Here is a 115,343-nt window from a genome sequence, read left to right on the forward strand (position 1 = left end):
CCGTAAAGACATTGCTCCCCATATAGGCCGCTTCAACGTCGATAGCGTTACAGCCAGAGACATAAGAGCAGTATTACAAGCCATCGCAGCCACTAACCGCCCAGCAATAGCCAACGACGCTCTGATGTACAGCAAGCAACTTTTCAATCACGGCATAAAACTGGATCTGCTTAGCGCAAATCCAGCGAGTGCATTTTCTGTTACGGATGCTGGTGGAGTAGAAAAAAGTAAAGACAGAGCCTTAACCATCGAAGAGCTCACTCAATTTTTTAAAACTGCGCGCGAAAATAGCGACAGCTTTAGCCGTGAAAACTATCTTGCTTGTGCATTGCTGGTGACATTAGGTATTAGGAAGTCGGAATTGGCAGAAGCACCATGGAAGGAATTTGATTTAGAAAAGCAAGTTTGGAACTTATCAAAAGAGCGCAGTAAATCCGGTGTTGGCATTGTTATCCCATTACCAGAGATCGTCATGGGCTGGATTGAAGAGTTAAAAATGAGAGCTTGTGGTTCCGAGTACGTATTCCCTAACAGGCGCTCAAGTAAAAATGCACATATGGGCAAAGACACCCTTAACAGAGCCATCACTAAACTCTTTGGTCATGAAGCTGGCAAAAAGAAGCAACCACCTAACTTAATGGGCGATATGGCCCACTTCACTGTCCACGACTTACGCCGCACCTGCCGCACTCTGTTAGCTAAGCAAGGCACTCTTGGGCATGTAGCAGAGCGTTGCCTAAATCATAAGCTTAAAGGTGTAGAAGGGATCTATAATCAGCATGATTATTTTGAGGAGCGGGAAATAGCTCTTGATACGTTATCAGTATCCTTACAAGCTATTATTAACACCTCACACAAATAATAATGAGAACTATTACTGGGTTATTGGAGAAAAAATGATGCCATATAAAAATGAATTCGGTTTAGATTTTGACTTAGGCTTTAACTTAAACGATTACCCTTACCTTAAAGATAAAAGTTGGCACAACGATGTAAGCCCAAGCTTTTACTTTAGCATCGGGCCACAGTACTACGTCTTATGGGTTGATCATGCGGACCCAACTGAACGTGAAGACTCAAACAGCCGTTACCTAATCCAAGAAGCAATAAACGAAGGGGATGAAATACATCCCGAGGTTTATAGCTCAAGCGGAGACATCATTTTTGAAAGTGAATTACTCGTAAATCTTAACCAGTTTTTAATTAGTTTAGCTAATACTCATGGTCGTACTGTTAGCTAAAATATCCTGCTAATCTGTACCTGTATAACTACTAACAACTTCCTCATTAATATGGCATTATTAATGCCTAGCACCACTAAAATTCATAATTCCAACTATTGAATCAATTGAACAAGGACGTCAGGATGACGGCAACTTACTACGTCTATTCACTCAAAGACCCGCGAGAAAGGCCAGCTAAAGTATTTTACATTGGTAAAGGCACTGGAAGCCGAGCTACCGATCACCTTAAAAAGGTCGATGAGACTCGCAAAGGAAACTTCATTCAAGAAATTTTGGACTCAGGAAATACACCTATTACTTCCAAAGTGGTTGAAAACTTATCAGAAGAACAAGCCCTACAAATCGAATTAGAGCTAATTTCCAGTTTCGGTACACTCGAAACAGGAGGTTCATTATACAACACAGTTATACCGCGCTCTATTCATCGCAAAATCAATGAAAAAGTTACCGTTCCACATGGCGCTATTGAAAAAGCACAGCTAGGGCTAAAACTACTTAAAGACTCTATCATCTCGTTGTCAGAAGAGAACCCTGAAGGTATCTACAACTCAGATTGTGCTCATTATTTAGGCTTACAATCAGATCACAACGGAAACCAACAAGACTACCTTACCTACAGTATTCTAGGCATTCTTCTCAAAGAAGGTATTATTGAGACCGAGAAGATCGGTAACCGTAGAAAATATAGAAAACTCTGAGGTTAAACGTGGCTAAATTAAAACCAAGAGCAAGGCTTATTCGCACAATAGGCGACAAATTAATTAGTGGTCCTGAGGCTGCAATCATTGAGTTGGTTAAAAACTCATATGATGCTGACTCCCCATCTGTCGAAATAGTAATCTTTCCACCAACATCAAGCAGTACTGGCAAAATTACTATTAAAGATAAAGGCCATGGAATGTCTTATGACAATATCCTAAATGATTGGCTTGAGCCTGCAACTGATGCAAAAAGTAAGAATAAAACGTCGAAATCAGGCTCAAGAACAGTCCTGGGAGCCAAAGGTGTAGGTCGATTCGCATCAGCTAGTTTAGGGGAAATGATTAAACTAACCTCAGTAGCAGAGGTTAGCGGACTATACCAAACCAGCACTTTAGAATTAGATTGGCAAATCTTTGAATCAAATAAGTACCTTGATGATATTGAAATTGATATCAAGTCATCGGACTCTAATGAACCAGTAGCTACTGGCGTTTTGATTGAAATTACCAATCTAACGACCATTTGGAGTGAGAAAAAGATACGTCAGTTAGTACGAGAGCTACGCCGTTTAGCGACCCCTCAATCAGAAAATGACACTCCTTTCGAGATCTATCTAGACTTAAACAGCTTTAGTGTAACTAACGATACGCCATATAACTTTAATGGTCCTCAGATGCTATTTGAAACTAATAGAATTGCTGAAGTCTTAGAGAATGATAGCTCTGATTTTTCATCGACTAGTCGAGTACTCATCACCCCATATAAAATAAGTAAAGATTCTGATTATCACCTTAACGGCTCTTTCGATGAGAAAGGTAACTTTGAAGGTACGTTTAACATCGTTCGTGGCGATAACTCCCCTCTGCCTTTTAAGCTCGCTGCACCTGTATTAGAAGTTGGTGAACTGTCATGTGGACCTGTCGAGGTTGATCTTCGATTATATGACTTAGAAAAAGATTCAATCGAAAAACTCTTTTCTCGTATGGGATTAGATTTTTCTGATTTTGGGCTACGTAATGCTCGGGCCTTAATCGCTGAAAACACAGGTATTGGCATTTATAGGACTGGATTTAGAATCAGACCTTATGGTGAACCAGATAACGATTGGTTGAAATTAGAAGGTAGACGTGTCCAAGATCCATCTAAAAAGATCGGTCATGGGCAAATATCGGGCACAATTAGTGTGGGATCAGAAGAAATATCGCACCTAATTGAACGAAGTAGCCGAGAAGGCTTAGAAACTAATAGTGCATTTGAGCGGTTAACTGGCCTTATCACTGGGTTACTAGTCAAAGTAGAGCAAAAACGGTTTGATTTTAGAGCGAAGGCTGGAATAAGCCGCAAGCCAACAAAAAAGATTGATAAAGCGAGAAAACTGTCTTCACTGGAGTCGATAACTAAAGCAGTTGGCGATTTACCTGACGAAGAACAAAAGCCTTTGCTTCTCAAGATTGAAAAAGAATCCCAAGCCCTTACTAAAGCTTTGGATGAAATCGAGGCATACCAAAAACTATTGGAGTCTCGCGCTGCATTAGGCATGGTTGTAGCGCAAGTCGTACATGATGGTCGCACTTTCCTAGAACCAATTAGTTCATCCGCTAAATCTATTATTAAAAATGCTCCTTATGTGCTTGAAGATAATCCTAAAGGTGAGCTAATCCGTAAGTATTACCCAACATACGGGCAAGCTGTCTTAGATGGCTCAAAAGGGCTCGCTTCTTTGTTTAAGTCTTTAGACCCGATTTCAGGACGGCGAAGAGGGCGTCCCGTGGAGTTCTCTGCTCTCGATAACATCAATAATACGCTGAACCTTTTAGATGAGTTATTGATTGATTCTTCTATTCGCATCGAAGTTGGGATTGATGAAAACCTTAAGCTATATGGCTACTCAGGAGATCTCCAGTCAGCACTAATGAATATTCTGCATAACGCGATTCATTGGCTGAACTCTACCGAAAATGATGATAAAACAATAAATATAATAATTACAAAGGTTGAAAACTCGATTGCCTACATTTCTATTGAGAACAATGGTCCTCTTATTGATGAACAAGATCGTGAAGCAATATTTGAAGCAGGGTTTTCACTCAAATCAGATGGTCATGGGCTTGGTCTATCTATCGCTAAAGAGGCTTGTAAAAACAGTAATGGCGACCTCGCCTTAGACTTTAACTCCATAAATACACGCTTTGTTGTTCAGTATCCAATTTCTCAGTAAGTGATCCCCAATGAAACTAAACCTACTAATTGTTGAAGATGTCCCAGGAATCGTATCTAGCTGGGAAGAAAAAATTGCTTTTTATGCTGTTGAAGAAAAACCTGTATACACTCTCACACCTACATTCGTGACAAATTTACAGGATGCTCAGAAAGCTATCGAACACACTACTTTTGATGCCGCTGTCGTAGACATTCGTTTGGATGAGAGGGGGGATCAAACTTTTCATGGTAACGATGTTCTCGCTGAGTTAGCCTCTAAATCATTAACAGTGTGTGCTGTATATACAGGGGAACCAGGCACAGAAGTTGTTGATGATCACCAAAAAGACTTTGTGAGGGTTTTCCAAAAAGGTCAAGGTGAAATAGAACGTATCCTCGAATGGCTAGATAGCAAGGCTGATATGATATCAGCGATCCAAACAATGCAGGATTCTTTTAACAAATCTATGGCTAAAGCGTTTACACGCTCAATTTGGCCGCGTTGGAGCTACTGGCTAAATGGGGAACAAGAACAAGATTTCGCGAGTCAAGCTTTGACCCGTCATATGGCAACACATCTGCATGCATCATTTTTAAATGATGAATTGGGAGCTCATCCTGAGGAGTATTTTTTCATTCCTGCTCTTCAGGACAAACTAGATACTGGGGATATTATTCAAACAGGTGATAGACTAGAAATAATAGTTACACCTCGATGCGATATGGTACGCAGCAAATCGGATACCCCAACCTATCAATTAATTTCATTGTTGGATAGAAGTGAAGATTGGTCCAAACTCAAAGTAAAACTTGAAGAACGAAAAGCAGAAGGAGTCGCAAAGAAAATAACTTCAGCACAGAGTGAAATTGGGAAGTTCACAAACCATAATGGCGAAACCGGTGGTCACTTTATTCAACAATTTAGAATGAAAGTTAGTGGTGAAGACAAGACTTTCGGTCCATTCTATGCGCAGTTCAACCTGTTACGTTCTATTGAACGGAATCAAGAGAGTACGGAAGAACTCTTAAGCAACAGAGTAGCTAGCCTCTCTAATGAATTTGTTCCGTCTCTAGTAGAGCGTTTAGAGGGTGTAACAGATTCTGTGTAACTGCAATTTAGTTAATATGCTTCACAATTCTGTCTTCGAACTCAATAATAAATCGGCTCATCGCAGTACGCCAGTTTCGGATGGGCATGGTCCATTTTTTACTGGCTTCTTTTATCGCAAGGTAAATCATTTTCTTGGCCGAGTCATCATTAGGAAATACCTTACGTTTTTTCAACGCTCGTCTAATCACGCTATTTAACGACTCTATAGCATTGGTTGTGTAAATGGCCTTACGAATATCCTGAGGATAATTGAAAAACGTATTTAAGTTGTGCCAATGATTATGCCATGACTTGCTGATTTGGGGGTATTGCTCATCCCAGGTATCGCTGAAACGGTCTAATTCAAGTAAAGCTTCCTCCTCCGTTGTTGATTGGTAGATGCTTTTAAGGTCCGCAGTGACTGCCTTGTAGTCTTTCCACGATACGTACTTTAATGAATTTCTGACCATATGTACGATACAGAGCTGTACATGAGTATCTGGATAAACGGTATTGATAGCATCAGGGAAGCCTTTTAAGCCATCAACACAAGCGATGAGAATATCCTCAACGCCTCGTTGCTGTAGTTCAGTGAGGACACCTAACCAAAATTTAGCCCCTTCATTTTCAGCTATCCAAAGCCCCATTAGCTCTTTGTGACCTTCAAGGTTAATGCCTAACGCTAAGAAAATAGATTTGTTAATAACGCGCTTATCCTGACGGATTTTTACGACGATACAATCAAGGTAAACGATTGGGTAAATGGCATCTAAAGGTCGACTTTGCCATTCAATAACTTGCTCTAGAACGGCGTTGGTAACGCGAGAAACTAACGTGGGTGATATCTCTGCGCCGTACCATTCATCAAAGGCTTGAACGATATCACGAGTACTCATGCCTTGAGCGTAGAGCCACAATATTTTATCGTCCATAGAGGTAAATCTGGACTGGTGTTTTTTAACTAACTGAGGTTCGAAACTGCCTTCACGGTCTCGCGGCGTATCAAGCTCAAATTGACCATCTTCAGTTTGAATGCGCTTGCTGGTTTTACCGTTACGGCTATTAGCAGAAGTCGATTTATGGTGTTTCTCATAGCCCAGGTGGTCATCCATTTCGGCATTAAGAGCGGCTTCGACCGTTATCTTTTTGAGCATCTGACTGAATTGGTTTAAGTCTTCTGGTGTTTTAATGCTTTTAGCAGCTTCTTTAGCAAAAGCTTCAATATCTTTTTTGTTCATGAGTATCTGCCTATCCTTGACTCTCTATAGAGTACGTGTTGATAAGCAGTTACACAAAATTAGTTACAGTCTCAGCGTTTAGGTACTTACTTTAGCCGAATTGGTACTCCTGACTATTCTCACCCTGAGTAAAGTATTAGTGGTCTAATAGCTCCATCACCACTTCCCCAATCTGCTGTGCTAAATAAGGTGGCACAGCATTTCCTACTTGTACATACTGCTCCGTTCTAGTCCCTTCAAATTTATAATTATCTGGAAACGTCTGTAAACGAGCGGCTTCTCTGACTGTTAAGCTTCGGCACTGCTTTGGATCATAGTGAATAAAATAGTGGCCATCTTTTGAAATATGACAGGTTATTGTGGTCGAATATTTATTCGCAGATTGCACACGAAATCGATCCGCATGATCTCCTGATTTCCAATTCTGATGATTTGGGGCTAGTTCATTAGGAAAATCACGTGATTTTGGTGAAGTGCCATTATTCAGTTGTGAATATGAGGCACTATATGCATAGCGTAATAAATCAGCTTCCATATGCCCACGCGTTTCATGATTTAAAACATAGCCTAAATTTTCATCTAACAACCAACTCTTCAAAGGCTGTGGTATTAGTGTTTTTTCAATATTGTCATGCTGGGAATTCTTGCGGGTTAAGCACTTAAGCGGTTCTAAATCCAAACTACAAATTTCTTCTTTTGTATATTTTTTTGTTTTAGTAAAAATCTTTTTAAGCAATTTTGCGTTCTTAGAAACTGATTTAGCCCAATCTTCAGTATTATCTGGTTGTTTTGAGAAACCACTTCTTAATGGTGGCAGGTCGCTAAGCATACTCTCCACATCAATAAACCCTTCCGTTTTTTTAATTGTTCCTGGTACTTTTTTAATGTCCTCACGAACACCAATCAAAATCACACGGTGGCGCGCTTGAGGTATACCATAAAGTTCTGAACGAATAAGAAAATCAGCAGAGTTCTTGTACTGTGGGTTGTTAGGTTTATCGGCTTCGACTACGAGCGAGTATATTCTATAACCAGGAACACCTTTCACGTTCGCTACTCGACCAGGTTTTCTCAAGTCTTTAAGAATCTGAGGAAACATTACTTTTCCGTTTAATTTAGCAGAAAGAATACCTCGTACATTTTCCATAATAAAAACATCTGGCTGCGCAATCGAAAGAACTTTCAAGTACTGTATATATAACAGATTCCTATGATCTTTCTCTGCTTTGTAATCTTTAATCCCTGCATTTCGTGAACGACCAGCCATTGAGTAAGCTTGGCAAGGTGGCCCACCAATAACGACTTTTGGCCCTTTATGATCCGCAATCAACTCACGAATTCTGCTATGAATAAGGCTATTATCTTCACCTAATGCTCTCGGTTCATTAAGGGTTTCTTCTGAGGCCTCTTGAGCTTGTGTTGAATAGAGTTCAAATAGCTCTGTTCGATTAATACAGCCACGGACATATTGATAGTAATCTTCTGTGCCGTTAGGTAGTTCTTTAATCTTTCTATAAAAGGCACGAGTAGTCAGAGTTTTATGTGCTGATGGTTCTTTTTCAACAGATATTCCTATCTGAAATGGTTTATTACCATTCTCATGCATACAAGATGAAATCCCTTCTCCTAAGCCACCAGGCCCAGCAAAAAGGTCGATTACAAGAACTTCACCAGTTTCCATTTAACTACTATTATCAATAAAATTTCCTGGCAATCATACCAGGCTGAGATTGTCGAGCAATAGATTTCTCTACTTTCTGTTGATTAGATTAGTCTTCAATAGCTTTTACTTGCTCTTACTTGCTCTTACTTGCTCTATTCACGATGAAAAAGCTCATACCTGTAATCTGTTAATTGAACAATCGCTTTCCACATTGCTTTGTAGGCGGTACTTTCATAAATACTCCTGCACAGAACTTTAAGACAATTTCTTTGCAGGGTATGACTTGGACACAATAACTCTTTTACTAAAGGGCCGAATTTTCAATTCGGCCAGCTTAATAAATCCATTTACCTATTAATTTAAATAGCTTAAATATTGAGCGCGACTTTTGTACTAGCTGAAGCCATGAAGCTCTTTAACTCTGAAGATCTTTTGATTGCGACCCATAACTCTTCCTTTTTAGAATACTCTCCATAGTCGTCACTTAAAGAGTACTTTTTAATAAGTTCATTTATAAGGAATAGCAGCTCTTTTAGATACTCTATGAGTCCATCACTTAAGCATTCCTGTTTCCATATTTTTTGCAAAAGCAATGTGCCATCATTATTAGTATGAGACCACTTGTAAATAGCAGATATAGCATATGGTACGGCCGCAGAACGAAGCTGCCCAATAGCATTTTTTCCTTGGCCATACACTTCTTCCATAGTCCTAAATAATATTATTTTGGCTATAAGTTGTTCATAGAATTCACGATTGATATCTATGCCGTCACCCTGTTCTGGCTCAATATCTTCAATAAACATTCGAAAAACTTTCTCTCCACCTTTTTTAACGAGATGCGGTGCATCTCCCCATGCACAATAATATTTGGCAAGTAACTCTTTAGTGAAGCGTTTTTTAGGAGGAAATTCATTCTTTAATTTCTGCCCATTTGTACTTTTTCTAACTTGAGTATTGAAGTCACCTTTTGCTCGCTCAAAAAACCACTTCTTTCCTGATGGGGGCAGGACACTTTCGCTGAGTGATTTTAACTGTACTAATTTAGGACTACGGGATCGAAGGTCTACTTTCGATACTCTAGATTGACTATTTGAAAACTCACTTATGTTAGAAATCAGATCATCTAAATCCTTAGATTTACTAGTCTTGGCGATGTTAATCTTAGCCACTACTTTCACATTACTAATATCCAACCCTTCTTTACTAGAAAAATAAATAGAAGCCGTAGTCTGGCCACCATTTACAATTTGAAAGTCTTCTAGGCTTTCTAGATACAGTGATTTTTTATAGTAAGATGTTTTTGCATCTGTAGCAGTGATAGTTAAACCATTATTAAAGGCAATGAACTTTTCTGGGTCATCCTTAATAGTTTTCTTGATCCCCTTGTTAACACCTTTGAACTGTAAAAATGAACGAACATTCTTTTCCAATAGCTGACTTGAATATCTTTTATAAAGATCGGCCAAAATAGGTGCATCTAAAACACATAAGTAAGATTCAAAATCCTCTTCATCAGCTGCTTTAATAACCTCAATATTCTTGCCAATTACATCTTTAAAAACGACTTTAAGTGGCTCAGCCCGACCTTGTGAGGCATATATATTCGCCAAGTAATTTAGATCAACAACTCTTCTGATGAAAAGAAGTTCTTTTGTTTGAGCTTTTTTACCTACAACTCTATGTGAGAAACTTTTATTTTCATCTTTATAATGAATAGTACGTAACTGAGGCTCTTCTCCTCTAAAATAAACGGTAGCTGATAAGGTTATCAAAAATATTTCAATAACATCAAATTGAGTCAATCCGTCTTCGCTTCCTAATTTAGCAACTAGTGGTTTAATAGGCTCAGACTCTTGAACATTTTCAAGTTTATTTCTAATTGCAGACGAAACTAATCGGATAGCTTTCTTAAACTGTTCTTCATAGTTATTTCGTTGAGACACATAGAAGTTATCATTGCTTTCTGATAAGTAACTATCATCAACTATAAATATTTGTAAGCGCTCACCAGTGCTATTAACCGTATACCCGTTGATTTTAATTTTATCATCATTCGAAAGATAATAAGTATGATTAATATCTTCTGAGTCAACCACCTTAGTCTCTAATAGCAATGGCATAACTTCATCAATCAACAAATTTTGTTGTACAAAACCGTCATCATCTTTGCTAGAGTTTAATAAGTCTTCTCTAGCATTTAATACTGCGCCTAATTCCACCTAATAGTTCTCCTGTGAAACTCTAAACTCTTGTAATTCTCTAACATCTAGATTGTATTTAACTGTCGAAATAGCCTTATGTAACCCAGAGGCTTTAATTTTGGGGAAGTAATCAACATCACAATCGAAGGTTTCTGTCATCTTTCTAGCAAACAAAAAACTTGAATACTTTGACAGACCTTCCTCACTAAGATTTTCCTTTTCTAAAGCAGATAAAAGTATAGTGACATCTCCACTTTTCTTATTTATATGCTCCTTAACTTTCAGAAATAAATCTTTGAGCGATAAGCCATGTTCCGATTCTATAACAGAGATGACTTCTAAATTGAGAGGTTTTTCATCAATATTCTCGAGTTGGTATTCACTAGAAATTTTTATCATCCTAGAATTTAATGGCTTGGTCTTTACTTCAATTGAGGAGCAGGAAAACTCAAAATCATGTGATGCACCAAGTGGTCCTACCCACGATTTTAAAATGTTATCGATCGGAACACTTGAACATGCGACTCGAATTAGTTTTAGTAAATAACTCAATTCCCCCCAGAGCCCTATTACTCTCTCTTTGCTCAGTTTTTTCTCTAAAGTTTTTGTAAAAAATGTACTCCACTTTAAATAACTAGTTATGAATTTTTTAGATGCTTCTTCTGCGTTAGCTGTGTTTTTTATTGAATCAATTAAAGAAATAATTAGGTCATCGAACAATGATGTAAAGTCTGAGTCTAATAATTTAATTTGGAGATAATGCCCTTGTTTGACAAAAAGCAACTCTAAGTTATCATTATTTAGAGCATCAAATTTAGGAGTAAATGAGGAAGGAAGATAAATTAATATCGCATGACTCGATTTGTCGTCAACAGCCAAAAAAACTTCTAACGATCCACCAGACTCAAATCTGATTGTACTTAAACCAGAATCAATCTCTTTAGATTCTAATAGTTTCCATTTATCACTTAACTCCATTATATCTCCGCGTCTGTTGGTAATAATTCATCCGAAGCTTCGTCTTGATCTTCATCTGGAATTTCTAGATCGTAATCACCTTTAACATACTCTCCACAAGGGTCTAACTTTCTTGATATTGGAGGGAAACCCATTGCCATGCCAACCAATGGCTCATTAAGTAATTGGCCTCTTTCTTTCAATAGCCTTTGAATATTAGTGTCTACTTTGCCAGGAACTTGATTGAAAACGTAGTAGGGATCAAATAAATAAAATATAAGCACACCTTGGTTTTGAGTTAGCTTTTCTCGATATATTCTTTCCGGTTTGGTTTTTCGTTGAGCTTTTATTAGAGCCTCTTCTTCGCTTATATTTGGGTCATCTTTTAAAATTTCTGACACTTTTTGAATAATAAATTCTTTTTCAGCTAAACGTATTTGGTCCTCTTCAAGAGCAACCTTCATATCTGTTCCTCCGCTCATTATATTCGCAGATGAACCAGTAGGTTTAAACCTCTGATCTTTTATGAACTCATCATAAAAATGATTGCCTTTCTCTTGAGCTGGCCCTGTTCGTATCGCTAATTGAACATCTTCAGGTAAGTCTGTTTCATCAGAGGTGAGTATTCCTAAACCACTATTTTTAGAAGCTGAACCTGTCAATTTAATTGCTATGGTCCAAGATGTTAGTAAGTTTTTTTCAACACACTTATTTACGTATTGTTTTATCAGATTATTTCTAGTCTCATCAAAATTGTTATTTGATTCAATAATTTTGATGAGCTCTTTAGAAGATACTGTAGTAGTAAGCAATGATTCATTTATCTTGGCGACAGAAAACAAAGGAGAAACAATGCCTTTAAAATCAGCCCATACTTTACTAATTTTTTCTTTAGTAATATCAATCTCTGTTGTCATTACTAGAGAGTCTTGATACGACCATTTAATGCTTGTTGTATTTTTCAAAATAGTTGGACGAGTAATTTGTAAAACTCCAGGGTGCTTTCTAACCCTTAATTCAAAATCTCTTGGTGTTCCCTTTTGATCCATCTTTTTGAATTCTTCTTTTAGCTCATCAATACATAAAGATGTTGAATCATATTTCGAAATTAAATCCCTAGATGTAAACAATTTGCAGCAGTCTAAATAGCCAGGTCGATAACCAAACCATCGGCCCATTTGCAGGAGAGAGTCTGAATAGTTTGTCGAACGTACAAAATAGCTAACCGTTAAGCCTTCAAGAGTAAAGCCTCTAGATAATCTATTTCCCCCAATAGCTATAACTTTGCGAGGTTTCTCATCTTGGTATTTAAGCTCTTTTCCTGTATTGCTGTTTAATGCCAAAACCTCAATATTTGACACAGCATCCGCCAATAAAGGACTTATAGAATCAAACGAGACTGGTTGCATGTAGTCATCGACATAATTTTCAGGTAGGTGGCTATGGATAGATCCAACAATTTCAGCGCAATAGTCAGACCAAACTTTTTCAAATTTTCGATAGATCGAATTAGCCCCGTTTGGCTTATCCATTTTTAACCTAGTCTCGATATCGTTATAAAAGTCATTAATCAACTTGCTAGATTTATTTTGCCATGAAGTGAATCTTGAAATATGCACAAGCATAGTATTATGGGGTTGATATACTTTAGAAAGAATAAGGTCTTTTCGCCTAGTTTCTCTAACAGCAATGCCAAGAATAAAGCACATTACAGAATCTTTGATACTGTTAGGTAAATCAATTGGGAAATTATCGACAGATTTTGAAGCTCGAGTGCCTTTTTTGTATTCACTAAATGATGTAAAGTTTAAATAGTAACCAAACTTGCCTACTTTATTTTCCCAGTCTTGTTTATTATCAAACCGTTCAACACCAATTATGTCATCACCATCTTCCATTACTCGACTTGGGAAATCGGCTATATAGTCATCAATATCAAATACAACCGGTAGTTTTTTGCTTGGTTGTAGCGTTTCAAAAATCCGATGAGCTCCTATATAATTGGTAGGCGTATCTAACAGAAATATAAAGTCATCAGGAAATAGATTATCGACTTGCTCAAATAAAGATTCTGTTATTCCTTCATTAGATTTTTCGGGAATACTCCACATTTCTTCTGATGCTGCATTTCGATCTTGAATGACATTAGCGAATGGAGTTGCTGTGTACCCCAAATAAGATTTTTTATGAAATATACCTAATATTGCTCTAATATGACCATTAATTTTAGATGCATAATTTTGACCTTTGTGGCCTTCATTGTTGAGCGAAGCATTGTCAGCTTCATCATCAATAATTAACAAAGGTAGGCTGTGCTTAGTTGCACCTTTAGGCAAATTGTCTTTTAACCAAAGTAAGATGTTTTTCAATATGCTGACGTTTTTTTTACAAACCATGATATTGGTTTGATTTAAAGAGAAATTAGCATCTGCTAAAGGTCTATTAAAGTCAGCGTCTTCAGATGTAATTGAAACAACTTGGAAAACACTTTCATCACCTTGATGGCCAAAAGCTTGCCTAAGACCAACACCTTTACCATCTCCAATTACGTCTTTGTCTATCCGAGCTTGCGTTTGTGACCTGAGATCATCCATAATTCCTGATAAAACAATAATCAGCTTATAACCAGAGTCTAGCGCTCTATTGATTACAGCATTAAAATTACCTGTTTTACCTGACTGCACATCACCATCAACAAGCCCTTTAATAAAAGTAGAAGATTGACTCTTAGGATCTGCCAATTTACTTAAAATTTTATAGCTCGAGTTTTTAATTTCTTCTACTACTGTTTCTGCACGTCCTTGCCCACGCAAATACTCTAAGTACCTTTCAGTATAATTCCATGTAATTCCATTTTCTCTAGAATTATTTAGCCAAGTTGATTTATTTTTTGATAACAGGTTGGGGGCTTTGATTGTTGTTACATGATTTGATTGAACCTCTTTTCTAACAACTTCAAAGTAACTCTCAAAGGTTTCTCTATCGATATTCGGCCAATTTAAATGCTCAGCAACAATGGCTAAACTAGAAAATATTTTGTCAGCTAATTCTGAACGTACTTCTTCTAAAGATTCAAAACTTGCTGTTTTTAAGTGCTCTTTAATTTTATCTTTGATTGCATCTTGGTATTTAAAACGATAGCTATCCATATCTGTTACTCCAGCATTTCAAGAATGTCAGTAGGTAACGTTTTTAAGTCTATACCTAGTTCACTGATGAGGTTTTTCTTAATAAAGTCATTGCTATATCCATGTTCCCTTAGGTTCAAAATAGCTTCAACAAAATTCGTGTTTGTAGTTTCTTCGCATTTATAAAAAGGTACGTCTTCATGCGTATCTCTAATTTTATTGATAGTAGTATTGATCATTCTAACTAATAAATTTAACTTAGCTTTTTGTTTTGAGTCACATGAATCTACCAAATCATTCAGTAACGGGAATTCATAATTCATCTCTAGCAACGGGCCTTTGTTAGAATGAATTTTTCGCAAAAATTTGGCTTCTTTATCACTTGGGTTATGATCAAATTTCTTTATTCCCCTATTGTAAAATTCCTTTTCAGCTTCAGCTGTTAGTTCTTCAACATATCCTTTAAAAGCTTTAATTAGGTCATGGGGGATCATGACTTGAGATTTAGCTACATTCAGATGGAGTAAATGATCTGCTTTATTTCCGATATCAACTCTTAACCTAGCCAGTTGGATTCTGGGAGCCTTTCTGATTAAGCCATTCCAACCACCATAAATTATCAACCGATTTGCGCGATAGATATATACACCTTCCATATCTAACAAGCTTTTATTGGGTGTTGTCCAAGCATTATCTGGTTGTTGTGAGTCTTTAATACTGGATGAGGGTAAAATAAACCCTTCTAATTTTATATTGTCGTTACCAAAGTCTTTCTGCCTAAACTCAAGTTTTCTAAGGCTTTGTTTACTTTCAGGGAATGGGTTGAACGACCTAATATGGGAGTTATTAACTCTAATAGTTAATGGGTCTTCAGGGTTTTCTAAAAACCTATGGAAAACAATCCCCAAATGCTCAGTGGTATTTTGAACGATTTCTCTATGTAATGCCTTTTTTCTATTGTGCTCTTTAAGATATTTTTCAAACTTATAAAGCCCTGACCATATAACTATCGTATTTGGAGAAAACTCTGAAACTTGGCCGTTAAATTCATTGTTTAACTTATTAAATTCACTTACAAGTTGATCAATTTCAGCCTGGTTATTAACTACTATCTCCCACTTCTTGGTTTTTACTAAGTGTTCTACATCCCAAGTTAGGCCATGGTAATCCTCTTCTCCTTGCTTTCTCGACAATACAGTAAATTTCCGAGTCTGAGAGAATGAAGCGGCCTTCATCCCAAGGCCAAATCGCCCTAAATCAAGCTGAGCTCTCTCACCCTCTGGACTCGAACTTGGAAATTGCATGTTATGGATAAGCTCATCAATAGACATGCCATCGCCATTATCAGCAAGAAACAGCTGAAATGGCTCGATGTCAGAATCTATCAAGACTTGGATTACATTAGAGTTAGCAGTAACAGAGTTATCGATTAAGTCAGCAATAGCAGCCTCAAGAGTATATCCTTGTTCAGCAATAGACTTTATTAGAAAGTCAGCCTTCGGTGTCGCATCAATTACATTCATACAGTTAGACAACACAGCTCCAAAATTGCACTATAAACTATAGGGTTACTACCTATTTGTACCATTAAAAAGCTAAAAATTCATACTTTGTTTATCGGTTTTCATTGATTTTTTGATCATTGCATAAATCTCTCTCTTCAATCCTTTCCAATATCCACTCCTGCACTTCACTTTCTACCCAGGCTACTGCTCTTGAACCAAGGCTTACGGCTTTTGGAAAGGTTCGTCTGCATTATTGTGACTTATAGTCTATAGACCTTTGATGCAACACCTACGATAATCAGGTAAATACCATCACATTAAACACACAGAAATGAGTAAATTAAAAAAACTGAACCTCCCACATGAAGAAACTTATCTTGGATTTGATATTTACATTGAGACAAACCCTGATGAGTACCGCGAAGGTTTTTGTTGGTCAATAAGCCGAAATGACGAAGAACATGATTGTGGGTTAGATTTTGACGTTCAGCAGGCTCTTGAAGCCTCTTACAACTCCATCGAAAAGTTAACCAGCTAATCGACAGCCTTAACCATTTTTATGTAGGTGGTTATGGAGTGTTTCAACAAATTCTGATTGACTTACACCCAAAGCCAAAACGATCGTTTCTAATGAGTCCAAAGTAATATTTCGAACACCACGTTCTACTCCGGAGATATAAGTTCTATCTATCCCTGACTTCCTTGCCAATTGCTCTTGGCTCAAACCGGCGTCAAGACGTAAGCTTTTCAATGTTGATGCGGTTACCTGCCTTAAAATCATTTTCGTTCCATCAGTGTATTCAATTACCCCCTAGAATCAACTTCTCAAACTAAAAACTCAACAGACTATGAGTCACATAATAAAAAATACTACTTACCATAGTAGTATTTTTTATCTCCAAGCTTTCGTCTTTTAAGGTATAACTTATTTAGACTAAGCTTGATCTATCGCAAGGTCTGTGGTTTCAACTAATTTCTTAAAAAAAGTCAGACACTTTTTCATATCTGGACGACTCACTAGGTGTGTTGCTTGCTTATCATTCACGGAGCGATGCACTGCCTCACCACGTTTTCTGATCCATTGATCTATCTTTGATTTGACTTGTTCTGAGTCACCGTCAATCCAGGTCCATGATTCGGTTATATCTATGTGTAAAAAGCGCTCGAACATGCCCTTGGTTTTTTTAGCATTGGGTGTATGAAAATACCTAAGTTCTCTTTCCAGGGTAGATTTGATGAATTTGCCTGCATTACTACCTTCAAGGGTTCGTAAATCAGCAGATAGCCGCTCATCAATTACATCTTCTACATAGGTTTCCCATGCAGTTAACGTCATGATCAATGCTGCTCGTTTAAGTTCTTCAGGCTCTCTTTCTCTGCCCTCCAACTGATTTAAATGATCATAGGCCTGTAAAATTCGTTCAGCGTCTTGAATTGCATTTTCAAAATTGTCTTTCGCTTTCGACACAAGTATTCCCTTATATTTGATGTTTATTATTTTGAAGATCTAACCAACTTGAAAACTGATGCAGAGGCTCACAAATTTTGTCCATTGGCGACAAACTGCCTCCAATAACGACTCCGTGAACACTCATCCCTCGTTGTTCTTTGCGATTGTTAATTTTTCGAGATAAGCCTGATGACACAGTAAACTCGCCATCGCTAACTAACAAAATATCAGCTTGATGCCATTGCTTTTCATCGCTTCTTTCTAGCGCCATGTTGAGAGGATCTTCAACGTCTGTGCCGCCACCGAATGACATAGATAAAAAGAGTATCATTTGTTCCAGTCCAGCTTTATCTGGTGTGAGCTCCATTTCCTTTACTTCGCCTTTGCTGCCAAACAAATAAACAAAGCATGCTCGTTTTTCTTTCTTTGCAACACTGATGCACTGCAACACAAGTGCCTTAGCAACATTCTCTGGTGTACCTTGCATGGAACCAGATGTATCCAAGCAGACTATCATAGGGCCACGGTTTCGATTTACCTTGTTACCCGCTTTGTTTTCTTTGTACTCTTGCTCTTGTTCGGTAACTTCAGTTATTAGCTCAGTACCTTCAACGGCATAACTCAACAAAGCATGCTCAGCTCTACGCGCATGCCATAGTTTTTTAAGTACTGGGTGGCCGAAAAAAGCAGCCTCTTGTGGCAGCATACGGCTAATTGAGTCTGAACGAGTGATACCTTTGGTTTCCATCGGCACTAAGGGAGTGGTCACTTCAACTTCATGCCTAAAGATCACACTCATGCGAGAAATGATTTCTTCAATAATTGGCTCTCCCTCGGTATCTTTCATACTCCCAAGGGTTTCAATGACTTCACGCAATTGTGGGATCTGTTTTACAATCTTTTGTAGCCTAACTAAATTCATCCACCCATGGCTTTGAAATACCCCTAGAGAAAGATCCCAACCAAGGCCTGTCACCAAGCCTAAATCTGTAAAAACCTCTTCAAGTTCTTGCCATATTTCAAACCTTTCAGACCAGATGTCAGGAAGCTTAAATAATTGTCCACCAGCACCTGTAGTTAGCTGCATCCAGGCATTGAGCTCAGCTTGAACTTTAATATCTAGACGTTGGGCATCATTGAGTGCTAATAATATTTTCTTTTTGGTAGAACTGCGTTTCTTTTGAATTGCTTCGAGCTCAAGCCGTAGTTGCTCTAGGGCCTTGTTTTCCGCAATGATCGCCAACTGTCGTGATAGTGCCAATGACTGGAGTTGTGCTCCTTCAAGTTTAACTAGCAAATCACTAAGCAAAGCATCAGTCACTACTGGGTTATTTCTACAATAACGAGCGATTCCTGAAGCCTCTATTGTAGCCACGATCTGCTGCTGTATCACCTCTGGCAGCCATGGGCATGGAAGCGTCAGCTCTTCTGCAGCTAGTAGTTGCTTTCGAAGTAATGCAATAGACTCACAGCGACTAGTTAAGTCACCACCCGGTAAAGTGACAACTGCAGGCATAAGCTCTTTCGGCAATAAATCAATAGCAGAAAACTGCTGGTCAAACTGCGCCAACAAACCGACTTTATGTTTCGTCATTGTTGGTTTAAGTTCACTCACAAAGTTCACCTTCTAAAGCAGTATCTTCAGCTACATCCATGTTGGCGTATATCGACTCATCTTCTTTCGGTAACGCAGAAAAACCAGTCTCTAATTTTTTTATCTGAGACAGCTGGTTTTTAGTAAGTTCAAGTGCACTTTCAAGGCTGGCGGTGACTTGAGGAAGTAACGTTTTATCTAGCCAAATATGGTTATTAAATATTGATGTCGCTGACTCTAATTGTTCGCTTAAGGCTTCGATATGCGATTGAGCAGTATTTTTCAAATTACCAACTTCCTGCAACCGTCCTTGAATATGGAAATCAGAGTATGTAACAGGTCCCATTACAGGTTTATTTTGCCTATCAACCATAATAGGGTCATTATTATTCCTGCCATTGTATCTTTCATAATTTCTAGTGGTTTCCTTATCCTCACTTTTATCCCAATAAAGTAATTCCCCATCACTATCAGTCTTTTGCACTTCACCAGAAGATTTAATTGTTTCATTACCTTTATCACTGATATATAAAGGTCGTCCTTTAACATCGAGCTTTTGCCGTTGCTGCGCTTTATCAGACTTTAGTCTGTTATCCCATGTAGAGATCAAACTAGCTAAACGTTCATTCGAGTATTCTCCACTGATAGCAACAGCTTGCTCATAAACCTCTTTTAGCCCTTGTAGTTCTTCTGGCTTATTCCAAAGGCAATGAGGCAAAATCCAGGCATCATAATTACTGACTTCATTCATCCCGGCAGTAAATGCTGACACTTTCATTAGCTTAATCACTTTTAGCCAGCGACGGTCTGAAACATAGATGTCCTCTCGCTGTAAATGCTCTTTAAACGCCTTACACAGCTCAATGACAGACGGATTTAGCGAGACCTTTTCAGAGAGCTGTTGAACTTCAGTTAAATCTTCTAATTTAAGGCGGTTCTCTAACTCAGGATCGCATTTTGAACCCGACAACATGAGCAGATCATCAAAACTGTCATTTGATACTGGATCAACAAAACTTCGCAGCATAAATCTGTCATAGAGTGCGGAAAGCTCTTCTCCCTCGGGCAGTTCATTACTCGCCGCCACTACTGAAATAAGCGGGACCTTGTACCTACGGTTACCGTTATCGAACTCACGTTCATTCAATAATGTCAGTAGGCTATTTAAAATGGCGCTATTGGCTTTAAAAATTTCATCGATAAAAGCAACTGAAGCATCAGGTAAGTAACCACTGGTTAAGCGCTTGTATTTATCTTCTTCAAGGGCTTGAATTGATAAAGGACCATAGAGCTCCTCTGGTACTGAGAAACGCGTTAATAAACGCTCAAAGTAGCTAGCCTCGACAAAAACACTTTTTAAACGCTTAGCCAATTCACTTTTTGCTGTACCTGGAGGACCAATTAATAGAACGTGTTCACCGGCGAGTGCTGCGAGTAGCATCAACTTAACCTGTTCGTTACGCTCTAGAAGGCCATGATTCATTTCTTCCATTAGGCTAACTAATTTTTCTTTGCGGGAAGTGTGAGGGATTTTAGTAAGACTGTTCACAGCTATATCCTTATGTGTATTATTTTTCCTGAAGTAATTTCAGGGCTTGATTTGTTATAGCGATATCCATGCCATATTTATTATTTAATGTTAATTGTTGATTCGATTACTTAGTGTTTGATGGTTTTTATAACCCAGTAACTTTGCTGCATTTGTTTTATTTCCTGCAGTTAACTTAAGTGCTTTACTGATGTAATGCTGCTCAATCTCTGATAATAAAGATTTAATATCAAAGCCTTGGCTTATATCTCTATCCATTATTGCTAGACTTTCACTTTCTGAAACAAACAATGCCTGCTGCATGTCATTCTCATCAATACAATGTGATGTTGACCATAATGCCGCTCGCAATAAGGTAGCCTTTAATTCTCGGATGTTGCCAGGCCACTTGTGCTGTTTAATAATTTTTTTTGCAATAAAGGAAATATTTTTACCTTGCAATGCCGGATGCTCTTTAGCCAAGCTCTTTAGAAGTGAGTCAGCCAAAAAGTCTAAATCACCCTGTCGAGACCTTAATGGGGGTAACTGCAAGACGCCTATTGCAACACGATAAAACAAATCCTCACGAAAATGACCGTGGGCAACTTCATTAATCAAATTTTTATTGGTTGCTGTAATTAACCGAAAGTTACTGCTTTGCAGGGCTGTATCACCAAGACGTGAATATTTGCCATCCTGAAGCACTCTAAGCAACCTAACCTGTACTGCAGGTTCCAGCTCTCCGAACTCATCAAGAAATAAAGTTCCATTATTAGCTTGTTCAAATACGCCTGATTTGTCAGTTACCGCTCCAGTAAATGCCCCACGTTTATGACCAAATAATATTGAGTCAATAAGTTCAGAGGGAAAAGCACCGCAGTTTACCGCAATAAATGGTTTGTCTTTTCGATCACTGGCATTGTGTATTGCCCTAGCAAACATTTCTTTGCCAGTACCGCTTTCACCACAAATTAATACAGGTATTTCATGCTTAGCTAAAACTTGAGCCTGATACTTTAATGTCGCAATACTATTGTCCTGACTGATAATGTCATCAAAGGCAGAATCAATTGGTGCATCAAGCAAAGCTAGATTATTTAATTCATTTGTATTTAGTTGAGTAACGGTAGGAGCGTATTCTGCGGATACATTAAAAGGGATGGTAACTGCATTAACTCCTTGTTCTAAGGAGGCGTGATAAAAAGTACACGGAAAGCGGGTCTTTCCAAGTAAAACCCATATCGATTGCATTGCTGGTGTGCCTGGGCTTAATAATATACTTAAGTGAAAATCTTGCTGCACAACCTCATTAAGTATTTTTTCAGCTGCAAGATAAATGTCTTCATAATCAATTGGGGAAGACAATTCGGCTTTCCGAGCGTTAACTTTACATTGAACTTGCTTAGATAAAAGCGATAAATATGGTCGCACTTCATCTTCGCTATAATTGTAAATGAGCTCAATCAAATCAAATTCAACGGAATTGATCATTGCCCAAATAGGACCGCTCATATGCCCTTCTGGCATTTTTAGATCATTTCCGCCAATCCAGCTAACTAATAATCTTTGTTTGCTCATCCTTAAACCCAATTCATATCTATCCATAGTGATCACGACTAGCGTCATTTACATAGCTTAATCCAATAGCCATTAAATCTATAAGAGTCGTACCACCTATAAACCTTGAGACGCAATAATCAAATATATCATTGAGTTACAGAATCTTTCAATATGAAATTGACGAAAATTATAAGGAGGTAAAAAATAGATCTAATTCGAAATTACTTTACTCCATCAGATCCCGCTCTTCTATTCTTTCTAAAATCCAATCTTGCACTTCGCTTTCCACCCAAGCCACTGCTCTTGCCCCAAGACTTACTGGTTTTGGAAAGCTCCCATCTGCAATGTAGTTATAAATAGTTGAGCGCCCTAGCCCAGTACAATCCATTACTGCTTTCAGTTTAATTAGTCTCATTGTGAATACCTCATGTTTGATTCACAACATGAGTTGAGCTAGTAAAAATTTACGGTTGTCATCACCTAGATAAAATACGAAACCAATAAGTTTCAGGTATATATCACCACTGTGCATAAGCAAATAACTGATTAAAGGAGGCTTATATGCACAACAAATTTATCAATCAAACAACGTCACATTGGCCCACGACAGCCCTTCAAGTACTTGAGAGCGCTGCGAGTATCATTGCAGAAAAACTGAACCATCAGGATGTGTTCACTAACCCTCAGAGCACAAAGGACTTCCTTACTTACAAGTTAGGTGGTTATGAGCGAGAGGTATTTGGGGTGATGATGCTCAACAGTCAACATCAGCTCATCGAGTTTCGTGAATTGTTCTTTGGAACCATTGACGCTGCCAGTGTTTATCCGAGAGAAGTAGTGAAAGCTGTACTTAAAGTAAATGCCGCTGCAGTCATCTTTTCCCACAATCACCCTTCAGGTGAATCTGAACCATCTCAAGCAGATAAGCTCATAACAAAGAAGTTAATTGATGCTTTGGGATTAATAGATGTCAGGGTCTTAGACCACATAATAGTGGGTAAATCCCCGGTGTCACTGGCGGAAAGAGGTCTAATATAACGGTCTCGGCATTCAGTATTTTCTATTTCGAAAGCTTCGAGCTAATAACCTTTGAAGCTTATCAATTTCGATGTAACTCAAAACAACTCAACCACCAGCTAGCAAGAGATTAAGAGCGTGTGCTCTTAATCTCTTGCTGTTGCGTGTTTATTCATTAAGGACGTTTATATGACAATTTCAATTGATACCAATCAAAGACCTGCTATGCCAGATCCTTTCTATCAGTTACTAACACAAGAGTTGCTTAACACTAATCCAAAGGAGGCAAATGCCATCACCTTGTATTTTAGAGATCCCGACTACTCGCCTGAACAAGGTGGGTTTCATTGTAGTGGCATAGTTAATTTGGCCACCTAGTTAGAGGTGATATCATCACCTCATAAGTTAACAGGTGACACTATGAAAAAACGTACAAGAAGACTTTTTAGTGCAGAGTTCAAACTTGAATCTGCACAACTCGTGCTAGATCAGAATTACTCAATTGTTGAAGCTGCTCAAGCTATGAATGTGGGCAAATCAACCATGGATAAGTGGGTACGACAATTAAGAGAAGAGCGACAAGGTAAGCAGCATAAAGCATCACCTATATCACCAGAACAAGTTGAAATTCGAGAGTTAAAAAAGCAACTAGCTCGCCTCCAGGAGCACAACGAAATATTAAAAAAGGCCACAGCTCTGTTGATGTCGGACTCACTGAACAATTCTTAATAATTGAGAAACTCAGGCAGAGCTATAGCATAAAAACATTATGCGAAGTGTTCAGTATTCATCGTAGTAGTTACAAGTATTGGAGAAAGAGACCAATAACCATTAACGCAGATAAGGTTAAGCTTCGCAGCCTAGTCAGCGAAGTACACACTGCAAGTAATGGATCGGCAGGTGCTAGAACGATTGCAGATATGGTTAGCCAGCAGGGTGTCTCGCTAAGCCGTTATCGTGCCACTAAGTTGATGAAAGAGCTTGGTATAGTTAGCTGCCAGGTACCTAGGCACAAATACCGAAAAGCGACACTAGAACATATTGAAATCCCTAATCACCTAGGTCGACAATTCGCTGTCACAGCTCCGAATGAAGTCTGGGTTGGTGATGTTACCTACGTGTGGGCTGGTAACCGTTGGATGTACTTAGCTGTGGTGATTGATCTATTTGCACGTAAAGTGATTGGCTGGGCTATGTCGTTATCACCTGATAGTCGTTTAACTGGCAAAGCGCTTTCGATGGCCTATGAAGGTCGTGGTAAACCTAAAGATGTTATGTTCCATAGCGATCAAGGGACTCACTATACAAGCAGAAGATATCGGCAACTATTATGGCGATACCAGCTCAAACAAAGTTTATCTCGACGTGGGAATTGTTGGGATAATAGTCCTATGGAACGTTTTTTTAGGAGCCTTAAGACAGAATGGATACCAACTACAGGGTATCGTAATTTTACTGAAGCGCAGAATGAAATTACACGATACATTATTGGATATTATTGTCAGCTTCGGCCGCATCAATATAACGGCGGGCTGACGCCCAATGAGTCAGAACGATTGTTCTGGTTAAACTCTAAGACTGTGGCCAATATTTCTTGACCACTACACATCCTGTTGAGGTAAGACTTGAAAAGCAATTTGATCATTGGCGATTAGTTTACGTGACTGATTTCGCTTTTCATGGGCATGACTCACTAGAGCTAATCAAGGATATCGATATCTGCTTTAACAGTAAGCAGGTCTATAGCTCGATTGGCGGGTGGATAAATCATGATGAAGGAGCAGAGCTGATTGAACTATTTAGTGACAACTTCACCAGCTATCACCATATGGATGTTTATCAGGTGCAAATTGCACTGGATTAACGCCATTTCAAACCCAAGTTCCCATATTGGTAAAACGGGAACAAGCAAACCCTTACCCCATGGGCCTTTGCGAAACCAAAGTGCCCAAAACATCGATATAGCAGAAAAAAGGAACTTGCCCATGCCTGAGGTTCAAGCAGTAAAAGATCATGATAAGGTTAAACTCATTAGCTTCTTGCTTGAGAAACAGTTTAGCCAACAACTTGCTGATGTGTGGAATATCGGCCTAAACCTAGCGTTACGCATCTCTGACCTACTTGCAATTAAGTTTGATGATATCCAAGACGACAGGTTACTCATCCGTGAGTCCAAAACAGGTAAACTCGCTAACATTAAACTCAACTCGACAACCCTTGAGCGTATAGCACGTATTCGCCAAGAACATCCTAACCATATCTATCTTTTTCAATCCTACCGTAATCAACGCGCTCAAACCATAAAACCAGCACCGTTATCTCGACGCTACGTTTGCAGGGCATTAAATACTGTAGGTGAAGAAATAAAACTAGCCCTAGGTACACACTCCATGAGAAAGACCAGGGGCTATCATCTCTACCAAAACACTAAAGATATCGGTCGTGTAATGAAGATGCTCAGGCACAGCTCTGAGGGCGTCACATTGAGATACATCGGCATTGAGCAGGATGATGTCGACCAAGACTTTCAGGAGCTTGAATTATGAATACTCTACAACCTACATCTGAGCACTTTCAGCTGCTAAAGATAAGGCAAGTCATGAAGGTGACTTGCCTTGCTCGCTCAACCGTATACAAGTACTGTGCAGATAACAACTTTCCCAAACCGATTCAACTTGGCAAAAGGAATGCTGCATGGGTAGAGAGTGAAGTAAAAGAGTGGATTGAGCAGAAGATGCTTCAACGAGCACAGCCTCGTTGATCATCCACACTAAGAAGTGGAGCTACCTCCATTTCTTTTTTGGTCATATATCGCCCTGTCACTCACGGACCTCTAGCTATTTTATTTGGTGATGAATATTGGCTTTATAAGAAGTAATACAACAAGACTAGTGAACTTGGAACCTTTAAAATGCGAGTTAGTAACCTAAAGGCCTTCAGGTATATATTATCTTCTAAAAACGATTTTCAGCTTATTTGCGACTACAGCCAAATGAATGAGTACGATCACCATAATGCTTGGTATCGACTTTAGCCAAGTAGCTAAGCCTGTTGAATACAGATTGATAATCCTGATGGAAAGTAACAGCATTCATATCTAAAGTGTAATACGGTGTATCTTTCGGGAAGTGAACAAGTGGTGCTGCTTGAAATGCTTCTCTACGTAGCGCGCTAGCCCAAGCCTTAGTGATTTTAGTACTGAGATTATTACCAAGCTGATTATAATCCCCTAGATTAAAGTACCTATCCCGATTAAAGAATAATGCTACATGATAATGATCCTGTAGAGCATCATTCCTTTCTTTGACCCATACGTACCTGACAATACATGGATGCACCCGAATACCTTGCTGCATCTTCATCAATAAGTCTGCTTCAACTTGCGCTTTAAGCGAAGCCATAAAACGTGAGATAACGTTAGTATCAAACTCCATTGGATAATCAGCACAATCAGGTCTTGCTGGTAAATGTAGATCAACTCGAACCACAAATGTTCGCCTATGATCTTCTAGCGAGTACCCAATAACACGTTGAATCGAGCACAAGTGGTTTTGAATCAACTGATAGTTATTATTAACTGCTACGCCATTAAAAACACTACCATTAAGTAAAACCAAGTTCTTGTTATCTTGATGTCTAACATTCATTTCTAATCTCCTATGTTTAAGTTCATAGGAGTTACCTAACTAATATTTTTTTATTACATTCACTTAATCTAAGCCATCACTTTAGTGGTGATGGCTAGTTACTCAACACTGCTAGCATTGTCATTAGTCTTCGACATAACAATGAAGAGCTAAGTAGTATTAACAAACCGACAAGACAACTTTGAAAAACCTGTGGTTGATAGAGATCGAAATATCGATTTCGTCGAGATAGCTTAGGGAGAGGTGGTTCAGAGTTACTCTGAAAATAAAGCATTACACGACAAACCAGCTAAAAAGCCATATCTACAGTACACACAATAGAATCAAGGAACGATTTTTCAACAAAAAACAATCAATAAAGCATATTAAAAACTCATTTAAATCACGATTAAAATCTAATAAAGTTACGTTTAAAAATCAATAAAACTACATTTAATATTCATTTAACACTCACTTTAAATTCGATTAATCTACATTTAAAATACAATTAATCTTTGATGTGATACCTTAAATAATCAGTTAAAAATAATGGAAATAGACATTGGATATTTTGAACTCAAAACTTGAATCTCTTCAGTTGTGGTTAAGTGAAGCAGTTAAAGATGAGAGGAAATCTAGGTGGATTATAAGAGCTATTACAGCTCATGGATGGATGGGGTATATCAAACAACCTTTAACCAATGCGGAAGCGGTTATCACTTTGAAGTCTTTTTGGCTTGAACCTGTTTTAGGTTTTGATCAAAGAATAATCTCTAATTTATTATTGGTGAAGCAGGAGTTTGACCGCCAGTTTCTAGCAGAAGACTTCTCCTGGCTCGACGAGATGAACCCACGAATATGTTCTTGGGCATGGGCTTACGCACATCAAAAATTGATTAATATTAAGAGTATCGATGATCAGCTGACCCAATATTATTCATATACTCCATCCTCGCATACTGACTGCAAGCTTGCTGCAATTGAGCTCTTGGATAATTGTGATATGGCTGTAGAGCAAAAATTGATATTCATCGAGCAAATGAAAAGTGAATGGAGCTATTCTGTATTCCCTAAAGACAATTACAAATGGATAGATAGCAATAATGAAGAGCAGTGTAGGTGGTTGTGGGGATCTATACTTAAACTTGGGGTACAAGTACCCACTTTCCGGCCCATGACTACCAAAGATCAGTACAATGCTATCATCGCTATCTTTGATTCTTGGCCATTCTACCTGACTAAAAATACCTATTGTGCTAAACCTGTTGAGCCCGCTGAGTCTGTTGAGCCTGTTGAACCTGCTGAATCTGTTGAACCTGTTGAGCCCGCTGAATCTGTTGAGCCTGTTGAGCCCGCTGAATCTGTTGAGCCTGTTGAGCCCGCTGAGTCTGTTGAGCCTGTTGAACCTGCTGAACCTCTTGAACCTCTTATGGAAACTAATGTTGTAGTAACACTAGGAAGTAGAGACGAAATTATTGAACGACTATATAAAGCCTGGAAACAAAAAAACTATAGGAAAAAGGAAAATAGCTCCGATAAAAGAAGTATCAAGTTGAGCACTAAGAGCTTCAAAATTGCACTAAAAGAAGCAGAGCTGTCTAATACGACTCTCGAAAAGTACATAAACAGCCTATTTGAGGCTTAGCCTTAGCGGTGGGTAAAATGGTGGGTTCATATTAATTCACATAAAAATAAAACACCTAAACACTTGATTAAAAAATAATTATTTAAACTCAAATACATTCAGATCCAGAATGTAGAGTAATTAGATTTACTTTTATAGCACGCAATAAAACCCAGCATTTGCTGGGTTTTGTGTTTGTGCCGATAAGGAGGGTGTAACAGATTCTGTGTAACTGCAATTTAGTTAATATGCTTCACAATTCTGTCTTCGAACTCAATAATAAATCGGCTCATCGCAGTACGCCAGTTTCGGATGGGCATGGTCCATTTTTTACTGGCTTCTTTTATCGCAAGGTAAATCATTTTCTTGGCCGAGTCATCATTAGGAAATACCTTACGTTTTTTCAACACTCGTCTAATCACGCTATTTAACGACTCTATAGCATTGGTTGTGTAAATGGCCTTACGAATATCCTGAGGATAATTGAAAAACGTATTTAAGTTGTGCCAATGATTATGCCATGACTTGCTGATTTGGGGGTATTGCTCATCCCAGGTATCGCTGAAACGGTCTAATTCAAGTAAAGCTTCCTCCTCCGTTGTTGATTGGTAGATGCTTTTAAGGTCCGCAGTGACTGCCTTGTAGTCTTTCCACGATACGTACTTTAATGAATTTCTGACCATATGTACGATACAGAGCTGTACATGAGTATCTGGATAAACGGTATTGATAGCATCAGGGAAGCCTTTTAAGCCATCAACACAAGCGATGAGAATATCCTCAACGCCTCGTTGCTGTAGTTCAGTGAGGACACCTAACCAAAATTTAGCCCCTTCATTTTCAGCTATCCAAAGCCCCATTAGCTCTTTGTGACCTTCAAGGTTAATGCCTAACGCTAAGAAAATAGATTTGTTAATAACGCGCTTATCCTGACGGATTTTTACGACGATACAATCAAGGTAAACGATTGGGTAAATGGCATCTAAAGGTCGACTTTGCCATTCAATAACTTGCTCTAGAACGGCGTTGGTAACGCGAGAAACTAACGTGGGTGATATCTCTGCGCCGTACCATTCATCAAAGGCTTGAACGATATCACGAGTACTCATGCCTTGAGCGTAGAGCCACAATATTTTATCGTCCATAGAGGTAAATCTGGACTGGTGTTTTTTAACTAACTGAGGTTCGAAACTGCCTTCACGGTCTCGCGGCGTATCAAGCTCAAATTGACCATCTTCAGTTTGAATGCGCTTGCTGGTTTTACCGTTACGGCTATTAGCAGAAGTCGATTTATGGTGTTTCTCATAGCCCAGGTGGTCATCCATTTCGGCATTAAGAGCGGCTTCGACCGTTATCTTTTTGAGCATCAGACTGAATTGATTTAAGTCTTCTGGTGTTTTAATGCTTTTAGCAGCTTCTTTAGCAAAAGCTTCAATATCTTTTTTGCTCATGAGTATCTGCCTATCCTTGACTCTCTATAGAGTACGTGTTGATAAGCAGTTACACAAAATTAGTTACAGTCTCCCGATAAGTGTTTATCCATTGTCTAGGCAATCAAATTTCACACGCTATAACCGTTAAAATCACTTTTACACGCTATAGGCGGTAAGTTTGTATACCTTATCGCCTTCCCCTGCCTTAAAATCCATTCAAACCACTGTTTTTAAAAGATTACCTTAATATTATTCACACCATTCATCTTTACAGGCATTTAAGTTATCCTGGCTGACAAATAGTAGATAACAACGAGCTTCAATGAATCAAGCAGGTATATACGAGCAACTCATTACCCAGTTGGTTGAGCACAACTTAGATCGTGATTCTTTTTATGTTGGTGAACGCACATTGGAAGCCGCTGAAGCGGCCACATTCTTATCTCGATTTTTAACCCGCATTATTGAAATCGCCATGGATTCTGTTCCCAATAGCGATACTAGAGTTCATCAGCAGATCAATTTAGCTAATGCTATCGTTCAGTGGCTCAGTACTCATATTCACGATAAAGAATTAATTAACGAAAACTTAATCGATAGCCAAGGAAAGATTCTTACTGCGCTATTTGATAAATCTAATCCCATTGCAGCTGATTTACCTAAGCACGTAGAAGCCATAATGCCAATCACAGGTCTCACGCAGAGTGAGTTATTTTGTGGCAGTAATGTGGGCGTTTCACTAGAAACTGAAATTAAAAGAGAGATCCTGTCATCTGACAAAATCTATTGGTTAGTTTCATTTATAAAGTGGGCAGGTATTCGAATATTTAAAAAAGAACTAGAATCTTTTACTCGCAGCGGTAAGCAATTAAAAATTATTACCACTTCATATATGGGCGCCACTGATGCAAAGGCGGTTGAGTTTCTAGCATCACTACCCAACACTGAAGTTAAACTTAGCTACAACACCAATCGTGAACGTTTGCATGCAAAATCCTATTTATTCATGCGTAACACGGGCTTTCACACCGGTTATATTGGTTCTTCTAACCTGTCACATTCAGCGTTAACAAGCGGCTTAGAGTGGAACCTAAAAATCACTTCTCAAGAAATCCCCCATATCATTGAAAAGTCGTTAAGTACTTTTGAAACCTATTGGGAGTCACCTGATTTTGAGTACTTTGACGGTAACATTGAAAGCCGTGAAAAATTGCATGTAGCACTGCAAGCAGCAAAGGGACAATTCAGTACCACAGCGCCGAGTTTCTCTTTTGATATTCAGCCTCACTCTCACCAGCAAACCATTCTGGATAAGTTAAAAGTTGAACGAGCGCTACATGGCAGATACAGAAACTTGGTTGTTGCGGCCACCGGAACTGGGAAAACCATTATTTCAGCTTTTGATTTCGCACGCTTTTATCAAAATAATCCCGAAGCCAAATTCTTATTTATTGCCCATCGCGAAGAAATACTAAAACAAGCCCAAGCGGCATATCGTGGCGTGTTAAAAAATAGTGCCTTTGGTGAGTTATGGGTCGGTAATCACAAACCAACACAATTTCAGCAACTATTTGCCTCTATTCAAAGCCTAAATAATCAAATTGATAGCATAGCGTTGAGTGAAGATTACTTTGATTACATCGTCATTGACGAAGTACATCATATTGCAGCAAGTAGTTATAGAGCGGTATTACAGCATTTTGCCCCCCAAATTCTATTAGGCTTAACTGCAACACCGGAGCGCAATGACGGGGCAGATATTTTAACTGACTTTTGTAATGTCATTGCTGCTGAGATTCGCTTACCAGAGGCCATTAATCAAAGGCACTTATCGCCATTTCAATATTTTGCTATTGATGATGACACCGACTTAACACGAATATCTTGGTCAAAAGGTCGTTATGATATTGCCGAATTGACCCACCTCTATACTTATAACGATCAACGCCTACAGCGGATATTGCAAAGTCTTGACGAGATAATGACAGATATAACCCAAATGCGGGCGTTGGCATTTTGCGTTAGTAAAGCTCACGCAAAGTTCATGGCGCAAAAGTTTACCTTACATAATATTGCTTGTGGCGTATTAACTAGCGATAACAGTAACGACCGTGAAGTGTTGCAACAGCAGTTAAAATTAAAGCAAATAAATGTCTTATTTGTGGTTGATATCTTTAATGAGGGGGTCGATATTCCCGAGTTAGACACCTTGCTTTTTTTACGCCCTACTGAAAGTTTAACTATATTTTTGCAGCAACTGGGTCGCGGCTTACGATTAACTAATGATAAAGAATGCTGCACCATTTTAGACTTTGTAGGTAACTCACGACCTGAGTATGATTTTTCCCATAAATTTAGAGCATTAGTGGGTAAAACTAATCAGCCGATCGCTAAAGAAATAAAGCAGGGTTTTCCGCATTTACCTTTAGGCTGCCGCATTGAGTTACAAGAAAAAACTCAATCCATGATCCTTAAAAATATTACCCAAGCTACCCTCAATAAAAATAAGCTTATTAGCTTAATCATCAATTACCCGCATGTGACCAACCTGCCTTTAACCTTGATTAACTTCTTGCATATCCACCCAAATATAAGCCTAGAAGACATTTACAAAGTTAAACATGACAAATTAGGAGGATGGACTGTATTGCTGGCATTGAGTAAAGGAGAAGAAGTATCGCCAGATAGCAAAACAATTTATGAAGCCTATTATCGTGCGATTAAGAATCGCTTATTGAGCTGTTCATCTATTTCCTATTTACGCTTTGTAAAAGCGCTCTGTGAAAGTAACTTCCATAATCATTCAACCAGCGAGCGACTTTTAGCACTAATGTGCCATTATGATTTTTGGGATAAAACAGGTAAAAGCGCTGGATTTAACACTCTGAAAGACAGCCTGTTGGCCTTACAAAATCAAAGCTTACAAGATGAGTTAAGCCAAGTCATGTCTCTACTTATAGAAAGACTTGAAGTAAATGAATTCTCTATGCCAGTGGTTAATAATTCAGTGGTAGATACGTCACCATTAAAAATGCATGTTCGTTACCCAAAAGAGCATATTCTAGTGGCTTTTGGTGACAGTACTTTCGATAAAAAATCATCAAGTCGTGAAGGTATTTTAGATATACCAAATTCCAATGTTGCGCTGCTATTTGTTACTTTAAATAAATGTGAAAAACAATTCTCAGCAACCACCATGTATCATGATTATGCGATTAGCCCGACCCTGTTTCATTGGCAAACCCCAAATAGTTCCAAACCATGTTCAGGCCGAGGTTTGAGTTATATAAACCAAAGTAAAAACGGTAAAACATTCATTTTATTTGTCAGAGAACAAGCTAAGGATCAACACGGCAGAACCATGGGGTTTGTTAACTTTGGCCCTATCGATTTTGTGAAATATGAAGGTAGTCAACCGATGAATATCACATGGAAACTGAAACACCCTATGCCAGCCTATTTATGGCATCAAACCGCTAAACTCGCTGTGGGTTAAATCAAGCATAATCAAGCCTCGCACAGAAGGCTTTATTTTGTTTTCAGGAAACGAAATATCCCTCAATAATTACAAAACTTAACACTAACTTTGGCAGCTACTATGCTAAAGTCGCTTTTAATTTTTTTCATCGTCACGCTGCTAATTTTAAGAAGGTTTTGTGGAACAACTCACTATCGTCATTGATTTTTTAGCAACCTATAAGTTGTTTGTTACCGTATTAATCATCCTATTGCTGTCGATGCTTAAACGCTTTGTGGTGTCTAAAATTCGTGGTGATATCGCTTTTGTGAGCGAAGGGCAGCGTAAGTGGATGTCGCGGACTAAAAACGGCACTTTCATCTTAATCGTGATGATTTTATTTTTACTGTGGCAGACAGAAATCAATAAGTTCGCGCTGTCTGTGACCGCGATTGCCATTGCCTTTGTGGTGGCGTCAAAAGAGATTATTCTGTGTTTTACTGGCTCCATTCAGCGGGCGAGTTCGCGCTCATTTGTCATCGGTGACTGGATTGAAGTGGGTAAGCTGTGCGGCGAGGTCATTGAACACAACTTAATGGCGACGGTGATCCAAGAAATCGACTTGCACCATGGTCAGTACCATTACACCGGTAAAACAGTCACCTTCCCTAATAGTATGTTTTTTAGTTATGCGGTGAAAAACCTCAATTTCATGAAGCGTTATGTTTACCATAGTTTTTCCATTACCGTGGTTGAGTTTGTAAACTTGTATCCGCTGTTTCCTGCATTAACCAGCAAGATTGAAGCCCACTGTGAAGACTTTTTTGAAGTAGCAACTCGCTATAATAATATTATTGAAAGACATGCTGGCGTTGACCTGCCAGGACCTGAGCCACATATTCATATCCATAGCGGCCCTGCGGGTGAGCAAATGGTGCATATTATGATTTTTTGCCCCACTGAACGGGCAACCCATTTAGAGCAACACATTAGAGAAGACTTTATGATTGCCTATCATGAGGCGTTTCCTAAAGCGGCTGACACTATTACTTTGAGCTAGTGCTGCGAGCGAATGCTTCGAGCTAATGCATTGGGCTAATATTCAGCTTCAGAGCTAATGTTCTCGGTTAATGCTCTGGGTTAATGTTCAGAGCTAATGCTTTGAACTAATTAATTACCCAAAAAGAAGCCACTCAATCGAGTGGCTTCTTTTTATGCTAAACAGACGAGCTATTTAGTTCACTGAATGCAGTACATCATGCAGTTGCTGTAAGTCTTTTACTTCAAACGTTGGCGTAATGCCATCTACGGTTTTTTTACCGTGATGATTGAGCCAGCAGGTATCGATACCGGCATTGACCCCGCCTAAAATATCCGAATGTAAGTTATCACCTACCATCAGAATATTTTGCTTATCAGGATTGCCCATAAGCGCAAAGGTATGCTCGAAAATACTCAAGTCAGGCTTGGCTTTACCAAACTCTTCAGAAATCACCACATGCTCAAATGACGACTTAAAGCCGGTGCGTTCAAGGCGCACATTTTGCAGCTCAGTTAAGCCGTTGGTGATTATGCCTAAATTGGCTTTGCCTTTTAGGCTATCAACCAGCTGTTTCGCCCCCGGTAATGGCTGACAGATATCGGCCATGGCCGCTAAAAAATCACTGTTAAGTTGCTTGGTAGTGACATTGAGCTTTTCAGCCCAATGTAAAAAACGGGTATGTTGCAGCTGCGCGGCATCAATTAATCCTTGTTGATAATCCAGCCAAAGCTGCTTGTTTACCGATTGATAAAATTCAAAATCACTGGCTTTAAAATCAATATCAAAGCGTGAAAACATCAGCTTTAGGCCGCTAAATATATCAAAATCAAACAGGGTTTCATCGGCGTCAAACAATATCCATTGGTACTTCATGGTTCAGCCTTATCGACGTTTTGGTTTATGAAAATGATTTGAAACAGCCTAGTTATTATTCAAATAGCGTCACTAATTGCGCTTCTTGGGCAACCAAGCTGTTATATATGGTTAACTGGTTTGCCGCGCGTTCGAGGTTATGGCCCTCACGATGAATACCAAAGTACACATCACCATTTAAATGATCGGTTAAAAACCGCGAACCTAGCATCAACGCCATCACTTTAATGCCTAACCACAGGCTGCGTTTTTCCAGCGGTGTTAATATTGCAGATAACTGCTCGGTATAGGCTTGAGTGGCTGCTTTAATAATCTCAGGGCGAGCAATGACTTTATCGAGCGCTGTAGAGTCTTCTTCCTCAGGTGAGCAAAACGCCCGTACCATGTCACCAAAGTCATACATTAAGTAGCCTTTCATGCAGGTGTCGATATCGATGACTGCCATGCTAGACATATCACGCTTATCAAACAGCATATTGTTGATTTTTGTGTCGTTATGGCAAATACGAAGTGGCAGTTGTTGCTCCACTTTGGCGAGCTCAGCAAATAAGGCTTGTTGCGATAACACTAAACCAACCCATTGCTGACAATCTGCTAAGCGCTGAGATTTATCATCAGCAACCGCTTGTTTAAGCTGTTGGATACGAAGAGGAAGGTTTAAGAAGTTAGGAATAACATCTTGTAAGCTATTAGCATCTAAATCACTCAATGCATGTGCAAAATGACCAAAAGCGCTGGCGGCCATTTTGGCTTCATCTTGATTGGTCACCACTTCAATTGTATGGCTATTGGCTAAATAGCTAATGGCTCGCCAATAACCTTTATCACCAAGGTTTACCGACAAACTTCCATCCTTAAGAACCACAGGCGAAATAACATCGAGCTGGTATTCACCCAAGGTAGATTTTTGGATGAGGTGATGACTCACTTTAGCAGCATTGTCGATTAACACGTCAGGTTTGGTGAACACTGTGGTATTAATTTGCTGTAGCACCATTTGCCCTGCTGGCCACTTAACCAAATAGGTTTGGTTAATATGACCATTGCCCAAAGGCGCAATAGTGGCACTTGTTACATCTGATGCTGCAATTCCATATAAAGGCAAAATTGTTTGCCTAATAAACTCAACCACCCAACACTCCATATCTTTTCTTTGCAAGCCAAACAGTTTAAGCCATCGCAGCCGGCAACACTAGTCACCTGTTGTGCTGCGATTTAAGCTCTTATAAGCTTTTCATAAATTGGCCAAATGCAGGCTCAGAGGATAATGTGGCTTGGCTGCCTTTGAGGCTAAAGTTATAACCACACAGTTTGAAGCTACCACGCATGGCAACATTGTTGATGAGCTTGGTATTATCCAGCGGTGAAAAGCGCGCTTCGGTGCCGCTATCTGCCATTAAATCAACGCTAATGGGCCTAAATTTACTGCCATCATTAAAGACTAATTCGGCGCAGCGTTTATCGCCTTGGGCTGTATCTAAACGCCAAATAGACTGGGCATCACCTTCATCACCTAACCAGCGTAACACTAAAATATCTTCTTGTAAGATAAGCCAAAAACCATCAGGCAGTTTTACTCGCGCAGTTTCATTGCTTGCTAATGGTTGCTCAATGGCTGCGGTTTCAACAGGTACAATTTCGGTTTTTTCTGTGCCAGTAAATAATAAGCTAATTAGATAGATAACTAGGCCAATTGCACACATAACCCCTATAGCTTTTGCCGCCATTATAAGTATTTTTTTATTATCTTGCGCCCACACTAACCAAGATTTAAGTAATTCTGTCATCGAACCTGACTCTAATGCGCCTCGGTCAACTCGGTAACTGGGCTTTTCATCAGCTTGATACCTAGCCTCGTCTGTTTCGCTATTGTATCCAGCTGCATTATTTGCAGAATGGTTAAACGGATTAAGCTCAGACTCTTTATAAACGGTTTCGTGCTGATAACCAGGCTCATGGCCCAGTTCGTCATCAAAACTGTTGTTATCAAAGCTTTCAATATCAGAGTTTGCGCTATCAACGTTGGCAGCGTCAGGGCTTTCAGCCCTAAGACTGGTGTTATTGCCATGTCCAATGGTCGGTTCTTGACGCTGCCTTACTCTCTGAGCGCCTGCAACAGGTTTAGCATGTGGGCCTTGATAGCCCATAACATAAAAATTATTTCTGCGGTTTTGATTACGGCTATTGCTCTTGGGTGCTGAAAACCACGCAAAACCAGCGCTCACTATGGCCGCTAAAATAAAAATGGTCACTGACACAGCAACAGGAAAACTAAATGCAATAGAAAGGCTAAAAAATAACAATAACAAGGTTGGGATTGCCACCAAAGAGCTTGGCTTAGCTGCGTCTCGTAAACGGCGTAAGCTGCTTAAAGCACTAATGGGCAGCGCCACTACCCCTGCAATAATAGTGGTAACAGAATGAGCAAATAACAGCGCGATGATTAATACAAAAATCAAACAAGATAATTGCACAGCCAACACTCTTTGACCGTTATCTCGGCCTTGGCGACAAAATAAGGATGAAAATGACACAAGAAATCCCAATAATAAATAAACAGAAACTATATAAGCAGACTAAACAATTTCATCACTAAAGTCAGCGAAACCACTGCATTTGCCGCAAAATTAATTGTAAAAACATCAATCACAAACCATTTAGCGCCATTAACATTGCCAGTTCATTTTTTTATTAACGAATATGACAAAATGAAATAGCCTTAGGTCTTTAAGCCTATGCATTAAACTAATCAATGTATTACTAAGGTTAGAAAAAAAATCGCCGCTAATAACCACAGATTTATGCAGTTTTTTCCATCACAAATCTCGCAAATTGCCATGCTTTGAGTATAATACTCGCCCTGTAAAATAATCTGGTTGGAATTTGCACTATGAGCGCGAGAGGAAATCTATTTATTGTGTCTGCCCCAAGTGGCGCCGGTAAATCTTCGCTTATCTCTGCTTTATTAAAAGATAAGCCAAGCGACATGCAAGTGTCTGTATCACACACTACCCGTCAACCACGTCCTGGTGAAGTTAATGGTCAACATTATCACTTTGCCAGCGTTGAACAATTTAAAGCTCTCATCGCTGATGAAGCTTTTTTTGAATGGGCTGAAGTGTTTGGTAACTATTACGGCACATCCCGCAAGGTCATTGAGCAAACATTAGCCAACGGTATTGATGTCTTTTTAGATATTGATTGGCAAGGCGCAGAGCAAGTTAAAAAGCTAATGCCTGAGGCCGTTGGGGTATTTATATTACCCCCTTCAAAAGCTGAGCTTGAACGCCGCCTAACTGGCCGAGGACAAGACAGCCAAGACGTGATTGACGGACGTATGGCTGAGGCTGTATCTGAGATGTCACACTATAAAGACGCTGATTATATTATTGTAAACGATGACTTTGATACCGCACTAGACGATCTGCGCGCGATCATTCGCAGCCAAAGATCAACCTGTGCTAGTCAGATCCATACTCATAATGGTATGATTAACGATCTGTTGGCAGACTAATTGTCATTAAGTACAATTTGCGTCACTTTTTCCCATAGATAACACTGGAGTTTCACCACATGGCTCGCGTAACTGTAGAAGACGCCGTACAACAAATCGGCAACCGTTTTGACATGATCCTGGTTGCAGCGCGTCGTGCACGCCAAATCGCTGTGCAAGGTAAAGACCCAATGGTTGAAGAGATGAATGATAAACCAACGGTTATCGCCCTGCGCGAAATCGAATTAGGTTTAGTCACCTCTAACACATTAGACGCTGATGAGCGTCAAACTGTACGTGAACGCGAAGCAGCTGAAATTGCCGCTGTTGCAGCAATTGCTGAAGGCCGTTCACTTTAAGGAGTAGCGCCACTTGTATCTGTTTGAAGGTCTAAAGGAGTCTGCCTCTGGTTATTTAGAACCAGCGCAAGTAGAGTTACTCAAGCAGGCGTACATTGTTGCGCGTGATGCCCATGAAGGGCAAATGCGCACAAGTGGCGAGCCCTATATTACCCACCCCGTTGCGGTAGCCCGCATCGTTGCAGATATGCGTCTTGATCACGAGACGTTAATGGCTGCACTGCTTCACGACACCATCGAAGATACCCCAGTTACCAAAGAAGAACTCACTGAGCTATTTGGCGTAACCGTGGCTGAACTGGTCGAAGGCGTGTCTAAACTTGAAAAAATCAAGTTCCGCGATAAAAAAGAAGCCCAAGCTGAAAACTTCCGCAAGATGATGATGGCAATGACGCAAGATATTCGCGTTATTTTGATCAAACTTGCTGACAGAACGCATAACATGCGAACTTTGGGTGCATTACGTCCTGACAAGCGTCGTCGTATTGCCCGTGAAACCTTAGAGATTTACGCACCGATTGCTAACCGTCTTGGTATTCACAATATCAAAAGCGAATTAGAAGATTTAGGTTTTCAAGCCTATTATCCGATGCGATATCGCGTTTTAAAAGAAGTCGTAAAAGCAGCCCGTGGTAATAGAAAAGAACTGATTAACAGTATTGAAACTGCCATAACCTCTCGCCTTGAAGATGCTGGAATTAACTGCAAGGTCAAAGGTCGTGAGAAAAACCTTTACTCAATTTACCTTAAAATGAGTAAAAAAGAACTGCAGTTTCAAGAAGTCATGGACATTTATGCCTTCAGAGTCATGGTCGATTCCATTGACACCTGTTACCGTGTATTAGGTGCCATGCATGGTCTTTATAAGCCTCATCCCGGTCGCTTTAAAGATTATATTGCCATTCCTAAAGCCAATGGTTATCAATCATTGCACACCTCATTATTTGGCCCCCATGCGGTTCCTGTTGAAGTACAAATACGTACTGAAGAAATGGACCTGATGGCGGACAAAGGGGTTGCTGCTCATTGGATGTATAAGAGCGGCACCAGTAGTTCACAACAAAGTACCACCCAAGTTCGCGCCCATAAGTGGATGCAAAGCTTGCTGGAGCTACAACAAAGCGCCAGTAGCTCATTTGAGTTTGTGGAAAATGTTAAAACTGAGCTATTCCCTGAAGAAATATACGTATTCACCCCAGAAGGCCGCATTTTAGAGCTGCCGGTGAATGCAACAGCGGTCGACTTTGCTTACGAAGTCCATACCGATGTGGGTAACACCTGTGTCGGCGCCCGTGTTAACCGTCAAGCTTATCCATTAAGTCAGCCGTTAATATCAGGCCAAACCGTTGAAATTATTACAGCTAAAGGCGCAAGACCTAATGCTGCATGGCTTAACTTTGTCGTAACAGGTAAAGCCCGCGGTAAAATTCGTCAAGTCTTGAAAAGTTTAACCAGTGACGATGCTGTGGCGCTCGGCAAACGGCTACTGAACCACGCATTAGGTGAAAACAAGCTTGATGACATCACCTTAGAGCAGCTTAAAAAAGTTATTGCTGAAACTAAGCATGACAATCTTGAATCGTTATTGGCTGATATCGGCCTAGGTAATGCCATGAGCATTGTGGTTGCCCAGCGCTTAATGGGTCACAAGCTCACCACTAAGAATGAAGATAGCGAAACCGAAGAGCACTTGATGCCAATTCGCGGCGCTGAAGGCATGTTGGTGACCTTCGCAAATTGCTGTCGTCCAATTCCAGGTGATGCTGTCATCGCCCATGTAAGCCCAGGCAAAGGCCTTGTGGTACACATGGAAAATTGCTCAAATATCCGTGGTTATCAAAGCGAGCCAGACAAATATATCCCAGTACATTGGGATAACGTTGAAGGTGAAAGCTATCAAGCCAATCTGCGAGTTGAAATTGTCAATCATCAAGGCGCACTGGCAAAAATCACCAGTATTATTGCTGCCGCCGGCTCAAATATTCATAACTTGAGCACTGAAGAGCGTGATGGCAGAGTCTATCTCATTAACCTGCGGATCTCAGTCGACGACCGTGTTCATTTGGCCAATGTTATGCGCCGTATTAGGGTATTACCTGAAGTCCTGCGCACCTCACGTAACCGCTAATAAATCAATCACGACTTCTGCACTGCAGAAGTCTTGCGCACCTGCCACAAACGTTAGTAATATTGATCCCCTAAATCCCTAAGTTAGATAACAGCTTAGGGATGACATCATTCATTTACTTGATCGCAGAGGGCGTCATGGCAGAAAAAATCATCATCGCAACCGATAAAGCTCCAACAGCAATTGGCACCTATTCTCAAGCTGTAAAAGTAGGTAGCACTGTTTACCTTTCAGGCCAAATCCCACTCGTACCAAGCACCATGGAAATGGTTAGCGATGATTTCTCTGAGCAGGTTGTACAGGTTTTCGAAAACTTAACCGCAGTATGTGATGCCGCTGGCGGCACTATGGCTGATATCGTTAAACTGAATATCTTTTTAACCGACTTATCTCACTTCGCTACCGTTAATGAAATCATGGCGCGCTACTTTACTCAACCTTATCCAGCACGTGCTGCAATCGGGGTAAAACAGCTGCCAAAAGGCTCATTAGTGGAAATGGATGGAATAATGGAGATCTAGCTCACAAACCGAGTTTTATCCTGAAAGGTGCCATTGGCACCCTTTTTATTAGAGCTATTACTCAAGAGGTATTTAACTTTCAGTGAAACATGCTAGTTTATAAGTAGAAATTATCTCGTTAAGTTGTTCTCGCGTTTGCGAATAGGCTGATAAATAGCCATACTGAGATGATTGCATTAGCAAACTACAAATAAATGCATCCTACATTAAAAACAAAAAGAACATGGAATTGTCGATGGAAAATCTAATAAAAACGCCAGTAGAAATGTTATCTCATTGGGCTGAAACCCAAGGGGATGCCGTATATTTACGACAACCAATTAACGGCCAGTTTGTTGACTTCACATGGGGAGAAGTTCAGCAAAAGGTACAACAAATTGCAGGCGCATTACGCCACTTAGGTCTTGTACCGGGTGACAAAGTCGCTCTGCTTTCTAAAAACTGTGCCGAGTGGTTTATTACCGATCTTGCCCTTATGCACGGCGGCTACATCAGTGTGCCAATCTATCCCACTGCTAACGCTGAAATGATCCGCTATGTATTAGAACACAGTGGCGCTAAAGCTATCTTCACCGGAAAACTTGATTTTTGGGCCGACCAAGAAGCCGGTGTCGGCGGTGAAATCCTCCGTTTAGCTTTACCTTATGACACCATGCCAGCGCAATATCATTGGGAAAAACTGCTTGAGTTAGGGCAACCATTAGTGGATGCGCCTACGCCTAGTAGCGATCAAATGATGACGCTCATTTACACCTCGGGCTCTACTGGTAAACCAAAAGGCGCAATGCAAACCTTCGGCAGTTACGGCTGGACTTGTGAAGCGGTTGTGCGCGATTTAAAAACCAATACCACAGACAGATTATTATCCTACTTGCCTTTAGCGCACATTACTGAGCGGGTAGCGATTCAAGGATCGTCTTTTTACTCCGGCTCGTCGGTGGCGTTTGTAGAAAGTTTAGATTCTTTTGTGGCTGATGTGCAGCGATGCCGCCCGACGGTCTTTTTCTCGGTGCCGCGTTTATGGACCCTGTTTCAGCTCAATATTGTCAATAAAATTGGCCAAAGCAAGCTGGATTTATTGCTTAAAATCCCACTGGTTAGCGGCTTAGTTAAACGTAAAATCCAAAAAGGTTTAGGCTTAGAGCATTGCCGTTTATTAGGTTCAGGATCAGCCCCCATCCCACCATCTCAATTAGAGTGGTACAACAAAATCGGCATGAATATTTCAGAAGCCTGGGGCATGACCGAAAACTGTGCTTACTCAATTATTAACTTCCCATTTAATGCCTCAAAAATTGGTAGCGTGGGTCGCCCTGTTGAAGGCTGCCAAGTTCGCCGCACCGATGAAGGTGAGTTAATGGTTAAGAGCCCAGGTTTGATGACAGGTTATTACAAGCAAGAAGAAGCTACAGCAGCATGCTTTGATGCTGATGGATTTTTCCATACGGGTGACTTATGTGAAATCGATGAAGATGGCTACATTTCTATCACTGGCCGCGTTAAAGATAACTTTAAAACCTCTAAAGGTAAGTATGTGGCGCCGGTGCCTATTGAGCGTAAAATAGCCCAAGATCCGCACATTGAGCTACTTTGTGTCATTGGCTCAGGCTTACCGCACCCGATCACCTTAGTGCAATTATCTGAAGGCTCAGCCTTGCAAGCCCGCGAAGAAGTGCGCGCGTCACTGAAAGCGACCCTAGATGGAGTTAACCCGCACCTTGAGTCCCATGAAGTTGTGGATGCCATTGTCGTAGTGACAGAGCCTTGGACCATTGAAAATGATGCCCTAACCCCTACACTTAAAATTAAGCGTCATGTGTTAGAAAAGCAGTTCAGTGCCAAAGTTGACGGTATTCGCGGCGCTAAAGTGTGCTGGGAAGACGAGATTTAGCACCACAGTAATTCGCTTCAATATATTGGCCGCCTAAGCTTTAACAAGCCGGCGGCTTTTTTATCAATGACATTTGTCACCTCAAACTGGTGACGTTTGTGTCTGCCCTGTGCAAGCCCTTTGTTAGATACTAACTCCGTAGCAACACACCTTAAATGCAATAAACGGAGTTAATCATGACATCACTAATCTTAAAATCTCTTATCTCAAAATCAACCGTCATGGCGGTAACACTGACGTTAGTCAGTAGTGCTAGCAATGCCGATATCGGCGCTATCGATATGGCAGCCAACACAATGGATCTACAACAGCTAAAGGTTCTCAGCGAACAATCTGTGGATTATGAACACGCCTATGCACAATATCGCATCGCCATTACAGCCAATATTAGCGGTCTGCGCGGAGTGGCTAAAAAAGCCCTCAATGATGCACAGTCGACACTTGAAACTGTATTGAGCCGTGAAGACGATGCTGAGTCAATGGCGCTACTGGCTTCTGTTTACGGTATGCAAATCGCCAATGACTCAAGCAAAGGACAATCTCTGGGAATGAAGGTAAGTGCTTTACTGGCTCAAGCAGAACAACTCAGCCCTGAAAATCCCCGTATTGCGTTAGTCAGAGCAATGAGCGCCTTTTATACTCCCGCTCAATATGGCGGCGGTATGGATAAGGCTGAGCAATATGCCACTGATGCGATTCGTTTTTATGAACAGCCATGTGTTGATATCTGCTGGGGGCATACTGAAGCGTACACCTGGCGCGGAATCGCTAAGCAAGAATTAGGTCGTCAAAAAGAAGCAATTAATGATTGGCAACACGCTGTAGAAATTGATCCTAATTACGCTTGGGCAAATTTTTTACTTAAACAACAAGCGCGTTAATCCGATGCTGCTGAAGCTAGCTACTGCAGACATACACATTATGACTCGGTTGCAGTATGCTAACTTCGCAAGGAGGCTTCATGTCTAATATCAATACCAAACACTCGGTCAATAGTAGCAACACTCGCGTTCACCCAGAAAAAGCCTATCGACAAAAAACAGCTTGGGTATATCTGCTCAATCTGATTTTTTACTTTATTCCACTTTGGTTTATGCGGGATGATTGGGCTCGGGTCGGTGTCAGCTTGTTACTCATATTTCCCTTCTTATATGGGTACTTTTGGGCTTACAAAAGCTCAGCCGCTCAAGAGAAATATCCTATTGCTTTAATGCTCATCACTGCGAGCATTGCCACCATATTTACCAGCGGCTCCATTTCATTTTTCAGTTTTGCCGGTTTTTTTATTGGTTTTTTCTATTCACTGCGCACCGCCATTATTAGCTTTATTCTTATCAGTACTTGGCTGTGGCTACTTAATTACATCGTGGGCTATGAAGCTTACTATTTTCCGCTATACGGTATGTTAATCACCTTTGTGGTGGGGCTATATGGCGTGGTTGAGCATAACAATGAACGCATCAGGCGCCAACAAAGACAATCAAATGATGAAATCGCTAACTTAGCAACGGCACTGGAGCGTGAACGTATTGCGCGCGATTTACATGACATCATCGGGCACAATTTATCTTCCATTGCACTGAAAGCACAACTCGCCGAAAAACTGGTTGAAGCAGGCGAGCTTGCTGTTGCAAAACAGCATTTACAGGAACTTGCTGATATCGCCAGAAACAGCTTAACTGAAATTCGCCAAACGGTTTCTAATTACAAACATAAAGGCTTACAAGATACGGTCAATCAACTATGCAGTTTATTAAGACAAAAAGAAATTGAAGTACATCTCGAGGGTAAATTACCACCATTAACACCTTTGCAAGAATCTCAACTAGGGCTAATGTTGACAGAATTAGTTAATAATATGCTCAAACATAGCCAAGCCAGTCAATGTGTATGGTGCTTTAACACCTTGGATAAGCAGCTTATTGTTAGCCTAAGTGACAATGCTAACACCAAAGTTATTAAAGAAGGTAATGGCTTAAAAGGCATTAGAGAGCGAGTGAACTTATTGGGCGGCAAGTTTAGTTATCATATTAACGATGGCTACCGTTTTAGCATCAGTTTGCCCCTTGAAGCAGAGCAAGTCAGTGAACCTAAAGTTGACAACGACACGGAACAGCCTTAATGAAGATTTTATTAGCAGAAGATCAAGCCATGGTGCGCGGGGCATTATCTGCCCTACTTACCCTTGCCAAAGATGAACTCGGTGAAGTCGATATCACAGAAGCAGAAGATGGTAACCAAGCCATGGCAATGCTTAAAGAGCAGCATTTTGATTTGCTGCTCAGTGATATTGAAATGCCCGGTCACAGCGGCGTTGAGCTGGCTCAGTGGCTCGCAGCATATCAAGCCGAGGCTGCAACAATGCAACCTAAAACTAAAATCATCATCTTAACCACTTTTGGCCGCGTAGGTTACATCAAAAGAGCACTCAGTTGTGGCGTCGAGGGATTTTTGCTAAAAGATGCGCCATCTGAAAGTCTAGTCAACGCTATTAAACAGGTGATGGCAGGTAAAAAAATTATCGATCCAGAGCTGGCGATCAGCGCCATTGGTGATATTGACCCACTCAATGATAAAGAAAGAAAAGCGCTACGATTAGCCAGTGATGGCTTATCAACCAGTGATATCGCCGCCCAGTTATTTATCGCCGAAGGTACTGTGCGGAATTACCTTTCTGAAGCGATCTCCAAGCTCAATGCCACCAATCGCATAGATGCGGCGCGAATAGCTAAACAAAAAGGCTGGTTATAGAGGCAGTTAAGCCTGATATCTGGATTAATATTGCCTTGTATTAAAACTCTGCTAAGATAAGCCATAACATCTGTATATATTTACAGTACTATCATTGCTAACAAGCATCAGGGCGATAAAGTTGACTGTATAACTCTTTGGATAACTGTCAAAGTTAACCCCAAAGTGAATGACTCACTTTAATCAGCGAGCTTTACAATATCAACAAAGTCTAAGTGATGAAGTCTGTGGTCAACTCAATAGATAAAGGCATGCTAGATTTGCAACCATTGGATCAGGTACCGATTACCGACTTAAAAGGCGTCGCTAAAAAAGCCGCTGAAAAGCTGGCAAAGCTTGGCATTAAGACAGTGCAAGATGTACTGTTTCATTTGCCGCTGCGCTATGAAGACCGCACCCAAATCTATCCCATCAATGCTCTTTATCCCGCGATGTACGCCACAGTTGAAGCTGAAATCATCTCAACCCAAATTGTGCCGGGTCGCAGACGTATGCTGACCTGCAATATTGCCGACGAAAGTGGTTACCTCACATTGCGGTTTTTTAACTTCTCGGTTGCCCAGCGAAATGGCATGCAAAACGGCGCGATAATTCGGGCCTATGGTGAAATCAAGCGCGGCAACCGCCATTTTGAGATAATCCACCCAGAATACAAAATCATTAAAGCTGGCGAAAACCCAGCCCTGAGTGATTCACTGACCCCTATTTATCCTTCGACTGAAGGATTAAAACAAGCCAGTTGGATTAAGCTCACCGAGCAGGCACTAACTATGCTCAATCAAGGTGGCTTAACAGAGTTACTACCACCAGCCCTGCAACCCAACAATATGAGCATTGGTCAGGCATTATCCTTAATCCATCGACCGCCCAATAACATCGCCCAAGCCGATTTAGAGCAAGGCATGCACCCCGCTCAGCAGCGCTTAGTCCAAGAAGAGTTACTGGCCCATAACTTAAGTATGCTGCAATTACGTCAGCGCAATAACCTTGATAAAGCGGTGACTTTACCCGCCACCGGCCAGCTATTAAATCCATTTTTAAAAGCCTTACCTTTTAAGCCAACAGGGGCCCAGCAACGAGTCGTAGCTGATATCGGTATTGATATTGAAAAGCCCACACCTATGATGCGCTTAGTGCAAGGGGATGTGGGCTCGGGTAAAACCTTAGTGGCCGCCTTAGCAGCCCTGCAAGCCATTGAAAATGGTTATCAGGTGGCGATGATGGCACCGACGGAATTATTAGCAGAGCAACACGCAGTCAACTTTGCCGCCTGGTTTGAACCATTAGGGCTAAAAGTGGGCTGGTTAGCAGGCAAGTTAAAAGGCAAAGCCAGAACACAATCATTGGCTGATATCGCCGATGGCAGCGCCAACATGGTAATTGGCACCCATGCTATTTTCCAAGAGCAGGTCAGTTTTAATAAGCTCGCGTTAATCATTATTGATGAACAACACCGTTTTGGGGTCCATCAACGCTTAGGATTACGCGAAAAAGGCGTCAGCCAAGGCTTTCATCCGCATCAATTAATAATGACAGCTACGCCAATTCCGCGCACGTTAGCGATGACGGCTTATGCTGATTTAGAAACCTCTATCATTGATGAGTTACCGCCAGGAAGAACCCCTGTTACCACGGTTGCCATTAGCGATAATCGCCGCGAACAAATCATCGAGCGGGTAAAACAAGCCGCGCTAAATGATAATCGGCAGATTTATTGGGTTTGTACTCTCATTGAAGAATCTGAAGTTCTTGAGTGCCAAGCCGCTGAAGATACCGCTGCAGAATTAAGCCAATTACTACCCGAATTAAAGGTTGGCTTAGTGCACGGACGTATGAAAAGTGCAGAAAAACAGCAAATAATGGCCCAATTTAAGGCGGGTGAACTACATTTATTAGTGGCAACAACGGTTATTGAAGTGGGAGTCGATGTGCCTAATGCCAGTTTAATGATTATTGAAAACCCTGAGCGGTTAGGCTTGGCGCAATTGCATCAGTTACGTGGCCGAGTAGGCCGAGGCTCTATTGCCAGCCACTGCGTGTTATTGTACAAAGCACCGTTATCACAAACTGCCACCAAACGTTTAGGAGTACTAAGGGCCAGTAACGATGGCTTTGTTATTGCCCAAAAAGACTTAGAAATAAGAGGCCCAGGTGAAGTACTCGGTACCCGCCAAACCGGCTTGGCAGAAATGAAAATCGCTGATTTAGTCAGGGATCAATATCTGATTGAAAACACACAAAAATTAGCGGCCCATGTTATGCAACAAGTGCCACAAAATGTAGACAGCATTGTTCAACGTTGGTTAGGGGATCGCCAGCAATACGTACAAGCATAAATTATTGTTAACCTTGGCTATTATTACTAGACAAGTGTTGAGATTATTGCAGAATGAAAATAAGGTTTAAGCCTTATATGCCACCAAATGAAAATGTAACAAATTCAATGATATTGGTTCCCTTTCGACGTTTAAAGCTAAGGAATAGACATGCAAGTCAATCAAAATGATAGAGCCACACCGCACTCAAGTCGCGCCAGTGGTAGTAACGCGGGTGTGATTGGTATCACCATTGCGGTTTTACTGGCTGGTGCAGGCTATTTCTACTTCTCGGCCGATAAAGCGCCTGAAGTCGAAGCGCCAATACCTGTGCAACTACCAGAGCCTGTGCCTGAACAACCTATTGAGCAAGAACCTATTGAAGAAGAGATAGTGGAAGTTATTGAACCCACTATTATTGAAGCTCCAGAGCCTGAAGTAGTAGAGCCCTTACCTACACTGATTGAAAGTGATGACTTTGTCGCCCAGAAAACGGTTGAGATGGCTGATGGGATGAAAATCGAGCCACTACTTGTTAAAAAAGACATTGCCCGCCAGTTTGTGGTATTTGTCGATAATATGGCCCAAGGTGAAGTGATCCGTAAAGCCAGCCCACTGAAAGGCCCTAAAGATAAATTCACCGTCAGTGAAATCACTAACAAAACCTATTTAAACCCTGACAGTTACCATCGTTATGACCTGTACGCCAACATGGTGTCAGATATGAATGACGAGCAGTTAATCAACACTTATAAAGAACTCATGCCAATATTTGACGAAGCTTTTGCAGAGCTAGGTTATAGCGATATGTCATTTGACGAGCGCATGCAGCAAGCCTTTGAGATGATCTTATCAGCGCCGATTATTGAAGACCCGATTGAATTAAGTTCTATCAGTGTCAATTATCAGTTTGTCGACCCTAAACTAGAAGCACTGCCAAATGTGCAAAAATTTATGGTACGTATGGGACCTGAAAATAGCCGTAAAATTAAAACGGCAATTAGAAAACTGCAGCAGCAAATGGCCAACTGATAGAACCGTTATCATTGGGGTTATGATTTGCAATGGCAGGTTCCAATATGCGCAATCTAAATCAATGGCATAAAAAATAGCGACATGAGTGTCGCTATTTTTTTAGATAAAGTATTCAATGCTAATTCAGCTTCACGGCACTGTCTACCCGAATTGATTAGTTAACCCATTAACAATTCAGCATTAACTGCAATAAATTAAATTAGTTAGACTTAATCGCGACTACAACAGATAGTGACATATTAATACTTAAATCATCTTCTGATCTAACACCACAGTATCTTGAGCAAAGCTTAAATCAAGTTAACTTAGCAATGCTAAAATACAGCCCAGTAAAGCTGGCACAAAGCGTACCTTTACAATGAAGTTGTACCTCAAGTTTCACTTTTACCTTACCCCCATTAGCAAGGCTTGCTAATGGAACATCTGGCCAAATAACACTAGCAGTGGGGGCTTCAGTAATGGGCGCGCTATAGCGGATGTGTGCATCTGCTAATACGATATCACCACTAAAACCTTGCAACTTTTGCTGTAACCACATCATCCCCCAGCCCGTTAGGGTAGCCAGGGTATAAATACTGCCAGCAAACATGGTTTGATGCAGGTTAATATTGGGCTCGAGCGGCGCGGTAACTGTGAGTGTTTGCTGCTGAAAACTCAGCGGCTGCACTTGCATAAACTCACTCAAAGGAATGGTTTGATACCAAGTGTTTTGCAGTTCAATAAGTTGCTCTTTAGCCGCCATAATGTGCTCCTTTAAACCTGTAAATTAAAGGTCACAGGACCATCATTAACTAACTCTACCTTCATGTTTGCGCCGAAAGAGCCTGTAGCAGTTGTCACCCCTTGTTCACGACAAAAAGCCACGAAAGCTTCATATAGCTCATTGGCTTGATCTGGAGTCGCAGCGCTGGAGAAGCTTGGACGCAGCCCTCGGCCAGTATCAGCGGCTAAGGTAAACTGTGACACTACCAGTAACTCACCACCAGCTTGTTGCAGATTTAAATTCATCTTGCCGTTTTCATCACTAAACACACGATAGCCGATGACTTTTTTGGCCAGCTTTTGCATTTTCTCAATGTCATCGTCACGTTCCACCCCAAGCAGCACTAATAAACCTTTATTGATACTACCGGTGACTTCTTGCCCTAGCTCAGAGTCGATGGTGACACTGGCACGTGTCACCCTTTGGATTAAGCCAATCAATGTTACTTCCTAATACTTACGTGAAGAATTGTGCGATTACTTGCGGATTTACCTACACCAACAATAACCTTAGCCAGCGATATCTTGTTTCATCACTGGGATCGGTTTAATTAAATGCTCAGATCCTTTGGGTAATGATTTACCCACTTGATTAAGGCCTTCATCAGTCCACAACATAAAGCGGCGTAATTCTTCCAGTTCAATGGAATCAACAAATGTCGCAGCGCCTTGTACTTGGATCACCGCCCCATTGTCGCGAATGACGAACTTAGCAAAATTAAGCTTTTGGTTTAGTGAGCCAATTAACAACAATAGCTCTTTACTGCCATGTAATTGCGGATGCACCGCAAACAATCGATTGGTAAGAATACGATCGACCCCTTGCTCACTCATGCTAGGCTGCAGCACAAACTGAGTTTCCCCAAATTGCACCGCCACACTATTAGGGCTGAGTTTAGTGGCTAAGTAACTGGCGTTTAGCAACGTTTTATATAATTCTTCAGCGGCTTGCTCATCGCTCATATTAGCCATGTTGATCATCTTAGGAGCAGCAGAAACTACAGTATCTTCTGTGGTATTTTCGGTGGCGGCGCAAGCAGATAACCCTATTACGCATGCTGCAAGTATCAATTTTTTCATTTTCGTTCCTTGTTAAGTTATCTTTGCTAGCGATAAAGTATCGCAAGTTAACACTCATGTCAGGCTCAAGTGCTAAGCCCAGTCGGTGTATTTATAATGCTTGTGTTACTTCTCATTATCTTCTGAAGTAGAAAAAATCCCGGTATCGAGGTACTCAGGCATCGCGGCCGTTATTTCTGCGCCTAATAAAACAATTATCCACGACACATAAATCCACACAAACAAAATCGGGATGGTGGCTAGCGCGCCATAAATGGCTTCATAACTGGGAAACTGCGTCACATAAAAGGCAAAACCTTTTTTACCCGCTTCAAATAGCATCGCCGCTACCACAGCACCTAATAAGGCATGTAAAAAATGCACTTTTTTATTGGGCACCACCATATACAACAGTAAAATCGAGGCCACAGAAAACAACATCGGCAAACGCTCAACCAGCCAAGTCATTAAGCCTGATATTTCGCTATTATCAAATACCGTTAATGACACCACATAAGAGGTTGCCACTAAGCTGGCACCAATCAATACTGGCCCTAATGTCAGTACCATCCAATACATAGAAAAAGACACCATATAAGAGCGGCTTTCAGTGGTACGCCAAATATTATTCAGCGCTTTATCGATAGCAGAAATCAGCAACAAGGCCACCACCACTAACGCAATCACCCCGACAAAGGTGCCCTTTGAGGCATTTTCAACAAATTCATTGATATAAACCTGTACGGTATCGCCAGCGGCAGGCAAAAAGTTGTCGTAAATAAAGCTCTCAATTTTACCGCGAATACCTTTAAATACTGGAAACGCCGACAACATCGACATGGTCACCGCCACCATTGGCACTAGTGATAATAGTGTCACATAGGCTAAGTGACCGGCTTTGACATTGATTTGATCTTCTACCAAGCGCTGCTTAAGGTGAAGTATAAATTGCCAAATGCTAATAAAAACTCGTTGGATATAGGCTACATCTATCTTATTTGTCACAATATTCTCTTGATTATTTTATTTTCAATTCTGCGTTTTAATTCGTACAATGTTATAACACGATAGTTACACTCCAAGGGAGCGATTTAATGTCTCAACAAGGTTCTGCTGGTAATGTGATTGCCGCCATCGCCAGTTTCTTTTTCCCAGGTTTAGGTCAACTGGTTCAAGGTCGTATTATAGCTGCAATTCTATTTTTCTGTCTTACAGCAGTATGTTACTTCTTCTGGGTATTAATCATCCCAGCCATTATTGGTGCCATACTTCACCTTTGGAGCATTATTGATGCTGCCACATTTACCGCCGACTAATTCGATAATACGATAAGAGAGTAAACAATGAAGAAATGGATATCCTTGGCATTACTGAGTAGCAGCTTACTACTTAGCGGTTGTCAAAGCGCTTATTATGGCGCCATGGAAAAGGTCGGCTACCACAAGCGTGACATCATGGTTGATCGCGTCCAGGAAGCAAAAGAGTCCCAAGAAGAAGCCCAAGAGCAATTTAGTTCTGCGTTAGAAGAAATGCAGGCGTTACTTGCCTTTGATGGTGGCGATCTTGAAGATGCTTATAACAAAGCTAAAGATGAATATGATTCAGCGCAGTCAGCCGCTGATGAAGTGGGCGATCGCATCGATAAAGTTGAAGATGTAGCTGAAGCTCTATTTGAAGAGTGGCAAGCTGAAATTCAAGAAATCAGCAAAGCGAGCCTACGCCGTAATAGCACCTCTAAATTGAATGAAACCCAGCGCTCTTACGATTCATTGGTCAAAGGCATGCGCCGCGCCGAAGCAAAAATGCCTCCGATCCTGACGGCTATGAAAGACAATATGTTGTATTTAAAGCATAACCTTAATGCGCAGGCCATTGGCGCCATTAAAGGTGAGTTTGAAAGCCTGCAATCAGATATTACTAGCTTGATCAGCGAAATGAACAAATCGATTGCTGAATCGAATAAGTTTATTGAAGCCATGGAAAAGGGTTAACATCTTAAAAATAAAGTGAGCAGCTTTTAAGTCCTGACTTAAAAGCTGCTTTTCTGAGACTGTAACTAATTTTGTGTAACTGCTTATCAACACGTACTCTATAGAGAGTCAAGGATAGGCAGATACTCATGAACAAAAAAGATATTGAAGCTTTTGCTAAAGAAGCTGCTAAAAGCATTAAAACACCAGAAGACTTAAACCAATTCAGTCAGATGCTCAAAAAGATAACGGTCGAAGCCGCTCTTAATGCCGAAATGGATGACCACCTGGGCTATGAGAAACACCATAAATCGACTTCTGCTAATAGCCGTAACGGTAAAACCAGCAAGCGCATTCAAACTGAAGATGGTCAATTTGAGCTTGATACGCCGCGAGACCGTGAAGGCAGTTTCGAACCTCAGTTAGTTAAAAAACACCAGTCCAGATTTACCTCTATGGACGATAAAATATTGTGGCTCTACGCTCAAGGCATGAGTACTCGTGATATCGTTCAAGCCTTTGATGAATGGTACGGCGCAGAGATATCACCCACGTTAGTTTCTCGCGTTACCAACGCCGTTCTAGAGCAAGTTATTGAATGGCAAAGTCGACCTTTAGATGCCATTTACCCAATCGTTTACCTTGATTGTATCGTCGTAAAAATCCGTCAGGATAAGCGCGTTATTAACAAATCTATTTTCTTAGCGTTAGGCATTAACCTTGAAGGTCACAAAGAGCTAATGGGGCTTTGGATAGCTGAAAATGAAGGGGCTAAATTTTGGTTAGGTGTCCTCACTGAACTACAGCAACGAGGCGTTGAGGATATTCTCATCGCTTGTGTTGATGGCTTAAAAGGCTTCCCTGATGCTATCAATACCGTTTATCCAGATACTCATGTACAGCTCTGTATCGTACATATGGTCAGAAATTCATTAAAGTACGTATCGTGGAAAGACTACAAGGCAGTCACTGCGGACCTTAAAAGCATCTACCAATCAACAACGGAGGAGGAAGCTTTACTTGAATTAGACCGTTTCAGCGATACCTGGGATGAGCAATACCCCCAAATCAGCAAGTCATGGCATAATCATTGGCACAACTTAAATACGTTTTTCAATTATCCTCAGGATATTCGTAAGGCCATTTACACAACCAATGCTATAGAGTCGTTAAATAGCGTGATTAGACGAGCGTTGAAAAAACGTAAGGTATTTCCTAATGATGACTCGGCCAAGAAAATGATTTACCTTGCGATAAAAGAAGCCAGTAAAAAATGGACCATGCCCATCCGAAACTGGCGTACTGCGATGAGCCGATTTATTATTGAGTTCGAAGACAGAATTGTGAAGCATATTAACTAAATTGCAGTTACACAGAATCTGTTACACCCTCGCTTTTCTCTTTAGTTGCCAATTTATCCAGTTCAGAACAAGTCTTAACGCCATCTCGGCAAGCAATCAATGTCACCTCAATATGTGTAAGCATCTGCTTTTGATCAAGTATAAAACCCTGCGAGGCAGCCAAGTGTGATAATACTTGATAAGCCTCAGTCTCTACTGAGCCAAACTGGAATGTATCGCCATTACTGAGTGATGCAATTGCAGTCATTGATAACTGATTATTGTTACTATCTTTTAGCTTTCGAGCTGAAAAATGTAACCTTTGCTCATCATCAAAGCCGCTAACGAGTGACGTTAACGTCGATTTATCGGCAAATTCAAATGTTATTTCAGGGGATAAATTAGCAATGGGGGTATTATATTCAACCCCTTGGATATAGGCTTCAAACCACATCTTTTTGAACTGGTAATAAGTTATCTTACGCTTCCAATCTGCATTAATTTGCACTATTCGGTCTTTATCATTAACTAATGACCATGCTGTTGCGGCAATGTCTGGAGCAACCTTTATTTGTAGCGGCTCAAAAAAGCCCTGCTGATATAAATACTCTGCATAAGTAATAAACTGTTCACGCTCGAGATTTTGTGGCGCTAAGGGAATAATGGTAGAGCGGTCTTCAAACTGGCAAATGCCTTGGGTGGCAGAGCGATTATAGTCACTACACACTTCAACCATTAATTTAATTACTTCAAATTTACGTAGCTCAAATTGGCTAAAGTTAACCACATTCATAAACGCGTGCTGGCGATTGGCTAACGCTGATAATGCTGCAGCTTGATATTTTTTATCTGAATTACAGTCATTACATTGAAGGTTTATGCTGCCAACTTTATTATTCGCAAAGACATTAGCAGTGACCAACATCAGCATTATTAACAGTACTAATTGGCTTAAAAATCCATTTCTCAAACTATTCCATCCCTATATAAAATTATACGTAACAAGCTAATAATAATCTAAAAGTAGCAATCGCGCCTGATGGCGCTGCAGTGAAATCAATACCCTAGCGATTAATACAGGTCAATGTAGTCATTTTTAGGCACAGCGAAAATCAGCGTATGATTATAATAAGCAATCAGATTGCCGCATGGGTTCTAATTTTGTTCAACGTTAAGGGGGAGTATCCCCAATTAAAGCTCCGACTTACATCCCCCTTAAACTCAGTTCAGTTAATTAAATTTATATAATGCCTACCATTAATCCGTTGAATAATTTGAGTGGCCGTTAAATCATGTACCACATTGATGACAGTCGATGCTGCATCGGTAATGGCGCCTAATACCACCAAAATAGGGATCACTTCGACGGGTAAGCCTAAGGTTGTCACAATAAAGATTTCCCCTAAAAATGCCCCGCCAGGCACGCCGCCAATGACAAATGCTGACAGCACCGAAATCAAAATGGTTAACATAAACACATCCGCGCTAAAGTCGAGCCCAAGTAATGAATAGATAAATACGATTTTAAGCGCGGTTATCATCGCTGCGCCGCCTTTATTTAAATTCACCAATAGCGGCAAGCTGATTTCAGCTATTTGCTCATTTAAACCCATTTTACTTGCTGTGCGAATATTAACTGGCAAGGTGGCCAAAGAGGAACTAGTACCTAGGGCGGTTACTGCAGGAGCTAACATATGCTGCCAAAAATTATTTACTCCTTTCCCTCCACCTCCAATCCATGCATATAGCGTTGAGCCTAAAGTTAAATACAAAAAGGTTGCCACTAAAAATAGCGCAATAGCTCGGGCAAATGTGCCCATTAACTCAGCATCTTGACTGGCCATAGTTGCGGCAAAATAAGCCCCTAAGCCAATTGGTGCTAAGTACATTAAGATGGCTATGATTTTCATGATCACGGTATTAAAGCTATCCAATAATGCCGAAACTTTGAGGCCGTCTTCACCTGATTGACCAATCGCTATTCCGGTGATCAGCGACATAATGATCAGCGCTAAAATATTCGATTTAGACATTAAGCCCACAAAATCATTGGTGGTTAATAAGCTCACAAAATCCATACTGCCAGTGGTTTCAACGGTATCGGCTAAATCAAGTGTCACTCCTTGGGCAGGGTCAAATGCTAGCGCCAACAAGGTAATGCCTACAGCGGGGATCATCGCCATGACAATGGACACGCCCATGATGGTGGCAAGTATGGAGCCAAGCTTTTTTAAATCGGTCATTTTGGCAATGGATGACATCACGCTAACGGCCACCAAAGGCACAATAATCATAAACAACAAGTTGAGAAATATTTGCCCTATGGGTTTAAGTTTAATGGCAAACTCAGGGGCAACTAAGCCCAACATGCCGCCCAGCATCAGGGCTGTGAGTAAAATAATCGATGAGCGATACGCGCGAAGGGCATTCCACATGGTGAGGTTCCAATAATTAAGATCTAGTGAGCATATGCTGATTTTTAATCATAGCCGAAAAGCCGTTACTATGAAGGCTGGGCTTACTGCAGCGCATTGATGACGAGTAACTTATCTGCAGTAAACTTGACTCTGAACTAATGCGCCCAAGCAAAGCCCGCGACTGCGGGCTTTGGCTAAATTGCGATAAACAGCTATTTTCCTCTGCTTCGCCCTTCTCTGGTCATTCCTGACTGACGCGCTTGTCGAGAACGATTCAGACTTTGATGATCTATGCTACTCGAGCGAGTTCGATTAATTGAGTGACTCATATTACTCGACTGATTACGGCTCGGTTGGCTGTGGCTAGTTTGATTTCGACTCGGTTGAATCGAGGTTGATGGCCGCGTACTTGTAACAGGACGAGTATTATTGGCGGGACGGGTATTACTCGCCGGACGAGTAGTGCTAGATGGCCGTGTCGAAGGAAAACTACTACTATTGCCCTTTGACGGTTTATTTACATTGCTAGGTTTAGACCCTTGAGCTTTTGATGGCACATTATTCCACTTACCATCGCTACGATTTTCCCACTTGCCTTTATTATCACGGGCAACATTACCGTGCTTATCGGCAAACACATCATTAGTGCGCTTTTTATTTACCTTCGCTTTATTAAAATGCTTATTGGCTACACTTGGGCTGGCTAAGCGTTTACGATTCGCCTCGCGATGGTAAAGGTTATTGGGTCTAGCGCGATTATTAGCTAATTTGTTCGAACGCATATGATTATGCATTTTAGTGCGATTACCGACACTGATACTGTTACCAATATTGATACGACCGGTATTGATCACCACTGGTCGTCTATAGCCACCGCCATAATAGCCACCACAGCATGGGCGACGATAACCATAACCGCCTCCCCATACCACACCAGCATTGAAAAAGCCGTTGCTCCAGCTCACGCCAACATTCCAACCTGTCCACGGATTATAACCAACATGTAATCCCCAGGTCGGTGGGCGAGGATAATAATAACGGCCTCGATACGGTGGGTAATACCAGCCGGTACCGTAAATTGGCACCCCATAATAAGGGTATGACCACATATAACCCGGCGTATAACCTACGTAAACCACTTCAGGGGTTGAATCATAAACCTGCACGTAAGTGGTGTTATAAACCGGCGAACTTGCGGGTATCTTGGCAATTTCTTCATCAGGAATATTATCAGCAACAATCCACGGGCCTTTGGCAGTTTTTGAGGTAAACCACACCCCATTATCAACAGCGTAATAAGCTTGATTTATCAACAATACTTGTGTGGCGGTATTAACAGCATAGGAGACTGATGTTCCTGTTACCGCTTCAAATTTAGGCTCGCCATCGTATTCAACCTCCAGTGTGGCTTCATCACGCTTAATCGCTGCAGTTTGCGGGATTTGCGCATCTAGCACTGCTTGATTGGCTTCATCAGTGCCTGCAACTGAGACACGTAAGCCACCAATATCAGATTCGGGAGGGATATCGTTAAAGCTTTCAGGCAGTTTGTCAGCCCTAACAAACTGCCAAGGTCCGGCCTGCTTTTTAGATTTAAACCAACGCCCAGATAAGAGCACATACATATCGCCAGAGGAGGTCTCTCTTACCCATGGGGTTTCGGTATTGGTGACATAAAGTAACTTACCATCAATCAGACTTTGCCAATTGGGTGAGCCATCAGTGGCCACTAACTCAGTCGGTTCATTAGTGGTAATAATCTGCGGCGCATTGACGGTGCTTTTAGCGGCTTCATCCTCGGTATTCACCATGCTGACCAAATCTTCAGGAGGATACAATGTGACTTGCCATGGCCCCATAGGATCATCTGCCACATACCAAAAGGTACCACTGCTTAAATACAGCTTGTTCGTTTGCGTATTACGGGCAACGGCAAAAGGGGTATTTAACACTCGCTCATAGGGACTATTTTCAATTTCACTAAATTGTGGCTCACCATCATAGGACAGCAACACGCTCAAGTTATTACTGAAGACGATTTCTGGCGCATCGTTGTTAATATTATCTAAGCTGCGTTTTACCTGCTCAGCATTTTCAAGGCTGGCTGATAAGCGCTCCATGGAAATTTCGAAGCTAGTTGTCGCTAGCGCTTCTGAGACTGTATCGGTGAACGTTTGCTGGTCTTCGGCAGTGGATGATGGCCAGCGCACTTCGGTCACTTCAATATTACGCACCAAAGCAACATCGTCATCAGTATCGATTCTAGCGCTAAACCAAAAAGCGCCAAATACAGGGTCGTCTTGACCTTCCACTTCAAATGACATCGCAGCGCGGCTCATCAAGATATTGCCATCTAACGATTCTGGCTGCGGCTGATAAACCACTAAGGTGCCGAGTTTCGTTTCAACATCTTGCGGCCATTCAATTGCTACTGCCGAAAAGGGTAATAGCAACAATGCTATCCATACAGTTAGCACTTGCAGCCAGAGACGTTTGATATTGGTTATCATCATGAGTCCTTATTTTGCAATCATTTGCTATTAATCATGCGCGACTAATAATTAAAAGCGTGTATTTAAGTATATGTAGTAAAATCCATTTATTGCCAATTTGGTCATGATTAACAAGTTAGCATCTATTTGTTCATTTAATATACCGACAAACACATTGAATTTGTAAAATAGATTGTAGAAAAATCAAACAGCCACTTTGCTAAATATCCATCCACCCTGCCGTTTTATGAATATGCAAAGATCAAAAAAGCCCTTACTGGAAACCAGTAAGGGCTTTTTACTAACTGTTATTTACTACTATAAAAGCGGTCTATAAAGACGTCTTATAGTGAGTAGTAAAGTTCAAATTCAACTGGGTGAGTAGTACGTGCAACACGCTCTGCTTCACCTTGCTTGATAGCAATATATGAATCGATAAAGTCATTAGTGAATACTTCACCTTTAACTAAGAACTCACGGTCCGCATCTAAGCTTGCAAGTGCATCTTCTAGTGAAGTCGCAACTTGTGGGATCTCAGCCGCTTCTTCTGCTGGTAAGTCGTATAAATCTTTATCCATAGCTTCACCTGGGTGAATCTTGTTTTGGATACCGTCTAGACCTGCCATTAATAGCGCAGCAAAACCTAAGTAAGGGTTTGCATGTGGATCAGGGAAACGTGTTTCAATACGACGACCTTTAGGGCTTGGTACCACTGGGATACGGATAGAAGCACTACGGTTACGTGCAGAGTATGCAAGCATGACAGGCGCTTCGAAATGTGGCACAAGACGCTTGTAAGAGTTTGTGCTTGGGTTAGTAAATGCATTCAACGCTTTAGCATGCTTGATGATACCACCAATGTAGTAAAGAGCAGTTTCACTTAAACCAGCGTACTTGTCGCCTGCGAATAAGTTAACGCCATCTTTAGCTAAAGATTGGTGAACGTGCATACCACTACCGTTATCGCCCATTACTGGTTTAGGCATAAATGTCGCTGTTTTACCGTATGCGTGTGCCATGTTATGCACAACATACTTAAGGATCTGAACTTCATCAGCTTTAGCAGTTAGCGTGTTAAAGCGTGTCGCGATTTCGTTTTGACCGGCTGTAGCAACTTCATGGTGATGCGCTTCAACAACTTGACCCATTTCTTCAAGTACTAAACACATAGCACTACGTAAGTCTTGTGATGAATCAACTGGTGCTACTGGGAAGTAACCACCTTTAACGAATGGACGGTGACCAGTGTTACCATCTTCATAGCCAGTACCTGAGTTCCATGCCGCTTCTTTTGCATCAACTTTAGCAAAACAACCTGACATGTCAGCACCAAACTTAACATCGTCAAATAAGAAGAACTCTGGCTCTGGACCAATTAATACTGTGTCAGCAATACCAGTAGACGTTAAGTATTCTTCAGCTTTTTTAGCAATAGAACGTGGGTCACGGTTGTAACCTGTCATTGTGCCTGGCTCTAAGATGTCACAACGGATTAGTGCAGTTGTTTCTTCTGTGAAAGGGTCAAGAACAAACGTGCTCGCATCTGGCATAAGTACCATGTCAGATTCGTTAATGCCTTTCCAACCCGTAATAGACGAACCATCGAACATTTTGCCGTCTTCAAAAAAATCTTCATCAACCTGATGAGATGGGATAGAAACGTGTTGTTCTTTACCTCTGGTATCGGTAAAGCGTAAATCAACAAACTTAACTTCCAATTCTTTAAGTTGCGTTAAAACAGATTCAGCTGACATTCTTAAGCCTCCGGTAGAGTAAGGGTATTCCCTTTTATAATTCAAGTTCACCACTATACTACGACATTAAAGACGCGTATGTGTCGAAATATCACATAATTGACAATCTTAAAGCTATTACCATGCCAACTGAATAAGTATATGATTTTTATATATTTGACTTAATAGCCAATTATCGAAAACACAATTTTGCATCATTTTAGTGCAAGCGCACGCACTATTATGGTTCAAATTCTATTTTGGTGCGCGGCTAAAAACACTGCGCTGATTGTTTGTCACATTTCTGAATCGTTACTATTATATGATGCTATAAATGCCAAAATTGATGGTTATTTTTTAGCTAATCACAAAGTGTACAAAAATAATCCTATCCGCAAAGCGTCTCGTGGAGTAGAATGGCACGCTTTTTTATGGTGGCTAAACTTAATGCCGCTATAAACTCCTATTTATTTGTTTGATGGTATAGAGGTTTTATCCGTGTTAGAGAATTTACGTAACATCGCCATTATTGCTCACGTCGACCATGGCAAAACGACCTTGGTAGACAAGCTTTTGGCACAGTCAGGCACCCTTGAAAGTCGAGGCGAAGCCGCAGAACGTGTAATGGATTCTAACGATCTTGAAAAAGAACGTGGTATCACCATTTTGGCTAAAAATACCGCCATCAAATGGAACGACTACCGTATTAATATCGTAGACACTCCTGGTCACGCCGATTTCGGTGGTGAAGTTGAACGTGTTCTATCTATGGTAGATTCAGTATTACTTTTAGTTGATGCAGTTGATGGCCCAATGCCACAAACTCGCTTCGTAACTAAAAAAGCGTTTGCTCAAGGCCTTAAGCCAATTGTTGTAATCAACAAGATTGACCGTCCAGGCGCTCGTCCTGATTGGGTTATTGACCAAGTATTCGATTTATTCGACAACTTAGGTGCAACTGACGAACAGTTAGATTTCCCTATCGTTTATGCTTCTGCATTAAATGGTTTCGCGACCCTTGATCCAGACGAAACTAGCGAAGACATGACACCTTTATTCCAAGCAATTGTTGAAAAGGTTTCTTTCCCTGATGCTGATGCTGAAGGTGAATGTCAAATGCAAATTTCTCAAATCGATTACAACTCATACGTAGGTGTTATCGGTATTGGTCGTGTTAAACGTGGTAGCGTTAAGCCTAACCAACAAGTAACTATTGTTGGTGCAGACGGTAAGACACGTAACGGTAAAGTTGGCCAAGTATTAGGTTACATGGGTCTTGACCGTCACGAAGTTGCTGAAGCTAACGCTGGCGACATCGTTGCAATTACCGGTCTTGGTGAGCTAAAAATTTCTGACACTATTTGTGCTCCAGGCGCTGTTGAAGCCTTGCCTGCTCTTTCTGTTGACGAACCAACGCTAACCATGACTTTCCAAGTAAACACTTCTCCGTTTGCTGGTAAAGAAGGTAAGTATGTTACTTCACGTAATATCCTTGAGCGTTTAGAGCAAGAGCTAATTCATAACGTTGCATTACGTGTTGAAGAAACTGAATCTCCAGATCGTTTCCGTGTTTCAGGCCGTGGTGAATTACACTTAGGTATCCTAATTGAAAACATGCGTCGTGAAGGTTACGAGCTAGCGGTATCACGTCCAGAAGTAATCGTTAAAGAAATTGACGGTGAAATGTGCGAGCCATTTGAAACCTTAACCGTTGATGTTGAAGAAGAACATCAAGGTGCTGTAATTGAAAAATTAGGTACACGTAAAGGTGACATGAAAGACATGCAGCTAGACGGTAAAGGTCGTGTACGTATCGACTTTATCATTCCTAGCCGTGGCTTAATCGGTTTCCAAACTGAATTCATGACAGCGACTTCTGGTACTGGTCTTATCTACCATTCATTCGACCATTACGGTCCAGTGAAAGGCGGTGACATTGGTCAACGTGCTCGTGGTGTATTGATTTCAAACGCTACTGGTAAAGCACTGACTTTCGCATTGTTCGGTTTACAAGAACGTGGTCGTCTATTCATCGGCCATGCTGCTGAAGTATATGAAGGTCAAGTTGTTGGTTTACACGCTCGTGCAAACGATTTAACAGTTAACTGTTTGAAAGGTAAGCAACTTACAAACATGCGTGCATCAGGTACTGATGAAGCACAAGTGTTAACTCCGCATATCGAAATGACCCTTGAGCAAGCGCTTGAGTTCATCGATGATGACGAATTAGTAGAAGTAACTCCTGAGAACATCCGTGTTCGTAAGCGTTACTTAACTGAAAACGAGCGTAAGCGTCATAACCGTAGCGCTAAGTAATCGTTTTGATTAGTTAACGATTTCAAATTTTGAGAACCAAAAAACCCGCTTATGGCGGGTTTTTTATTGGCTAAATATACTTAGCCGCAAAACAGCACATGACTTAATTTCACTTTTAACTCACTTAAATCGACTATATATTTTCTCTCAATAATTAATCAACAGAGAATAATATGACCGTCATTAATCACGTTAACGTAGCCAAGCAAGCCAATGTTTATTTTGAAGGTAAAGTCATCAGTCGTACCATTCATTTTAATGACGGAAGCCAGCAGACTCTCGGAGTAGTGTTGCCGGGCGAATACAGCTTTGACACTGCTGTCGCTGAAATCATGAATGTGACTTCAGGTTCATTTGAGGTGCTATTACCCAACAAGAGTGAATGGCAAACCGTTCCAGCAGGTCAACTGTTTACACTTGATGCGAAAGTCACCTTTAAAATTCGTACCCATGAAATTAGCGAATATTGCTGCGAGTACAAGTAATTAGCCTATGTTAATCAGCAGTTAATACTGATCTTTAATTCAAAAGAGGCTAATATTATAAAGTTTAAAGCTGAAGGTGAAGGAACCCCAAATGCGTTTAACCTTATTAATAACTCTTATTTTATGCAGTGTTATCTTTTCTATCAGTCATGCCACCGTGTATCGCTGGGTTGATGAACAAGGAAATGTACATTACAGCGACCAACCACGAGAAAATGCTGAACAAGTAGAATTGAGTGAAAATACCCAAAACAGTGTTGCTGCGCCCACCGTCATAGAAACAGACAGCAGCCCAAAAGAAGCTAAACCAGTAGAGTATCGGGTACGTATTGTTAATCCGACCCAAGAAGAAACCATTCGCAATAACAATGGCAACTTTACTGTGGTTGCCAGTGCTGCACCAGAATTACCCAGTGGCTTTTTAATGGCGCTGTATATCGACGACTTACTTTATGGTCAGCCGCAATCAAGCAGTATTTTTAATGTTACCGAAGTGAATCGCGGTGAACATAATCTCGTGGTTAAAGTTTTGACCCAAAACGGCAAAGTCCTTGCATCAAGTTCTCCAAGAAAGATATTTCTACACCAAGCATCTGTTTTCTCAATCGCAAAGCCTCGACCTTTGCCAAGTAAAAAGTGATATATATCAAAAAGATAAATATTATGAATTTGAGATTGTTTTAACAAGTTGCCAGTGTAGAACAAGTTGCGCATCGCACCATATTGGTGCAACATAGTAGTGCAACTCTACTTTGCAGGACACTTGATGGACATGAACAATCTGCTGAATCATTTGGTTACCGCTGTATTCGTTATCGATAACGAATTACGGCCGCGTTATGCCAATGCTGCAGCTGAACAACTTCTTGGTATTGGCAGCAATAAATTACTAGAGCAGCGTTTACCTGAGCTATATCAGTTCATGGGCGTTGAAGCCGAGCTCCTCCAAGACTCGGTTAACGCAAATCAAGGGATCACCGTCAACACTGCGGCGTTAATTACTCTTGATGGCGTGCACCACATCATCGATATCACCCTAATACCGATGGAAAGTGAAGACAACATCAGCCTGCTAGAACTACGTCAAGTTGATCAACAACATCGTATTCATCAACAACTTAATTTAGATGCTCAGCAACAGGCTGCACAATTTTTAGTGCGTAACCTCGCCCATGAAATTAAAAACCCATTAGGTGGCTTAAGAGGCGCGGCGCAACTATTATCTCGGGAACTAGAAGACCCAAGCCTTAAAGAATTTACCGATCTGATTATTGAGCAAGCCGATAGACTACGAAATTTAGTTGATAAACTATTGGGCCCTCAGCGCCCGACTCAACATGAAACCCACAATATTCATCAAATAGTTCAAAAAGTGCTGCGCTTAGTCGAGCTAACCCTACCAAGCAATATCCGCTTGGAGCGAGATTATGACCCTTCAATCCCCGATATGGACATGGATGCTGATCAATTACAGCAAGCGGTGCTCAATGTGGTGCAAAATGCCGCGCAAGCATTAGATCCTAATGGCGGAGAAATACTCATCCGCACTCGCACCCAGCATCAAGTCACCATAGGCACTAAGCGTTTTAAGCTGGTACTGGCATTGTCGATTATCGATAACGGCCCAGGGATCCCTGCAGACCTATTAGATACCTTGTTTTATCCCATGGTCACCGGCCGTGAGGAGGGCTCAGGATTAGGATTATCCATCGCCCATAATATTGCACGATTACATGGAGGTCGGATTGATTGTATATCGGCACCAGGACAAACAGAATTTACGATTATTTTGCCATTACAATAATTTGCCAATGATGGCTCAAGAGGAAGTGATATGAACATAAGCGAACAAGTTTGGATCCTTGATGACGACAGCTCGATTCGCTGGGTTTTAGAAAGAGCCTTAGCGGGAGCTAAACTGACAACGGCAAGTTTTGCCGCTGCAGAGTCGTTATGGCAAGCCTTAGAAATATCTCAGCCTATTGTCATCGTATCTGATATCCGTATGCCGGGTACCGATGGCTTAACCTTGCTTGATCGCTTGCAAATGCACTATCCGCATATTCCGGTGATCATCATGACGGCTCATTCGGATCTGGATAGTGCCGTCAGTGCCTATCAAGCAGGGGCATTTGAATATTTGCCAAAGCCTTTTGATATTGATGAAGCCATTGCGCTGGTAGAGCGCGCACTGACCCATGCAACAGAGCAAGTACCGCCGCCTGTAGCTGAGCCAGAAAAGCTTAAAACACCAGAAATTATTGGTGAAGCGCCTTCAATGCAGGAGGTGTTTCGCGCTATTGGCCGTTTATCTCGCTCATCAATTAGTGTGCTTATTAACGGTCAGTCTGGTACCGGTAAAGAGTTAGTTGCTGGGGCGCTGCATAAACATAGCCCCCGTAAAGAAAACCCTTTTATTGCCCTTAACATGGCAGCAATCCCCAAAGATTTGATTGAATCTGAATTATTTGGTCATGAAAAAGGTGCCTTCACCGGTGCCGCTAATGTGCGCCAAGGGCGCTTTGAGCAAGCCAATGGCGGCACACTATTCTTAGATGAAATTGGTGATATGCCATTAGATGTGCAAACCCGTCTATTGCGGGTATTGGCTGATGGGCAATTTTATCGGGTTGGTGGTCACATTGCCGTGCAAGTTGATGTACGTATTATTGCCGCAACCCACCAAGACTTAGAATTATTGGTGCAAAAAGGCGATTTCCGTGAAGATTTATTTCATCGTCTCAATGTTATAAGAGTACATTTACCACCGCTTTCTCAGCGCCGTGAGGATATTACTCAGTTAGCAAGCCATTTCCTTGCCACTGCCGCCAAAGAAATCGGCGTTGAGCCTAAAATCCTCACTAAAGAAACCGCTAAAAAACTTGAGCAACTGCCGTGGCCGGGTAATGTGCGTCAGCTTGAAAATACCTGCCGCTGGTTAACAGTGATGGCATCGGGGCAAGAAATCCTGCCTCAGGATTTACCGCCTGAGCTGCTAAAAGATCCCATCAGTGCCAGCGAGCGTGTTAATGGTGTTTCTGATTGGCAAATGGCGCTGACCCAATGGATTGATGAAAAGCTCTCTGCCGGTGAAAGTGATTTATTAACTGAAGTGCAACCTGCCTTTGAGCGAATTTTACTTGAAACCGCACTAAAGCATACTCAAGGCCATAAACAAGAAGCCGCTAAACGTTTAGGCTGGGGGCGTAATACCCTCACCCGCAAGCTAAAAGAGCTTGAAATGGATTAAAGTCCTGCTTATTTCAGCCTAAAAGGAGTCCTATTTCGATAATGAAATGACTCCTTTTTTATGACTATATTGATTTAGTTTTGTAGTTTAAGCACTATTAACTCAGAGTATAAGCATTATTCAGAGCTTCGAATATGGAGCGAGTAACAACCCTCAATTACCACAAACACATGAGCTGTAAAGCCGCGAAGTATATCGCTCAACATAACTGCAAGGACTGAAAATGGCCGCAAAAAGCATTATTGTCATGGGCGTATGTGCCAGCGGAAAAAGTAGCATTGCTGCGCGCTTAGCTGCTGTTATCAAGGCTAAGTTTATTGACGGTGACGATCTACATCCTAAAGCCAATATCATCAAAATGGCCAAGGGCGAAGCGCTCAATGATACCGACCGCGCCCCTTGGCTTGAGCGCATAAGGGATGCAGCATTTAGCATTGAACAAAAAAACGAAACTGCAGTGATTGTCTGTTCAGCATTAAAACAAAGCTATCGCGAGCAAATACGCGAGGGCAATAATCATGTGGTATTTCTGTATCTTGAAGGTAGTTACCAACTAATTTTAAAAAGAATTCAAGCCCGTCATGGCCATTTTATGAAAGCTGACATGCTTGATAGCCAGTTTGCCACCTTAGAAGAGCCAAGCAATGAGCCTGACGTGATCACTGTCAATATTGATAATTCTATTGAAGCCATTGTCCAGCAAGCTTTAAAAGCTTTAACCGAGTTAGAATCAAGTTAATTTCGACCGCAACAGTATTATTAACTGCGGTATCAACTGCAATTGATGTCATCAACCATTAAATCGGGTCTTGGTGAATAATCACTTCGGCATCTTCAAACTCTGCCCGTAAGCGATCTTCAGTGCCATCAGTAATTTCGTGGGCTTCAAGTAATAACAGTTGCCCATTTAATTCAATATGAAATTGAATGAAGGTGGTTTTACCGGCCTGACGCGTCCGTAAATCATGAATACCATTCACCCGCGGATCCGCGGTGGCAATGGCAACAATCTGCGCCCGAGTCTCTTCATCCAGCTCCCTATCTAATAACGACTGAACCGAGCGATACGCTAAATCAAATGCTTGATGACCAATGTATAAGGCAATCAATACTGCAAACAAGCCATCAGCCCACCACCAGCCATATTGTGCTAATACCAATGCCAGCAATACTGCACCGTTTAAAAATAAATCTGATTTATAATGCAATGAATCCGCTTCGACTATGGTGCTGTTGGTCTTGGCTAAGGCTTTTTTCTGCAGTATCACCAAGGCAAAAGTCATGACTAAGGCAATAATGGAGACAATGACCCCAAGGCCTGCATGGGCCACTTCTACCGGATTAATTAACCGTTCGCCACCATAAAACATCAACAAAAATGCTGAGCCTAAGATGAAAGCAGATTGGGCAAGTGATGCAAGAGGTTCGGCTTTACCATGACCATATCGATGGTCGTCATCAGCGGGTAAAATGGCATAGCGAATAGCGATGAAATTCACTATGGATGCTAAGGCATCAGCAAAGGAGTCAGTAAGGGAAGCTAACATACTCGCCGACCCTGAATAGAGCCAAGCGAGTAGTTTTATCACGATCAGGATTAATGCTGTTGCCACCGCGGCTCGGCTGGCAAGTTTTACCCAAAAATCGTATTCAGATTCTGCAGTCATAATAGAGAAAACACTAGTAATTAAGCCATTTAGTTAATCTCTATTATAGCGGAGTCTTGGTTTATTTAACGAGAACCTTTACCTTTTACCTTGGTAAAGCGTGATTCAAATTTCTGTTGCTGCTCTTCTGTCAAAATTTGATAGATTTCATTTTGCATTTTGAAGAAATTCATCATTTGTTGTGTTTGCTTCGCCTGCTTAGCAGCAATGATTTGCTCAGCTTGAGACTCATTAAAGTTGGCATCAGTAATTAACGCTAACATGTCTGCTTTATGTGCACTGCGCTCTTCTGCTGAAGGACGCTCGCCTTTTTCAGCTTTGTACTTAGCCATAATCGCTTTAACGTCAGTCTTTTGCGCTTCGGTAAGATCTAAAGAACGTAGCATTTTACGTACGCCTTTATGCATGCTTTTACCGTGATGTTTGCCGCCGTGAGCACGTTCACCTTTTTGGGTTTGCTCAGTTTTAACTGAGGTATCTGCAGGCTCTGCGGCATAAAGTTGACCAGCTAATAATGCTGATGATGCTACTAGAGCTAAAACGCTGCTTTTCATCTTTAATCGTGTTTTCATAATCTCACCTTTTATCTCAAGTTATTGAACCCGCTAAGACCGACGGTTAACCATTTAATCCATCAAATGTAACCAATCAAAAACTCACCTTAGGCTCAAAATCGTTTGTGTTGTCAGCATGAAAATGAACATCGCACTGATAACGGGATCTGGGGTCACCTACATACTGTTTCGTAGGAATGAAACAAGTTTAGCGAATGCAATGTCAATGAGGGTGTTGGCTCAGTAAAAAAATGTAAAGACCATTTTTTAATCAACACATATCTTGTTCTTCAATAAAATTGCCCATAATCACGACCTCGATGCAGAGAATGGGAGCAAGCTCACGTATTAAAGGTTTGATCATTTTCATAATGAACAAAGTTACACTTGTAACATCAAAGTTAGCGCTAAGTAGTTAACATTATGAGACATTAGCTTTATAGCGAGTGCGACTTATCAGAGATAATTTAAGCGCATGTGACAAAAGACTGCAGCTAAGAGTGAATGACTGATGTTATGAGTGACGAAATGCGGTAAATGATTGAATTGAGGTTATGGATGAACAAAGTTGTCAGCAATATCATTTTTATTAGTAGTTTATTATTTTCTGTCTGTGGTTTTGCACAAAGTAACGTGACACCCAGTCCTCACGAACCCAATGCCAGTATTTGGGTTAATCAAACCCAAGCCGGCCCCGAGATTAACTTACACTTTTTTTGGTCTGCGACCTGCCCACATTGTAAGGAGGCTCACCCTTTTATAGATGCCTTAGCAGAGCGCTATAGCTGGATTCATTTACAAGATTACCTTATCAGCGAGCCTGGCAGTGTCGACAAACTCATGGCCGTGGGCGAATTAACCGGGGTTGAACCCAAGTCAGTGCCTTATTTCGCCGTCTGTGGCGAAGCCATTACTGGCTACAACAGCCATGATGTCACCGGACGCTATATTCTGCAGCGCCTAGAGGCTTGTTATCAACGAAATGCAGGCAGCTTGCCAAGCAAAGACTTAATGGCTGATTTCTATACCGAAAAAACCACTGCTAGTAGCCCGCTTTTTGAAACCTGTGCTGATGATTCAGATCCAAATAACCCCAGCACTTGTGGGATGAACTTTAGTACGACTACTGGCGAACAAGCAAAGCTCGATTCAACGCCACATATCCAGCCCGTTGATATTCCGTTAATTGGTGCAGTACAACCAGAGCAAATGTCACTTCCTGTGTTGACCTTAGTCCTCGCCGGCGTCGATGCCTTTAACCCTTGTGCCTTCTTCGTATTGCTATTTTTGCTTAGCATTATGGTGAATGCCGGTAGTCGTGGCCGCATGTTATTAGTGGGCGGTATCTTTGTGTTTTTCTCGGGCTTTATTTACTTTATCTTTATGAGCGCGTGGCTAAACTTATTCCAGTTACTTGGCGGTGGTGATGGCGGCTGGATAATTACTAGCGCAGGAGTTATCGCACTGGTGGCGGCAGTAGTGAATATTAAAGATTTCTTTTTTGGTAAAGGCGATGTCAGTTTGTCTATGTCAGTTGAAAACCGCGGCAGCTTAATCAAACGCATGGGCAAATTATCTAAAGCTAGCTCTTTACCAAGCTTAATATTGGGTTCGGCATTACTGGCGATTATGGCCAATGCTTACGAGCTACTCTGCACCGCGGGTTTCCCGATGATTTACACCTCAGTGTTATCAATCTCAGGGGTAGATACCGTGCAGCGCTATTTATACCTCATCGCTTATAACCTTATCTATATCATTCCATTAGCGACGATTGTCATTGTTTTTGCTGCCACATTAGGTAAACGTAAGCTCACTGAAAAAGAAGGTGAAGTACTTAAGTTAATGTCTGGGATCATGATGCTAGGCTTAGGCAGCATGTTGGTCCTTAACCCTATGGCACTGCAAAACGTGGTGTTCTCTGTTGGGTTAATTGCCGGCTCAATTTTACTTACCTATATTGTGGTAAAAATTAAGCGCTATAAGCAAAAAGCCGTCTAATTTTTTATCTGGTAACATTATCAATGCGAGTGCTATTAAGTCGCACTCGCTATTGGCTATTTTGATTAGACTGACCAGCTTGGTTTATTGCTTGTTCCAGCCCATTTATAGCTATCACTAAACAATAACCACAGCTTAGTTGGCCAATATGTAAAAGAGTGCAATGTTGCTAAACTTGGCTATTCATTCGTTATATAGTGAATGCTTATTATTGAGCGAGGATCCCATGAGTCGAATTTTATTAGTCGATGATGACGCAGGTTTATCAGAGTTATTAGCCCAGCTTTTAGAGCTAGAAGGCTTTGAATTAACTCAAGCATTTGATGGTCAGCAAGGGCTAGACTTTGCGCAGAATCAAGATTTTGATTTAATCTTATTAGACGTCATGCTGCCAAAACTCAATGGTTTTGAAGTGCTGCGCGCCCTGCGCACCCAAAAGCAAACTCCAGTGCTGATGCTTACCGCCAGAGGCGATGAAATTGACCGAGTAGTAGGGTTAGAAATTGGCGCTGATGACTACCTGCCAAAACCGTTTAACGATCGTGAATTAGTGGCCCGTATACGCGCTATTTTACGCCGTTCTAGCCTCACTCAAGCAGATGCAGGCGCCCAAGATACCATTAGCTTTGGTGATTTAAGCTTAGATCAAGCCAGACAAGAGCTGTACTGTAATGATCAGCTTATTATTCTTACCGGCACTGAATTCTCATTGCTTCATAGCTTGATCACTCAAGCAGGCGATTTGGTCACTAAAGAGCAGCTCAGTGAAACCGTTTTGGGTAAAAAACTGATGCCATTTGACCGCAGTTTAGACATGCATTTATCCAATCTGCGCAAAAAATTACCTGAACGTCACGATGGTCGCCCTCGAGTAAAAACCATCCGTGGTAAAGGCTATATCTGGATCCCATAATGATTAAGCTATCTTCGTTAAATCGTTTATTTGTCAAATTACTGCTGGGCTTTTGGCTTGGCAGCTCTTTAATTATTGGCTTTGTGGCTGTACTGCCTTTATTGCAGCAAAACCACGACAAACAGCCAATGACAGCCAAGCAGCAACAGCTACTTAAACGCACAGCTAAACCATTTATTGAAGATCCTAAATTACTCGAAGATCACAAAGCTTTAAAACGCTTGCATCGCCATCGCAGTCCAAATGGCAAAATGATTAAGTTCTATATCACCAATGACCAAGACCTTGTGATTAATAGCAGGCAAGTCCCTAGAACCTTTAGAGAGTTCTTGCTGATTAGTGAAGAGTTTAACGCGCCAATGAGCCATCAGTTCCGTGATGAATTGATTTTTGGACCTTACACTTTTACTGCTGGGGAACAAGAATATCGCATCTACAGTCGCGTACCAGATAACCACCCTAGACCTTGGTTCTTTTTCTTTAATGACCATAAATTATTAACCACTATTATCGCCATGATCTTATCTGGCATATTATGTGGCTTTTTAGCATGGTATTTAGGCAAACCACTTCGCTCACTCAAGCATAGCTCTAACGCTCTTGCTAGCGGCGATTTAAGCGCTCGAGTCGATGACAGTATTGCCGCCAGAGGCGATGAAATGGGCGAGTTAGCACAAGCATTCAATACCATGGCGCAATCCATTGAAACCATGATGCATAACCAGCAGCGCCTAATGGGTGATATCTCCCATGAACTGCGTACCCCCTTAACGCGCTTACAACTCTCTTTAGCGCTGGCTCGCAAAAAACAACAAAGCAGCGTCGAGATTGAGCGCATTGGCTATGAAGCTGAGCAGCTAGAAGCTTTGATTGCAGAATTGCTGACCTTATCGCGAGTGACCATCAGTAATACTGAAAATAAAGTCCACTTAGAACTTGCCGAGTCTCTCAGTCAAATTCTTGATGATGCTGAATTTGAAGCCGAGCAACAACAGAAAAGATTACTCATTGATATACCAGAAAACATTAGCCTAGATCACTACCCCAAAGCGCTTTCTCGGGCGATTGAAAATGTACTGCGTAATGGCATTCGCTATGCCAATAGTGACATTTCAATCACTGCAATAAAGCAACACCAACAGGTCGTCATTACCATTAAAGACGATGGTCCTGGTATTGAAGACGTTGAGTTAGAGAAAATATTTAAGCCTTTTTATCGCCCTGATAGTTCAAGAGACAGAGAATCAGGTGGTTGGGGCTTAGGTCTGGCGATTACCCAAGCCGCCATCAAGCTCAATAAAGGCGAGATACATGCCAGCAATATTGCCCCCCATGGGCTCAAGGTGGTGATTAGCCTGCCTGAGCGGATCTGCCGTTCGAATTGAACATTGTGAATTGATTACCACCAGCAGCTGGTTTTGCGTATAATTCCCAGCTCAATCAATGAAGGTAGCTATCCATGTTCCATATTGCGCTTTATGAACCAGAAATTGCCCCTAATACCGGTAACATTATCCGTCTTTGTGCCAATAATGGCGCTAAGCTACATTTAATAGAGCCATTAGGTTTTGATTTAGAAGAGAAAAAACTTCGACGCGCCGGCTTAGATTACTCAGACTTAACCAATATCACCCGTCATAAAGATTTTGCAGCCTTCCTTGACGTCATGGCAGGTAAACGTATTATGGCCTGCACCACCAAAGGTAGTCGTCCTCATACTGAGCTGTCGTTCGCTGCTGATGATGTATTGTTATTTGGGCCCGAAACCCGTGGCTTACCTATGGATGTCATTGAGTCGATTCCCACTGAGCAGCGCTTACGTATTCCGATGACGGCTAACAGTCGCAGCTTAAACCTGTCTAACTCAGTGGCGATTATTAGCTATGAAGCTTGGCGTCAAATGGACTTTGCTGGCGCCAGCTAGGTTTTAGGTTTTAGGTTTTAGGTTTTAACCACGGTAAGTTTCAAACATCAATCTGGCTTAAGTGGTTCAGACTAAGTGGTTCATCCCAATCACATAATGCAGCCAACAAAAAGCCTCGCAATAATGCGAGGCTTGTTTATTTAACCTGTTCCGCGCTGAGATAGCTTATTGGCCAAAGCCCACATCGGTAATATTAACCTTAGTAACCTCACCATACTCTTTGGCAATATCGGCAATCTGAGCCGCGTTACCAACAAGCACATACTGCAAATTGTCTTTTGGAAAGTAACGGTTAATGAGGCGCTGGGTTTCGGCTAATGTCAGCCCATCGACCTTGGCTTGAAACTCATTAATAAATGCATCATCAAAGTTATAGATATACATATCAGCCAGTAACTCGCCCAGTTGGCCACCGGTTTCAAACTTAGGAGGGTACTGACCTTTGACATAAGCTTTGGCTGAATCTAGGGTTTGTTGATCAATGCCTTGCTCCCATAAACGGCCATAGGTTTTTAAAGCTAAATCCATGGCTTCTTTGGTGGTGCTGGTTTTAGTAAAGGTGCTGATAGAGAACACCCCTGCAGCAGAATAGGCACTAAAGCCAGAACGCGCCCCATAAGTGAGCCCGGCGTTAACCCGTAACTCATCATTAAGCCATGAGGTAAAACGGCCCCCTAAAATGGTATTTACTACCGTTAGCCCCACATAATCAGGGTTATCGCGCTTAATCCCCAAATCGCCAATAACAAAAGTGGTTTCAATGGCATCGGGTTTATCAACTAATAACACCTTACTGGCAGTTAATGGCGCTAGCCCTTGTGTTAAATCAGGCTGCACCGCAGTGTCAGTGTTTTTCCAGCCGCCAAATGCCGTTGACAGCTTGGCTTTCATGGTTGCGATATCAAAGTCACCCACCACATTAATGGCGGTATTTTTTGGCTGAAAATAACTTTGATGAAAGGCCCGTAGCTGAGTGACATTAATATCAGCTAATGACTTACTGTTGCCTGATATCGGATTGGCGTAAGGATGCTCACCAAATATCAACTTATTGTAGTAACGACCGATTACCGCCCGTGGGCTTTCTTTCGCTTGTGACAAGCCAACAATTTCGCGCTGTCTGAGTTTTTCAAATTCACTATGGTCAAAGTCAGGGCTTATGAGCACTGGCTGGATAATATCGAGCATGGTATCAAGATCTTTACTCATAAAATCCGCTTCCAGCATCATGCTTTCACGCCCTGACGCTGTAGATAAGCTTGCACCGAGAAAGTCCACCATCTGCTCAATTTCAGCTTTGCTTTTACCGCCGGCGCCCAGTAAGAGACTTTTCATTGTCATATACGACACCCCAGATGTGGTGTCGTTTACCGCCCCTGCGCGCACAACGGCATTAAAGTTAATTATCGGCACTTCTTGTTGCACCATCAAATTAACCAGTAAGCCATTTTCAAGGGTAACAGATTGATACTGCGGCATACTGAAACTGCCAGTATCGAGGGGCTTGCTTGACTCAGTCGTGGCTTTGCAGCCCGCCAACCCCACACCACAAGCAAGCGCTATGGCTGATACCGTTAAGGCGCTGGCCTTTTTAAGCTTTATCAATGACATCATTAGTCAGCTCCCTCTGTGGCGGCTAACACACCCACGGTGCGATTGGCCTTACGTAAATAGGTTTGCGCAACACGCTGAATATCAGCAACGGTTACCTTATTGTAGGCTGCAGGCGCACTAAATAGTTTGTCATAACTGCCAAAATACAGCTCATAACGACCTAAAGTATTAGCGCGGCCATTGATGGTTTGCATGGTGCGATAAAAATCCATTAGCTTGATGTTTTTCACTTTTTCAAGCTCTTGCTCGCTAACGCCTTCAAGGGCAATACGGTTTATCTCGGCAATCATTGAGGCTTCTAATTGCAATGCATCAATCCCTGCATTGGCGACCCCAAGAAAGTAAAACAGATTAGGGTCAAATGACATCGGCAAATATGACATCACATCGGAGGCCAGTTGCTTATCCACCAAGCCTTGATAAAGCCGTGAGCTATTACCTTCACTGAAAATAGTGCTGAGTATATCTAGCGCATAATAATCGGCATGTTTCGTGGATGGCACATGATACGCCAGCAGCACATTAGGGGTAGTGACAGAGGCTTTTTCAACAAAGACTCGGCGCTCACCTTTTTGCAGCGGCTCTACAGTGCGAACGGCTAATGGCGCGGGCTGGGCGGCAATGACGCCAAAATATTGCTTAGCTAGACGCTTCACCTCCGCGGTTTTAACATCACCTGCGATCACCACCACAGCATTGTTGGGCGCATAGTAAGTCTTATGGTATTGCTGTAAATCCGCTAGCGACCAGGCGGCAATATCTGACTCATGGCCAATCACAGGCCAGCTATAAGGGTGAGCTCTAAACGCTGCTCCTTTTACTTCTTGTTGCAAGGTGCGCCAGTTGGAGTTTTCAAGCCCTGTGGTGCGCTCTGATTGCACCACACCACGCTCGCTTTCTACCATCTGCGAATTAATATCTAAGTTAGCGATGCGATCAGCTTCGAGATCAAAAATGGTTTCTAACGCATTGGCAGGAAACCAATTGGTGTATACCGTGGTGTCTTCAGTGGTATAAGCATTATTAGCGCCACCCGCGGCTTCCATGGTGCGGTCAAACATTTTAGGGCCATACTTTTTTGAGCCGTTAAACATCATGTGCTCGAAAAAGTGCGATATCCCGGTAATTCCCGGCACTTCATTACGGGAGCCAACGTTCCAAAATAAGTACATGTTGGCATTGGGTATGCTGCTATCTTCTAGCACCATAATTTTCATGCCATTATCCAGAGTAAAGCTATTGATATCCTCGACTGTGGTGGCCATCGCCGCGGTACTCACCCAGCAACTGAGTAATACCCATAACGCGCTGATGTTGCGTTTCATAATGGTTTCCTTGTAAGTCATTGCAATGAACAACAGGCCTGCTACAACCCGTTGTTAGTATTTTTATCGCTTAATTCACCGCGCCTAGCGCAGTTAATGCCAGCTGAGTCATGGTTTCAACGCCCACTTTTAAGGCTTTTTCATCAACAAAAAATGCTGGCGAATGATTACTGGCGACAGTGGCAGGATCTGTGCCTGCTGGCGTCACCCCTAAAAAGTAAAACAGCCCCGGCGTTTCAAGCGCATAGTAGGAGAAGTCCTCAGCGCCGGTGATAAGCCCTGGCTCAATGAGATTATCATCGCCCACAACCTCACGAATAACCGGACGCATTTTTGCGACTAATTCAGGGTTATTAACCGTAACTGGATAACCTGCATCAATCTCTGTGGTGGCTGTGGCGCCGAGGGTTTGAGCAGAAAGCGTCGCGATTTCAGCTAGTTTTACTTTAATGTCGGCGCGCATATCTTGATCAAAGGTTCGGATAGTACCAATCAACTCAACTTCATCAGGAATGATGTTCGAGCGTATACCGCCATTAATGGCGCCAAAACTCACCACTGCCGGTGCTTTAGTCACATCAACGCGGCGACTAATAATGGTTTGTACGCTATTAATTATTTGCGCAGAAGCCACAATCGGGTCAACCCCGCCCCAAGGACGAGAACCATGGGTTTGGCGACCCTTTACCGTAATCGTAAATGAATCTTCTGAAGCCATCGCAGGGCCTGCTCGCAAACCAATCATCCCTGTGGGCATACTTGAGGTTACGTGCATACCAAACACTTGATCAGGTTTGCGGCTAGCAAATAAGCCTTCTTTAAGCATTAACTCTGCGCCGCCTTCTTCACCCGCTGGCGCGCCTTCTTCTGCGGGCTGAAAGATAAACATCACATCGCCAGCGAGGCTGTCTTTAGACTTGACCAGATTCTCTGCCACGCCCATTAACATCGCCACATGAGTGTCATGACCACAGGCATGCATCACGCCGACTTTTTGGCCACGATAAGTATCAGTGGCTTTGGAGGCAAAAGGTAAATCAACCTCTTCTGTGACTGGCAACGCATCCATATCTGCGCGAATGCCGATTAGCGGCCCAGACTTTGCGCCTTTTAATATCGCCACTACACCAGTGTGCGCAATGCCGGTTTGTACTTCTAAGCCTAAAGACTCAAGGTGTTTGGCAATCACTTTACTGGTTCTAAACTCGCGGTTAGACAGTTCAGGGTGCTGATGTAAGTCACGGCGCCACTCCAACACCTTAGCTTCAACATCGCTTGCAAGTTGTGCTGCGTTAGGGGTTTGAGCCATTATCGAACCAGAAAAAGTGCCAGAGGCAACCGCAAGGCAAGCAGCAAGTATCGTTAAGCGCATAAATCATCCATGTTTTTATCATTTTGGTAGTATTTCAATCTACAGCGTATCCCTTGAATTGTTAAATATTTTGTTATCCAAAGCACATTTGAAATTGTGTCGATTTATGTAGAGTGGCTCAATAAACACTATGGTTGATGACATTGTGTTGATAATCTATGGCCACTATTAAATTGAAATCGAGAGTCCAAGCCCATGAAAATCACCTTTGAGCAATTAACCGCAGCCGGTGCTAGTAACTCATTGGAGATTGAACAGTGGTTAATTGAACATCGCCAATCCTGGGGAGTATTCAGCGCCCACAGTGATATTGGCGCCATGCTCGGTGACTTATTAGCAGATGTACCTGTGGGCGTTGGCTCTGACACATCAAATACATCAAGCATTGAGGTCACCGCAGGTTCGATACATAAAACCTCAGGCCGAGTTGCTCAGGTCTCACTCGCTGAGCAACAAAGGTTATTAGCACTTGAACTCGCCAATGATGACAGTGACTTTTTAGATTATGCCGATAAAGGCACTACGGTCGCGGGATTAATTTTTGCCCATTGCCATAAGCAAACATTAACCGACAAACTGCTTGAGGAGCTTGATTTAGTTCAGCTGCAACAGCGCGGGTTTCGTGAACTTTCAACGGGCGAAACCCGTCGCGTGATGCTAGCCATTGCCCTTGCTAGCGAGCCGGATTTTTTAGTGTTAGATAATCCCTATTCAGGGCTCGACATTAGCCATCGTAAAAGCTTAACGGCTTATCTAAGTCAGCTTGATATTCAAATGATGGTGATATTTTCTCGCGAGGAAGATATGCCCACATGGATAGATCAGATTGCTATATTCAGCCACAGCAAACTTGATAGCATCATGGATAAAGCCAGCTGGGAGCAACACCCTGTTATAAGCCAAATTACCGCCCAATCTAAAGTCCAAAGCGAGCAGATGCTGGCTATCATGCAGCGCCACCGCCATCAAAGCCCATTTGATAACCCCATCTTTGAACTTAAAAATGGCAAGGTGGCTTACAGTGATAAAACCATTTTTACTGAGGTTAATTGGCGCATTGATAAAGGCCAACACTGGCAGGTAAAAGGGCCCAATGGCTGTGGTAAAAGTACCTTGTTAGGGCTTATTTTTGGCGACCACCCACAATGCTACAGCAATGATATTCATATCTTTGGTAAGCAACGTGGCACTGGAGAAAGTATTTGGGAAATAAAGCAGCATATCGGCATGGTGTCATCGGCATTACACTTGCAGTATCGCGTCGGTTGCAGCGCTAAAGATGTGATTTTATCCGGCTTTTATGACTCTATCGGCCTGTACCAAAAAGCCACCCAAGCCCAGCAAGATATCGCCCAAGATTGGCTCAGCATTTTGCATATGTCCCACTATGCCAAAGTCTCGTTTAAGCAACTGGATTACAGCCAACAGCGACTATTGTTAATTGCCAGAGCATTAGTGAAACAGCCGACATTATTGATTTTAGATGAACCCTATCAAGGGTTAGATTATCTGGGTATTCGCTTAGTCAAAAATACCCTAGAACTGATCGCCAGAGAAAACCTCAGTCAGCTGCTATATGTGTCCCATTACCATGAGGACAGTTTAGACAGTATTAATAACTATCTGGAATTTGTTGCCGATGCAAAAACCGGTGGCTATAAAGCGCTAATCAGCTAGTTAATAGTGCTGCATTGCCAAAGCGCTTACTTTTCTTCGATTTTACGCTCTTTAGCTGCAGCTTCTTTAGCCTCACGCAAATATTTATCCGCCCGAGATTCTCGCTGTTGAAACTGCGCTTGAGATTTCTCTAACTGCTGTTGTTGCCACTCACCAGGCTCTTGGCGTTCAATAATTTCTTGCTCACGACTGCTGGTGTCGCTGGCTGCTTGGCGGGCTTTTTCAAGCTGACTTTGCTCCGTCTTTTTCGAGTCGATTCGACCTTGCTCAGCTTGTTGCGACAAGGTCAGTCGCGGCTTATCAGATGCCTGAGCAGCCACGGCAATAACGCCTAGCAAACTTGAAAGCAGTAATAGCTTGCTCATTAGCCTTAATAGACTGTTTGAATATAAGTTTAGCGACATACAATTAACCTTCCTGGTTGTTTTTAGACTCAATATAACGGGCTCGCACCTCAGCAGGCATGGCATTGAGCTTATGTTGCACCATGGCATCAAAGGCGCTAAATAGCGGGCTGATATCAAGTTCGCTATCGATTGCTTGCAATGTATAAGCGGTGGCTTCCAGTGTTGATAAACTGTCGCTACGTTTTGCCTTGCGAATAAGATATTGTGAAACCCCTTCAAATTCAATATGCAATGCCGGAAGCTCCAATAACCACGGATTAAGCTGCAACATTTTGAATGCTTTGCGCCAGGTGCCATCAATTAATAAAATGCAGCAATCTGCTGGTACTGACGAGTCCGCTGCATTTTGACTATTTTCACAGGGATACACTAGATAAACAGGTTTATTGGCCGCAGCCAGCTGTTGTCGTAATAGCGCAAAATCATCAGCGCTTTCACCCACCACCACTTGAGTTTGCGGCAGGGTTAAACTCAGCAATTTAACAGTATTTTTTGCATGCTCAACTTCAGAGGGGTGCTGCAGCACAATCACCTCAGTTTTAGCCGTCATCTTAGTCACGCTATCACAGATACAAGCCGACTGCGGGTAGCTACATTTTTGACAATACACTCTACTCATTAAACACCAAACACCTTGCTAAATATGTTGCAAAAACAAACGATAAAGGTATGTTTACCTCGCAGGTAAATTTTAAGATACTAATTTACCTGCGAATTTATTAGATAAACAAGCTCAATTAAACTCAAGGAAGAATTATGACTCGTAGCAAGTTATCACTGGCAGTGATGCTTTATCTCGCTAGCAGCGCTGCTTTTGCCGCTGACAACACATTTCATCACGAAGCTGAAATTGGCTTTCTCGACACCAGTGAAAGCTCTGACGGTTTAGCTAGCGCTAAATATAGTTATTATTTTCAAGGGGTCAAGCAAAATGACGTCCCCTATGCTCTCGCCACATTCTTAAGCCAATCTTCTGTGGTTTCAGCCCGCTATGCAATGACAGAACGCCAAGATCTGTATGAGCTTTCTGGCGAATATGTATTTGACTCAAAATTCTTTATTGGTGGCGCTTATTCTCGACTATCCACTGACAGGGCCTTTGTACCGACCACGGATCTAGATGTCTACGAACTCAAAGCAGGTTATTATTTTAATCCACATGCTAAATTGACCTTGTCATACCTGACCCACTCACATTCTGAATCTACTTCAAACAATATTTACAGCTTTGACAAAAGTGAGGATTATGATGAACTTGCAGTTGAATATCAGCATTATTTACCGTTCGAAACCACATCAGGCCTGATGTTAACCGCTACAGCCAGCTACTCTAAAGCTGATACTGAATACAACAATACATACGATACTATTTTTCATGATGGAACTAATGACCCAGTCGATGCCACCACAGAAGCAACAGGTAATGGGACTGAAAAACAAACTAGCCTAGGGGTTAGTGCAGATTGGTATATAACCAATTCTTGGTCCGTTGGCGGCGGTTATCAGTATCTACATTATGACGATAAAAGTTCATACAATCATTTGATTAAAACCGCTGATGACACCCTTAATTACAATGATAGTTATAGTGATTCCGACAGCGCCAATATCTATACACTCAACACCAGCTACTTTTGGCATTTTTCTAAATATGTATCGGCTAGAGCCGCTATTGAGCAACGCTTTATCGATAGCGATTCAGATACTAGCGTTGGCATCGCCATTAACGGTAGATTCTAAAATCAATTTTTAGCACTTATAAGAAATTTTTGCTACTCACAAAAAATGCCTAACGATAATGATCGTTAGGCATTTTTATTTAGCAGCTTAGCCGAGTCAAACTAGACTTATGGGTGCACTTGCTCAACATGTAAATGATTCAAGCGTTTTGATGACATAATAATGAGTAGCACCAGTGACAAGCCGCCCATTAATATCGCTACCGCATAAGGTGCGGTGATATCGGTCATTTGAATTAACGCCGCCAATACTGATGCGCCGCTCATTTGAATACAACCTAACATAGCTGCTGCCGTACCGGCGCGCTCACCAAAGGCTGATAATGCCATTGAAGTTGCTGGGCCGAGTAATATCGCAAAACCAATACATAGCAGCATCATAGGTAGCATAAAGCTAAAGCCTGCAGCTAAACCGGTTTCAGGTCCTACAAGTTGCATCACCACCTCAAGGACTGCCGCGATGAGCATCAAGGTTAATGCCACCACCACACCTGGGCGATTACCAATGCGCTTAACTAACACTGGCGCAGCAAAACAAGCCGCAATATTGACTGCCGCATTGAGGCCAAATAAGCCACTAAATGCCAACTCACTGACCCCTAGATGGCCAATTAACCACATAGGCGAATATGATACGTAGGTGATGATAGATGCCATTGCTGCCATACAGGTTGCAGCATAAAACATGAAGTGCGGGTCGCTTAATACTGGCTTGTAACGTCCCCAGCGATAAAGCTTACCACTAGTGTCTGTGCTTGCTGGGCGAGTTTCAGGGAATTTAAAAATAACGATAGCCAATACGATGATGGCGTACAGCGCCATAAAGATAAAGGTTGAACGCCAGCCAAACTGCAGGGCTAATAAGCCGCCCAATGTTGGTGCCAGTGCCGGAATAACGCAAATAGCGCCATTTAAATAACTGTACATTTTGACGCTTTCTTGACTGGTATAACAGTCTCGAACCGCACTGAATACCACAATCGAAGTAGAACAAGCTGCCAAGCCTTGCAGAACACGTGCAAGTTGCAATACTTCAAACTCCACCGCCATCGCGCCAATTAGGCTGCTCACGCCATATAACACAATACCGAATAAGGCGATTGGCTTACGGCCAAAGCGATCGGCTAATGGGCCAATTAGGATTTGTCCCAGCCCCATGGCAAACAAAAACAACACTAATGTTGACTGAATTTGGCTACCACTTACCCCATACTCTAGCGCCATGGTTGGCATGGATGGTAAATATATATCGATGGCTAATGGGCTCAGTAGCACCATAAACATCAGTATTGGTAGCAGGTTACGTCTCATTGAATTGGTCTCTTACATTTCATGGTAATGATTAATTGGGCGGCATTTTAGACTACTCATGGTATGAATAGAAATGGTATTATTTCCTAAGTAAATTTCCCTTGAGGAATATCACATGAATATTGATAATCTCGCTAAAATAGACTTAAACCTGCTGGTCATTCTACAAGTCTTACTTGAAGAACAATCGGTCACTCGCGCCGCAAACCGCCTGCATTTAAGTCAGTCAGCGTTAAGCAAAAGCCTTAACCGACTACGGGCAACCTTAGACGACCCGCTATTTCAGCGTACAGCTCATGGGTTAAAGCCCACTGCCCATGCGGTAAATCTTGCCCAACAATTACCTCAACTTCTGCAAAGTTTGCATCAAATAGTGCAGCCACCAAGCTTTATTGCTGCCAGTAGCCACCAGCATTTTTCATTTGCCATGGTCGAAAGCGCCTACGAAACCTTGCTACCGTATTTTATCGGCACCATTTTAAGAGAAGCACCCAATGTAAAGTTAGACTCTTATGTGTGGACTGAAAAGTCGATGCAAGACTTACAGTTGGGGCAAATCGATTTTGGCATTGCAGGTCGTGATACTCATCCTCAAGCTGATTTGAAAATAGAGCAACTGCCTGATGGGATTAAATATCAGACCTTATTTAAAGATAGGCAAGTGTGCTTAATCCGCCAAGATCATCCGCTAATGGCACAAATTAAAGCCGGTCACTGGAATAGAGAGCTGTACCTGCAAATGGCTCATGTGCAGGTGCGCTGTGAAGGCAATGATTGGTGGGCGCTGGATTACCATCTTGCAGAGAAAAACTTACATCGGCGTATTAGCTCTACTGTGCCAGATTTTTATGGCGCTGCCAGTATTTGCGCCCACAGTGACTTAATTTTTACTTTGCCATCGAGCTTTGCAAGGCATGCTGCACTACTTTATCCACTGGTTGAAATTCCGCTACCATTTGAGTTTATGCCCATGGCCTATGTACTACTGTGGCATGAACGCAACAGCCAAGCGCCGGGTCACCTTTGGTTAAGAAATATCATTTGTGGCAGTGTAGAAGAAGCGATAAAACAAACGGCTGTCACGCAGGTTTAATCGCCCAATACTGCAATATAAGCCAGCCCATTTTTCATAACACAATCACTGACGATAAAATTTGGCTCAAATTACTGCCCAGATTGCCGCAAAAATGCACAAACATTAACCATGATTAACGTGACCTAGGCGCTGGGATCATCGATAGTCATGCTTCAAGTATTAAATTCATCGTCATCCAGTGCTATTTTGATGACGATGTTCAAAGGTTATTTTAGGAGTAACAATGAACTTTAACCAAATGTTTAATCAAACAAATTTAAAACAGCGCCTAGGGAATTTTCACCCACTATTATCATTGCTATTAGTGATCGGGATTTCGTTGACCTCGTTAGTGTTATTACCGTTTTTACTGATGTTTGCTCTAGTCAGCTTCATCGGATTGAACTTATTAGGGCGTAAATACCTAGCCCCTAGAATGCAGCCTATTTTCAGCCAGCAGTCTCAAGCAAATGAGTTTTATCGTAGCAATCCCAACATGCAGCGAGAATCATCTATCTACAAATCAGAGATGTTCCGAAAAGCCAAACCCAGCAACACGGGTCGCACTTTCGAGCACAATCCTGATTAACAAGCTGCTTACCGTTTAGCTATACCAATGAAAACACCGCCAGCTGGCGGTGTTTTGGTATCTGGGATGTATGAAACGATTAAGCCAAAATATGCTGCGCATATTGCAATGACTTTAACTCTTGTTCACTGGGCTTAAGCCCAATCACATTATCAATTTGAATTTGCAGCGACAACCAAATGGGGTCAATAATTTCAGCTTGTTGTTCATTCGCATGCTGTTTTGCCAGCTTTAACAAGGATGCCGATTCCACCACATCAATGCGGCCTAACATGCCATCGGCCAAAGCGACACTCAGTTCAATCATAGCAGGGACACTGCGGCCATAATTGATCACATCACGTAAGTAGCGCTCGGCTAAACAGCCATCGCTACCCAAACCAGCATCGTCATTTAACATGTGCTGCGCGCGGGCAAACATGGCATCAAGCTGACCTTGCTCAGCCGCTTCTGCCAACCAATGCTCACTGGTATTAGCATCAGCCTCACAGCCTTCACCATTATGGAGCATTAAGGCTAAATGGTATTGCGCATGGGGATAACCTGTCTGGGCGGCTTTACTAATCCACTCAAATGCATCGGTTAACTGTTGCTGCTGATAATACAGTACCCCCAAATTCGACATCGCTTCTGCATTTTCTGCCACGGCGGCCTGTTCAAGCCAATTCGCGGCTAATGCCATATCCTGCGGAAACTGCTTAGAGCCCACTAAATAGAAATAACCCAATAAGGCTTTAGCTTCAATCACACCTGCTTGTGCTGCTTGCTCAATGGCTTGCTCGCCTTTTAGCGCGTCTTTATGACCACTGTAGCCATGCAGTAGCGCCACACCGTGTTCAAATAAACCTTGATGATGCGCCGTTGCCGCAAGCTCAAACCAGTAAGCCGCCTGTTTAAAGGTGCTGATTGACTCGGCCTGTTCAAGTTCAGGTTGCTGCAGTGATTGCTCCTGCTCTTGCTGCATTAATGCTTTTGACTTGAGCGACATCCCCACCAGATATTGCGCTTGGGGATCATTATGCATGACAGCTTGATAACACAACTCTCGCCCAGCAAAAGAATCAAAAGCTTCAAATTTATATGCTGGCGCAGCTTTTTGGTGGACTTTCGGATATAGCAGCTCAATTAACCCTAAGCTATTTTTAATGGTTTTTTCAGCGAGCGTAACCAATTGCTCTTGGGTTAGATGGTATTTCTCAGGATGAGCGCCACGATTACCGTCACTACGAAGTTTATGTAGCGCGCGCGTCGTAGGCACATCAATCAAGCGCATGCGATTTAACTGCTCGATGCGATCATATAAATTGGGGCTAGTGAATTTTAGCGACTGCTTAGCCGCGATTAACGCAGTAACTTGATGGGTAAAACTTCTGACAAACACCAAAGCCTGGGTGGGAATATCTCGCACATAGCTCTTGGCTTTAGTGTAATCTTCAACAATGTCAGGAGAGAAGCTGCCTATCAGCTCAATATCATTTAACACTTCGGGCAACTCCTCAAGGCTATCAACTCACTTAATTAGATTTCGGTATGATCGCTGTTGGTATCATCTTCGCTAACATCAGTGCTGCGATTAACCATATACAATCTGAATAAAGCCACGTTTACAAACAGGCCTAAGAATGCGAATACAGTGTCGATGATCACCTGTAGTGGAAAACCGCCAAATTCAGCGAGAGATAATACCGTACCGCCCACTAATGACAATGGAATATACATCATCAAAATAGCCATTGTTTTCAGCACAATAGGAGATGAAAACTTAAAGCTGTTCTTAATGGCTTCTAGTGGCGTTAGGCGCTCTACAATCACCATAAAGTTTACGTAAGCTAAACGGGCAAATAAATAGAAGCTTATCGCCAAACCTACAACCCAAAACGGCCCAAACACAGCAAACAGCATTACCGGCGCTAAAATAGCTAAACCAGAAAACACCCCAGCTAATAATAGCGGCGGCACGAAAGTGAAGCTGTTTTTCAATATCATCCCAGGGGTCACTTCATGACCACGAGATCGCACCTCTAGGTACAAGGTTAGCGCCGAAATCAACAGTGAAAAAATCAGCAATAACGCCATCATCGCAGCGCCATGCATTGCACCAAATTGTGGTACTTCTACTTCTGCCTGGGCTGCCAGTTCACTGCCTAACCATAATTGGATCACGACTTGGAGTAGCAGCAACGGTACTGTTAATGATGCTAATTGTACAATGTGGTTACGAAAGAAATTATATGCTTCAGTCAAAATTGCAGACAATGACATGAGGGTTCCAATAATCAAAAAAAGATAAATATACTGCTAAGGATACCGAAAAAAGCAGTTTTTTGCACAATTGATATCGTCATTAGACTGAAGTTCCCTAAATCAATTGTCACAATTTTGTTAATAGCGTTACAATGTTAACCAAAGTATCCAATTATTATTACCTACAGGACGGCCACAATGAAAATGACTCCCGCAGTAAGCCTTTTATTAACCGCATTTGCAGTCACCACACCCGCTCAAGCTGGATGGTTAGATAACATTTTTGGTAGTGATGAAGAAAAAGTTGAAACCGTCGCCGCTACTGAAGCGGTTGCTGATGCACAATCAACTGATTTAGTTGGTAATGTCATGTCACAGCTGGGGTTAAACCAGCAGCAAGCTGAAGGTGGTTTAGGGGCATTGCTAAGCTTAGCGCAATCTAACTTGGGCGATTCAGACTTTAGCCAAATTTCAGATAGCATTCCCGGTACTGATGCGCTATTGGCAGCAGTGCCAGCACTATCTTCAGATTCAGGTATGACAGGGTTATTGTCTCAAGCTGGTGATATTGGTAAGTCACTTGAAGGCGCGAGCATGGTATATGACACCTTTGAAGCACTTGGAATTAAAAAAGAATACGTGGCGCCTATGGTCGATATTGCCAAGTCTTATCTAGAAAGCAACGGCTCTGAAGGCACAGTTGATATGTTGATGAAAGGCCTTGGTTCAATCATGTAACATTTGCGGTATCGTTAATGGATTAATTTTAATTAATGCCGAGCCATTCGCTCGGCATTATTGTCTCTGTTAAGCTAAAGTCATCACATAGGCTGACACAGCTTCATACATCGTTTTGTTTATTGGAGGCAATATGATTGCTAAATTAAAACAGTTCTTACAATCCCATACCCAAGCGACCACCCCAGAAGATCAAGCGCGTCAGCTTAATCTCGCTGCTGCCAGTTTATTACTTGAAGTCATGTACGCAGATGAAACCCTTGATGAGCAAGAGGTGGCCATGTTGCCAGCTATGCTCACTAAGAATCTCGGTTTGACTCTGCAAGCCGCTGATGAGCTCATCGCTGAAGCCAAATTGATTCAAGGCAATGCCACCTCATTGTACGAGTTTACCGCTGAAATAAACGCCCAATGCTCCATCGCCCAAAAACAGAAACTGTTACTGGGGATGTGGAAGCTTGCCTACTCCGACGGCAAACTGTGCCGCAATGAAGATCAAATAATTCGCCGCACCGCAGATTTGCTGCATTTAAAGCACAGTGAAGTTATTCAAATGCGTAATATCGCCATGGAGCAACGTTAAGGGCTCTTTGAGGGCCTAACTCGCGTCGAGGTAGCCTCACAAAATTAAGCTCTTATAGCTAATCACTTATTAGCGCCTTACGAGTTAAATGATTTTTCTGCCAATAGATGAAGGGCGCAACGGTCAGCACTAAGATGCACGAATACCACATATTCTCAGCGAGTGCGTAGCCCACTCCAATACAAAATACACAGCCCGCCACCACCAAAGGTAAGTAAGCTTTACTGAGTAACTTTGCCGCTGACAACATGGTTAATAAATAGATAATCACAAACACCCCATTACTCCAGGCAATCAGATCTTCAAGTTTCTGCTCAGTGATAAATGTCAGTACAATAACCATCACCATAGTCACTAAAATGGTCACCAATGCCCGCAAAGGTACGCCGTATGAGTTCAATTTTTCAAAATACTTGGGCAATATTCCTTGCTGGCTAAAACTCCAAAGTAGCCGCGCTGCACTGGCACAATATACATTTACCGTTGCCAAGCCACTTGCTATGCCTAATACACCGATAACTTGCGCCCCAATGGCAGGCACACCCAAACCGCTCAATAGCTGATTAAAAGCATGCACCATTGCAAGGCCCTCAGCTTCAGCTGGCACAATTAATAACAACAAGGTGCACACCAGATAAATAATCCCCACCAACACAGTGCCTAACATCATTGCTGGTAACATATCTTTTTTCGGGTCGCGAAAGTCATTGGCTAAATGGGTCATGGCTTCTATGCCTAAAAAGCTCCAAAAACCGATGCCCATGGCTAACATCACGCTCGCCGCTTCTGGTTTAGCGACTGCAGAGAGCGAGGTTAATTGCCCAAGGTTGGCGCCGCTGCTGCCAAATAGCACAGTCACTACAGCCACAATGGCCAGTGTTAGCCCAAACTGTAATTTGGCAGACACTTGAATGCCGCGATAATTAAGCAGCAATAACACAGCAACAATGGCGATTTCGGCGGCCAATTGCCCCCAACCTGTTATAGCAACCAGCGCATCCATAAATTGAAAGGTCATTAAAATGGCTGCGGGGGCGCCAATGGGGATCACTAATAAAAAAATCAGCCCTATGGTGCGCCCTGCTGTGATACCAAAGGCTTTTTCAATAAAATAAGCTGGCCCTGCGGCATGGGGGAAGCGACTTGCCAGCAAGCCAAATACCACTGCCACCGGCAATATGGCGACTGTGAGTATAATCCACGCCAGTAAAGCGCCACTCCCAGCCACCTCTATGGTCATCTGTGGCAATATAAATACCCCAGTGCCCAGCAAAGTGGTGGCCATCAGCCCTGCGCCTTGCCAGCGCCCTATGCTTGCTGTAATTTGATTCATTGTCTTTATCTATAGTGATATTTAGTAAGAGTATAAGCTGATAGCGCTTGTCAAACTGCAGCATATCACCTGCAAGATCACCGAACAAACCGACAAAATGACGGCATTTAGCTCAATAACCAACATAATGAGGGTTAGCCTTGGACAAGTTCGATCAATTAATCATTAACGCATTACGCCTTAATGCCCGCCAAAGCATTTCAAATATTGCTGAGCAAGTGAGTTTATCTCGCAGCGCAGTCACTGAACGCATCAAAAAGCTAGAACAAACCGGCGTGATCCGTGGTTATCAAGTGCTATTGAGCGAGTCACAAAAAGAAGGCGTTTCAGCGTATTTCGAAATCCAGCATGAACGCGCTAATTGCGCTGATGTAGTCCATGTTTTTCACGCGATTCCTGAAGTGATCACGTGCCAAGGCATTACCGGCGAAATGGATTTATTAGTGTATGTGAATGCCCCATCAATGAAGCGCTTACATCAAATTCGGGAATACATTGATGCCCAAGCCGATATCGTTAAAATCAAAACCCACGTGGTGATGAGTGAATGGATTAATAACCAGCCCAGTAATTAGGCTATTAGGTTAAATCAAAGTCGCTAGCTTGAATTGTAGCAATTTATCTGTTCCCCTTTACTGGCGCTATTTTTAGCTTATCAAGCTAGCTTTTTATAATTTTCCAACCGAAATCTTAGATATAGCAGCTTGATAGCGTTACACTTCTTAGTAACTGGTTTTCTATTAGGTTTATCAACATGCAATCACAGCCGACATCTGACATCAATTTACTTTGGGGCGCACTCATTTTAGAAGAGTTAGCCAGACTGGGTGTTAAACATGTTTGTATGGCGCCAGGCTCTCGCTCAACCCCATTAACCTTAGCCGCAGCGGCGCAGTCAAGCTTGCAATCTCACCTTCATTTTGACGAACGTGGGCTGGGTTTCATGGCGCTGGGCTTAGCTAAAGCCAGTCACAGCCCGGTGGCCATCATCACCACTTCTGGCACTGCGGTGGCGAATCTGTATCCCGCCATTATTGAAGCTTGGCTTACTCAGGTGCCGCTGATTATTTTAACTGGCGACAGGCCGCCTGAACTCATTGGCTGCGGCGCTAACCAAGCCATTAATCAGCCCGCCATTTTTGCTGATTACGCTAAGCAAGTGAATTTACCGACGCCGGATCTTGCCATCAGCCCTAATACCTTGCTCACCACCATTGATGAAGCAGTGGCAAATTTAACCCAGCCAGTACATGTCAATTGCATGTACCGAGAGCCTCTGTATCCCACAGAGCTTCAAAGCCTAGGGCAATTAGCCCAATCAATGAGTGATTATGTAACGCCAATTACGCCATGGTTAAACCACTCTCACCCTTACACGGATTACGGCCAGTTAGCTCAAACCAATCTGCCTAGCCAAGACACTATGATGCGTTTTGCACACGGCAAAGGGATCATTGTGGCGGGAACCTTATCCCCCCAAGAAAACCCAAAGCAAATTATTGAATTATCTCAAAAACTGGGTTGGCCAATAGTCGCCGACGCGCAATCACAACTGAGGCAGCACCCCAGTGTTATTGGCCATATCGATCAACTGCTGCTAAATCCTAAAGCCAGTAAATTTATTGAACAAGCTGACCGCATTTTGGTGTTTGGTGGCCGCTTTATCTCTAAGCGTTTAATCAGCTTTATTGCTAATCATCAATGGCATAGCTATTGGCAGGTATTAGCAAACCAGCAACGACTGGATCCAAACCATCAATCAAAACGAATTTGGCAAGCCAGTATCACTGCCATGTGCAATATCAATTGGCCTCGTTCCTCTGCAGCTAATTGGGCGTTAAGCTTAGTTGAGCACAATCAAAACATTGAAGCATTACTGACGCAGCATATTGATCAAAGTAGTTTTGGTGAGCCGCAAGTGGTTCGGCATATCGCTCAGCAGCAAAGCGCATCACATCAATGGTTTATTGGTAATAGCTTGCCAATACGCTTATACGATATGTATGCACCAATCATTTGCGAGCTACCCGATATTTATACTAACCGCGGCGCATCGGGTATTGATGGCTTAATCGCTACCGCAACTGGGGTGGCATTAGCCAATAATCAGCCTACCACCTTGCTTATTGGGGATATTTCCAGTTTGCACGACTTAAACTCACTGGCGATGACCAAACACGTTAACAGCCCGTTTGTGATTGTGATTTTAAACAATGACGGCGGTAATATCTTTAACCTGCTGCCGGTACCCAATGATGCCGTTCGAGAGCAATATTACCGCTTAAGCCATGGCTTAGAATTTGGCTACGCAGCAGCCATGTTTGGTCTGGCCTATAATCAAGTGGATAGTTTAACGAGTTTTAATGAAGCCTACGCCGATGCGATGGGATATGCAGGCACCTCAGTCATTGAAGTGAATGTCAGCCCAACTCAGGCCAGCGATCAGATTAAACTCATCGGACAATGGGTGAGGCAGCACTAATGCCAATAATTAATCGTTTTGGCGACACCAATTTACCAGCACTGGTATTATTGCATGGTTTTTTGGGGTCAAAAGAAGACTGGCAAGCAAGCTTACAGATTTTAAGTCAGCACTTTCACTGTATCTGTATCGACTTACCAGGCCATGGTGACAATCAGCTAGAATTGCCAACCCCAGGCTTTGAAACGGCGGCGCAGTCTATTGTCGATAAAGTCATCCAGCTCGGTTATAGCCAATTTCATTTGTTAGGTTATTCATTAGGTGGCCGTATTGCACTGCACATTGCCAAGCTTTACCCCAAAGCAGTATTAAGTTTATTGCTGGAGTCAGCGCACTTAGGCTTAACCAGCAGCCGCGACAAACAAGCACGCCTCAAGCACGATCAAAAGTGGGCCGATAAGCTCGCCGTCGAACCTATTAGAGACTTTCTCGAGCAATGGTATCAACAGCCAGTATTTGCTAATTTAACCACGGACGCTAGAAAAAACCTGATTGCGATTCGCAGTAAAAACAATCCCCAAGCGCTGCTGCACTGTTTTAAAAGTACCTCGCTAGGGTTACAACAAAATGGCGAAAAAGTGCTGAAGCAATTACACTGCCCCGCCTACCTGTTAGTGGGAGAACAAGACAGTAAGTTCAGTCAACTTGCCCAGCAGTGGCAGCAAAAACTGCAACTTAACACAGTCACCATTGCTCATTGCGGTCACAATATCCATAAAGCGCAACCTAAGATGTTTGCCGCTAGGATCATCCAACTTTTAACCCCTTAAGGACATCATTCATGGCAACCGCTAACAGTAATAATAACCAGGTTTTAATGAATGCCCCACGTATTAGTCAGCTTGAGTTATATCGTTATCAAATTAACTTGGCGCCCCATTTACCCGTAGCTAAACAACGTATTGATATCCGCCACGGCTTAGTCATTGCAGCAAGTCTAACTAGCGGCCAACAAAGCTTTGTTGAAATAGCGCCACTGTCTGGCACTGACATTGAAGGCGTGGCGCTCAGCGGTTTTAGTCATGAATCACTTGACGCAGTTATCGAACAACTCACCACCCTATTACCACGCTTAATAGGCAGTAGCCTTACTCAAATTAATGAGATATTGGCATCTGCTGAGCTTTATCCATCCGCTGCATTTGGCTTAAGTTTATTAGCCCTTAAGCTTGATGGCGGGTTTGATCATCCCCAATATGATTATGCTCAATCAATGCAAAGTAAAATTGGCCTTTTCTATTATCAACCAGACTCAGATCTCAATAAGTTACGAGCAAAACTGGCCCAATTAGATAAACGCAGCTACTCAGTTAAAGTGAAAGTCGCCCAAGCCAGTATCGAGCAGGAAATAAAATATATTCATCAAATACTTGAGCTTAATCCAAAGCTTAAACTCCGTTTAGATGCCAACCAAGGCTTTACACCTGAGCAAGCCATTGAGTTTCTAGCGTGTTTGCCTAAAGCGGCCATTGAATATATTGAAGAGCCATGTAAAACCCCAGCAGAAAACCAACAGGTTTACCAAGCCCTTAAAATTCCTTTTGCTTTAGATGAAAGCTTAAACGACAGCAAGTATCAATTTGACATGCTTGAAGGTCTAACCGCGCTGGTAATTAAACCCACCATCATAGGCAGCATTAATCAATTAACAGGGTTAATTACCACGGCCAATAGCCATGGCGTGCGCTGCATTTTAAGCTCAAGTTTAGAGGCAAACCTTGGGATTAATGACTTGGCTAAATTAAGCTATATGCTGACTCCAGATGAAACCCCAGGACTCGATACCCTATCAAGCTTTAGTGAACCGCTTATTGATAAGCAAGGCCAACTGAATAAAGCGGTTTGTGTGCTACTGCAGCGCGAAACGATTTCTGAAGCGACGATCAATCAAGACGCTGATCTCAATCAAGCATCGACCCTTATTGCCGATAGCGAGCATTAATATGAATAACATGATATCGCCGCTGCACCAAACTGCTATTGAACATCCAAATGCAGTGGCAATCATCTTACCGAATAGCGCCGCTGAGCTCACAGCGGGTTTCAATAAAACCGCCAGTGCATCAACTGCGAGTAACGATACCCAAACCGCCATTAGCTATGCTCAGTTAAGTCAGCTGGTATTAGCATTGGCGCAGCAACTTAGCGGCCAAGGGGTTACAAAAAATCATCGACTGGCCTGCATTAGTCGTAATAATCTGGAAATGATTTGCCTGTATTGGGCCTGTATTGATTTAGGGGCATTATTTTTTCCGATATCACCCCGTTTTCCTGCTGCGCAAATAAGCCAACTATGCCTGCGTTTTAACATCAATTACTATTGGTCTGAGGCTGATTTAACACCGCAATTAGCATCAGTATTAGCCACACAGGCACAGCCGCAACCTATCACAACTGAGGTGACATTTAAGCTTAACCTAAATACCAGTAAGCCACTCAGGCCCTTCGCTATCGACGCTAGCCAGCCAGTGAATGTTATTCTGACCTCTGGATCAAGTGGCACCCCAAAAGGAGTGGTTCATAGCCTTAGTAATCATATTGCTAGCGCCAAAGGCTCAGCTGAAAATATCAACCTAGATAAAGGGGATAGCTGGTTATTATCATTACCGCTATTTCATATTGGCGGCCTCGCCATTGTTAATCGCTGCGCCATCGCCGCTGCCACCATAGTACTCAGTACCGAGCAGCCTCTTGTTAAGCAATTAGCCCAAACGCCATTAAGCCACTTATCGTTAGTATCTGCCCAGCTAAGCCAGATTTTAGACACTGATGCGACAGTACTTAAACATGTAAAAGCCTTATTGCTCGGTGGCGGCGCGATCGATCTGCTACTGGTTAAACAGCTAGCTCAGTTACACATCAGCGCTTTTTGCAGTTACGGCATGTCAGAGATGAGTTCACAAATCACTACCGCGGCCATTAATAGCGCTAATCATTTAGGTACAGCGCTGCCACAGCGGCAATTAAAGCTAGTTGATGGGGTAATTTGGGTCAAAGGCCCATGTTTATTTTTAGGCTATTTACAAGCAAGCCCTGATCACACCCTAAGCGCTTCACAGCAGCGAGCAGAGCCCATACTTGAGCGTCCTGTTGATGAGAACGGTTGGTTTTGCACTAATGACCAAGGCCAATTTGATGACCAAGGTCAGTTACATTTACTGGGCCGCGTAGACAATATGTTTATCTGTGGTGGTGAAAATATTCACCCAGAAGAAATTGAAGCCGCCTTAAGGGCTCACCCTGATATCGCTCAGGCCATTGTGTTTGGCCAATATGATGCTAAATTTAGCTTGCTACCAGCAGCAATTATTCAATTTAAAGCTCCCCAAGCCCAGCTAACAACCGAGGTTATTGGCAGCATTGAAGCACTGCTATTAAAGTTTATCGCTCGCTTTAAGCGCCCGCGTCACTATTACCCTTGGCCCGATAATATTGAGTCCGCCAGTTTAAAAATACCTCGCAAACAGATCATTGCTGCGGTTAAGAGCCAATATAACCTCGACTCACTTTAGGCTGTTTTATCACGGCTTTCAGCTAATAACAGCTTTAGTTGAAAGCTAATTTTTAGCCACAAAAAAACCTGCCGTAGCAGGTTTTAGTTTTTAGCGAGATTGAAGTGAATCAACCCGAGGCTAAGTTAGATTTCCATACAAGATTTAAGCTTGGTCATGGCATTCTTTTCAAGCTGTCTAATGCGCTCTGCAGACACTTGGTAAGTAGCGGCTAATTCTTGTAGTGTTGTCTTGTCATCATCTAACCAACGCGCTCTTAAAATATGTTGGCTACGTTCATCAAGGGTTTTAATTGCCGAGAATAAACGCGCTTGAGAGTCTGACTCCCAATTTTGATTTTCAACTTCAAGTGCAACATCGGAAGAATGATCTTCTAAATAATGAACTGGGGCAAAATCCACACCGCTGTCATCATCATTGTCGCTGGCTAAATCAAATGCAGGATCTTGAGCCGCCATACGCGACTCCATCTCAGTGACGTCTTTTTTAGACACCCCAAGGTTTTCGGCAACCATGCCGACTTCTTCATCACTAAACCAGCCTAAACGCTTTTTGGTTTTACGAATGTTGAAGAATAATTTACGTTGCGCTTTGGTGGTGGCAACTTTCACAATACGCCAGTTTTTAAGCACGTATTCATGAATTTCAGCTTTAATCCAATGCACAGCAAAAGACACCAAGCGCACACCAACACCAGGATCAAAACGTTTTACCGCTTTCATCAAACCAATGTTGCCTTCTTGAATAAGGTCCGCCTGTGGCAAACCATATCCTGAATAACCTTTAGCCACATGCACTACAAAGCGCAGGTGCGACATAATCAGTTTTTTTGCCGCTTGTAGATCGCCAGTTTCTTGCAAACGCTTGGCTAACTCATGCTCTTCTTCGGCCCCAAGCATTTCGATGCCTGTGACTGACTGCATATAAGCTTCTAAGCTGCTACTACCTCTAGGGACAGTAAGTGACATAGATTGCGATTGAAAGGCCATTGGCGCTCCTACATTAACAACATTAAAACGGTCTATTGCTCATTATACAGCTAGCTGGCGGCAATAGCTTGTGAACTATCTATGATATGGCGACATATGTCAACATGGCGACCAGATTAGTTGGTGCACATTTTTTGTGCTAATTGATACTCGACTGAAAACACATCGATTACAAGTTAATAAAAATTCATCAAAGCCGCGATCAACTTAGCTATTACGCGATCAATTTAGCTATTAAATGATACCAACCAAGCCCTAAGAAGGTTCAATGGCACGTAAATGCTGCCTTACCGATAAGTATGAACCTAGCCAGCCTAAAAACGAGGCAAGTAGCACTAACTTAATTAGCTCAGAGAAACTCAAGGCTTGAATTTGCAACTGGCTACCATAAAGACCTAACAACTCAGCTAAAGCAGAATCAAGATACCAGACTAATAAATTGATAATAACCCAAGCTAACACGCCGCCAATCACCCCATACCAAATACCGGTATAAAGAAACGGCCGTTGAATAAAAGACTCTGTGGCGCCGACCAGTTTCATGACTTCAATTTCAGTACGGCGATTCATAATGGCTAAGCGAATAGTATTGCCAATCACTAACACCACTGCTAATACCAATAACGCAGCAATGGCGAGTACCGTGCGCTCAATTAACCTGACCATGGCTTGCAGGCGCTCAAGCCATTCAATATCTAAACGGCCAAAGCTCACTTCAGGCTCACGCTCAAGCTTTACTAATAGTTGTCTTGCCCCTTCAGGGCTCGAGTGACGCGCCAAAGGTGTTACCACCACCACGGCTGGCAACGGGTTACTATCAAGGTAAGATAATGCTTCGCCAAAGCCTGATAAGCGCTGAAACTCTTCTAGCGCTTGCTCGCGGTTTATATAGTCAACCGCATCAACTTCAGCGTATACATTAATACGGCGGATTAAATTTTGAATAGATTGCTCACTGCGGCCTTCGTTAATAAATAACGATATTTCAGCAGCATTATTCCATGACTGGGTGATGTTCTCGGCATTTTTAACCAGTACTTGCAAAGCTGCAGGTAAGCTTAAGCTCACCCCAAGTACCGCCATGGTCATCACAGAGGACACCGGGTTGCGCCACAGCTCGCCCACACTCGCCATTGCTTGCTGAATGTGGCGCACAAAAAACATCACTACTCGACCCGTAAAAGGCAGCTTACTGGCGGTAATTTTAACTTTTCTGGTCATTATACTTGCCCTTCTGTGGTCGCAGAATAGAGCTCGTCATTGCCAAGCATTTTGCCCTGACGCAGGGTTAAGGTGCGGTATTTCATCCGGGCAATCAAGCCTAAGTCATGGGTGGCAATCAGCACGCTAGTGCCAGAATCATGGAAGGTTTCGAATAATCTTAAGATATCCATCGATAACTTAGGATCTAAGTTACCTGTGGGTTCATCGGCCAGTAATAAAGGCGGTTTGTTGACAATGGCGCGGGCAATACCAACACGTTGTTGCTCACCGCCAGATAGCATGATGGGTAAATGACGCTCTTTGCCATACAGCCCCACCATGTCGAGTGCGCCAGCAACTCTTTTGCGGATCTCGCCGTGGGAGAAGCCTTCAATCACTAATGGCAGCGCAATATTATCAAATACGCTTTTATCCATTAATAAGTGGTGGTTTTGAAAAATCATGCCGATATTGCGACGTAAATACGGCACATGCTTTTTCCCTAACTTGGCAATATCATGACCATTAATCGATACTTTACCGGCACTGGCTCGCTCAATCACAGTGATCAATTTGAGCAAGGTACTTTTACCTGCGCCAGAATGTCCGGTTAAAAAGGCCATTTCCCCTTGTTGGAGGTGAAAATTAACTTCTGAGAGTGCTTTTTGGCCACCCGGATAAATCTTACTGACTTGCTCAAACTGGATCATAAATGACTATTCTGCCTTTTCCTGACTAAATAATGCTTCGATGAAATCGCTGGAATTAAAAGTACGTAAGTCATCAATTTGCTCACCAACACCTATGTGTCGGATCGGAATATTAAACTTATCAGCAATGGCGAAAATAACCCCACCTTTTGCAGTACCATCTAATTTACTAATGGTGATCCCCGTTACCCCAACGGCTTCTTGGAATAACTGCGCCTGGCTAATGGCATTTTGCCCGGTACTTGCATCTAGCGTTAGCATCACCTCGTGAGGCGCATTAGGGTCTAATTTTTTCATGACGCGAACAACTTTTTTCAGCTCTTCCATCAAATGACTCTTATTTTGTAAACGCCCTGCCGTATCGGCAATCAGTACGTCAACATTACGCGCTTTGGCAGCTTGTAATGCATCAAATAATACCGAGGCACTGTCTGCGCCGGTATGTTGGGCAATCACTGGGATGTCATTACGTTGTCCCCAAACCTGTAATTGCTCAACGGCTGCTGCACGGAAGGTATCACCAGCCGCTAACATGACAGATTTGCCTTGTTTTTGATACTGTTTTGCTAACTTACCAATGGTGGTAGTTTTACCCACGCCATTGACGCCGACCATTAAAATAACAAATGGGCCGTCTGCATTTTCAGGCACTAAAGGGACTGCCACTGGATCGAGAATAGTTTGTAATTCGTCTCGTAATAAATCATATAGCGCTTCGGCATCTTTAAGTTGCTTACGTGATGCTTGTGAGGTCAAATTATCAATCAGGCGAGTGGTGGTTTCGACGCCCACATCGGCAATCAATAATTGCTCTTCGAGTTCTTCGAATAAGTCATCGTCAATTTTTTTACCGCGGAAGATCCCCATAAAGCCGCTACCAATGTTTTCACTGGTTCGCAGTAATCCACGCTTTAAGCGGGCAAATAAGCCCTCTTTTACCGGTTTAGCCTGAGGCTCATCCACTTGCTCTTGCTCAACGTCAGCCGCTTCGGCTTCTGCTGCCAATCGAGCTTGTTCTTGGTCAGCAAGACGCTGCTGCTCTGCTGCACGTTCAGCTTCTAGTGCAATACGCGCTGCTTCGGCTTCTGCAGCTAGACGAGCTTGTTCTTCAGCCTCAGCAAGGCTTCGCTCTTCTGCTAACCTTTGTTTTTCTGCCTCCAAACGTTGCAGCTCTGCTACACGTTCAGCTTCTGCTGTAATACGCGCCTCTTCTGCTTCGACAAGGCGTTGCTCTTCAGCTAATTTCTGCTGCTCAACCGCTAAACGTTGTTGCTCGGCTTCACGTTCAGCTTTAGCTGCAAGGTGTGCTTCTTCGGCTTCTGCTAGGCTTCGCTCTTCAATTAAACGCTGTTGCTCTGCAACATGTTCTGCTTCTGCAGCAATACGCTCTTCTTCCGCTTCAGCAAGACGTAACTCTTCAGCTAAGCGCTCTTGCTCAGCTATACGTTCTGCCTCTGCTGCAATACGTGCCTGTTCGGCTTCTGCAAGACGTAACTCTTCAGCTAAGCGCTCTTGCTCGGCTATACGCTCTGCCTCTACTGCAATACGCGCCTGTTCGGCTTCTGCAAGACGTAACTCTTCAGCTAAGCGCTGTTGCTCTGCTATACGTTCAGCTTCTGCGGCGCGTTCTTGTTCAGCTAATCGCTCCGCTTCTTCAGCAGCAATGGCCTGTTCTTTTGCCAAAGCCTCTGCAGCTTGCTCTTCTGCGATACGTTGCTCTTGTGCAACACGCTCTTGCTCTTTGGTTTTGTCTTTACGAAACCACGAAAAAAAACCTTTCTTTGCCATGTCTACTACCAATGCTAAATGAGCGATAAAATTCGGAGAAGTTTTCTCGAGTCATCAATACTAAACTTGTTAAAAGGAATCCTCACCTTTAAACAGCAGTTTGGTATAAAATATCGAGTATTCTAATTGGTTGCATAGTCTACCACTTTCTTTGTTCAGGCAAAATCACGAGGGCAAAATGTCCAAAAATAAGTCCGCAAGCGGCCAAGTCAGGATCATTTCAGGGCAATGGCGTTCACGAAAGCTACCTATTCATGATTTAGAAGGGTTACGACCAACCACAGATCGCGTCCGTGAAACCTTGTTTAATTGGCTTGCTAGCGATATCAGAGGAGCAAGGGTATTAGATTGTTTTGCTGGCAGCGGCGCCCTAAGTCTTGAAGCCTTATCACGTTACGCCAGTTATGCCCGTATTTGCGAACTGCAGAGCAATGCGGCCAAACAGTTAAGGCAAAACTTACAAACCTTAAAATGTGACAATGCCGATGTCATCAGTGGCGACAGTCTGGCATTGCTAAAACAAGGTCTGAATAACGATAAAGGCTTTGATATTGTGTTTGTTGACCCACCATTTCGTAAAGGGCTGGCCAATACCACTATGGCGTTATTAGCTGAGCATAACTGGTTAAATGCGAATGCATTAATTTACCTAGAAACTGAATCAGATTTAACCCAGCTAGCGATCCCAAACAATTGGGTTGAGCTCAAGCAAAAAAATGCCGGTCAGGTAACCTATCGCTTATTTCAATATCAGCTTGATGAATAGCAATTCAAACAAGCAACAAATCTAATAGAGGATACCCATGAAATTTTTTATTATCGGTGGTAAAAGTCTAACTTTAATCATGTGGTTAGTAATGTTTTATAACTTATTTATGCCGTTTGAAGGCCAAGTCAGCATAGTGTTAAATATCTTATTTTTTATCACTGTAATAATGCATTTTTTCCAATTACTTATTTTCAACACCATGTTTAGCAGCTTACTTAAGTTATCTTTTGTTGATTATCTTAAAGTGTATTTTTTTGGTGTTTTCGGTTTACTTGAATACCGACAAAAAGTACTAGAGCTTGATAAAGCCGAGTAGCCGTTAGATTTAAAGAAATTCAGCCATAAAAAAACCTCGCCTAGGCGAGGTTTTTTCTTAATCAGGTCATCACTCCTGATTATGAATCGTCACTTACTTTTTAGGGTAAGGGTGAGCAACACCTTTATGACAATCTACACAAGTCTTTCTCTTGTCGCCTTCTTGCTTAGCGTTACGCTCATGCATTCTGACAGCCATTTTCTTCATAGTCTCAGGCTGGTTTTCATAGATGCGCGTATGACAATGTTGGCAGTTAGCAGAATCTGTTGCTTGGAAGTACTTAAGTGCGATATCTGCTTGTTCTTTACGGTTCTCATCTAACCAAGCTTGAGTGTTGAAACCATCAATAGTTACGAAACCGTATAAATCTTTAGATACGATAATCTTTTTAACCAAGTAATCAACTGGGCCATGTGGAAGGTGACAATCTTGACACTGAACAGTCACACCAGCACTACCGCCGCCATGTGCAGACGCTAACACTTCATCTTTCAATGAGTGATTGCTGTGACAACTCATACAGAATTCATCTGAACTTGTTGCGTGTAAAGTTTGTTGAGTGGCGAAATAGCCCACTACACCCATAACAACACCCACTACAATCAGTGCGATAATTGAATATTTTGCGCTCGGTTTGAATAGTGCACGCCAGTTCATCGTCATCTCCAGTTAACAGTTTTTTAATTTATAATTTTTAAACTCTAAAATATAAATTTTAAGTTCTAAAAATAGTAAATCTATTCTAGGTTGTTTTGCCCATAAAAAAACGAATTAAGAACATGTTTTAATTAATAAGTTACCAGTATATGCTCAAAATGAGATCAAGATCTAACTATTGAGGCTCAATGATAATTAATTTGACTCCTTTAAACTTAATACAGCTATAGCAAAATCGCAAAGTAGCCTTCACAAAAATGACAATTAACCTACCTTTGCAATATACTGTAAGAAAATCAGGTTTATTGCGCTATAGAATCATTATAGCCTCTGCCACTAGTTAGTTTGAGCGAGTATAAATATTCTAAAGCTGTTTATTGCTGCGGGTATTGTTTCGGGTTATATTAAGCCAGATCATCAGCAACTTAATTTAGCTTTGATTCTTGATTTATCACTAGATTATTGCGCTATTTAATTGTTATTGATGGCTACACACTTTGGAAAAGCATGAGCACTAAGTTAACGCACCAAATAATCGTTTTTATCACCCTCTTTGCCATTTTAGGCCAAGGGTTGATAACTAATGGTTACGCTATGGTCGCTAACCCTCTCATGCGCTCATCAGCAGAGATGTTAATGCCTAACGACAAAACATCCCAAGCAAATCTGAAGCAACACAGCAGTGCCGATACCCCTAATTGTCATTCATCTATGACTGAACAAGCCCCGCAAAAAACGACTCATTGTTGTGACGATGGCTCAATGCTCCAATCGAAAAAAGCTGATCAAAGCTGTTGTGACAGCAAAAATGGCTGCGCTATCGATTGTGGTCACTGCATTACTATCTCGATGACAGGGCATTTGCTCACATTTGATATCCTTCTCGCAAAAGCAGTCAACAGCAAGGCTGATGCCACTGCAGTGCCACACTTTTTCTTCCATAAAACCCTTCCAGAATTTCGACCTCCGATTAGTTAAATTACTGACAGAATATTTTTAGCCTAGCACTGTCCTCTGTGCCATAGCTAAACACCTATACTTGCTAGTATTTACAGTTTTTATAAACGGTTCGCTTTATTTGCCAGCCGTATTTTGAGGTTATGATGAAACACGCTATTTTATTGATCACCATTGCGGGTTTTCTAGCTGGGTTATGCACTAATCCAGTCGCTGCTCAACAAGCAGCAACACATAGTCATATTTCGACTGACCAGCATCAGCATGATGCAGAAAAAACCAGCTATTCATGCCCGATGCACCCTGAAGTTATTAGTCATAAATCAGGTGATACTTGTCCTAAATGCAATATGTTCTTAGAAGAAGTTAGCCCTGAGGCTGCCATAGACCATAGCGCCGAAACCACCTACATCTGCCCAATGCACCCTGAAGTCACTAGCCATAAATCAGGTGATACTTGTCCTAAATGCAATATGTTTCTAGTGGCAAATGAAGAAGAGGAAGCTAATCACAGTTCAAATGAACACGCTCAACATGATGTTCAGAAGACCTACATCTGCCCAATGCACCCTGAAGTTAGCAGCCACAAACAAGGTGACCGCTGCCCAAAGTGCAATATGTTGTTAGTGGTTAAAGAAGAAGAGGAAGAAGTCGACCATAGCCAACATCAGCATGCACAAGATGAACAGATAGAAAACCTAGCAGTGCAACCCACACAGAGTGTTGCTGATAAAGTGTTTAATACCGTTAAACCAAGCCTATTACCCTCGAATGCAGAGCCAAGCATTAAATATGTCTGCCCAATGCACCCGCATATCGTGTCTGACACCCAAGGCACTTGCCCTATTTGTGGAATGAATTTAGAAAAAGTCACTTTAGGCGCCGCAGCTGAAGAAATTGTGGTTGGTGTATCTGGCGGCATGCAACAAGCTTTGGGCATGCGCACCCAGCAAGTTGAAAAAGATACCTTATGGCGCCTAGTTAAAACCATTGGCACAGTAGAATATAACGAAGACAGCATTGCCCATGTTCATGCTCGAGTAACTGGTTGGGTGGAAAAACTGCATATTAATAATGTTGGCCAGAAAATAAAAAAAGGCCAATTAATGTATGAGTTGTACTCGCCTGAACTTATTAACGCTCAAGATGACTACTTACAAGCGCTTGATTATTTGGAGCAAGACAATCAACGTGGCGGCATTCTCGAGCGTAAAGCCCGCCAACGTTTAGCGCTTTTAGGGGTGTCATCAAAAATTATTCAACAATTAGAAACCAGCGGCGAAACTGTTTTTAGAGTGCCTTTTTATGCCCCACAAGATGGGGTTGTCAGCCAAATGGACATTCGTGATGGCATGTATATCCAACCGGGTAATGCCTTAATAGAATTAGTCGACTTATCCACGGTTTGGGTCATTGCCGATGTGTTTGAAAATGAACAAAGCTGGCTAGAAAAAGGCCGTCCTGCAGAAGTCACTGCATCGGCCCAAGGCTTATTTGATCTTGAGTCTGACATTGATTATATCTATCCAGAACTCGACCCTGTCACTCGCGCCATGCGTGTCAGAGTAAAATTAGCCAATCCAAATGCAAGCCTACGACCAGGAACCTTAGTGGATGTGTCTTTATTTGGCGGCCCTAAACGCAACATTATTACTATTCCCACAGAAGCACTGATATTAACCGGCCGTGAAAATCGAGTAGTAGTTCAGCGTCACGATAGCGGATTTACTTCGGTACCTGTAAAAGTCGGCATCATTGCGCAAGGAAAAGCAGAGATCATTGAAGGCATCAATGAAGGCGACCATGTGGTGGTTTCAGGGCAGTTCCTGCTTGATTCAGAAGCCAGTATTCAAGGTAGCTTGTTACGTTTAAGCGGTGCAGATAAAGAGCCTGCAGCCCATAACCACTAAGGAGCACTCTCATGCTAGAGAAAATAATCAGTGCTTCGATAAAGCAACGTGCGATGGTGTTATTACTCACCTTAGTGGTTGCAGTGATCGGTTATCAAGCCATGCGCACCACCCCATTGGATGCCCTGCCGGACTTATCTGATGTGCAAGTGATTGTTAAGACCTCATATCCAGGTCAAGCACCGCAGTTAGTCGAAGATCAAATTACTTATCCATTATCCACAGCGATGCTGGCTGTACCTGGGGCGAAAACCGTACGTGGGTTTTCGATGTTTGGCGACTCATTCGTCTATATCATTTTCGAAGATAATACCGATATCTACTGGGCTCGGTCACGAGTTTTAGAATACCTATCGCAAACCCAAGATCAGCTTCCAGAGGGCGTTATCCCCACTTTAGGGCCTGATGCTTCTGGTGTCGGTTGGGTATTTCAATACGCCTTAGTCGATAGACAAGGTAATCACGATTTAGCCCAGCTGCGTTCATTGCAAGACTGGTTTTTAAAACTGGAATTACAAAGTGTCGAAGGCGTATCTGAAATTGCTACGATTGGCGGCATGGAGCAATCTTATCAAATCGTGGTCGACCCACATAAACTCGCCCTTTATCAAATCGATTTGATGACGGTTAAAAATGCGCTAGCAAGCTCTAATAGCTCTGTCGGTGGCTCGGTTATTGAAATGGCCGAAGCCGAGTACATGATTACTTCATCGGGTTATCGACAAAACATTGAAGATTTTGCCGAAATTCCTTTAGGGGTGTTATCTGATGCTGGCACACCAGTATTAATGAAAGATGTGGCGCAGCTGCGAACAGGCCCTGCAGCGCGTCGTGGTATTGCTGAACTTGATGGTAAAGGTGAAGTCGTTGGCGGCATTGTGGTTATGCGCTATGGCGAGAATGCCCTTGAAACCATTAATAATGTTAAACAAAAGATTAAGCAAATTGAAAGCGGTTTACCTGAAGGGGTTGAATTAGTTATCACTTACGATCGCTCAGAACTTATCCTCAATTCTGTGGATAATCTGATGCACAAAGTGATGGAAGAGATGCTGGTCGTTGGCCTAGTTTGCTTACTATTTCTATTACATGCTCGCTCAACACTGGTTGCCATAATCACCCTGCCATTATCTATATTAAGCAGTTTCATTATCATGCATTTTATGGGGGTTAATGCCAACATCATGAGCTTAGGAGGTATTGCCATTGCCATAGGCGCCGTTGTCGATGCCGCCATTGTCATGATAGAAAACGCCCATAAACATTTAGAGCGATATCGGGCTGAGCACGGTAAACCACCCGAAGGTGAAGCCCACTGGCAACTAATTAAAGAGGCCTCTGTTGAAGTAGGGCCTGCGCTATTCTTTAGCCTGCTAATCATCACCTTAAGCTTTATTCCTGTATTTGCACTGGAAGCTCAAGAAGGCCGTTTATTCCACCCACTGGCGTTTACTAAAACCTTTGCTATGGCGTCTTCTGCAATACTGGCCATCACCTTGATCCCAGTATTAATGGGTTATTTTGTGCGCGGTAATATCCCTGATGAACGCAAAAACCCCATCAGTCGATTTTTGATTGCCATATACCAGCCATTACTCAAACTGGTATTAAAATTTCCTAAATTCACCATCTTATTAGCGCTGGTCATTTTAGCCAGTGCTTACTATCCGATGACAAAGATGGGCTCTGAGTTTATGCCAGAACTCGCTGAAGGTGATTTACTTTATATGCCTACAACCCTGCCAAGTGTCAGTGCAGGTAAAGCCGCTGAAATTTTACAGCAAACCGATAGATTGATTAAAACGGTACCAGAGGTCAAAAGAGTATTTGGTAAAGTGGGCCGCGCGATGACCGCTACCGATCCTGCACCATTAACCATGCTTGAAACCACCATCATGCTTAAACCACATGCTCAATGGCGTGAAGGCGTGACCTTAGAATCTATTATTGCTGAATTACAGAGAACGGTGAAAGTGCCCGGCATGACTAACGCATGGGTGCAGCCGATAAAAACCCGTATCGATATGCTGTCCACCGGGGTTAGAACACCTGTCGGCATTAAAATATCGGGTTCAGATGTGGCCGAACTGGAAAAAATTGGCGCTGAAATCGAAGCGGTAATGAGCCAAGTGCCAGGCACAACATCAGCATTTGCGCAGCGAAGTAGTGGTGGACGTTATATCGATATTGAGCCGAAACTAAAAAATGCAGCTCGATATGGTATGACCCTAAGTGACATCCAAGATGTGGTGCAAATCGCCATCGGCGGTATGAATATAGGGGAATCAATTCAAGGTCAAGAACGTTACCCAATTAACATTCGTTATCCACGAGAGTTACGTGACAGCATCGAAAAACTCAGAGATTTACCGGTATTAACCAAAACCGGTAAATATCTGCCATTAAGCGTTTTAGCCGACATAACCATCAGTGATGGACCGCCCATGCTTGCCAGTGAAAATGGCCGTTTAATCTCATGGGTGTTTGTCGATATTAAAGATATTTCTATCGGCGAATATATCGAGCAAGCGCAAATAGCCTTAGGCCAGCAAATCACTTTGCCAGCACGTTATAGCTACAGCTTTGCGGGTCAATATGAATATATGCAGCGTGTTGAAGCCAAGATGGAGTTAGTCATTCCACTAATGCTGGCAGTTATTTTTATATTACTGATGCTGACCTTTAACTCGTTTGCTCAAGCTTCAGTAATTATGCTGAGTTTACCCTTTGCCTTAGTAGGCAGTGCCTGGTTTTTATATCTACTGAACTTCAACTTTTCGGTTGCGGTATCAGTGGGGATGATTGCCCTTGCGGGGGTCGCCGCTGAATTTGGCGTGGTGATGCAGGTGTATCTCAACAACAGTATTAGAGACCGCAAATACAATGACACTCTCAATAGCAAAGATGATTTACGCCAAGCATTGATTGAAGGTGCTGTAATGCGGATTCGCCCCAAAGCGATGACAGTTGCGACCATATTTTTTGGCTTACTGCCGATAATGTGGGGCACAGGAACCGGTAACGAAGTGATGCAGAAAATTGCCGCACCTATGGTTGGTGGCATGGTCACTGCGCCGCTGCTATCGCTGTTTGTTATTCCAGCCATTTATTTACTAATCTATGGTCGTAAACTCAGTAACTAGGTTTACAAAGTCACTCATAAACACTAAAAAAGGCGCTTAAGGCGCCTTTTTATCTATAAAGCCACAAGCTGAATATAAGCTTGTTAGCTTGGTTCACTGAGTACGCCTTGCTTTTCTCGTGCCAGTTGCATCATCCTTAAAAGACCCCAAACCATAATACAACCTCCGACTCCAACCATAGCAAACAGCAGTATTGGCTTCGCCAGCATCGGATAAGCCGCTGTATCAAAACCTGCAAACAAGCCATATAAACCCGCCGCCATTAATAACGTGCCAGGAAAATCAATGACTGCCACCATGGTCATTTTCTTTTGAATTACCGCGAGTTTTTCGTCCTTTGTGAGTGTCATAAGTCTTCCTTGATTAGATTTACAGTTTAACTTTCAAGCAATTATTCTACTTCAGACGCTACCTCGGTCAATGCAATAATTGAAAAAGTGCCGCCTTGGGGATCATCAATCACCGCAAAACGACCCACATCCGGAATATCCGTAGGCGGGACACAAATTCGCCCGCCTAGAGCTTCGGCATCTTGAGCCATAGCATCACAATCTTGCACACTAAAATACAGCATCCAATGGGGCGGGGTATCACCCCACTCGGACGTCATTTGCATCATACCGCCAATGGCTTGCTTATCCACCAGCCATTGCACGTAATCAGCTATGCCCATTGAAGACATATCAAGGCTGTTAGTCTCAAAGCCAAGCGCTTGGGTATAAAAATCGGTTGATGTGGCCAGATCGCGGCACATATATTCAACCCAGCACAAAGTATTGGGCTCAAATGAGCGCTTAATGCCGATATGGTTAATGGCCTGCCAGATTGAAAATCGTGCGCCATCAGGATCTTGGCACACAGCTATAATCCCTGAATCACCAACAGAGTGAGGGCCTGCAATAATTTGTCCACCCGCAAGCCTAATGGCTTTAATTGTCGCCTCAACATCATCAACGGCAAAATAAAGCTGCCAATGGGTTGGCAAACTCTCCATCTCTTTGGGCATTTGATACATAGCCGCAATGTCATCACCCGCTAACTGCAACATAGTGTAATGACCCTCAGGCATGGGCATATCATCAGCCTGCCACTGAAATAGGCTTTGGTAGAATGCTTTCGCGGCATACCAATCATGACTGGCAAGTTCGACCCAACAAGGTTGCCCTTGTTTATAGTGTGACACCTTCATACACCTCACCCTGCTGTTGATAATGACTTATAAGAATAAAGGTTTAAGCTGAACCTAAATGACAACACTCTTTAAGTTAAGACACTTTTAAAGCTAAAGTCGAGTTGGCAATAATGGTTGGTTATTCGTATAAAAAATGACATTTAAATAATAAATACAACTTAAAATCATAGCCTTATATAGACAACAGTATCAGCAAGCCATGGCTAGTCACTATCGGTCACAAGTCGTAAATTACACACACCTTTAGTCAAAATGCTAACAGTCACATCCTTACTTGCTAGAAAACGCCCATAAAAAAGCCCTTTTTAAAGGGCTTTTTGGAGGTCATTTCGGTGTTTAAACACCACTTTATCTAGCTAAAGTATTATTTATAAACTGGCAGTAAATCAGCCATCGCCAACAAATGACATGCGCCGGTGATGACACCGAATGCAATAATCACCACAATCAATGGCGTACCACCTGGGACTCTAAAGCTCTTCTCATCAGGGAACATTTTGCGCGATTTGTATGCCATCATGGCTGGCACTATCGCCGCCCAAATGGTCGCCGCTAATGCCGCAAAGCCAATGGCAATCAAGAAACCATTAGGGAATAACAAACCTAATACTGTCGGCGGGATAAAGGTGATCGCAGCTGTTTTAATGCGGCCATTATTGCTTTCTTCAAAGCCAAATAAGTCAGCTAGATAATCAAACAAGCCTAAGGTCACCCCTAAGAATGATGACGCCACAGCAAGATTAGCAAACAAGGTCAACATGGTATTAAGCCATTTACTCGCCATCACATCTGACAGAGCGCCCACTAACACACCCATATTGCCGCCCTGGGCAATAATGTCGCTGAACTGACTACGGGGAATGTTGCCCATGGTTGCCACTAACCAACAGCTGTAAATAACTAAGGCGATAAACGTACCAATAAAGATGGCTTTTAAAATCACTTTAGGTTGTTTGCCGTAATACTTAACTAGGCTTGGCACATTGCCGTGGTAACCAAAACTGGCCAGCCCAAAAGGTAGCGCCGCTAAAATATAAGGCGAGAAACTCGCCTCACCATCTGGCATTAATAATTTTGCGCTATCAATATCAATCAGCAGATTTCCGATGGCGAGAAAAAAGGTAATTAACATCCCGCCAATCATAATGGTGGTAATGCGATCAACCGCTTTGGTACTGATGATCACCACTGCAGCAAGTACGACGGCAAACACTAACCCTGCGATCGGTTGAGGTAAGTTAATCCCCATCCCCGCAAGGGTGTGATTAACAATCGAGCCACCACCACTGATGTAAGCATAGGTCAGGATGTACAACACAAAAGCAATAGATAACCCGTTAATAATCCGCCAAAACTGGCCTAAGGTTACCTTAGTTAAGGTGTCAAAACTGTCACCGGGTTTAAAATGCAAATTGGTTTCAAGTAGCATCAGACCTGACACCAGCATACAAAACCAAATACCAATTAACATGACTAATGAATAGCCAAACCACATGCCTGCACTGACCACAGGCAAAGAAAACATACCAGCACCGACTGTGGTACCGGCGATGATCATAGCACCGCCCAATAAGGATTTATTTTGCGGTTGAGATTGTGTCGAACTCATAAAATTAGTTATTACCCATGTTCCATTGTGACACTATCAACAATGGTTTTTCGAACAGATAAACGCAGCATACCATTGGCATGATCACGTATTCGGATGACTTCAAATTGATTATCGTTAGCGGATAAATACCCTAATTCTTTTAATTTCACACTCAAATTATTGTAGAGCTTTTTATCATAAAACTCAGGCGCAGTAATTCCATGTAAAGCACCTAAACGCTGAGCCAATAAATGGCTGGCGCTTTCTAAATCAGAACGCTCAATTTCTGGTTTGTAAGCCAGTAAATTAAAGATAATCGCGTAACGCTGTAGGGTCTCACTGACCGTGGCGGACAATAACATTAACTGAGTGACATTACTTTGATTGACTTCAAAGTGATCGCTACCGGAAATTAGCTTTTGTTCAACAAACAAATCAAGCACTTGATCCACATAGGCACTTAAATCTTCAATGCCCATAAACAGCTCAGCTTTCAATAATGGGTAAAAATCATTAACAATTTGCTGGATTTTTTCTCGGCTAAATTCTTCATATTGCACCAAGCAACTGGCGATTAATGAAGGCACTGCCATTAGATGAATTATGTTATTGCGATAATAGCTCATCGCAATCACTGAGCTATCTTCAATTGCGATAATTTCGCCGATGGCATCTGTGGTTGAGGTAAATTTATTCAGCGACAAACATTGCTCAACTAGGTCATGAGCTGAGCCCTCAGCCACCGACGCATACTCAGTATAAGGAACATCCTTTAAGATTTTCAGGTAGAGGTCTAGCTGGGTTTCAAGCTCACTGCGCTGCAGGGCGTTTTGCTCTGAAGCCAGCAGCGCCATACTTGCTAATGTCACCGAACTCGCTGCGGCGGCGCCATTGATGTTAGTCATCACTTTATTGGCCAATACATTTACTGCTGGCGTTAACCATGATGGCTTTTGATCCGGATCTTGAGCAATTTCTTCACGCCAATTTGGCGATTGTTGATTTAAAAATTGCTGCACATTGATTGGCTCGCCAAAGTTAACGTAACCTTGGCCAAAGTTGCCTAATTTACGCAGCGCACCAAAGACCTGCCACACTGATTCTTTTTGCTTTTTCTTACCGCTTAACTCTTTATGATAGGTGGACACTTCCATCACATGATCATAACCAAGATAAACTGGCACTAAGGTTACTGGGCGTTCAATGCCCCGCAGTACACAGTTAACTGTCATCGCTAACATGCCGGTCTTAGGCGCTAATAAACGACCGGTACGAGAACGACCACCTTCGGTGAAGTATTCAACCGAATAGCCTTTAGCAAATAACTGATCTAAATACTCACGAAACACTGCGGTATAAAGTTTATTACCGTTAAAGCTACGACGAATAAAGAAAGCACCACCACGGCGGAACATAGGGCCTGCTGGCCAAAAGTTTAAATTAATACCGGCGGCAATATGCGGCGGCACCATGCCTTGGTAATACAAAATATACGACAGCAGTAGGTAATCCATGTGGCTACGATGGCAAGGCACATAGACAATTTCATGACCATCATGATGCAGCTTACGCACTTTTTCAGCGCTTTTAATGCTAATACCGCTGTATAACTTATTCCACAACCAAGTAAGAAAGCGCTCAGCAATACGCACTAAGCTGTCTGAGTAATCCGCTGCAATTTCATCTAAATACTGAATAGCTTTTTCGCGGGCTTTGTCTTCAGGAATTTTTTTATTAAGCGCTTCTTCTTTTATCGCTTGAGCAATGGCATCAGACTTTAATAATGAGTTGAACATTGCCTGACGATTTGGCAGTTGTGGGCCTGTCATCACTTTACGTTGGCGTCTAAAGTGCACTCGCGCCACACGGATAAGTTTATGCGCAATACTGACATCAGTGCCGTGTTCATCAGCCATATAACGTAGCGACATAGCATTTGAAAATTGAATAAAGCTATGGCGACCTAAGAACAAAATCATCAACCATTTACGTAACCAGGTCGGGTTTTCACGCTCAAATACGGCTGCGGTCATGGTGTCATCTTCTTTACCAGGGATACGTCCCCAATACAGACTCACTGGCACCAATTGAATATCAAGTTGATCATTTTTTTTATGTAAGGCTAATAAGCTGGTGAAGTTATCAACAAATTTTTCGCCACTTAAACGCTTGCCAAATAGAGGCTTACGACCTTCAATACACACAATTCTAGGGGTATTTAAGCCATCAACGTCTAGTCGCTCATAAGGGCTCGGTAAGCCATATTTGGCGGTCACTTCATTTAATGCCGCAATATCACTGAGTGATTCTGTCTTCATCACATAGACCACTGGTTTATCTGGGTCTAAGTTCAGATCGGCAAAGGGATCTTCAGGCACAACAACCGTGTGCACCATCAGTTTTTGAATCCAACGTAATGATTTTGCTATGATTGAGTCAGGTTTTAACATGAGTGTTCGCATATTCAACATCAATTAATTGGCCATAGAATACCAGATAATGGTTCAGTTTCACTAACAAGGGTCTATACAGAGAATATTTGTTCAGTAAAAATAGCCATATCCGAATAACAACCAACCTATTTTCAATCAACACTACTGTATAAATATACTGTTTAAACAAACGATGTGAGAAATAGCCAATTTCATCGGTTTAAAAAGCTGACTTACCTTCATTAACTAAATAATTAAATTACATATACTTAACCGTGCCCCCATATATAGCCAACAAGAATTAGATGATAATAGTTAAATTAATTTGGTTAATACTTGCGCGACCACCGATACTGTATATAATGACAGTCACTGTATAAAAAAACAGGAATCAATATGAGACCTTTAACGCCACGCCAAGCTGAAATATTAGAGCTAATTAAATGTAATATCGCCGAAACAGGTATGCCGCCAACTCGTGCAGAAATTGCAACTCGATTAGGCTTCAAAAGCGCCAATGCCGCTGAAGAACACTTAAAAGCACTGGCAAAAAAAGGCTGTATTGAAATTATTCCTGGTACCTCTCGCGGGATCCGCATGGTGCAGGTGGAGGAGGAAGTTGAAGCAGGCTTACCACTTATCGGCCAAGTTGCTGCAGGTGAACCTATCCTTGCTCAAGAGCATGTTGAACAGTATTTCCAAGTTGACCCAGAAATGTTTAAGCCCAATGCTAATTTCTTACTACGCGTTCGAGGCGACAGTATGAAAGACATTGGTATTTTAGAGGGCGACTTATTAGCAGTGCATAAAATGCAAACTGCCACCAATGGTCAAGTTGTAGTGGCACGTCTTGAAGACGATGTAACCGTGAAAAGATTTGAAAAGAAAGGCAATATTATTTATTTACATGCTGAAAATGCAGAATATGAGCCGATTAAAGTTGATTTAAGTTGCCAAAACCTAACGATTGAAGGGCTTGCTGTTGGCGTTATTCGTAATGGAGGTTGGTTATGAACACATTAATAGGCAATGCACCGCGTCACCCTGGATTATGGGTAGATATGGCATCTGATCCCTTACCCACTAAACAAGGGATTGAAACCAAGCGCACCCAAAACCAAGGCTTAACTGAATTGACTCAATTATGCAGTCAGTTAGCCATTTTAAGTCAGCAA

The 115,343-nt window shown here is 42.1% G+C and carries 101 protein-coding genes and 1 pseudogene (2 of these 102 cut by a window edge); 56 read left to right on the forward strand and 46 right to left on the reverse strand.

The genetic code is table 11. The features are described 5' to 3' along the window. The 5 genes from BCU57_RS19200 to BCU57_RS19220 form a co-directional block, all read left to right on the forward strand. A protein-coding gene (locus BCU57_RS19200; protein WP_102440188.1) for a tyrosine-type recombinase/integrase crosses the window boundary here: on the forward strand, positions 1-862 show its 3' portion. 362 nt of this gene lie to the left of the window's left edge; 862 of the gene's 1,224 nt are visible here — the last part of the coding sequence; its start codon lies off the left edge, out of view; it ends in the stop codon at positions 860-862. 34 nt (positions 863-896) lie between these two features. Beyond that, complete coding sequence (locus tag BCU57_RS19205; protein ID WP_241903581.1) at positions 897-1,241, forward strand: hypothetical protein; 345 nt, start codon at positions 897-899, stop codon at positions 1,239-1,241. A 125-nt stretch (positions 1,242-1,366) separates the two neighbouring features. Beyond that, entirely contained in the window at positions 1,367-1,942 is a 576-nt protein-coding gene (locus BCU57_RS19210) for a GIY-YIG nuclease family protein (RefSeq protein WP_102440187.1), read from the forward strand. Positions 1,943-1,950: 8 nt separating this feature from the next. Then, on the forward strand, positions 1,951-4,164 hold the full coding sequence (locus tag BCU57_RS19215; protein WP_102440186.1) for a sensor histidine kinase: 2,214 nt from the start codon (positions 1,951-1,953) through the stop codon (positions 4,162-4,164). 10 nt (positions 4,165-4,174) lie between these two features. Then, positions 4,175-5,254 (forward strand): hypothetical protein, encoded by a 1,080-nt coding sequence (locus BCU57_RS19220; protein ID WP_413211469.1) that lies wholly within the window; start codon positions 4,175-4,177, stop codon positions 5,252-5,254. Positions 5,255-5,261: 7 nt separating this feature from the next. On the opposite strand, the gene BCU57_RS19225 is transcribed toward BCU57_RS19220, so the two are convergent. The 7 genes and pseudogenes from BCU57_RS19225 to BCU57_RS19255 form a co-directional block, all read right to left on the reverse strand. Then, the gene (locus tag BCU57_RS19225) at positions 5,262-6,473 is read right to left on the reverse strand and encodes an IS256 family transposase (RefSeq protein WP_102440683.1); all 1,212 of its coding nucleotides are present in this window, start codon (positions 6,471-6,473) and stop codon (positions 5,262-5,264) included. Between the two features lie 136 nt (positions 6,474-6,609). Next, positions 6,610-8,154: a DNA cytosine methyltransferase gene (locus tag BCU57_RS19230; RefSeq protein WP_102436246.1), complete on the reverse strand. Its 1,545-nt coding sequence runs from the start codon at positions 8,152-8,154 to the stop codon at positions 6,610-6,612. 350 nt (positions 8,155-8,504) lie between these two features. Beyond that, positions 8,505-10,358: an AIPR family protein gene (locus BCU57_RS19235; RefSeq protein WP_102436244.1), complete on the reverse strand. Its 1,854-nt coding sequence runs from the start codon at positions 10,356-10,358 to the stop codon at positions 8,505-8,507. After that, positions 10,359-11,318, reverse strand: coding sequence for a PD-(D/E)XK motif protein (locus tag BCU57_RS19240; RefSeq protein WP_102436242.1), 960 nt, complete (start codon positions 11,316-11,318; stop codon positions 10,359-10,361). It abuts the gene before it with no gap. Next, a complete protein-coding gene (locus BCU57_RS19245) occupies positions 11,318-14,446 on the reverse strand; it encodes a Z1 domain-containing protein (protein ID WP_102436240.1) in 3,129 nt (1,042 codons plus the stop codon). The genes BCU57_RS19240 and BCU57_RS19245 overlap by 1 nt, the downstream gene beginning before the upstream one ends. A gap of 5 nt (positions 14,447-14,451) precedes the next feature. Next, on the reverse strand, positions 14,452-15,948 hold the full coding sequence (locus BCU57_RS19250) for an ATP-binding protein (RefSeq protein ID WP_102436238.1): 1,497 nt from the start codon (positions 15,946-15,948) through the stop codon (positions 14,452-14,454). A gap of 91 nt (positions 15,949-16,039) precedes the next feature. Further along, a pseudogene (locus tag BCU57_RS19255) lies at positions 16,040-16,168 on the reverse strand (helix-turn-helix transcriptional regulator); the annotation flags it as partial. Between the two features lie 93 nt (positions 16,169-16,261). Between BCU57_RS19255 and BCU57_RS19260 the strand changes: the two are divergent. Beyond that, a complete protein-coding gene (locus BCU57_RS19260; RefSeq protein WP_102436236.1) occupies positions 16,262-16,468 on the forward strand; it encodes a hypothetical protein in 207 nt (68 codons plus the stop codon). A 9-nt stretch (positions 16,469-16,477) separates the two neighbouring features. Here the strand turns inward: BCU57_RS19260 and BCU57_RS19265 are convergent, their stop codons facing one another. The 6 genes from BCU57_RS19265 to BCU57_RS19290 all read right to left on the reverse strand — a co-directional run bounded on the left by BCU57_RS19265 (position 16,478) and on the right by BCU57_RS19290 (position 22,477). Beyond that, the gene (locus BCU57_RS19265; RefSeq protein WP_102436234.1) at positions 16,478-16,711 is read right to left on the reverse strand and encodes a helix-turn-helix domain-containing protein; all 234 of its coding nucleotides are present in this window, start codon (positions 16,709-16,711) and stop codon (positions 16,478-16,480) included. A 153-nt stretch (positions 16,712-16,864) separates the two neighbouring features. After that, on the reverse strand, positions 16,865-17,398 hold the full coding sequence (locus tag BCU57_RS19270) for a HEPN domain-containing protein (protein ID WP_102436232.1): 534 nt from the start codon (positions 17,396-17,398) through the stop codon (positions 16,865-16,867). Between the two features lie 10 nt (positions 17,399-17,408). Next, positions 17,409-18,995: a VWA domain-containing protein gene (locus tag BCU57_RS19275; RefSeq protein ID WP_102436230.1), complete on the reverse strand. Its 1,587-nt coding sequence runs from the start codon at positions 18,993-18,995 to the stop codon at positions 17,409-17,411. Beyond that, complete coding sequence (locus BCU57_RS19280; RefSeq protein WP_241903449.1) at positions 18,988-20,523, reverse strand: AAA family ATPase; 1,536 nt, start codon at positions 20,521-20,523, stop codon at positions 18,988-18,990. Before BCU57_RS19280 ends, BCU57_RS19275 begins: the two co-directional genes overlap by 8 nt. 90 nt (positions 20,524-20,613) lie before the next feature. Then, positions 20,614-22,080, reverse strand: a complete 1,467-nt coding sequence (locus tag BCU57_RS19285) for a sigma-54 interaction domain-containing protein (protein ID WP_102436228.1) — start codon at positions 22,078-22,080, stop codon at positions 20,614-20,616. 208 nt (positions 22,081-22,288) lie between these two features. Next, positions 22,289-22,477: a helix-turn-helix transcriptional regulator gene (locus tag BCU57_RS19290; protein WP_102436226.1), complete on the reverse strand. Its 189-nt coding sequence runs from the start codon at positions 22,475-22,477 to the stop codon at positions 22,289-22,291. A gap of 146 nt (positions 22,478-22,623) precedes the next feature. On the opposite strand from BCU57_RS19290, the gene radC reads away from it, so the two are divergent. From radC to BCU57_RS19320, 6 genes are all read left to right on the forward strand, one after another. Further along, complete coding sequence (radC, locus tag BCU57_RS19295; RefSeq protein ID WP_102436224.1) at positions 22,624-23,100, forward strand: RadC family protein; 477 nt, start codon at positions 22,624-22,626, stop codon at positions 23,098-23,100. Between the two features lie 168 nt (positions 23,101-23,268). Then, the gene (locus tag BCU57_RS19300; RefSeq protein WP_413211470.1) at positions 23,269-23,457 is read left to right on the forward strand and encodes a DUF2787 family protein; all 189 of its coding nucleotides are present in this window, start codon (positions 23,269-23,271) and stop codon (positions 23,455-23,457) included. Positions 23,458-23,499: 42 nt separating this feature from the next. Continuing rightward, positions 23,500-24,677, forward strand: a protein-coding gene (locus tag BCU57_RS19305; protein WP_102531200.1) for an IS3 family transposase whose coding sequence is annotated in 2 segments (ribosomal slippage) — positions 23,500-23,767 and positions 23,767-24,677 — 1,179 coding nt in all. Because the reading frame shifts where the segments join, the coding sequence is not laid out codon by codon here. Then, positions 24,674-24,943: a DUF2787 family protein gene (locus BCU57_RS19310; protein ID WP_413211471.1), complete on the forward strand. Its 270-nt coding sequence runs from the start codon at positions 24,674-24,676 to the stop codon at positions 24,941-24,943. The genes BCU57_RS19305 and BCU57_RS19310 overlap by 4 nt, the downstream gene beginning before the upstream one ends. 121 nt (positions 24,944-25,064) lie before the next feature. Next, positions 25,065-25,625, forward strand: coding sequence for a tyrosine-type recombinase/integrase (locus BCU57_RS19315; RefSeq protein ID WP_102436487.1), 561 nt, complete (start codon positions 25,065-25,067; stop codon positions 25,623-25,625). After that, positions 25,622-25,840, forward strand: a complete 219-nt coding sequence (locus BCU57_RS19320; RefSeq protein WP_102436485.1) for a helix-turn-helix transcriptional regulator — start codon at positions 25,622-25,624, stop codon at positions 25,838-25,840. The genes BCU57_RS19315 and BCU57_RS19320 overlap by 4 nt, the downstream gene beginning before the upstream one ends. A 211-nt stretch (positions 25,841-26,051) precedes the next feature. Here BCU57_RS19320 and BCU57_RS19325 read toward each other — a convergent pair whose 3' ends face one another. Then, entirely contained in the window at positions 26,052-26,726 is a 675-nt protein-coding gene (locus BCU57_RS19325) for an inovirus Gp2 family protein (protein WP_102436483.1), read from the reverse strand. Between the two features lie 541 nt (positions 26,727-27,267). Here BCU57_RS19325 and BCU57_RS19330 point away from each other — a divergent pair. Then, positions 27,268-28,350, forward strand: coding sequence for a hypothetical protein (locus tag BCU57_RS19330; RefSeq protein ID WP_413211472.1), 1,083 nt, complete (start codon positions 27,268-27,270; stop codon positions 28,348-28,350). Positions 28,351-28,568: 218 nt separating this feature from the next. Here BCU57_RS19330 and BCU57_RS19335 read toward each other — a convergent pair whose 3' ends face one another. Then, a complete protein-coding gene (locus tag BCU57_RS19335; protein WP_413211473.1) occupies positions 28,569-29,780 on the reverse strand; it encodes an IS256 family transposase in 1,212 nt (403 codons plus the stop codon). A gap of 304 nt (positions 29,781-30,084) precedes the next feature. Between BCU57_RS19335 and BCU57_RS19340 the strand changes: the two genes are divergently transcribed. Then, positions 30,085-33,258, forward strand: coding sequence for a DUF3427 domain-containing protein (locus BCU57_RS19340; RefSeq protein WP_102439852.1), 3,174 nt, complete (start codon positions 30,085-30,087; stop codon positions 33,256-33,258). Positions 33,259-33,418: 160 nt separating this feature from the next. Beyond that, positions 33,419-34,279, forward strand: a complete 861-nt coding sequence (locus tag BCU57_RS19345) for a mechanosensitive ion channel family protein (protein WP_102439853.1) — start codon at positions 33,419-33,421, stop codon at positions 34,277-34,279. A 174-nt stretch (positions 34,280-34,453) separates the two neighbouring features. Here the strand turns inward: BCU57_RS19345 and yjjG are convergent, their stop codons facing one another. The 3 genes from yjjG to BCU57_RS19360 form a co-directional block, all read right to left on the reverse strand. Next, a complete protein-coding gene (yjjG, locus tag BCU57_RS19350; RefSeq protein WP_102439854.1) occupies positions 34,454-35,134 on the reverse strand; it encodes a pyrimidine 5'-nucleotidase in 681 nt (226 codons plus the stop codon). Positions 35,135-35,189: 55 nt separating this feature from the next. Beyond that, positions 35,190-36,266, reverse strand: coding sequence for a phosphotransferase enzyme family protein (locus BCU57_RS19355; protein ID WP_102439866.1), 1,077 nt, complete (start codon positions 36,264-36,266; stop codon positions 35,190-35,192). Between the two features lie 91 nt (positions 36,267-36,357). Continuing rightward, positions 36,358-37,668, reverse strand: a complete 1,311-nt coding sequence (locus tag BCU57_RS19360; RefSeq protein WP_102439855.1) for a hypothetical protein — start codon at positions 37,666-37,668, stop codon at positions 36,358-36,360. 356 nt (positions 37,669-38,024) lie between these two features. On the opposite strand from BCU57_RS19360, the gene gmk reads away from it, so the two are divergent. The 10 genes from gmk (at position 38,025) to BCU57_RS19410 (ending at position 49,624) form a co-directional block, all read left to right on the forward strand. Beyond that, positions 38,025-38,648, forward strand: a complete 624-nt coding sequence (gmk, locus tag BCU57_RS19365; protein ID WP_076538074.1) for a guanylate kinase — start codon at positions 38,025-38,027, stop codon at positions 38,646-38,648. Positions 38,649-38,707: 59 nt separating this feature from the next. Then, on the forward strand, positions 38,708-38,986 hold the full coding sequence (rpoZ, locus tag BCU57_RS19370) for a DNA-directed RNA polymerase subunit omega (protein ID WP_076538077.1): 279 nt from the start codon (positions 38,708-38,710) through the stop codon (positions 38,984-38,986). Positions 38,987-38,999: 13 nt separating this feature from the next. Then, positions 39,000-41,114 (forward strand): bifunctional GTP diphosphokinase/guanosine-3',5'-bis pyrophosphate 3'-pyrophosphohydrolase, encoded by a 2,115-nt coding sequence (gene spoT / locus BCU57_RS19375; RefSeq protein ID WP_102439856.1) that lies wholly within the window; start codon positions 39,000-39,002, stop codon positions 41,112-41,114. A 137-nt stretch (positions 41,115-41,251) separates the two neighbouring features. Then, positions 41,252-41,635 (forward strand): RidA family protein, encoded by a 384-nt coding sequence (locus tag BCU57_RS19380; RefSeq protein WP_076538417.1) that lies wholly within the window; start codon positions 41,252-41,254, stop codon positions 41,633-41,635. Positions 41,636-41,870: 235 nt separating this feature from the next. Continuing rightward, positions 41,871-43,526, forward strand: coding sequence for an AMP-binding protein (locus BCU57_RS19385; RefSeq protein WP_076538083.1), 1,656 nt, complete (start codon positions 41,871-41,873; stop codon positions 43,524-43,526). Positions 43,527-43,702: 176 nt separating this feature from the next. Beyond that, on the forward strand, positions 43,703-44,407 hold the full coding sequence (locus BCU57_RS19390; protein WP_102439857.1) for a hypothetical protein: 705 nt from the start codon (positions 43,703-43,705) through the stop codon (positions 44,405-44,407). Between the two features lie 80 nt (positions 44,408-44,487). Continuing rightward, positions 44,488-45,648 (forward strand): histidine kinase, encoded by a 1,161-nt coding sequence (locus tag BCU57_RS19395; RefSeq protein WP_102439858.1) that lies wholly within the window; start codon positions 44,488-44,490, stop codon positions 45,646-45,648. Beyond that, positions 45,648-46,277, forward strand: coding sequence for a DNA-binding response regulator (locus tag BCU57_RS19400; RefSeq protein WP_102439859.1), 630 nt, complete (start codon positions 45,648-45,650; stop codon positions 46,275-46,277). Before BCU57_RS19395 ends, BCU57_RS19400 begins: the two co-directional genes overlap by 1 nt. A 251-nt stretch (positions 46,278-46,528) precedes the next feature. Then, positions 46,529-48,613, forward strand: coding sequence for an ATP-dependent DNA helicase RecG (recG, locus tag BCU57_RS19405; RefSeq protein ID WP_372004572.1), 2,085 nt, complete (start codon positions 46,529-46,531; stop codon positions 48,611-48,613). A 150-nt stretch (positions 48,614-48,763) separates the two neighbouring features. Beyond that, positions 48,764-49,624: a DUF3014 domain-containing protein gene (locus tag BCU57_RS19410; protein ID WP_102439860.1), complete on the forward strand. Its 861-nt coding sequence runs from the start codon at positions 48,764-48,766 to the stop codon at positions 49,622-49,624. Between the two features lie 298 nt (positions 49,625-49,922). Here the strand turns inward: BCU57_RS19410 and BCU57_RS19415 are convergent, their stop codons facing one another. The 4 genes from BCU57_RS19415 to BCU57_RS19430 form a co-directional block, all read right to left on the reverse strand. Next, positions 49,923-50,369 carry a thioesterase domain-containing protein gene (locus tag BCU57_RS19415; RefSeq protein ID WP_102439861.1) on the reverse strand — a complete coding sequence of 149 codons (447 nt, stop codon included), beginning with the start codon at positions 50,367-50,369 and terminating at the stop codon, positions 49,923-49,925. 11 nt (positions 50,370-50,380) lie between these two features. Then, positions 50,381-50,830, reverse strand: coding sequence for a D-aminoacyl-tRNA deacylase (gene dtd, locus BCU57_RS19420; RefSeq protein ID WP_102439862.1), 450 nt, complete (start codon positions 50,828-50,830; stop codon positions 50,381-50,383). 69 nt (positions 50,831-50,899) lie between these two features. Beyond that, complete coding sequence (locus BCU57_RS19425) at positions 50,900-51,469, reverse strand: hypothetical protein (protein WP_102439863.1); 570 nt, start codon at positions 51,467-51,469, stop codon at positions 50,900-50,902. Positions 51,470-51,574: 105 nt separating this feature from the next. Further along, positions 51,575-52,453, reverse strand: coding sequence for a virulence factor BrkB family protein (locus BCU57_RS19430; RefSeq protein ID WP_102439864.1), 879 nt, complete (start codon positions 52,451-52,453; stop codon positions 51,575-51,577). 89 nt (positions 52,454-52,542) lie between these two features. On the opposite strand from BCU57_RS19430, the gene BCU57_RS19435 reads away from it, so the two are divergent. From BCU57_RS19435 to BCU57_RS19445, 3 genes are all read left to right on the forward strand, one after another. Then, entirely contained in the window at positions 52,543-52,764 is a 222-nt protein-coding gene (locus BCU57_RS19435) for a hypothetical protein (protein WP_076538103.1), read from the forward strand. Between the two features lie 27 nt (positions 52,765-52,791). Then, positions 52,792-53,439 carry a DUF2959 domain-containing protein gene (locus BCU57_RS19440; protein ID WP_102439865.1) on the forward strand — a complete coding sequence of 216 codons (648 nt, stop codon included), beginning with the start codon at positions 52,792-52,794 and terminating at the stop codon, positions 53,437-53,439. A 128-nt stretch (positions 53,440-53,567) separates the two neighbouring features. After that, the gene (locus BCU57_RS19445; RefSeq protein ID WP_102440683.1) at positions 53,568-54,779 is read left to right on the forward strand and encodes an IS256 family transposase; all 1,212 of its coding nucleotides are present in this window, start codon (positions 53,568-53,570) and stop codon (positions 54,777-54,779) included. A 7-nt stretch (positions 54,780-54,786) separates the two neighbouring features. Here BCU57_RS19445 and BCU57_RS19450 read toward each other — a convergent pair whose 3' ends face one another. The 4 genes from BCU57_RS19450 to glnA form a co-directional block, all read right to left on the reverse strand. Further along, on the reverse strand, positions 54,787-55,728 hold the full coding sequence (locus BCU57_RS19450; RefSeq protein ID WP_413211474.1) for a hypothetical protein: 942 nt from the start codon (positions 55,726-55,728) through the stop codon (positions 54,787-54,789). Between the two features lie 256 nt (positions 55,729-55,984). Further along, positions 55,985-57,193, reverse strand: a complete 1,209-nt coding sequence (locus tag BCU57_RS19455; RefSeq protein ID WP_102440178.1) for a dicarboxylate/amino acid:cation symporter — start codon at positions 57,191-57,193, stop codon at positions 55,985-55,987. Positions 57,194-57,387: 194 nt separating this feature from the next. Next, positions 57,388-59,688 (reverse strand): carbohydrate-binding family V/XII, encoded by a 2,301-nt coding sequence (locus BCU57_RS19460; RefSeq protein ID WP_133149390.1) that lies wholly within the window; start codon positions 59,686-59,688, stop codon positions 57,388-57,390. Positions 59,689-60,011: 323 nt separating this feature from the next. Continuing rightward, a complete protein-coding gene (gene glnA / locus BCU57_RS19465; protein WP_076538111.1) occupies positions 60,012-61,421 on the reverse strand; it encodes a glutamate--ammonia ligase in 1,410 nt (469 codons plus the stop codon). 477 nt (positions 61,422-61,898) lie between these two features. On the opposite strand from glnA, the gene typA reads away from it, so the two are divergent. From typA to BCU57_RS19495, 6 genes are all read left to right on the forward strand, one after another. After that, entirely contained in the window at positions 61,899-63,716 is a 1,818-nt protein-coding gene (typA, locus tag BCU57_RS19470) for a translational GTPase TypA (protein ID WP_076538117.1), read from the forward strand. A 173-nt stretch (positions 63,717-63,889) separates the two neighbouring features. Further along, positions 63,890-64,201, forward strand: coding sequence for a pyrimidine/purine nucleoside phosphorylase (locus BCU57_RS19475; RefSeq protein ID WP_102440175.1), 312 nt, complete (start codon positions 63,890-63,892; stop codon positions 64,199-64,201). Positions 64,202-64,292: 91 nt separating this feature from the next. Next, complete coding sequence (locus tag BCU57_RS19480) at positions 64,293-64,841, forward strand: DUF4124 domain-containing protein (RefSeq protein WP_102440174.1); 549 nt, start codon at positions 64,293-64,295, stop codon at positions 64,839-64,841. A gap of 126 nt (positions 64,842-64,967) precedes the next feature. Beyond that, positions 64,968-66,005, forward strand: a complete 1,038-nt coding sequence (gene glnL, locus BCU57_RS19485; RefSeq protein ID WP_102440173.1) for a nitrogen regulation protein NR(II) — start codon at positions 64,968-64,970, stop codon at positions 66,003-66,005. 30 nt (positions 66,006-66,035) lie between these two features. Next, a complete protein-coding gene (glnG, locus tag BCU57_RS19490) occupies positions 66,036-67,451 on the forward strand; it encodes a nitrogen regulation protein NR(I) (RefSeq protein ID WP_102440172.1) in 1,416 nt (471 codons plus the stop codon). A 223-nt stretch (positions 67,452-67,674) separates the two neighbouring features. Further along, positions 67,675-68,190, forward strand: coding sequence for a gluconokinase (locus BCU57_RS19495; protein ID WP_102440171.1), 516 nt, complete (start codon positions 67,675-67,677; stop codon positions 68,188-68,190). Between the two features lie 58 nt (positions 68,191-68,248). On the opposite strand, the gene BCU57_RS19500 is transcribed toward BCU57_RS19495, so the two are convergent. Both BCU57_RS19500 and BCU57_RS19505 read right to left on the reverse strand, forming a co-directional pair. After that, positions 68,249-69,118, reverse strand: coding sequence for a cation diffusion facilitator family transporter (locus BCU57_RS19500; protein ID WP_102440170.1), 870 nt, complete (start codon positions 69,116-69,118; stop codon positions 68,249-68,251). A 65-nt stretch (positions 69,119-69,183) separates the two neighbouring features. Further along, positions 69,184-69,690, reverse strand: coding sequence for a Spy/CpxP family protein refolding chaperone (locus BCU57_RS19505; protein ID WP_102440169.1), 507 nt, complete (start codon positions 69,688-69,690; stop codon positions 69,184-69,186). 540 nt (positions 69,691-70,230) lie between these two features. Between BCU57_RS19505 and BCU57_RS19510 the strand changes: the two genes are divergently transcribed. The 4 genes from BCU57_RS19510 to trmL all read left to right on the forward strand — a co-directional run bounded on the left by BCU57_RS19510 (position 70,231) and on the right by trmL (position 74,510). After that, positions 70,231-71,673, forward strand: a complete 1,443-nt coding sequence (locus BCU57_RS19510) for a cytochrome C biosynthesis protein (RefSeq protein ID WP_102440168.1) — start codon at positions 70,231-70,233, stop codon at positions 71,671-71,673. Positions 71,674-71,899: 226 nt separating this feature from the next. Then, on the forward strand, positions 71,900-72,586 hold the full coding sequence (locus tag BCU57_RS19515; protein ID WP_102440184.1) for a response regulator: 687 nt from the start codon (positions 71,900-71,902) through the stop codon (positions 72,584-72,586). Beyond that, complete coding sequence (locus tag BCU57_RS19520) at positions 72,586-73,971, forward strand: ATP-binding protein (RefSeq protein ID WP_102440167.1); 1,386 nt, start codon at positions 72,586-72,588, stop codon at positions 73,969-73,971. Before BCU57_RS19515 ends, BCU57_RS19520 begins: the two co-directional genes overlap by 1 nt. A gap of 74 nt (positions 73,972-74,045) precedes the next feature. Beyond that, positions 74,046-74,510: a tRNA (uridine(34)/cytosine(34)/5-carboxymethylaminomethyluridine(34)-2'-O)-methyltransferase TrmL gene (gene trmL / locus BCU57_RS19525; RefSeq protein ID WP_102440166.1), complete on the forward strand. Its 465-nt coding sequence runs from the start codon at positions 74,046-74,048 to the stop codon at positions 74,508-74,510. A 165-nt stretch (positions 74,511-74,675) separates the two neighbouring features. Here trmL and BCU57_RS19530 read toward each other — a convergent pair whose 3' ends face one another. From BCU57_RS19530 to BCU57_RS19540, 3 genes are all read right to left on the reverse strand, one after another. Beyond that, a complete protein-coding gene (locus BCU57_RS19530) occupies positions 74,676-76,124 on the reverse strand; it encodes a M16 family metallopeptidase (RefSeq protein ID WP_102440165.1) in 1,449 nt (482 codons plus the stop codon). Further along, positions 76,124-77,449, reverse strand: coding sequence for a M16 family metallopeptidase (locus BCU57_RS19535; protein WP_102440164.1), 1,326 nt, complete (start codon positions 77,447-77,449; stop codon positions 76,124-76,126). The genes BCU57_RS19530 and BCU57_RS19535 overlap by 1 nt, the downstream gene beginning before the upstream one ends. Before the next feature lie 70 nt (positions 77,450-77,519). Continuing rightward, positions 77,520-78,821 carry an amidohydrolase gene (locus BCU57_RS19540; RefSeq protein WP_102440163.1) on the reverse strand — a complete coding sequence of 434 codons (1,302 nt, stop codon included), beginning with the start codon at positions 78,819-78,821 and terminating at the stop codon, positions 77,520-77,522. A 195-nt stretch (positions 78,822-79,016) separates the two neighbouring features. Here BCU57_RS19540 and BCU57_RS19545 point away from each other — a divergent pair, with 195 nt between their 5' ends. After that, the gene (locus BCU57_RS19545) at positions 79,017-80,498 is read left to right on the forward strand and encodes an ATP-binding cassette domain-containing protein (RefSeq protein WP_102440162.1); all 1,482 of its coding nucleotides are present in this window, start codon (positions 79,017-79,019) and stop codon (positions 80,496-80,498) included. A gap of 26 nt (positions 80,499-80,524) precedes the next feature. Here BCU57_RS19545 and BCU57_RS19550 read toward each other — a convergent pair whose 3' ends face one another. Both BCU57_RS19550 and BCU57_RS19555 read right to left on the reverse strand, forming a co-directional pair. Continuing rightward, positions 80,525-80,902: a hypothetical protein gene (locus BCU57_RS19550; RefSeq protein WP_241901066.1), complete on the reverse strand. Its 378-nt coding sequence runs from the start codon at positions 80,900-80,902 to the stop codon at positions 80,525-80,527. A gap of 4 nt (positions 80,903-80,906) precedes the next feature. Then, a complete protein-coding gene (locus BCU57_RS19555) occupies positions 80,907-81,524 on the reverse strand; it encodes a tRNA-uridine aminocarboxypropyltransferase (RefSeq protein WP_102440161.1) in 618 nt (205 codons plus the stop codon). Positions 81,525-81,661: 137 nt separating this feature from the next. Here BCU57_RS19555 and BCU57_RS19560 point away from each other — a divergent pair, with 137 nt between their 5' ends. Continuing rightward, entirely contained in the window at positions 81,662-82,645 is a 984-nt protein-coding gene (locus tag BCU57_RS19560; RefSeq protein ID WP_102440160.1) for a putative porin, read from the forward strand. A gap of 107 nt (positions 82,646-82,752) precedes the next feature. On the opposite strand, the gene BCU57_RS19565 is transcribed toward BCU57_RS19560, so the two are convergent. Further along, positions 82,753-83,955: a multidrug effflux MFS transporter gene (locus tag BCU57_RS19565; protein ID WP_102440159.1), complete on the reverse strand. Its 1,203-nt coding sequence runs from the start codon at positions 83,953-83,955 to the stop codon at positions 82,753-82,755. 115 nt (positions 83,956-84,070) lie between these two features. Between BCU57_RS19565 and BCU57_RS19570 the strand changes: the two genes are divergently transcribed. Both BCU57_RS19570 and BCU57_RS19575 read left to right on the forward strand, forming a co-directional pair. Beyond that, positions 84,071-85,048, forward strand: coding sequence for a LysR family transcriptional regulator (locus BCU57_RS19570; protein WP_102440158.1), 978 nt, complete (start codon positions 84,071-84,073; stop codon positions 85,046-85,048). Positions 85,049-85,274: 226 nt separating this feature from the next. Continuing rightward, positions 85,275-85,619 carry a hypothetical protein gene (locus tag BCU57_RS19575; protein WP_102440157.1) on the forward strand — a complete coding sequence of 115 codons (345 nt, stop codon included), beginning with the start codon at positions 85,275-85,277 and terminating at the stop codon, positions 85,617-85,619. Between the two features lie 79 nt (positions 85,620-85,698). On the opposite strand, the gene BCU57_RS19580 is transcribed toward BCU57_RS19575, so the two are convergent. Together BCU57_RS19580 and BCU57_RS19585 are read right to left on the reverse strand one after the other, a co-directional pair. Continuing rightward, a complete protein-coding gene (locus BCU57_RS19580) occupies positions 85,699-87,102 on the reverse strand; it encodes a tetratricopeptide repeat protein (RefSeq protein WP_102440156.1) in 1,404 nt (467 codons plus the stop codon). 35 nt (positions 87,103-87,137) lie between these two features. After that, complete coding sequence (locus BCU57_RS19585) at positions 87,138-87,881, reverse strand: hypothetical protein (protein ID WP_102440155.1); 744 nt, start codon at positions 87,879-87,881, stop codon at positions 87,138-87,140. Between the two features lie 180 nt (positions 87,882-88,061). On the opposite strand from BCU57_RS19585, the gene BCU57_RS19590 reads away from it, so the two are divergent. Beyond that, positions 88,062-88,601, forward strand: coding sequence for a DUF2780 domain-containing protein (locus tag BCU57_RS19590; RefSeq protein WP_102440154.1), 540 nt, complete (start codon positions 88,062-88,064; stop codon positions 88,599-88,601). Between the two features lie 133 nt (positions 88,602-88,734). Beyond that, positions 88,735-89,184 (forward strand): TerB family tellurite resistance protein, encoded by a 450-nt coding sequence (locus tag BCU57_RS19595; protein ID WP_102440153.1) that lies wholly within the window; start codon positions 88,735-88,737, stop codon positions 89,182-89,184. A gap of 58 nt (positions 89,185-89,242) precedes the next feature. On the opposite strand, the gene yjeH is transcribed toward BCU57_RS19595, so the two are convergent. Further along, entirely contained in the window at positions 89,243-90,517 is a 1,275-nt protein-coding gene (yjeH, locus tag BCU57_RS19600) for an L-methionine/branched-chain amino acid transporter (RefSeq protein ID WP_102440152.1), read from the reverse strand. A 140-nt stretch (positions 90,518-90,657) separates the two neighbouring features. Between yjeH and BCU57_RS19605 the strand changes: the two genes are divergently transcribed. From BCU57_RS19605 to menE, 5 genes are all read left to right on the forward strand, one after another. Beyond that, positions 90,658-91,092: an Lrp/AsnC family transcriptional regulator gene (locus BCU57_RS19605; protein WP_102440151.1), complete on the forward strand. Its 435-nt coding sequence runs from the start codon at positions 90,658-90,660 to the stop codon at positions 91,090-91,092. A 179-nt stretch (positions 91,093-91,271) separates the two neighbouring features. After that, entirely contained in the window at positions 91,272-92,999 is a 1,728-nt protein-coding gene (menD, locus tag BCU57_RS19610) for a 2-succinyl-5-enolpyruvyl-6-hydroxy-3-cyclohexene-1-carboxylic-acid synthase (protein WP_102440150.1), read from the forward strand. After that, a complete protein-coding gene (menH, locus tag BCU57_RS19615; protein ID WP_102440149.1) occupies positions 92,999-93,769 on the forward strand; it encodes a 2-succinyl-6-hydroxy-2,4-cyclohexadiene-1-carboxylate synthase in 771 nt (256 codons plus the stop codon). The genes menD and menH overlap by 1 nt, the downstream gene beginning before the upstream one ends. Positions 93,770-93,780: 11 nt before the next feature. After that, complete coding sequence (gene menC, locus BCU57_RS19620; protein WP_241903580.1) at positions 93,781-94,941, forward strand: o-succinylbenzoate synthase; 1,161 nt, start codon at positions 93,781-93,783, stop codon at positions 94,939-94,941. 1 nt (position 94,942) lies between these two features. After that, a complete protein-coding gene (gene menE / locus BCU57_RS19625; RefSeq protein ID WP_102440148.1) occupies positions 94,943-96,511 on the forward strand; it encodes an o-succinylbenzoate--CoA ligase in 1,569 nt (522 codons plus the stop codon). A gap of 125 nt (positions 96,512-96,636) precedes the next feature. On the opposite strand, the gene rpoH is transcribed toward menE, so the two are convergent. The 4 genes from rpoH to ftsY form a co-directional block, all read right to left on the reverse strand. Then, positions 96,637-97,500, reverse strand: coding sequence for an RNA polymerase sigma factor RpoH (gene rpoH, locus BCU57_RS19630; protein ID WP_102440147.1), 864 nt, complete (start codon positions 97,498-97,500; stop codon positions 96,637-96,639). A 255-nt stretch (positions 97,501-97,755) separates the two neighbouring features. Further along, a complete protein-coding gene (gene ftsX / locus BCU57_RS19635) occupies positions 97,756-98,721 on the reverse strand; it encodes a permease-like cell division protein FtsX (RefSeq protein ID WP_102440146.1) in 966 nt (321 codons plus the stop codon). Next, the gene (gene ftsE / locus BCU57_RS19640; protein WP_076538182.1) at positions 98,721-99,413 is read right to left on the reverse strand and encodes a cell division ATP-binding protein FtsE; all 693 of its coding nucleotides are present in this window, start codon (positions 99,411-99,413) and stop codon (positions 98,721-98,723) included. The genes ftsX and ftsE overlap by 1 nt, the downstream gene beginning before the upstream one ends. A 6-nt stretch (positions 99,414-99,419) precedes the next feature. Beyond that, complete coding sequence (gene ftsY, locus BCU57_RS19645) at positions 99,420-101,201, reverse strand: signal recognition particle-docking protein FtsY (RefSeq protein ID WP_413211475.1); 1,782 nt, start codon at positions 101,199-101,201, stop codon at positions 99,420-99,422. A 178-nt stretch (positions 101,202-101,379) separates the two neighbouring features. Between ftsY and rsmD the strand changes: the two genes are divergently transcribed. Together rsmD and BCU57_RS19655 are read left to right on the forward strand one after the other, a co-directional pair. Beyond that, complete coding sequence (gene rsmD / locus BCU57_RS19650; RefSeq protein WP_102440144.1) at positions 101,380-101,967, forward strand: 16S rRNA (guanine(966)-N(2))-methyltransferase RsmD; 588 nt, start codon at positions 101,380-101,382, stop codon at positions 101,965-101,967. 37 nt (positions 101,968-102,004) lie between these two features. Then, positions 102,005-102,286, forward strand: coding sequence for a DUF1145 domain-containing protein (locus tag BCU57_RS19655; protein WP_102440143.1), 282 nt, complete (start codon positions 102,005-102,007; stop codon positions 102,284-102,286). 93 nt (positions 102,287-102,379) lie between these two features. On the opposite strand, the gene BCU57_RS19660 is transcribed toward BCU57_RS19655, so the two are convergent. After that, a complete protein-coding gene (locus BCU57_RS19660; protein ID WP_102440142.1) occupies positions 102,380-102,943 on the reverse strand; it encodes a NapC/NirT family cytochrome c in 564 nt (187 codons plus the stop codon). 507 nt (positions 102,944-103,450) lie between these two features. On the opposite strand from BCU57_RS19660, the gene BCU57_RS19665 reads away from it, so the two are divergent. From BCU57_RS19665 to BCU57_RS19675, 3 genes are all read left to right on the forward strand, one after another. Beyond that, entirely contained in the window at positions 103,451-103,921 is a 471-nt protein-coding gene (locus tag BCU57_RS19665; RefSeq protein WP_102440141.1) for a hypothetical protein, read from the forward strand. A gap of 122 nt (positions 103,922-104,043) precedes the next feature. Next, entirely contained in the window at positions 104,044-105,810 is a 1,767-nt protein-coding gene (locus tag BCU57_RS19670) for an efflux RND transporter periplasmic adaptor subunit (protein ID WP_241903579.1), read from the forward strand. An 11-nt stretch (positions 105,811-105,821) separates the two neighbouring features. Next, positions 105,822-108,953, forward strand: coding sequence for an efflux RND transporter permease subunit (locus BCU57_RS19675; protein WP_102440140.1), 3,132 nt, complete (start codon positions 105,822-105,824; stop codon positions 108,951-108,953). A gap of 83 nt (positions 108,954-109,036) precedes the next feature. Here the strand turns inward: BCU57_RS19675 and BCU57_RS19680 are convergent, their stop codons facing one another. The 4 genes from BCU57_RS19680 to plsB all read right to left on the reverse strand — a co-directional run bounded on the left by BCU57_RS19680 (position 109,037) and on the right by plsB (position 114,186). Next, positions 109,037-109,303: a hypothetical protein gene (locus BCU57_RS19680; RefSeq protein ID WP_102440139.1), complete on the reverse strand. Its 267-nt coding sequence runs from the start codon at positions 109,301-109,303 to the stop codon at positions 109,037-109,039. A gap of 41 nt (positions 109,304-109,344) precedes the next feature. Continuing rightward, complete coding sequence (locus BCU57_RS19685) at positions 109,345-110,142, reverse strand: VOC family protein (RefSeq protein WP_102440138.1); 798 nt, start codon at positions 110,140-110,142, stop codon at positions 109,345-109,347. Positions 110,143-110,509: 367 nt separating this feature from the next. Beyond that, on the reverse strand, positions 110,510-111,754 hold the full coding sequence (mtr, locus tag BCU57_RS19690) for a tryptophan permease (protein WP_198589323.1): 1,245 nt from the start codon (positions 111,752-111,754) through the stop codon (positions 110,510-110,512). A gap of 11 nt (positions 111,755-111,765) precedes the next feature. After that, the gene (gene plsB, locus BCU57_RS19695; RefSeq protein ID WP_102440136.1) at positions 111,766-114,186 is read right to left on the reverse strand and encodes a glycerol-3-phosphate 1-O-acyltransferase PlsB; all 2,421 of its coding nucleotides are present in this window, start codon (positions 114,184-114,186) and stop codon (positions 111,766-111,768) included. A 378-nt stretch (positions 114,187-114,564) separates the two neighbouring features. On the opposite strand from plsB, the gene lexA reads away from it, so the two are divergent. Both lexA and BCU57_RS19705 read left to right on the forward strand, forming a co-directional pair. After that, positions 114,565-115,182: a transcriptional repressor LexA gene (lexA, locus tag BCU57_RS19700; protein ID WP_076538206.1), complete on the forward strand. Its 618-nt coding sequence runs from the start codon at positions 114,565-114,567 to the stop codon at positions 115,180-115,182. Beyond that, on the forward strand, positions 115,179-115,343 hold the beginning of the coding sequence (locus BCU57_RS19705; protein WP_102440135.1) for a cell division inhibitor SulA. Its footprint extends 342 nt past the window's final position; 165 of the gene's 507 nt are visible here — the first part of the coding sequence; it begins with the start codon at positions 115,179-115,181; its stop codon lies off the right edge, out of view. The genes lexA and BCU57_RS19705 overlap by 4 nt, the downstream gene beginning before the upstream one ends.

It is taken from the genome of Shewanella sp. 10N.286.48.B5 (genome assembly GCF_002874355.2).
GTDB lineage: Bacteria > Pseudomonadota > Gammaproteobacteria > Enterobacterales > Shewanellaceae > Shewanella.

Bases quoted from the DNA above. Each gene is read 5' to 3' on its own strand.
- BCU57_RS19205 (WP_241903581.1), top strand. From the start codon at position 897: ATGATGCCATATAAAAATGAATTCGGTTTAGATTTTGACTTAGGCTTT.
- BCU57_RS19210 (WP_102440187.1), top strand. From the start codon at position 1,367: ATGACGGCAACTTACTACGTCTATTCACTCAAAGACCCGCGAGAAAGG.
- BCU57_RS19220 (WP_413211469.1), top strand. From the start codon at position 4,175: ATGAAACTAAACCTACTAATTGTTGAAGATGTCCCAGGAATCGTATCT.
- BCU57_RS19225 (WP_102440683.1), bottom strand. From the start codon at position 6,473: ATGAACAAAAAAGATATTGAAGCTTTTGCTAAAGAAGCTGCTAAAAGC.
- BCU57_RS19230 (WP_102436246.1), bottom strand. From the start codon at position 8,154: ATGGAAACTGGTGAAGTTCTTGTAATCGACCTTTTTGCTGGGCCTGGT.
- BCU57_RS19240 (WP_102436242.1), bottom strand. From the start codon at position 11,318: ATGGAGTTAAGTGATAAATGGAAACTATTAGAATCTAAAGAGATTGAT.
- BCU57_RS19245 (WP_102436240.1), bottom strand. From the start codon at position 14,446: ATGGATAGCTATCGTTTTAAATACCAAGATGCAATCAAAGATAAAATT.
- BCU57_RS19250 (WP_102436238.1), bottom strand. From the start codon at position 15,948: ATGAATGTAATTGATGCGACACCGAAGGCTGACTTTCTAATAAAGTCT.
- BCU57_RS19260 (WP_102436236.1), top strand. From the start codon at position 16,262: ATGAGTAAATTAAAAAAACTGAACCTCCCACATGAAGAAACTTATCTT.
- BCU57_RS19265 (WP_102436234.1), bottom strand. From the start codon at position 16,711: ATGATTTTAAGGCAGGTAACCGCATCAACATTGAAAAGCTTACGTCTT.
- BCU57_RS19285 (WP_102436228.1), bottom strand. From the start codon at position 22,080: ATGAGCAAACAAAGATTATTAGTTAGCTGGATTGGCGGAAATGATCTA.
- BCU57_RS19290 (WP_102436226.1), bottom strand. From the start codon at position 22,477: ATGAGACTAATTAAACTGAAAGCAGTAATGGATTGTACTGGGCTAGGG.
- radC (WP_102436224.1), top strand. From the start codon at position 22,624: ATGCACAACAAATTTATCAATCAAACAACGTCACATTGGCCCACGACA.
- BCU57_RS19300 (WP_413211470.1), top strand. From the start codon at position 23,269: ATGACAATTTCAATTGATACCAATCAAAGACCTGCTATGCCAGATCCT.
- BCU57_RS19315 (WP_102436487.1), top strand. From the start codon at position 25,065: ATGCCTGAGGTTCAAGCAGTAAAAGATCATGATAAGGTTAAACTCATT.
- BCU57_RS19320 (WP_102436485.1), top strand. From the start codon at position 25,622: ATGAATACTCTACAACCTACATCTGAGCACTTTCAGCTGCTAAAGATA.
- BCU57_RS19325 (WP_102436483.1), bottom strand. From the start codon at position 26,726: ATGAATGTTAGACATCAAGATAACAAGAACTTGGTTTTACTTAATGGT.
- BCU57_RS19335 (WP_413211473.1), bottom strand. From the start codon at position 29,780: ATGAGCAAAAAAGATATTGAAGCTTTTGCTAAAGAAGCTGCTAAAAGC.
- BCU57_RS19340 (WP_102439852.1), top strand. From the start codon at position 30,085: ATGAATCAAGCAGGTATATACGAGCAACTCATTACCCAGTTGGTTGAG.
- yjjG (WP_102439854.1), bottom strand. From the start codon at position 35,134: ATGAAGTACCAATGGATATTGTTTGACGCCGATGAAACCCTGTTTGAT.
- gmk (WP_076538074.1), top strand. From the start codon at position 38,025: ATGAGCGCGAGAGGAAATCTATTTATTGTGTCTGCCCCAAGTGGCGCC.
- rpoZ (WP_076538077.1), top strand. From the start codon at position 38,708: ATGGCTCGCGTAACTGTAGAAGACGCCGTACAACAAATCGGCAACCGT.
- BCU57_RS19380 (WP_076538417.1), top strand. From the start codon at position 41,252: ATGGCAGAAAAAATCATCATCGCAACCGATAAAGCTCCAACAGCAATT.
- BCU57_RS19385 (WP_076538083.1), top strand. From the start codon at position 41,871: ATGGAAAATCTAATAAAAACGCCAGTAGAAATGTTATCTCATTGGGCT.
- BCU57_RS19390 (WP_102439857.1), top strand. From the start codon at position 43,703: ATGACATCACTAATCTTAAAATCTCTTATCTCAAAATCAACCGTCATG.
- BCU57_RS19395 (WP_102439858.1), top strand. From the start codon at position 44,488: ATGTCTAATATCAATACCAAACACTCGGTCAATAGTAGCAACACTCGC.
- BCU57_RS19400 (WP_102439859.1), top strand. From the start codon at position 45,648: ATGAAGATTTTATTAGCAGAAGATCAAGCCATGGTGCGCGGGGCATTA.
- recG (WP_372004572.1), top strand. From the start codon at position 46,529: ATGCTAGATTTGCAACCATTGGATCAGGTACCGATTACCGACTTAAAA.
- BCU57_RS19410 (WP_102439860.1), top strand. From the start codon at position 48,764: ATGCAAGTCAATCAAAATGATAGAGCCACACCGCACTCAAGTCGCGCC.
- BCU57_RS19415 (WP_102439861.1), bottom strand. From the start codon at position 50,369: ATGGCGGCTAAAGAGCAACTTATTGAACTGCAAAACACTTGGTATCAA.
- BCU57_RS19425 (WP_102439863.1), bottom strand. From the start codon at position 51,469: ATGAAAAAATTGATACTTGCAGCATGCGTAATAGGGTTATCTGCTTGC.
- BCU57_RS19435 (WP_076538103.1), top strand. From the start codon at position 52,543: ATGTCTCAACAAGGTTCTGCTGGTAATGTGATTGCCGCCATCGCCAGT.
- BCU57_RS19440 (WP_102439865.1), top strand. From the start codon at position 52,792: ATGAAGAAATGGATATCCTTGGCATTACTGAGTAGCAGCTTACTACTT.
- BCU57_RS19445 (WP_102440683.1), top strand. From the start codon at position 53,568: ATGAACAAAAAAGATATTGAAGCTTTTGCTAAAGAAGCTGCTAAAAGC.
- BCU57_RS19455 (WP_102440178.1), bottom strand. From the start codon at position 57,193: ATGTGGAATGCCCTTCGCGCGTATCGCTCATCGATTATTTTACTCACA.
- BCU57_RS19460 (WP_133149390.1), bottom strand. From the start codon at position 59,688: ATGATGATAACCAATATCAAACGTCTCTGGCTGCAAGTGCTAACTGTA.
- glnA (WP_076538111.1), bottom strand. From the start codon at position 61,421: ATGTCAGCTGAATCTGTTTTAACGCAACTTAAAGAATTGGAAGTTAAG.
- BCU57_RS19475 (WP_102440175.1), top strand. From the start codon at position 63,890: ATGACCGTCATTAATCACGTTAACGTAGCCAAGCAAGCCAATGTTTAT.
- BCU57_RS19480 (WP_102440174.1), top strand. From the start codon at position 64,293: ATGCGTTTAACCTTATTAATAACTCTTATTTTATGCAGTGTTATCTTT.
- glnL (WP_102440173.1), top strand. From the start codon at position 64,968: ATGGACATGAACAATCTGCTGAATCATTTGGTTACCGCTGTATTCGTT.
- glnG (WP_102440172.1), top strand. From the start codon at position 66,036: ATGAACATAAGCGAACAAGTTTGGATCCTTGATGACGACAGCTCGATT.
- BCU57_RS19495 (WP_102440171.1), top strand. From the start codon at position 67,675: ATGGCCGCAAAAAGCATTATTGTCATGGGCGTATGTGCCAGCGGAAAA.
- BCU57_RS19500 (WP_102440170.1), bottom strand. From the start codon at position 69,118: ATGACTGCAGAATCTGAATACGATTTTTGGGTAAAACTTGCCAGCCGA.
- BCU57_RS19505 (WP_102440169.1), bottom strand. From the start codon at position 69,690: ATGAAAACACGATTAAAGATGAAAAGCAGCGTTTTAGCTCTAGTAGCA.
- BCU57_RS19510 (WP_102440168.1), top strand. From the start codon at position 70,231: ATGAACAAAGTTGTCAGCAATATCATTTTTATTAGTAGTTTATTATTT.
- BCU57_RS19515 (WP_102440184.1), top strand. From the start codon at position 71,900: ATGAGTCGAATTTTATTAGTCGATGATGACGCAGGTTTATCAGAGTTA.
- BCU57_RS19520 (WP_102440167.1), top strand. From the start codon at position 72,586: ATGATTAAGCTATCTTCGTTAAATCGTTTATTTGTCAAATTACTGCTG.
- trmL (WP_102440166.1), top strand. From the start codon at position 74,046: ATGTTCCATATTGCGCTTTATGAACCAGAAATTGCCCCTAATACCGGT.
- BCU57_RS19530 (WP_102440165.1), bottom strand. From the start codon at position 76,124: ATGATGTCATTGATAAAGCTTAAAAAGGCCAGCGCCTTAACGGTATCA.
- BCU57_RS19535 (WP_102440164.1), bottom strand. From the start codon at position 77,449: ATGAAACGCAACATCAGCGCGTTATGGGTATTACTCAGTTGCTGGGTG.
- BCU57_RS19540 (WP_102440163.1), bottom strand. From the start codon at position 78,821: ATGCGCTTAACGATACTTGCTGCTTGCCTTGCGGTTGCCTCTGGCACT.
- BCU57_RS19545 (WP_102440162.1), top strand. From the start codon at position 79,017: ATGAAAATCACCTTTGAGCAATTAACCGCAGCCGGTGCTAGTAACTCA.
- BCU57_RS19550 (WP_241901066.1), bottom strand. From the start codon at position 80,902: ATGTCGCTAAACTTATATTCAAACAGTCTATTAAGGCTAATGAGCAAG.
- BCU57_RS19555 (WP_102440161.1), bottom strand. From the start codon at position 81,524: ATGAGTAGAGTGTATTGTCAAAAATGTAGCTACCCGCAGTCGGCTTGT.
- BCU57_RS19560 (WP_102440160.1), top strand. From the start codon at position 81,662: ATGACTCGTAGCAAGTTATCACTGGCAGTGATGCTTTATCTCGCTAGC.
- BCU57_RS19565 (WP_102440159.1), bottom strand. From the start codon at position 83,955: ATGAGACGTAACCTGCTACCAATACTGATGTTTATGGTGCTACTGAGC.
- BCU57_RS19570 (WP_102440158.1), top strand. From the start codon at position 84,071: ATGAATATTGATAATCTCGCTAAAATAGACTTAAACCTGCTGGTCATT.
- BCU57_RS19575 (WP_102440157.1), top strand. From the start codon at position 85,275: ATGAACTTTAACCAAATGTTTAATCAAACAAATTTAAAACAGCGCCTA.
- BCU57_RS19585 (WP_102440155.1), bottom strand. From the start codon at position 87,881: ATGTCATTGTCTGCAATTTTGACTGAAGCATATAATTTCTTTCGTAAC.
- BCU57_RS19590 (WP_102440154.1), top strand. From the start codon at position 88,062: ATGAAAATGACTCCCGCAGTAAGCCTTTTATTAACCGCATTTGCAGTC.
- BCU57_RS19595 (WP_102440153.1), top strand. From the start codon at position 88,735: ATGATTGCTAAATTAAAACAGTTCTTACAATCCCATACCCAAGCGACC.
- yjeH (WP_102440152.1), bottom strand. From the start codon at position 90,517: ATGAATCAAATTACAGCAAGCATAGGGCGCTGGCAAGGCGCAGGGCTG.
- menD (WP_102440150.1), top strand. From the start codon at position 91,272: ATGCAATCACAGCCGACATCTGACATCAATTTACTTTGGGGCGCACTC.
- menH (WP_102440149.1), top strand. From the start codon at position 92,999: ATGCCAATAATTAATCGTTTTGGCGACACCAATTTACCAGCACTGGTA.
- menC (WP_241903580.1), top strand. From the start codon at position 93,781: ATGGCAACCGCTAACAGTAATAATAACCAGGTTTTAATGAATGCCCCA.
- menE (WP_102440148.1), top strand. From the start codon at position 94,943: ATGAATAACATGATATCGCCGCTGCACCAAACTGCTATTGAACATCCA.
- rpoH (WP_102440147.1), bottom strand. From the start codon at position 97,500: ATGGCCTTTCAATCGCAATCTATGTCACTTACTGTCCCTAGAGGTAGT.
- ftsX (WP_102440146.1), bottom strand. From the start codon at position 98,721: ATGACCAGAAAAGTTAAAATTACCGCCAGTAAGCTGCCTTTTACGGGT.
- ftsE (WP_076538182.1), bottom strand. From the start codon at position 99,413: ATGATCCAGTTTGAGCAAGTCAGTAAGATTTATCCGGGTGGCCAAAAA.
- ftsY (WP_413211475.1), bottom strand. From the start codon at position 101,201: ATGGCAAAGAAAGGTTTTTTTTCGTGGTTTCGTAAAGACAAAACCAAA.
- rsmD (WP_102440144.1), top strand. From the start codon at position 101,380: ATGTCCAAAAATAAGTCCGCAAGCGGCCAAGTCAGGATCATTTCAGGG.
- BCU57_RS19655 (WP_102440143.1), top strand. From the start codon at position 102,005: ATGAAATTTTTTATTATCGGTGGTAAAAGTCTAACTTTAATCATGTGG.
- BCU57_RS19660 (WP_102440142.1), bottom strand. From the start codon at position 102,943: ATGAACTGGCGTGCACTATTCAAACCGAGCGCAAAATATTCAATTATC.
- BCU57_RS19665 (WP_102440141.1), top strand. From the start codon at position 103,451: ATGAGCACTAAGTTAACGCACCAAATAATCGTTTTTATCACCCTCTTT.
- BCU57_RS19670 (WP_241903579.1), top strand. From the start codon at position 104,044: ATGATGAAACACGCTATTTTATTGATCACCATTGCGGGTTTTCTAGCT.
- BCU57_RS19675 (WP_102440140.1), top strand. From the start codon at position 105,822: ATGCTAGAGAAAATAATCAGTGCTTCGATAAAGCAACGTGCGATGGTG.
- BCU57_RS19680 (WP_102440139.1), bottom strand. From the start codon at position 109,303: ATGACACTCACAAAGGACGAAAAACTCGCGGTAATTCAAAAGAAAATG.
- BCU57_RS19685 (WP_102440138.1), bottom strand. From the start codon at position 110,142: ATGAAGGTGTCACACTATAAACAAGGGCAACCTTGTTGGGTCGAACTT.
- mtr (WP_198589323.1), bottom strand. From the start codon at position 111,754: ATGAGTTCGACACAATCTCAACCGCAAAATAAATCCTTATTGGGCGGT.
- plsB (WP_102440136.1), bottom strand. From the start codon at position 114,186: ATGTTAAAACCTGACTCAATCATAGCAAAATCATTACGTTGGATTCAA.
- lexA (WP_076538206.1), top strand. From the start codon at position 114,565: ATGAGACCTTTAACGCCACGCCAAGCTGAAATATTAGAGCTAATTAAA.